Origin of the sequence: Vibrio sp. OPT20, from assembly GCF_963889365.1 — a bacterium.
Taxonomy (GTDB): domain Bacteria; phylum Pseudomonadota; class Gammaproteobacteria; order Enterobacterales; family Vibrionaceae; genus Vibrio; species Vibrio splendidus.
This window is the reverse complement of sequence record NZ_CAWPOA010000106.1, coordinates 84,919-200,261: the sequence shown is the minus strand read 5'-3', so window position 1 is coordinate 200,261 and position 115,343 is coordinate 84,919. Positions and strand designations below refer to the sequence as shown.

The 115,343-nt window shown below is 44.9% G+C and carries 91 protein-coding genes, 1 tRNA gene and 1 other RNA gene (1 of these 93 running past the window's edge); 55 read left to right on the top strand and 38 right to left on the bottom strand.

All coding sequences use genetic code 11. From position 1 onward, the window contains the following. Nucleotides 1-329 carry the end of a sensor domain-containing diguanylate cyclase gene (locus AACR09_RS22705; protein ID WP_193835740.1) on the top strand. It extends 1,555 nt beyond the left edge of the window, so 329 of the gene's 1,884 nt are visible here — the last part of the coding sequence; its start codon lies beyond the left edge, outside the window; the stop codon is at nt 327-329. A 724-nt stretch (nt 330-1,053) separates the two neighbouring features. Here AACR09_RS22705 and AACR09_RS22700 read toward each other — a convergent pair. Further along, nucleotides 1,054-1,725, bottom strand: coding sequence for a GntR family transcriptional regulator (locus AACR09_RS22700; protein WP_017080206.1), 672 nt, complete (start codon nt 1,723-1,725; stop codon nt 1,054-1,056). A gap of 173 nt (nt 1,726-1,898) precedes the next feature. Then, nucleotides 1,899-3,311: a pyruvate kinase PykF gene (pykF, locus tag AACR09_RS22695; RefSeq protein ID WP_017077653.1), complete on the bottom strand. Its 1,413-nt coding sequence runs from the start codon at nt 3,309-3,311 to the stop codon at nt 1,899-1,901. A gap of 429 nt (nt 3,312-3,740) precedes the next feature. Here pykF and AACR09_RS22690 point away from each other — a divergent pair, with 429 nt between their 5' ends. Further along, on the top strand, nt 3,741-4,511 hold the full coding sequence (locus AACR09_RS22690; protein WP_004736011.1) for a DeoR/GlpR family DNA-binding transcription regulator: 771 nt from the start codon (nt 3,741-3,743) through the stop codon (nt 4,509-4,511). Nucleotides 4,512-4,618: 107 nt separating this feature from the next. Then, a complete protein-coding gene (glmS, locus tag AACR09_RS22685; RefSeq protein WP_004736010.1) occupies nt 4,619-6,451 on the top strand; it encodes a glutamine--fructose-6-phosphate transaminase (isomerizing) in 1,833 nt (610 codons plus the stop codon). A 246-nt stretch (nt 6,452-6,697) separates the two neighbouring features. On the opposite strand, the gene AACR09_RS22680 is transcribed toward glmS, so the two are convergent. Further along, a complete protein-coding gene (locus AACR09_RS22680) occupies nt 6,698-7,720 on the bottom strand; it encodes a Mal regulon transcriptional regulator MalI (protein WP_065105567.1) in 1,023 nt (340 codons plus the stop codon). Between the two features lie 247 nt (nt 7,721-7,967). Between AACR09_RS22680 and malX the strand changes: the two genes are divergently transcribed. From malX to manA, 3 genes are all read left to right on the top strand, one after another. After that, nucleotides 7,968-9,545 carry a maltose/glucose-specific PTS transporter subunit IIBC gene (gene malX / locus AACR09_RS22675; RefSeq protein WP_193835739.1) on the top strand — a complete coding sequence of 526 codons (1,578 nt, stop codon included), beginning with the start codon at nt 7,968-7,970 and terminating at the stop codon, nt 9,543-9,545. Between the two features lie 83 nt (nt 9,546-9,628). After that, nucleotides 9,629-10,801, top strand: a complete 1,173-nt coding sequence (locus tag AACR09_RS22670) for a MalY/PatB family protein (protein ID WP_135384553.1) — start codon at nt 9,629-9,631, stop codon at nt 10,799-10,801. After that, nucleotides 10,798-11,901: a mannose-6-phosphate isomerase, class I gene (manA, locus tag AACR09_RS22665; RefSeq protein ID WP_135384552.1), complete on the top strand. Its 1,104-nt coding sequence runs from the start codon at nt 10,798-10,800 to the stop codon at nt 11,899-11,901. Before AACR09_RS22670 ends, manA begins: the two co-directional genes overlap by 4 nt. 117 nt (nt 11,902-12,018) lie before the next feature. Here the strand turns inward: manA and AACR09_RS22660 are convergent, their stop codons facing one another. Continuing rightward, the gene (locus AACR09_RS22660; RefSeq protein ID WP_193835738.1) at nt 12,019-12,912 is read right to left on the bottom strand and encodes a DMT family transporter; all 894 of its coding nucleotides are present in this window, start codon (nt 12,910-12,912) and stop codon (nt 12,019-12,021) included. A gap of 74 nt (nt 12,913-12,986) precedes the next feature. Here AACR09_RS22660 and AACR09_RS22655 point away from each other — a divergent pair, with 74 nt between their 5' ends. Then, nucleotides 12,987-13,802, top strand: coding sequence for an AraC family transcriptional regulator (locus AACR09_RS22655; RefSeq protein ID WP_193835737.1), 816 nt, complete (start codon nt 12,987-12,989; stop codon nt 13,800-13,802). 353 nt (nt 13,803-14,155) lie between these two features. Here the strand turns inward: AACR09_RS22655 and AACR09_RS22650 are convergent, their stop codons facing one another. The 9 genes from AACR09_RS22650 to rpsU all read right to left on the bottom strand — a co-directional run bounded on the left by AACR09_RS22650 (nt 14,156) and on the right by rpsU (nt 24,198). Next, complete coding sequence (locus tag AACR09_RS22650) at nt 14,156-15,424, bottom strand: O-acetylhomoserine aminocarboxypropyltransferase/cysteine synthase family protein (protein ID WP_017080208.1); 1,269 nt, start codon at nt 15,422-15,424, stop codon at nt 14,156-14,158. 513 nt (nt 15,425-15,937) lie between these two features. Further along, nucleotides 15,938-16,156: a hypothetical protein gene (locus AACR09_RS22645; RefSeq protein ID WP_193835736.1), complete on the bottom strand. Its 219-nt coding sequence runs from the start codon at nt 16,154-16,156 to the stop codon at nt 15,938-15,940. Between the two features lie 380 nt (nt 16,157-16,536). Beyond that, nucleotides 16,537-17,940 carry a leukocidin family pore-forming toxin gene (locus AACR09_RS22640; RefSeq protein ID WP_193835735.1) on the bottom strand — a complete coding sequence of 468 codons (1,404 nt, stop codon included), beginning with the start codon at nt 17,938-17,940 and terminating at the stop codon, nt 16,537-16,539. A gap of 2 nt (nt 17,941-17,942) precedes the next feature. Next, the gene (locus AACR09_RS22635; RefSeq protein ID WP_193835734.1) at nt 17,943-18,407 is read right to left on the bottom strand and encodes a hypothetical protein; all 465 of its coding nucleotides are present in this window, start codon (nt 18,405-18,407) and stop codon (nt 17,943-17,945) included. A gap of 1,052 nt (nt 18,408-19,459) precedes the next feature. Beyond that, nucleotides 19,460-19,535: transfer RNA gene (locus tag AACR09_RS22630), tRNA-Ile, on the bottom strand. Between the two features lie 163 nt (nt 19,536-19,698). Further along, on the bottom strand, nt 19,699-21,543 hold the full coding sequence (rpoD, locus tag AACR09_RS22625) for an RNA polymerase sigma factor RpoD (protein ID WP_009847799.1): 1,845 nt from the start codon (nt 21,541-21,543) through the stop codon (nt 19,699-19,701). Nucleotides 21,544-21,642: 99 nt separating this feature from the next. Next, complete coding sequence (gene dnaG, locus AACR09_RS22620) at nt 21,643-23,394, bottom strand: DNA primase (RefSeq protein WP_193835733.1); 1,752 nt, start codon at nt 23,392-23,394, stop codon at nt 21,643-21,645. Between the two features lie 119 nt (nt 23,395-23,513). Further along, complete coding sequence (locus AACR09_RS22615) at nt 23,514-23,957, bottom strand: GatB/YqeY domain-containing protein (protein ID WP_009847797.1); 444 nt, start codon at nt 23,955-23,957, stop codon at nt 23,514-23,516. Nucleotides 23,958-23,982: 25 nt separating this feature from the next. Continuing rightward, on the bottom strand, nt 23,983-24,198 hold the full coding sequence (gene rpsU / locus AACR09_RS22610) for a 30S ribosomal protein S21 (protein ID WP_004396009.1): 216 nt from the start codon (nt 24,196-24,198) through the stop codon (nt 23,983-23,985). A 258-nt stretch (nt 24,199-24,456) separates the two neighbouring features. Between rpsU and tsaD the strand changes: the two genes are divergently transcribed. After that, nucleotides 24,457-25,473, top strand: coding sequence for a tRNA (adenosine(37)-N6)-threonylcarbamoyltransferase complex transferase subunit TsaD (tsaD, locus tag AACR09_RS22605; protein ID WP_004735972.1), 1,017 nt, complete (start codon nt 24,457-24,459; stop codon nt 25,471-25,473). A gap of 106 nt (nt 25,474-25,579) precedes the next feature. Next, nucleotides 25,580-26,395: an alpha/beta fold hydrolase gene (locus tag AACR09_RS22600; protein WP_017096014.1), complete on the top strand. Its 816-nt coding sequence runs from the start codon at nt 25,580-25,582 to the stop codon at nt 26,393-26,395. A gap of 92 nt (nt 26,396-26,487) precedes the next feature. Here AACR09_RS22600 and plsY read toward each other — a convergent pair whose 3' ends face one another. Next, complete coding sequence (gene plsY / locus AACR09_RS22595) at nt 26,488-27,084, bottom strand: glycerol-3-phosphate 1-O-acyltransferase PlsY (protein WP_193835732.1); 597 nt, start codon at nt 27,082-27,084, stop codon at nt 26,488-26,490. Between the two features lie 138 nt (nt 27,085-27,222). Here plsY and folB point away from each other — a divergent pair, with 138 nt between their 5' ends. From folB to AACR09_RS22580, 3 genes are read left to right on the top strand one after another with little or no spacing between them, the layout of a single operon-like run. Next, nucleotides 27,223-27,582, top strand: a complete 360-nt coding sequence (gene folB / locus AACR09_RS22590) for a dihydroneopterin aldolase (RefSeq protein WP_004735969.1) — start codon at nt 27,223-27,225, stop codon at nt 27,580-27,582. Then, on the top strand, nt 27,579-28,061 hold the full coding sequence (gene folK, locus AACR09_RS22585) for a 2-amino-4-hydroxy-6-hydroxymethyldihydropteridine diphosphokinase (protein ID WP_102495657.1): 483 nt from the start codon (nt 27,579-27,581) through the stop codon (nt 28,059-28,061). The genes folB and folK overlap by 4 nt, the downstream gene beginning before the upstream one ends. A gap of 15 nt (nt 28,062-28,076) precedes the next feature. After that, nucleotides 28,077-28,880, top strand: a complete 804-nt coding sequence (locus AACR09_RS22580; RefSeq protein ID WP_004735967.1) for an undecaprenyl-diphosphate phosphatase — start codon at nt 28,077-28,079, stop codon at nt 28,878-28,880. 99 nt (nt 28,881-28,979) lie between these two features. Here AACR09_RS22580 and AACR09_RS22575 read toward each other — a convergent pair whose 3' ends face one another. Then, the gene (locus AACR09_RS22575; RefSeq protein WP_193835731.1) at nt 28,980-30,296 is read right to left on the bottom strand and encodes a multifunctional CCA addition/repair protein; all 1,317 of its coding nucleotides are present in this window, start codon (nt 30,294-30,296) and stop codon (nt 28,980-28,982) included. Between the two features lie 36 nt (nt 30,297-30,332). Between AACR09_RS22575 and AACR09_RS22570 the strand changes: the two genes are divergently transcribed. Both AACR09_RS22570 and AACR09_RS22565 read left to right on the top strand, forming a co-directional pair. Beyond that, nucleotides 30,333-32,003 (top strand): ExeA family protein, encoded by a 1,671-nt coding sequence (locus tag AACR09_RS22570; protein WP_193835730.1) that lies wholly within the window; start codon nt 30,333-30,335, stop codon nt 32,001-32,003. Then, nucleotides 32,003-32,986, top strand: a complete 984-nt coding sequence (locus AACR09_RS22565; protein WP_193835729.1) for a general secretion pathway protein GspB — start codon at nt 32,003-32,005, stop codon at nt 32,984-32,986. Before AACR09_RS22570 ends, AACR09_RS22565 begins: the two co-directional genes overlap by 1 nt. A 129-nt stretch (nt 32,987-33,115) precedes the next feature. On the opposite strand, the gene AACR09_RS22560 is transcribed toward AACR09_RS22565, so the two are convergent. The 3 genes from AACR09_RS22560 to AACR09_RS22550 all read right to left on the bottom strand — a co-directional run bounded on the left by AACR09_RS22560 (nt 33,116) and on the right by AACR09_RS22550 (nt 36,004). Continuing rightward, on the bottom strand, nt 33,116-33,727 hold the full coding sequence (locus tag AACR09_RS22560; RefSeq protein WP_102462715.1) for a TIGR04211 family SH3 domain-containing protein: 612 nt from the start codon (nt 33,725-33,727) through the stop codon (nt 33,116-33,118). Between the two features lie 205 nt (nt 33,728-33,932). Then, nucleotides 33,933-35,195, bottom strand: coding sequence for an inorganic phosphate transporter (locus AACR09_RS22555; protein ID WP_017084749.1), 1,263 nt, complete (start codon nt 35,193-35,195; stop codon nt 33,933-33,935). 128 nt (nt 35,196-35,323) lie between these two features. Further along, the gene (locus AACR09_RS22550) at nt 35,324-36,004 is read right to left on the bottom strand and encodes a TIGR00153 family protein (protein WP_029223333.1); all 681 of its coding nucleotides are present in this window, start codon (nt 36,002-36,004) and stop codon (nt 35,324-35,326) included. A 207-nt stretch (nt 36,005-36,211) separates the two neighbouring features. Between AACR09_RS22550 and AACR09_RS22545 the strand changes: the two genes are divergently transcribed. Next, nucleotides 36,212-37,729: a CYTH and CHAD domain-containing protein gene (locus tag AACR09_RS22545; protein ID WP_193835728.1), complete on the top strand. Its 1,518-nt coding sequence runs from the start codon at nt 36,212-36,214 to the stop codon at nt 37,727-37,729. A 51-nt stretch (nt 37,730-37,780) separates the two neighbouring features. On the opposite strand, the gene AACR09_RS22540 is transcribed toward AACR09_RS22545, so the two are convergent. Further along, complete coding sequence (locus AACR09_RS22540; protein ID WP_004735958.1) at nt 37,781-38,530, bottom strand: potassium channel family protein; 750 nt, start codon at nt 38,528-38,530, stop codon at nt 37,781-37,783. A 97-nt stretch (nt 38,531-38,627) separates the two neighbouring features. Here AACR09_RS22540 and AACR09_RS22535 point away from each other — a divergent pair, with 97 nt between their 5' ends. The 3 genes from AACR09_RS22535 (at nt 38,628) to hldE (ending at nt 44,540) form a co-directional block, all read left to right on the top strand. Continuing rightward, on the top strand, nt 38,628-39,884 hold the full coding sequence (locus tag AACR09_RS22535) for a methyl-accepting chemotaxis protein (protein ID WP_017084751.1): 1,257 nt from the start codon (nt 38,628-38,630) through the stop codon (nt 39,882-39,884). A gap of 253 nt (nt 39,885-40,137) precedes the next feature. Then, entirely contained in the window at nt 40,138-42,987 is a 2,850-nt protein-coding gene (gene glnE, locus AACR09_RS22530) for a bifunctional [glutamate--ammonia ligase]-adenylyl-L-tyrosine phosphorylase/[glutamate--ammonia-ligase] adenylyltransferase (RefSeq protein WP_193835727.1), read from the top strand. 122 nt (nt 42,988-43,109) lie between these two features. Further along, on the top strand, nt 43,110-44,540 hold the full coding sequence (gene hldE / locus AACR09_RS22525) for a bifunctional D-glycero-beta-D-manno-heptose-7-phosphate kinase/D-glycero-beta-D-manno-heptose 1-phosphate adenylyltransferase HldE (protein ID WP_017077666.1): 1,431 nt from the start codon (nt 43,110-43,112) through the stop codon (nt 44,538-44,540). A 129-nt stretch (nt 44,541-44,669) separates the two neighbouring features. On the opposite strand, the gene tolC is transcribed toward hldE, so the two are convergent. Further along, nucleotides 44,670-45,980 (bottom strand): outer membrane channel protein TolC, encoded by a 1,311-nt coding sequence (gene tolC, locus AACR09_RS22520; RefSeq protein ID WP_017067235.1) that lies wholly within the window; start codon nt 45,978-45,980, stop codon nt 44,670-44,672. A 227-nt stretch (nt 45,981-46,207) separates the two neighbouring features. Between tolC and nudF the strand changes: the two genes are divergently transcribed. The 6 genes from nudF (at nt 46,208) to parC (ending at nt 53,155) form a co-directional block, all read left to right on the top strand. Continuing rightward, nucleotides 46,208-46,837 carry an ADP-ribose diphosphatase gene (gene nudF / locus AACR09_RS22515; RefSeq protein ID WP_193835726.1) on the top strand — a complete coding sequence of 210 codons (630 nt, stop codon included), beginning with the start codon at nt 46,208-46,210 and terminating at the stop codon, nt 46,835-46,837. Nucleotides 46,838-46,841: 4 nt separating this feature from the next. Then, nucleotides 46,842-47,282 carry a DUF1249 family protein gene (locus AACR09_RS22510; RefSeq protein WP_004736016.1) on the top strand — a complete coding sequence of 147 codons (441 nt, stop codon included), beginning with the start codon at nt 46,842-46,844 and terminating at the stop codon, nt 47,280-47,282. Between the two features lie 59 nt (nt 47,283-47,341). Further along, a complete protein-coding gene (cpdA, locus tag AACR09_RS22505) occupies nt 47,342-48,166 on the top strand; it encodes a 3',5'-cyclic-AMP phosphodiesterase (RefSeq protein WP_102535495.1) in 825 nt (274 codons plus the stop codon). 1 nt (nt 48,167) lies between these two features. After that, a complete protein-coding gene (gene yqiA, locus AACR09_RS22500) occupies nt 48,168-48,773 on the top strand; it encodes an esterase YqiA (RefSeq protein WP_193835725.1) in 606 nt (201 codons plus the stop codon). A 239-nt stretch (nt 48,774-49,012) separates the two neighbouring features. After that, nucleotides 49,013-50,893, top strand: a complete 1,881-nt coding sequence (gene parE / locus AACR09_RS22495) for a DNA topoisomerase IV subunit B (RefSeq protein ID WP_017077669.1) — start codon at nt 49,013-49,015, stop codon at nt 50,891-50,893. A gap of 3 nt (nt 50,894-50,896) precedes the next feature. After that, nucleotides 50,897-53,155, top strand: a complete 2,259-nt coding sequence (gene parC / locus AACR09_RS22490) for a DNA topoisomerase IV subunit A (protein WP_004736005.1) — start codon at nt 50,897-50,899, stop codon at nt 53,153-53,155. Between the two features lie 181 nt (nt 53,156-53,336). Here parC and degS read toward each other — a convergent pair whose 3' ends face one another. From degS to zapG, 3 genes are all read right to left on the bottom strand, one after another. Beyond that, entirely contained in the window at nt 53,337-54,401 is a 1,065-nt protein-coding gene (gene degS / locus AACR09_RS22485) for an outer membrane-stress sensor serine endopeptidase DegS (RefSeq protein WP_004736004.1), read from the bottom strand. Nucleotides 54,402-54,559: 158 nt separating this feature from the next. Further along, nucleotides 54,560-55,915 carry a Do family serine endopeptidase gene (locus AACR09_RS22480; protein WP_004736003.1) on the bottom strand — a complete coding sequence of 452 codons (1,356 nt, stop codon included), beginning with the start codon at nt 55,913-55,915 and terminating at the stop codon, nt 54,560-54,562. Nucleotides 55,916-56,041: 126 nt separating this feature from the next. Continuing rightward, a complete protein-coding gene (gene zapG, locus AACR09_RS22475) occupies nt 56,042-56,497 on the bottom strand; it encodes a Z-ring associated protein ZapG (protein ID WP_004736002.1) in 456 nt (151 codons plus the stop codon). 219 nt (nt 56,498-56,716) lie between these two features. On the opposite strand from zapG, the gene zapE reads away from it, so the two are divergent. The 8 genes from zapE (at nt 56,717) to sspB (ending at nt 63,058) form a co-directional block, all read left to right on the top strand. Next, complete coding sequence (gene zapE / locus AACR09_RS22470) at nt 56,717-57,820, top strand: cell division protein ZapE (protein ID WP_108101340.1); 1,104 nt, start codon at nt 56,717-56,719, stop codon at nt 57,818-57,820. 246 nt (nt 57,821-58,066) lie between these two features. After that, entirely contained in the window at nt 58,067-58,495 is a 429-nt protein-coding gene (gene rplM, locus AACR09_RS22465) for a 50S ribosomal protein L13 (protein ID WP_010434689.1), read from the top strand. Between the two features lie 15 nt (nt 58,496-58,510). Further along, nucleotides 58,511-58,903: a 30S ribosomal protein S9 gene (rpsI, locus tag AACR09_RS22460; protein ID WP_004740758.1), complete on the top strand. Its 393-nt coding sequence runs from the start codon at nt 58,511-58,513 to the stop codon at nt 58,901-58,903. A 331-nt stretch (nt 58,904-59,234) separates the two neighbouring features. Beyond that, a complete protein-coding gene (gene petA, locus AACR09_RS22455) occupies nt 59,235-59,825 on the top strand; it encodes a ubiquinol-cytochrome c reductase iron-sulfur subunit (RefSeq protein ID WP_017072804.1) in 591 nt (196 codons plus the stop codon). Beyond that, on the top strand, nt 59,825-61,090 hold the full coding sequence (locus AACR09_RS22450; RefSeq protein WP_004729830.1) for a cytochrome b: 1,266 nt from the start codon (nt 59,825-59,827) through the stop codon (nt 61,088-61,090). The genes petA and AACR09_RS22450 overlap by 1 nt, the downstream gene beginning before the upstream one ends. After that, complete coding sequence (locus AACR09_RS22445; RefSeq protein ID WP_004729828.1) at nt 61,087-61,824, top strand: cytochrome c1; 738 nt, start codon at nt 61,087-61,089, stop codon at nt 61,822-61,824. Before AACR09_RS22450 ends, AACR09_RS22445 begins: the two co-directional genes overlap by 4 nt. Before the next feature lie 97 nt (nt 61,825-61,921). Then, the gene (sspA, locus tag AACR09_RS22440) at nt 61,922-62,557 is read left to right on the top strand and encodes a stringent starvation protein SspA (protein ID WP_010434700.1); all 636 of its coding nucleotides are present in this window, start codon (nt 61,922-61,924) and stop codon (nt 62,555-62,557) included. A gap of 6 nt (nt 62,558-62,563) precedes the next feature. Beyond that, a complete protein-coding gene (gene sspB, locus AACR09_RS22435; RefSeq protein WP_017087501.1) occupies nt 62,564-63,058 on the top strand; it encodes a ClpXP protease specificity-enhancing factor in 495 nt (164 codons plus the stop codon). Between the two features lie 91 nt (nt 63,059-63,149). Here sspB and AACR09_RS22430 read toward each other — a convergent pair whose 3' ends face one another. From AACR09_RS22430 to AACR09_RS22415, 4 genes are read right to left on the bottom strand one after another with little or no spacing between them, the layout of a single operon-like run. Further along, nucleotides 63,150-63,755: a BON domain-containing protein gene (locus AACR09_RS22430; protein ID WP_004729818.1), complete on the bottom strand. Its 606-nt coding sequence runs from the start codon at nt 63,753-63,755 to the stop codon at nt 63,150-63,152. 16 nt (nt 63,756-63,771) lie between these two features. Further along, on the bottom strand, nt 63,772-64,362 hold the full coding sequence (locus tag AACR09_RS22425; RefSeq protein ID WP_004729817.1) for a phosphoheptose isomerase: 591 nt from the start codon (nt 64,360-64,362) through the stop codon (nt 63,772-63,774). 2 nt (nt 64,363-64,364) lie between these two features. Beyond that, entirely contained in the window at nt 64,365-64,763 is a 399-nt protein-coding gene (locus AACR09_RS22420) for a YraN family protein (protein ID WP_017077677.1), read from the bottom strand. Then, nucleotides 64,750-66,567, bottom strand: a complete 1,818-nt coding sequence (locus AACR09_RS22415) for a penicillin-binding protein activator (RefSeq protein ID WP_193835724.1) — start codon at nt 66,565-66,567, stop codon at nt 64,750-64,752. The genes AACR09_RS22420 and AACR09_RS22415 overlap by 14 nt, the downstream gene beginning before the upstream one ends. A 61-nt stretch (nt 66,568-66,628) precedes the next feature. Between AACR09_RS22415 and rsmI the strand changes: the two genes are divergently transcribed. The 22 genes from rsmI (at nt 66,629) to AACR09_RS22305 (ending at nt 95,680) form a co-directional block, all read left to right on the top strand. Further along, nucleotides 66,629-67,495 (top strand): 16S rRNA (cytidine(1402)-2'-O)-methyltransferase, encoded by an 867-nt coding sequence (gene rsmI / locus AACR09_RS22410; RefSeq protein WP_139683826.1) that lies wholly within the window; start codon nt 66,629-66,631, stop codon nt 67,493-67,495. A gap of 176 nt (nt 67,496-67,671) precedes the next feature. Next, nucleotides 67,672-68,111, top strand: an RNA gene (gene rnpB / locus AACR09_RS22405) — RNase P RNA component class A. 228 nt (nt 68,112-68,339) lie between these two features. Beyond that, nucleotides 68,340-69,290, top strand: coding sequence for a 16S rRNA (cytosine(1402)-N(4))-methyltransferase RsmH (gene rsmH / locus AACR09_RS22400; protein ID WP_193835723.1), 951 nt, complete (start codon nt 68,340-68,342; stop codon nt 69,288-69,290). 3 nt (nt 69,291-69,293) lie between these two features. Then, nucleotides 69,294-69,611 (top strand): cell division protein FtsL, encoded by a 318-nt coding sequence (gene ftsL, locus AACR09_RS22395; RefSeq protein ID WP_004735995.1) that lies wholly within the window; start codon nt 69,294-69,296, stop codon nt 69,609-69,611. Further along, complete coding sequence (locus AACR09_RS22390; RefSeq protein WP_017077679.1) at nt 69,608-71,365, top strand: peptidoglycan glycosyltransferase FtsI; 1,758 nt, start codon at nt 69,608-69,610, stop codon at nt 71,363-71,365. The genes ftsL and AACR09_RS22390 overlap by 4 nt, the downstream gene beginning before the upstream one ends. Nucleotides 71,366-71,383: 18 nt before the next feature. Beyond that, the gene (gene murE / locus AACR09_RS22385; protein ID WP_108155626.1) at nt 71,384-72,868 is read left to right on the top strand and encodes a UDP-N-acetylmuramoyl-L-alanyl-D-glutamate--2,6-diaminopimelate ligase; all 1,485 of its coding nucleotides are present in this window, start codon (nt 71,384-71,386) and stop codon (nt 72,866-72,868) included. After that, on the top strand, nt 72,868-74,241 hold the full coding sequence (locus AACR09_RS22380; RefSeq protein WP_193835722.1) for a UDP-N-acetylmuramoyl-tripeptide--D-alanyl-D-alanine ligase: 1,374 nt from the start codon (nt 72,868-72,870) through the stop codon (nt 74,239-74,241). Before murE ends, AACR09_RS22380 begins: the two co-directional genes overlap by 1 nt. Beyond that, nucleotides 74,238-75,320 (top strand): phospho-N-acetylmuramoyl-pentapeptide-transferase, encoded by a 1,083-nt coding sequence (mraY, locus tag AACR09_RS22375; protein WP_004735991.1) that lies wholly within the window; start codon nt 74,238-74,240, stop codon nt 75,318-75,320. The genes AACR09_RS22380 and mraY overlap by 4 nt, the downstream gene beginning before the upstream one ends. 57 nt (nt 75,321-75,377) lie before the next feature. Next, nucleotides 75,378-76,694 (top strand): UDP-N-acetylmuramoyl-L-alanine--D-glutamate ligase, encoded by a 1,317-nt coding sequence (gene murD, locus AACR09_RS22370; protein WP_017084767.1) that lies wholly within the window; start codon nt 75,378-75,380, stop codon nt 76,692-76,694. A 22-nt stretch (nt 76,695-76,716) separates the two neighbouring features. Continuing rightward, nucleotides 76,717-77,913, top strand: coding sequence for a cell division protein FtsW (gene ftsW, locus AACR09_RS22365; protein ID WP_017091317.1), 1,197 nt, complete (start codon nt 76,717-76,719; stop codon nt 77,911-77,913). A 12-nt stretch (nt 77,914-77,925) separates the two neighbouring features. Beyond that, complete coding sequence (murG, locus tag AACR09_RS22360; RefSeq protein WP_193835721.1) at nt 77,926-78,987, top strand: undecaprenyldiphospho-muramoylpentapeptide beta-N-acetylglucosaminyltransferase; 1,062 nt, start codon at nt 77,926-77,928, stop codon at nt 78,985-78,987. A gap of 13 nt (nt 78,988-79,000) precedes the next feature. Continuing rightward, the gene (gene murC, locus AACR09_RS22355; RefSeq protein ID WP_017084769.1) at nt 79,001-80,461 is read left to right on the top strand and encodes a UDP-N-acetylmuramate--L-alanine ligase; all 1,461 of its coding nucleotides are present in this window, start codon (nt 79,001-79,003) and stop codon (nt 80,459-80,461) included. Nucleotides 80,462-80,739: 278 nt separating this feature from the next. Continuing rightward, nucleotides 80,740-81,432 carry a cell division protein FtsQ/DivIB gene (locus AACR09_RS22350; RefSeq protein WP_004729846.1) on the top strand — a complete coding sequence of 231 codons (693 nt, stop codon included), beginning with the start codon at nt 80,740-80,742 and terminating at the stop codon, nt 81,430-81,432. Further along, nucleotides 81,425-82,693: a cell division protein FtsA gene (ftsA, locus tag AACR09_RS22345; protein WP_004729844.1), complete on the top strand. Its 1,269-nt coding sequence runs from the start codon at nt 81,425-81,427 to the stop codon at nt 82,691-82,693. The genes AACR09_RS22350 and ftsA overlap by 8 nt, the downstream gene beginning before the upstream one ends. A gap of 31 nt (nt 82,694-82,724) precedes the next feature. Beyond that, nucleotides 82,725-83,954 carry a cell division protein FtsZ gene (gene ftsZ, locus AACR09_RS22340; RefSeq protein ID WP_017084771.1) on the top strand — a complete coding sequence of 410 codons (1,230 nt, stop codon included), beginning with the start codon at nt 82,725-82,727 and terminating at the stop codon, nt 83,952-83,954. Between the two features lie 96 nt (nt 83,955-84,050). Then, nucleotides 84,051-84,968, top strand: a complete 918-nt coding sequence (gene lpxC / locus AACR09_RS22335) for a UDP-3-O-acyl-N-acetylglucosamine deacetylase (protein WP_017080243.1) — start codon at nt 84,051-84,053, stop codon at nt 84,966-84,968. Nucleotides 84,969-85,356: 388 nt separating this feature from the next. Then, nucleotides 85,357-88,083, top strand: coding sequence for a preprotein translocase subunit SecA (gene secA / locus AACR09_RS22330; RefSeq protein ID WP_017077687.1), 2,727 nt, complete (start codon nt 85,357-85,359; stop codon nt 88,081-88,083). Between the two features lie 358 nt (nt 88,084-88,441). After that, the gene (mutT, locus tag AACR09_RS22325; RefSeq protein ID WP_017084773.1) at nt 88,442-88,840 is read left to right on the top strand and encodes an 8-oxo-dGTP diphosphatase MutT; all 399 of its coding nucleotides are present in this window, start codon (nt 88,442-88,444) and stop codon (nt 88,838-88,840) included. A gap of 92 nt (nt 88,841-88,932) precedes the next feature. Beyond that, nucleotides 88,933-89,757 (top strand): 4-hydroxy-tetrahydrodipicolinate reductase, encoded by an 825-nt coding sequence (dapB, locus tag AACR09_RS22320; RefSeq protein ID WP_017084774.1) that lies wholly within the window; start codon nt 88,933-88,935, stop codon nt 89,755-89,757. A 503-nt stretch (nt 89,758-90,260) separates the two neighbouring features. Continuing rightward, nucleotides 90,261-91,433, top strand: a complete 1,173-nt coding sequence (gene carA, locus AACR09_RS22315; protein WP_102568792.1) for a glutamine-hydrolyzing carbamoyl-phosphate synthase small subunit — start codon at nt 90,261-90,263, stop codon at nt 91,431-91,433. Between the two features lie 16 nt (nt 91,434-91,449). Next, a complete protein-coding gene (gene carB, locus AACR09_RS22310; protein ID WP_004734974.1) occupies nt 91,450-94,680 on the top strand; it encodes a carbamoyl-phosphate synthase large subunit in 3,231 nt (1,076 codons plus the stop codon). Nucleotides 94,681-94,900: 220 nt separating this feature from the next. Further along, entirely contained in the window at nt 94,901-95,680 is a 780-nt protein-coding gene (locus AACR09_RS22305) for a TSUP family transporter (RefSeq protein WP_009848394.1), read from the top strand. Here AACR09_RS22305 and AACR09_RS22300 read toward each other — a convergent pair. The 11 genes from AACR09_RS22300 to gltB (AACR09_RS22250) form a co-directional block, all read right to left on the bottom strand. After that, entirely contained in the window at nt 95,631-96,476 is an 846-nt protein-coding gene (locus AACR09_RS22300; RefSeq protein ID WP_193835720.1) for a LysR family transcriptional regulator, read from the bottom strand. The two genes, AACR09_RS22305 and AACR09_RS22300, sit on opposite strands and share 50 nt — an antisense overlap. A gap of 91 nt (nt 96,477-96,567) precedes the next feature. Further along, nucleotides 96,568-97,149 carry a flavodoxin family protein gene (locus AACR09_RS22295; protein WP_193835719.1) on the bottom strand — a complete coding sequence of 194 codons (582 nt, stop codon included), beginning with the start codon at nt 97,147-97,149 and terminating at the stop codon, nt 96,568-96,570. Nucleotides 97,150-97,394: 245 nt separating this feature from the next. Beyond that, a complete protein-coding gene (locus tag AACR09_RS22290) occupies nt 97,395-98,012 on the bottom strand; it encodes a TRIC cation channel family protein (protein WP_004734978.1) in 618 nt (205 codons plus the stop codon). A 74-nt stretch (nt 98,013-98,086) separates the two neighbouring features. Then, nucleotides 98,087-98,956 (bottom strand): vitamin B12 ABC transporter substrate-binding protein BtuF, encoded by an 870-nt coding sequence (btuF, locus tag AACR09_RS22285; RefSeq protein WP_193835718.1) that lies wholly within the window; start codon nt 98,954-98,956, stop codon nt 98,087-98,089. 1 nt (nt 98,957) lies between these two features. Beyond that, nucleotides 98,958-99,911 carry a cobalamin biosynthesis family protein gene (locus tag AACR09_RS22280; RefSeq protein WP_193835717.1) on the bottom strand — a complete coding sequence of 318 codons (954 nt, stop codon included), beginning with the start codon at nt 99,909-99,911 and terminating at the stop codon, nt 98,958-98,960. Between the two features lie 10 nt (nt 99,912-99,921). Then, nucleotides 99,922-100,617, bottom strand: a complete 696-nt coding sequence (mtnN, locus tag AACR09_RS22275) for a 5'-methylthioadenosine/S-adenosylhomocysteine nucleosidase (protein WP_193835716.1) — start codon at nt 100,615-100,617, stop codon at nt 99,922-99,924. A 127-nt stretch (nt 100,618-100,744) separates the two neighbouring features. Further along, nucleotides 100,745-101,173 carry a DUF1499 domain-containing protein gene (locus AACR09_RS22270; protein ID WP_065207238.1) on the bottom strand — a complete coding sequence of 143 codons (429 nt, stop codon included), beginning with the start codon at nt 101,171-101,173 and terminating at the stop codon, nt 100,745-100,747. Between the two features lie 172 nt (nt 101,174-101,345). Then, the gene (locus AACR09_RS22265) at nt 101,346-102,758 is read right to left on the bottom strand and encodes an FAD-dependent oxidoreductase (RefSeq protein WP_102542282.1); all 1,413 of its coding nucleotides are present in this window, start codon (nt 102,756-102,758) and stop codon (nt 101,346-101,348) included. A gap of 16 nt (nt 102,759-102,774) precedes the next feature. Next, on the bottom strand, nt 102,775-107,238 hold the full coding sequence (gene gltB, locus AACR09_RS22260) for a glutamate synthase large subunit (protein ID WP_029406054.1): 4,464 nt from the start codon (nt 107,236-107,238) through the stop codon (nt 102,775-102,777). Between the two features lie 430 nt (nt 107,239-107,668). Then, nucleotides 107,669-109,138 (bottom strand): glutamate synthase subunit beta, encoded by a 1,470-nt coding sequence (locus tag AACR09_RS22255; protein WP_004734985.1) that lies wholly within the window; start codon nt 109,136-109,138, stop codon nt 107,669-107,671. Then, complete coding sequence (gene gltB / locus AACR09_RS22250) at nt 109,138-113,685, bottom strand: glutamate synthase large subunit (protein WP_004734986.1); 4,548 nt, start codon at nt 113,683-113,685, stop codon at nt 109,138-109,140. Before gltB (AACR09_RS22250) ends, AACR09_RS22255 begins: the two co-directional genes overlap by 1 nt. 530 nt (nt 113,686-114,215) lie before the next feature. Between gltB (AACR09_RS22250) and AACR09_RS22245 the strand changes: the two genes are divergently transcribed. Continuing rightward, the gene (locus tag AACR09_RS22245) at nt 114,216-115,169 is read left to right on the top strand and encodes a TIGR01212 family radical SAM protein (protein WP_193835715.1); all 954 of its coding nucleotides are present in this window, start codon (nt 114,216-114,218) and stop codon (nt 115,167-115,169) included. Nucleotides 115,170-115,343: the final 174 nt, after the last annotated feature.

Here is a 115,343-nt window from a genome sequence, read left to right as displayed (position 1 = left end):
ACGATGAAGGCGACCGAGTGATTGCAAGCGTTGCAAGGCTTCTACAAGACAGCCTACGCAATACTGATTTTGTTGCTCGCGTTGGGGGGGAGGAGTTTGCATTACTGATGCCACACACCTCACTGCCGGAAGCGAAACGTGTGTTGGATCGATTACGAATAGAAATAGAGCTATCCTCAGGGACTAAAGTGACGGTGAGTGTCGGTTTCACTGATTTGACAAGCAACAGCACTCGCTCATACAAATGTGCCGATGTTGGGCTCTACGAATCTAAATCGTCTGGGCGCAATACCGTCTCTATGTGCCCTAGTCATGCTGATGTCGCTTAATCTTTTATACTCGATTCGTCTTTAATATTTCACTGGCTTTCACGGTTTACTTAGCTTTCACTGTTTCACTGTTTCACTGTTTCACTGCTTCACTTGGCTTTCAATAGACTTAGCCCTTAAAAAGATTTACGTTTTAAGTGACTAACCATTTTCCTATCAAGCCATCTTTCTCGCTTCGTATCTTTTAAAGCTAGCCTTCAGCAGTGCCTTTCAACATCTATACTAGGAATCTCACTTTTGAGGCGACCTATGTCACAAGTCTTATGTAGTTAGACTAAAGTCTAATGCTGATGAAAATTTGAGCTAGAATAAACAATAAGTAAACTATCTTGCTTCAGGTTGCGTCGTGTTAAGCGAACCAATAAACAGAGTGTTTACCCGATATAAAATGGATGACACCGTTAACTTAATTCAGCTGGTTAGCTCGCCATTATCAATGGCTTGAGAGATAACAGTAGAATTAGGTTAGCTGTAGCAAGAGTTTGGGGATCATACTGTCTGGTTAAAAGAGGCCTGGTATGTTTGTCGATTTTTTAGTGAGGTTAACCATAGGCACATTAGTCATTCTTGGCTTTCAACTGAGTGCACTGTATTTTTTACCTATGGTTGTACTGCTCAATACTCATCACAAAGAGTTTTTTGGGTGGTAGTTCAGTCGTGATACTGGAAACAAAAAACGGAGCCGTTGGGCTCCGTTTTTATTTGGTTAGAATCTATCTTGGCGTTATGCCGCTTCGATAACTTCTTCAATTCGTTTCATTGAACCTAGTAAATGTTGATCAAGTAACTCTGTTGCTTGTTCTGCATTTTTAGAGAGTACTAGCTTCATGATCATTTCGTGCTCATCAATATTGAACAGATCATCAGATGCTGTTTCAGCTGACATTGCTAAGAAGCGGTAACGTTTAACTTGGTTAATAAGTTCATCAAAGAACTTAAACATGTTCTCTGAATCAGCACCTTCAAGCAACGCGACATGGAACTGTTGGTGGCGTTCTTCCCATTCAACAGAATCAAATTCTTCTTCTACGTTCTGAAGGCGTGATAGCTTGTGGTAAGAGGTCAACACTTCTAATTCCCAGCTTTCATCGCCAGCTGAGATCGCTTTTTTAAGCAGAACGGAAGAGACCAGTCGAAGACTTTCGTATAGGTCATTGAGTTCTTTCTTTGATACCGGAGATACCCAGCAGCCTTTCTGTGGCTCTAGCTTTACGTATTTACTCCAAGATAACTGCACTAAGGCTTCACGAATTGGAGATGCGCCTACGTTGTATCGTGCTTTTAGATCAGCAACAACGAGTTTTTGGCCAGGGGTTAACTCACCATTAAGAATATCTTGGCGAATCATCTTTGATACTTTGTCTGTGAGCGTAGGACTAGACATTACAAACCTCATGCATATTTGATTCTAGTCTGCTAATCCGTCTCTTAGAAAGAGCCCATGGAAGTTAACAGTACGTGATTCTACTGTGATTGATAATACAGCGTACTGAAAAGTTAGGCAAGATTTGTTTCATAAAAAAAGAGGGCCGAAGCCCTCTTTTATATTTTATGCGTATCGGTTCATTCTTATAGAACGTGAACAGATGCCGTGTTTGTAGTACCAGAAGCTACTAGAGCACCAGAAACCATAACTACGATGTCGCCTTTGTTACCTAGGCCAGATTGTAGAGCGATTTCTTTACCGTTGATGTAAAACGCGTCTGTGTTCTCGATAGAGTCAACAAGAACTGGCTTAACACCTTTAGTTAGAACTAGCTGTGCAGCTGTCTTTTCGTTAGTTGTTAGAGCAAGGATGTTTGCAGTTGGGAAGTACTTACGTACTGAACGTGCAGACTTACCGCCTTCAGTTGCAACAACGATTAGAGGAGCAGCTAGCTTCTCTGCTGTGTCTACAGCGCCTTTACATACTGCTTCAGTGATGCGTAGACGTGGGCTGTCTAGACGAGAACCTAGCTCAGCTTTAAGAGCTGAATCAGTACGGTTCGCGATTTGAGCCATGATAGTTACAGCTTCAACTGGGTACTTACCTTTAGCAGTTTCACCAGAAAGCATTACTGCATCAGTACCATCCATGATTGCGTTCGCAACGTCACCCGCTTCAGCACGAGTTGGACGTGGGTTGCTGATCATAGAGTCAAGCATTTGAGTTGCAGTGATAACCATCTTACGTGCGCGGTTACACTTCTCGATCATCATCTTCTGAGCGAAGATTACTTCTTCAGCTGGGATTTCAACACCTAGGTCACCACGAGCAACCATGATGCCGTCAGAAGCTTCAAGGATTGAATCGAAGTTATCTACACCTTCTTGGTTTTCAATCTTAGAAATGATGTGGATGTTCTCGCCGCCGTTAGCGTTTAGAAGCTCACGGATTTCTTTAACGTCGTCTTCTTTACGGATGAAAGAAGCAGCTACGAAATCAACGCCTTGCTCACAACCAAACTTAAGGTCAGCTTTGTCTTTCTCAGAAAGAGCTGGAAGTTGAACAGAAACGCCAGGAAGGTTAACACCTTTGTTTTCGCCTAGAGCACCGTTGTTAAGAACTTTACACTTAACTTCAGTTTCTGTTGTTGCGATAACTTCCATTTCGATTAGGCCGTCATCAACAAGGATAGTGTTACCAGCTGTTAGGTCTTTAGCGAAACCTAGGTAAGTTACTGCTACTACGTCTTTGTTACCAACAACTGTTGCGTCAGTTGTGAAAGTGAACTCTTGACCAGCTACTAGATCTACGTCGTTACCATCTTCAAGTTTGATAGTACGGATTTCTGGACCTTTAGTATCTAGAAGGATAGCAAGTTGCTCACCTTTGTTTTCCATTACTGTACGGAAGTTCGCGATACGAGTGCCGTGTTCTGCGAAGTCACCGTGAGAGAAGTTAAGACGCATAACGTTCATGCCAGCATCTACTAGTTCAGTTAGCTTCTCTACAGATTCAGTTTTAGGGCCAATCGTACATACGATTTTGGTCTTTTTCATGGAAGGTACTCTCCGGTAAGTATTGTTACAATTTGAAATTTATTTAAGGTCTGAAGATTGGTCCGCTACATCAACATTTTGTGCCTGTTGTGTAAAAGCGCGGGACTTCCAATATGTCCTTCAGAGTTGTAAGTCTTTCATCAATTTTAGTCATTTTATGACCAAAAGATTTTGATTCAATATCGGTTTTATGTGACTTACCCCACTATATAAGAGGTAAGTTGCAAAAAAATAACAGTCAGTTTTGTAATTTTTTTTCTTTTCGGGTGCGGATTCTACCACCTAATCAGTTCAATATCACTGCTTAACAATTGTCTTAGGACAAGGTTTTATCGCTATTTATTAATTTTTTGGATCAAAATAAATGGACTAAATAGTTTCGTTGTAACTATAATATGTTTCAAATCGAAACTTACTGGCCTTTTTTAAATGTCGAAACGAAACACCCAGCTCAGAAGACATGCTATTTCTAACCTCGTTAATGAAAAGGGGGAGGTTAGTGTTGATGAACTATCCGCTAAATTCGAAACCTCAGAGGTCACGATTAGAAAGGACTTAGCGTCTTTAGAGAAAAACGGTCAGCTTTTGCGCCGTTATGGTGGTGCGATTTCATTACCGAAAGAGGTTGTGAACGAAGAACTGGGTCCACAAGTTTCGACTCGAAAGATTTCATTAGCGAAAGCCGCTGCAGATTTAATTCGCGACCATAATCGCATTGTGATCGATAGCGGTAGCACGACAGGGGCGCTAATTCAGCAGCTCAATAGCAAGCGTGGTTTGGTTGTGATGACCAACTCGTTGCATGTCGCTAATGCACTTAATGAGTTGGAAAGCGAACCAACACTGCTAATGACCGGCGGCACTTGGGATACCCATTCGGATTCTTTTCAAGGCAAAGTCGCAGAATCAGTACTTCGAGCTTACGATTTTGATCAACTATTTATCGGGGCTGATGGTATCGACCTTGATAGAGGCACAACCACGTTCAATGAATTGGTTGGCCTAAGTAAAGTAATGGCTGAAGTGTCACGAGAAGTGATCGTGATGGTTGAGTCGGAAAAGGTGGGACGAAAGATCCCGAACTTAGAGCTGGCATGGGAGCACATTGACATCTTAATTACCGATACAGACTTAGGCGAAGAATCCAAAGCAAGTATCGAATCACATGATGTTCGAGTGATCCTGACCGATCCAGCGTAAAAACAAATTTAAGTATTATGCATTTACATTCCTATAATTGATCTTAATAAAGATCTGGCCTTTGCTTGCTGCCAATAGGAATAAAACGAAATTGATGGAGTGAAACTATGTGTGGAATTGTTGGTGCAGTAGCACAGCGTGATGTAGCTGAAATTTTAGTAGAAGGCCTTCGCCGCCTAGAATACCGAGGCTACGATTCAGCGGGTGTCGCTGTAGTTGATAGCGAATCTAACCTAACTCGTGTACGCCGCCTTGGTAAAGTACAAGAGCTAGCAGACGCAGTCGATCAACAACATGTCATTGGCGGTACTGGTATTGCTCATACACGTTGGGCAACACACGGTGAGCCTTCAGAAGCAAACGCACATCCACACATGTCTGGCGATATTGCTGTTGTACACAATGGCATTATCGAAAACCACGAAACACTGCGCGCTCTGCTGCAAGAGCGTGGCTACGTGTTTACTTCACAAACAGATACAGAAGTTATCGCTCATCTTGTTGAGTGGGAACTTCGCACGTCAGCTTCTTTGGTTGAAGCTCTGCAAAAGACAGCGAAACAATTAGACGGTGCATACGGCACTGTGGCGGTTGATCGTAAAGATCCTAGTCGTATCGTTGTTGCTCGTTCTGGTAGCCCAATCGTTATCGGTTTTGGTGTGGGCGAGAACTTCCTTGCTTCTGACCAACTAGCGCTATTAAGCGTAACTCGTCGCTTCATGTACTTAGAAGAAGGTGATGTTGCTGAGGTGACTCGTCGTGATGTTACGGTATTTGATGTAGCGGGCGAGCGTGTAGAGCGTGAAATCGTTGAATCAAACGCAGAACACGATGCAGGTGACAAAGGTCAATACCGTCACTTCATGCAGAAAGAGATCTTTGAGCAGCCAACAGCGCTGATCAACACAATGGAAGGCCGTATCTCTGACACTTCGGTTATCACTAACGCGATTGGTGTTAAAGCGGAAGAGATCCTAAGCAAGGTTGAACACGTGCAGATCATCGCATGTGGTACGTCTTACAATTCAGGTATGGCTGCGCGTTACTGGTTTGAATCTCTAGCAGGCGTAAGCTGTGACGTAGAGATTGCTTCTGAATTCCGTTACCGTGATTTCGTTGTTCGTCCGAATAGCCTATTGGTGACTTTGTCTCAGTCTGGTGAAACGGCGGATACGCTTGCTGCACTTCGTCTTGCAAAAGAAAAAGGTTACATGTCAGCAATGACTATCTGTAACGTTGCAGGTTCTTCGCTGGTTCGTGAATCTGATTTTGCCTTCATGACTCGTGCAGGAACTGAAATCGGTGTTGCTTCAACTAAAGCCTTCACAACACAGCTAGCGGCTATGCTGATGATGGTAACGTCAATTGGTCGTCTACAAGGTCGCATCAATGAAGAGAAAGAAGCAGAGATCGTTCAAGCACTGCATCAACTGCCTGCTGATATCGAGAAAGCATTAGCGTTTGATAAAGAGATTGAAGCGCTAGCACCTGATTTTGCAGATAAGCACCACACACTGTTCTTGGGTCGTGGTGAGTTCTACCCAATCGCGATGGAAGCGTCTCTTAAACTGAAAGAGATCTCTTACATCCACGCAGAAGCATACGCGGCTGGTGAGCTTAAGCACGGTCCTTTGGCTCTTATCGATGCAGATATGCCAGTCGTCGTTATTGCACCAAGCAACGACTTGCTAGAGAAGCTGAAATCAAACGTTGAAGAAGTACGTGCTCGTGGCGGTCTACTTTACGTATTCGCAGATGAAGATGCAGGCTTTGAAAGCGATGAGAACATGAAGATCATCAAGATGCCTCATGTAAGTGAAGTAACAGCACCTATCTACTACACAGTACCAATGCAGCTGCTGTCTTACCACGTAGCGCTAATCAAAGGTACCGATGTTGACCAACCTCGTAACCTAGCGAAAGCGGTAACGGTTGAATAAAGCAAAAGATCGGCTTTAATCGGGTTGTCGGTAGACAAGAAAGTTTGAACTATAAATTAATCGTTAACCTCCAACTTACTTAGTTGGAGGTTTTTTGTATCACGTATGGGGAAGCTACGAGTTACGATACTGCTGAAAGATAGCTGAGGAAGCAATTCCAATAGTTAGCTGTAAATACTTAACCAACGAGATGCGTTAACGGACTTCGTGGTTTATTTCACTGTAGCGGTACTTATTGCTGTCATATTATGCTGAGTCGCGCGCTATTAACTCTGGCGTTAAAATAACACTTTGCGGAATGCTATCTTTATTTTCAAGTTGACTGATTAATCGATGTCCTGCTTCACGTCCAATATCACGAACTGGCGTAGAAACAAAAGTTAGAGAAGGTTGGATCAGTTCAGCTTCCGGCACATCATCAAAGCCAATGATTGCAACTTGTTGGCCAATATAGTTATCTTTACCAACACTACGATTGGAACGATTAACACCGTACACTGCCCCAAATGCTGTTGAAGAATAATGGCAAAGTAAAGCGGTAATCTTTGGGTTTTTATTAATCAACTGATTGACCGCTTCTGCTGAAGCTGTTTGGCTTTTATCACACTCAATTACCCATTCAGGTTTAAATGGCAAGCCAAATTGCATTAATGTGCTGCAATAACCACCTAAACGTTCTGCTCGGCTTAACGAGTCAGATTGCCCTCCGACATAAGCAATTTGGCGGTGTCCCTGTTTGATAAGGTATTCGGTGGCAATTTTTGCCGCTTGCATATTATCTGGCCCAACAAAATCTATTTGTTGTCCTACCTTTGCTCGTGCCACACAAACAATGGGTACATTTAGCTCTTTTACTTTATCGATGTTAGGAACCCCGATATCACGGATTGGGCAGAACACAATTCCCCCAACGCCCTGCGCCACCATAGTTGCTATACATTGATCAAATTTATCTTGGTTCGTTCCCGATTGGGCAAGAAAAAGCATGTAGCCTTTATCTTCCAATACTTCACTTAAACCTGCGGTGACCTCTGCATAATATGGATCGCTAATATCTCTTAGAATTAATCCAATCAGTGCCGACTTCTGTGAGCGTAAATTAGATGCACTGCGATTTTTTATATAGCCGAGATCATGTACTGCTTGATTAACCTTGTCGATCGTATCTGTAGATATACGTCCTTTAGCACTGAGTACCATCGAAACGGTTGTCACTGAGACTCCAGCTCGTTCTGCGACGTCCTTAATATTTGCTTTTTTATTTGTCATAGCTCTTCTTTATCAAAAATTGATAAAACGTTACACCTAATAAAACCACCTTTACCTCGCCTATTCTATCGCATTTATATACAGATTGAAAAATTATCTCGATCACGATCACAATAAATGTGGTAAAACGTTTTACCACATTTTTATCATGTGTATTCTGCATTCAAATACAGAGTACATTCGCCCCTTATCCTACGTTTTGAATGATCTCTGACTTTATTCTTAAGTATTTAACTGGAGACAAGCTATGCAACAAAAAGCTAATAAAACAACGTTGTGGGAATTTCTACAAAGCCTAGGGAAAACCTTCATGGTTCCCGTCGCTTTGCTCGCATTTTCGGGCATTCTTCTTGGGGTTGGCAGTTCATTTTCCAGCTCGGCACTAAAAGAAGCGATGCCATTTTTTGATAATATTGTTTTGCAATATATCTTTATTTGGATGACTAAAATTGGCCTAGTAGCGTTTATCTACTTACCTGTTATGTTTGCTATTGCGATTCCAATGGGGCTCGCTCGTGAAGAAAAAGGGGTAGCAGCTTTTTCGGGTTTAGTTGGCTATGCAGCGCTAAACCTAGCGATTAATTTCTACCTAACGGTCACTGGCGTACTTGATAGTGATATTGAACGTCAAGCTTACGGTGTGAAATCGATCTTAGGTACTGACTCTATCGATACTGGTATTCTTGGTGCCGTTATTGTCGGTATTATCGTGGCAAAATTGCATGTTCGTTTTTACACATTCAAAATGCCTGATGCTTTAGCTTTCTTTGGCGGTGCACGGTTTGTCCCTATTATTTCAACCATTACTTTAGGTCTAGTTGGTCTATTGGTTCCTTTTGTATGGCCATATTTTGCTGCTGGTATTAACGGCATTGGTTACGCTATTGCAGGCGCTGGTGACTTTGGTCCTTTCCTTTTTGGTGCTGGTGAACGTTTACTTCTTCCTATTGGTCTTCATCACATCCTTGTAGCGCTTATTCGCTTCACTGAAGCCGGTGGCACGATGGAAGTGTGTGGTGAAAGTGTGTCTGGCGCGCTTAATATCTTCTATTCCGAGCTTGCATGTTCTGAAACTCAAGGCTTCACTCCATCAGTAACCGCGTTCCTATCGCAAGGTAAAATGCCGGCATTCTTAGGTGGTCTTCCTGGTGCTGCTCTAGCTATGTACCACTGTGCAAAAGTTGAAAACCGCAGCAAAATTAAAGCTCTATTACTCTCTGGTGTCGTTGCTTGTGTAGTCGGTGGTATTACTGAGCCACTTGAATTCCTATTCCTATTCGTTGCACCAGCCTTGTATTTCATCCACGCAATGCTTACTGGTTTCGGCTTCATGATTATGGGCATGCTTGATGTGACTATTGGTAACACAGATGGCAACATTATTGACTTCTTAGTGTTCGGTATTCTTCAAGGCACTGCTACGAAATGGTACTTGGTTCCTGTTGTTGCGAGCGTCTGGTTCACGGTTTACTACTTTGTATTCAAATTCGCAATCCTTAAGTTCAACCTTAAAACTCCAGGTCGTGAAGCTGAAGAAGCGGTTGTGTCTGAAGAAGCTGAAACTATTCTTGCAACTGAAGGTGGTAAAGGTGGACTAATCCTTGCGGCTCTTGGCGGCGCACAAAATATTACATCACTTGATAACTGTATCACTCGTTTACGCTTGACTGTGGCTGACATGAGCTTAGTTGATGATGCAAAACTTAAGTCTTACGGTGCTCTTGGGGTAGTGAAGCTTGATGAGCATAGCTTACAAGTAGTTATTGGTACTCAAGTTCACTTAGTGAAAAATGAGATGCAATCTTTAATGGTAACAACAGCTTAGTCTTTTTACTTAAGGCGGGAGTCTCTTCCGCCTCTTCTCCACTTCAAATTTTGGGCTCATGATGAGTTTTGGGAGTCTCTACTATGTTCAATTTTTCTGAGCAGATCGATCGTAAAGGCAGTTATTGTACTCAATGGGATTATGTCGAAGATCGATTCGGTGAAGCCGATCTCCTTCCATTTACTATCTCTGATATGGATTTCGCCGCTGCTCCAGAGGTAATTGAGTCGCTACACTCGCGTTTAAAACACCCCGTATTGGGTTACAGTCGCTGGAATCACAGTGATTTCAAAAATGCGGTGACTCAGTGGTTCAAAAATCGTTTTGATGCTGAATTCAACGATGAATATTTAGTCTACGGTCCTTCTGTTATTTACATCGTATCCCAGCTTATCAGGCAATGGAGTCGTCTTGGTGAAGGAGTTCTTATTCATACTCCGGCCTATGATGCGTTCGATAAAATGATTTTAGGTTTAGACCGCAATATTGTCGCGAGTCCATTACAAGCCTCACCCTCAGGCTACCAGGTTAACTGGGTGCAATTTGAAACCCAATTAGCTGACCCTAACAACACTATTTTATTGCTATGTAGCCCGCACAATCCGACGGGAAAAGTGTGGAGTAAAGAAGAACTAATAAAAATGGCAAAGTTATGTATTAAGCATAATGTTGCGGTGATTAGTGATGAAATTCATATGGATGTGAGCTTTAAGCCTCACACTCCTTGGCAAGGATTTGATGCTGGTAGTCGTTGGGCTTTGGTTAGTTCCGCATCCAAATCATTCAATATCCCGGCTTTAAATGGCTCTTATGCTTTTATTGCAGAAGACTCCGCACGCGAAAATTATCTATTTAACCTTAAACAGATAGATGGGCTTTCTTCACCATCTATTTTAGGTGTGATTGGCTTAATGGCGGCATATCAACACGGCGCGCCATGGCTTGATGAATTAAAAACCTACTTATACGCAAATCATCAATATGTACAAGATACTTTGGCAGTTCAACTTCCAATGATTGGATATCAGATCCCAGATGCGACTTATCTTGCTTGGATTGATCTTTCTTCGCTCTCTATTGATATGGATGCGCTAAATCAGTGCCTAATCAAAAAGCATAAAGTAGCAATTATGCAAGGCAGCACCTATGGAGATGTAGGTAAGAATTTTGTGCGCTTAAATTTAGGCTGTCCACGTAGCAAAGTAGAACAAGGCTTATCCGCCCTCATTTTAGCGATAAAAGAGTTAACTCAATGAATACATACCGCTTAGAAGCTGGACAACAACATTACCAATGGGGTTCTCACTTACTTTACGGGCTGTTTGGCCTCGAAAAAAAAGAGAATAATCCACTTGCTGAGCTGTGGCTTGGTGGACATTCTTCTTTGCCATCACAAATACAGGTCAATGATCAATTGTGGCAAGGCTTAGACCTGTTCCTAGAGCAGAAACCGCTGAATTTTTTATTTAAGGTACTCAGTGCATCTCAACCTTTATCGCTGCAAGTTCACCCAAACGAGCAACAAGCAGAAGAGGGTTTTGCGCGTGAGAGTGCTCTTAATATCCCCCTAAATGCACCGCATCGGAATTACAAAGATGCTTATGCTAAGCCTGAAATGGTCATGGCATTATCCCCGTTTAAAATTATGGTCGGGTTTCGAGAGTTAGAAGAGATTACGGATAATTTGAACTTAGTTGAGTCAGAGGCATTGAAAGCGATTGTTCAAAAGGGTGGGTTCAATCATCAGGATTTAGTGATCTCTTTGCTCCAGCTTTCATTCTCTGAAAAGCAGGATGTTATCTCTAAAGTACTGTCGATTGCGATTACTAGAAATGTTCCAATGTGGCAGCAGGTTATTGAACTTGCTCATTACTATCCAAATGATATAGGCATACTCGCACCACTCTACATGAACTGTTTAACTCTAGAGCCTGGCGAGGCAATGTACCTTCCAGCGGGTACTATTCACGCCTATACCAAAGGTACATGCGTTGAATTAATGGGTTGTTCAGACAACGTATTAAGAGCCGGACTAACACCTAAACATATCGATACAGCGGAATTGATCACTTGTACGCAATTTGCTCCTTTTACCCCCGAAAAGCTTGTGGCGAGTGTCATCAATCACGACCGAGTATTACAACCTACAGAGACCAAATTCGGTTTAGCATTACGCCAAACCACTGAAGATAAGCAACCGCTTAATGTGCCGACTCGCTCCATTTTATTAGTTGTGAAAGGTACAGCCCAACTTAATGATATCACTTTGTCTACTGGGCAATCTCTGTTTATTGAACCGGGTACTTACCAAGTATCTGGCGATGGTTTACTAGTTCGGGCTTTTGAGTCTGAATAGAAAAGAGCCCAAATGGTGTTAGGTTCTTTTCTTCCCAATCCATCTCTAATTCATATTAGAGATGGATTTTAACCACTAACTAAACGTTTAAGTCACCCTAAATTAAACTAACTTCCATTAGGCTGCTTCAGGGTTCAAGGTTACTCGTAATGATAGAGTTTTCATTTGAGCAATCAACAGTCCAACTAGAACACAACCGCCGCCAATCAAATGGTACATAGTTGGTTGTTGACCAAGGAAGATAAGGCTAATTAGGACCGTAAACACAGGAACTAGATTCATGAATAATGTGGCTTGTGAAGCGCCAATACGCTGTACACCTTGAAGCCAAAACCAAGGGGCAAGAACTGAAGCAAAAGCCGCAGCAAAGATCACCATAGGAAAAGCATCAACTGCGATTAGGTAGGAGTCACTACTCAATAATAAAGGTAATTGAAGCAGGGCACCAAAAACGACTTGGCAAAAAACAGACGTCCAAGGTTTTAATGGCAGCTTCCATTTATTGAGCAAAACTGAGTAAAGAGCATAGGCCAAGCTAGAGATAAGCATTAAGCCATCACCTTGCTTTATACCATCAGACAACAAACTCACCGGATTACCTTCACTCAACATATACGTTAACCCTGAGAGGGAGATTACGGCGCCAAATAGTGCCTGTTTTTTCAATTTGCCACCCAAGAGTGGAACCGCAAGAAACAATCCAAACAATGGCATTAATGATAGGAACACCGCTATATTTGTCGCACTAGTAGTATGTGCTGCGTAATACGCGAGACATTGATTAAGGACCATGCCGAGTGAAGCTAAGATCGTTAATTTTAATATAAGTGGCTTTATCTGCTCTCGTTGTTGCCATACTGGCTTAATGCAAAATGGCAATAGGATTAAGAGTGCAAAAAACCAACGATAGAAAGCTATAGCACCAGGCTCTATCACACTGGTTGCTAATTTACTGATTACAGCATTTGCTGCCCATATAAATACGGCGGTAATAGGAAATATAATATTCATAATAATCTCTGTTATGGGGACTTGTTCGAAAGAACAACTAACAGAATTGTCACATCAATGAAGGGGAAAGCTGTATGCCGTTCACGACAGAGAACATAGCTAACACGACAGGCAACACATTTATGCCACGACTCGATGAAACGCTCCCTACTGATGTATTTTTTCATTATTTTTTTCTTGAGGCGCAAACCGAAACTTTGCCTCATTCACATGCTTGGGGGCAGTTGCACCTAATCAAACAAGGTGTACTTGAGATAGAGGTAGATAAGCAAAAAATGGTTTGCCCCGCTAACTATGCAATTTGGACACCTGCACAGCAGCAGCACCGTGCTTTTAATCGAAGTGATGTCGAATACTGCGCTATTAATATCGCTTTAAGTATTAGCCCAAGCCTACCTAAGCAGGCTTGTATGATCCCCCTAACACCATTATTAAGAGCAATAATAGATGATTTGGTAGAACGAAAAACAACGGCGGTGTTGACCGAGGAAGATAGGTGTTTAAGCCATGTATTAATGGAAAGGCTCGCGAAAACTGAGCCCATAGAAAATTACCTCCCTTCGAGTGATGACAAATTGCTTGCCCCTATTTTGGCTCATCTCCAGGAAAATCCTTCCGATAACTCCAGTTTAGCGATGTGGGCAACACGTGTATTTAGTACCGAACGAACGATTGCTCGACGTTTTCAGAAAGAGCTAAGAATGAGTTTTAATGATTGGCGCCAACGGGCAAAGTTAGTTAAAGCTATGGCATTATTAAAGGAGTCTATATCAATCAACGAAGTTGCTTTTCAACTGGGTTATAGTCAAGGGTCATCTTTTATTAAAATGTTTCGCAAGCTTACCGGAGTAACGCCAGAGCAATTTAGGAAACAAAACCAACAGTATTGATTTTAGACAGAATTCGAACTTTGGATGCTATACATGGTCCATGTGAGAATTACTTTTAAATCGCCTGATGGTAAATACCCAAACTTCAAATGAAAGTTAATACGAAAAAATGACCTAGAAAAAGGCTTCATCATTTTATGCATGATTTTCTCGTTTATGGACTTCTAGTGAGTTTAAATCTTTATCGTTCGGCAACTTTCTTACATAGCTGAGTAATGAACAATTGACTGAGAAAAGTTCTAACGCTTTCCGGAATATAGATAATAAGAAGCCCATCCTGTGATGGGCTTTTTTGTGTCTGCTAGTTAACGATCAGCGTTAGATCTAGCTTTAACGGCGTTAAGCGTTAAGCGTTAAGCATTAAGTGCTTGCTCTAGGTCAGCCAAGATATCGTCAATGTGTTCAATACCTACTGAGAGGCGAATCATCTCTGGTGACACACCTGCTTGCTTTTGTTCAGCTTCGCTTAATTGACGGTGTGTTGTAGAAGCAGGGTGACAAGCGAGAGATTTTGCATCACCAATGTTCACCAAGCGCTTGAAGATTTGCAGCGCATCATAGAAACGAACACCGGCTTCATAACCATCTTTCAAGCCAAAAGATAAAATGGCAGACGGCTTACCTTGCATGTATTTCTCAGCCAATGGGTAGAACTCAGAGGTTGGTAACCCCGCGTAGCTTACCCAACTCACATTCTCATGTTGCTTAAGGTATTCTGCTACTTTCAATGCATTCTCGGTGTGTCGCTCCATGCGTAGCGACAACGTTTCTAGACCCTGCATCAACATGAAGGCATTCATGGGGGACAGTGCTGCGCCTGTATTACGCAATGGAACGGTTCGAGCGCGGCCAATAAATGCGGCTTCACCAAAGGCTTCGGTATACACCACACCGTGGTAAGAAGGTTCTGGTTGATTAAAGACCGGGAAGCGATCTTTGTGCTCTGCCCATGGGAATTTGCCTGAATCGACAATAACACCACCTAATGTTGTTCCGTGACCGCCAACGTATTTGGTTAGCGAGTGCACCACAATATCGGCACCAAAATCGATAGGTTTACACAACACAGGTGTCGCCACCGTGTTATCGACAATCACAGGTACACCTTGTGCGTGAGCAAGCTCAGCAACACGTTCTAAGTCGATAATATTGCCTGCTGGGTTACCGATACTTTCACAATAAACCGCCTTGGTTTTTTCATCGATCAGTGCCGCTAAGCTTTCTGGTTTATCGTCTTTAGCAAAGCGAACTTCGATCCCTTGGTTTGGTAGCATATGAGCAAATAGGGTGTAAGTACCACCGTAAAGCTGAGGTGTTGAAACGATGTTGTCACCGATTTGTGCCAACGTTTGAATCGCGTAGTTGATCGCCGCGCTGCCTGCACTCACCACTAAGCCTGCAATACCACCTTCTAAGGCTGCCATGCGCTTTTCCAACACATCATTGGTTGGGTTCATTATACGAGTGTAGATATTACCTGGCACCGCAAGGTTAAACAGGTCGGCGCCGTGTTGTGCGTCATCGAATTCGTAAGCAACGGTTTGGTAAATAGGTGTCGCAACCGATTTGGTTGTTGGATCAGTGTCGTAGCCGAAGTGAATCGAGAGCGTTTCGTCTTTCATGAGTCTTCCCTGAACTATTGAATGATTTGTGTACTATCATATTGCCGATTTTTTTATAAAAGAAAAGTATGTTTAGTCACATAGAAGAAACTGGACGAATGGGGCTGAGCGTTAAGCTAGAAGATAAAGGGCTAGAAAAGCAAAAAGCCAGAGCAGCGTGAACTGTTCTGGCTTTTCTAATTTGGTGGCCCCTCCCAGATTTGAACTGGGGACCGAACGATTATGAGCCAAGCTTCAGCACTGTAATCAACATAGTGACCCTGCCCCGAATCTCACCCCAATCCACTAGTAAAATAACATAACCTGATTACCCGCAAGATTTCTCTGATGTCGACGACGGGATGATGAAGGTGATGGGAGTAATTAGTACGACGAGGGGGATCTGGGGTGGAAGGCAGGAACAGTACCGGACTAAATCAGTCCAATTTATTGCCAGCAACCTAGAGGGATATCTAGAAGTTTTGGACTGTAATTCCAGAGGCTTAAAGGCTGTTGAGTGCCGCGTGAGTAGCACTAGTGCAGTGTACCGTTACGCATTAAAGCCATGGCTGTATAATAAACAGCTTTAGCCCTACTATAGCGAAAATATTTTTCAAAAAAGTAACTCTCTAAATGCATTTCTCGCATAACTATTTCTGCAAGTTCTTCGGAAGATATCCAAACGGGATAAGTTAGAACAATATTCTTAATTGCTTGTTCTAACTGCTGGTGAGGGTTATTGGGGAGAGACATAAAAACGCCTACAAAAAGTGTACGAGTCAGACCAAAAAATAGACACATTGCAGGTTTCGACCTGATTCTTGGTTCAGGAATCTGTAATGTGATTTCGATATGCTGGAGGTATCAGCGCTTTTGTATGGGGGATAAGAGGTAATCTGTCTGTAGTAATAAACCCGAAGTCAAAATTATATTATTAACCGAGTATAAGCCTTTATGTACCAGCACCCATGACTGACCTCCTCAACCTAGAACTAGCCAAATGTGCATATTTAATGGAAGTTTGTAGGCTTTGGTGTCCTAAAGACCCACTGGCGCCTAACAATAACCAATGGATCTTATAAGAGAAGAAAATTAACTTATCAACCTAATCTTTGATCGGAATAATTACGTTGTTATAAGCTCAAATTGGTCTGTTTTTCCAACCACCCTTTGTTAGAATCAGGCTTAAGTATAAGTTGACCGATTTGTTGAGGGTCGAGACTCCAAGTCTTTTTTCCATCAGGTAGGTAGCTGATTAACTGGCCATCTTGCCAAAACCACTTCTGGGTTAAACTGGAGCCACACTGCTCAGTTATAACACGTTTATCTTTGTCAATTGATAAACAAACATTTGGGCTTTGTCTATTTACATATCTGCTTTCTTTATCGTAGCCCCAAACTTGGGCTAACTCGCCGCTACACGCACTTCCAAAAACATGATTATCATCTTCGCTGGCAGTAAGGCATTGGTTAACATGAGATAGAGATTGAAGCGTTACATGCTTTTCTGGTAAAAATATCGGGTGATTCCAGTCAACAGTAAAAGCAGTGTTGATCTTATGTGAACCTTGCAATTCATCATGTGTAAGATGAATTGCCGCGAGAACAGTATATTGAACAAAACCGGTATAAACCGAGTAGTCGACCCCAACGCCTACCTCAAAACGTGTCTTTCCTTGCTCAGTAACCGGAGCCTCGTAAATAACGTCATAATTAGGTTTAAAATTAGCGTAAGCGATTGGGTTAACTTTATCTCTATCGTAAACCCAAGCACCTGACCAGATAGGACCGCTAAAATAACAACCCGTAGAGGCTTCATTTCTCGTTAATGTATCGCAGACCCCGAAGGTGCGTTTGAAAGATAGTGCAAAATCATGCAACGAAGAATGGTTGACGATTTCATACTCCTGAGTATCAAACACTAAAGTTTTGGATTGTTGATAACCAAACGAAGCGCCTAAATCAACACTACCCTTGGGACCATCTTTACCAATCTCTACGCTTTTCTTAGTATCAACGCCAATGGTAAAGCCGCTGGTTTCTCTGTGTTGGAAGTTTTTGTTTTTATTTCCAGGGTAGTTTTTTACAATTTTAGGTAGGTAACCGTCCGTTGGCTTTACCCAAACATCATAACTAGTCGCAATTGGACCAAAGACTTCACTTCTGTCTGTCCATGTTCGAAAATTAACGTACTCTTGTGTGATGTCGTCGGCTAGATGAATACCAGCCCCATGGCCTTTATCATCAATAGTAAAGCGTGCTATTTTTGAATCGGGTGTAAACCCTCCCATTTTTGTGGACGAGCGAATGGATCGCATTAATGACATATTGACTCGAACGTCAATTGAAGCACTTGCATTACACCAATCGCGCGTTTTATTTGACTCTCGGTCATAATCATCCCCAGTAAATAAGTCACACGTGATATTTTGGCTGGTAATATATAAAGGGACTTCGACAATCGGAAGAAAATCATCTGATAAAACAGAAGTAGAGATGAGGCTTAGAATTGAAAGGGAGTATTTGAACAGTCTCATTATTACATCTCCCCACTAAAGCGCTGTAAAACATGAACCAAGGATGAAGAAAGGCTTTCTAAAGCTTCGCTTTCATTTTTTATGTTGTTACCGTTGATATCAGTTATATTGACGTTAACAATATTGATAACTCTTTCTCCGCCGAGATTTCCAACCACAATTACAGGCGCATCAATACCTAAGCCAGTGATTGTAGAGCTATAACTGATACGCTCCTCTTCAGTGTACACTTCAGTCATATCAATGATTAAAGTACGGCTTTCATTTATGAGAGCTTCGGATTGTTTGATTTCTGCTATAGACAAACTTGCTAGATTAATATAATTAATCTTTTCATTATTGATATAATTACTTTTTGCATTTTGTTGAAGTAACGTTTCATGTAATTGTGTAGGTAGACCAAGCAATTGAATGTCAGATCTAGATGAAAAACTAACAAATAGAAGTAATAAAATTAATTTTTTCATAGTGGTTTCTTAGGTCGTTGTATACCAAGGGTTATTCAGAAAATATATATATCAGGAACTCTGAACTATAGCTCAGGTTATCGTTATTATTTTTGTAGTTCGTTCCAATTTAAATGCCAATAAATATATTGTGTACAACTCAATGATGCATTCAATAACACCCGAAAATGATGGCAATTTCTCAGAACAACTAAATTACCAGAGAGATAATGTCTTGAAGTGAAATCCAATACTTAAAACTCTAGCTCGCGAGGGCGGTCACTCTAGATTGGCCCTGTAATCTCTTTCTAGCCCTTGTTCTGCCTGACTTCTTCCGTAATTACTTTCCCTAGATTTCGTTGACGACGTCGTTGGTCCGGTCCTAGTCCGGTTTTTCACCCTGATTTAGGTCTATTGCTGTCGACGACGACGGTATTCTCACTCTAGATTTCTATCTGATTCCAGCAGTCCATTCGCTAACCCAACTTCTCACCCTAACTCATAGCAGATTCGCCCTAGAACCACTCCTAGCGTTGAGATTACCGATTTCAGTATGAATACCAGTCCAGTGATTAGCATTCGTTTCTAGCTCTGAGGTTCACTGCTGCTGCCGACTAACCTAAATCACTTAAGAGATATCAGACCAATTACCACGGAGGGTAATTGGTCATCATTGTTCAACAGTCATCTGGTTCTAATCTTCGGTGCTGAGTCTCCTGACTGATATCAGCTAGAACTCCATTTAGGTATCTCATTTATATCTATATAAATTACTGAACCTAATGGAACTGAATGTTGGTTATATTTTTGTTGGCTTAGTCGGGAAGTTTTTCTGGGGCTCTACTTTTGTGTTGAATGGTATGTATCTAGCGCAGAATCGTGTTGTACAGATGAGAGAGCCTACTGATGGTTGATATTAGCCTGAGATATATTTACGGGTTCTGTGGTGATTAGGTGGAGTGTTTCACTGGCGCTAATGGAATCGTGCTTACAGGAAGTAATCGAAGACCGGATATGGAAAGGACTAGAAAAGATAAAGGCCCATGAATTTCTTCATGAGCCTTATCGGAATTTGGTGGCCCCTCCCAGATTTGAACTGGGGACCGAACGATTATGAGTCGTGCGCTCTAACCACTGAGCTAAGGGGCCGTAGGGCATAGATTATAGGGGAACCAATCAATGGTGTCTAGACACTATGAGGGGCAATTCCGCTTACATCTTAGCCACTTAAATCACGTAGGCACAAAAAAGGTGAGCCAACGCTCACCTTTTTTATTTTATGCTTAAAAGCTAACCACACTAAAGCGTGTAATTACTCGTCTAGGAAGCTACGCAGAGTTTCTGAGCGGCTTGGGTGACGAAGTTTACGCAGTGCTTTTGCTTCGATCTGACGGATACGTTCACGAGTTACGTCGAACTGCTTACCAACCTCTTCAAGAGTATGGTCAGTGTTCATGTCGATACCGAAACGCATACGCAGTACTTTCGCTTCACGAGGCGTTAGGCCGGCAAGAACGTCTTTAGTTGCGCCGCGTAGGCTTGTTGCCGTTGCAGAGTCTAAAGGCAGTTCTAGCGTTGTATCCTCGATGAAATCACCCAGATGCGAATCTTCGTCGTCACCGATTGGTGTCTCCATTGAGATAGGCTCTTTAGCGATTTTCAGTACTTTACGGATCTTGTCTTCAGGCATTTGCATGCGCTCAGCCAACTCTTCCGGAAGCGGTTCACGACCCATCTCTTGTAGCATTTGACGAGAGATACGGTTTAGTTTGTTGATCGTTTCGATCATGTGAACCGGAATACGGATAGTACGAGCTTGGTCGGCAATCGAACGAGTGATTGCTTGACGGATCCACCACGTAGCATAAGTAGAGAACTTGTAACCACGACGGTATTCAAACTTATCTACCGCTTTCATCAGACCGATGTTACCTTCTTGGATTAGATCCAGGAATTGTAGACCACGGTTTGTGTACTTCTTAGCAATCGAGATTACTAGACGTAAGTTCGCTTCAACCATCTCTTTCTTCGCACGACGAGCTTTCGCTTCACCGATAGACATACGACGGCTGATATCTTTGATGCTTTGAACAGTAAGAGACGTTTCACGTTCGATGATATCCAGCTTTTGGATAGAGCGACGGATGTCGTGTTCGTTACGTTTGATCTTTTCTGCGTATGGCTTGTCTGAAGCAAGAACTTCGTCCAACCATGCTTCGCTAGATTCATTGCCAGTAAATAGAGCAATGAAAGATTTCTTCGGCATTTTGCCGTACTCAACCGTTTGACGCATGATTAGGCGTTCTTGAGTACGTACGCGATCCATCGAAGTACGCAGTTCGTTTACTAGGTAATCAAACTGTTTTGGCGTCAGACGGAATTCTTTGAATACGTCTTGCATCATTGTTGTTGCAAGCGTTGCTTTCGGGCTTTCGTGGCCGTATTCATTGATTGCTAGTTGACGGTTTTGGTAGCTAGTGCGAAGCGCTGTGAATTTCTCAAGAGCAAGCTCAGGATCAATACCTGTATCTTCCTCTTCTTCTTCCTCGTCGTCTTCTGCTTCTTCTTTGTCTTCGTCTTCTAGATCAGTTTTAGCGAGCTCTGAACCGATGTGAGTCGCCGTTGGCGCAGCTGTACCATCGTCGTCTGGGTCAACAAAGCCATTGATTAGATCTGTTAAGCGAATCTCTTCAGCGAGTACGCGGTCAAATTGTTCCAAGATGTATGGAATCGTGCCTGGGTACTCAGCAACAGATAATTGAACGGTATTGATACCATCTTCAATACGCTTCGCAATGTCGATTTCGCCTTCACGAGTCAGTAGTTCAACTGTACCCATTTCACGCATGTACATACGAACTGGGTCAGTTGTACGGCCAATCTCGCTTTCTACGCTTGAAAGCGCAGCAGCAGCAGCTTCAGCTGCATCTTCATCTATATTGGCATCGTCATCATTAAGAGCTAGATCATCAGCGTCAGGTGCAGTTTCTACTACCTTGATACCCATGTCATTGATCATTTGAATGATGTCTTCTACCTGTTCAGAATCCACGATTTCTGCAGGTAGGTGGTCGTTTACTTCGGCGTAGGTCAGATAGCCTTGTTCCTTGCCTTTAATAACAAGTAATTTTAGCTGTGACTGCGGATTTTGATCCATAGATGATATCCAACTTCAGGTCTGGTGAAGGACGTTGCATTCTCAAATGCAAACCAATTATGTTAACAAATTTATTAAATGCTGACTAATCAAACAGGGTTACGCTTTTAGATCTAGCATTAAAGCTAGTAGCTCCCTTTTTTCTTCGGCTGATAAACCGACACTTCTTGCTTTGGCCTGCAGGTTTTCAATTTGTTTTTCAACGCACTGGGCAAGGATATTGTCCAATGAGTCTAAAAATATGTCTTCTTGATTGTCTTCGTCGAGGGGGATTTCCCAGCTCGCGAGACGAGACAGAAGTGCCTCATGTTTGTTGTCTCGCCAATGTTCTAATAATTGGCCTGTGCTGATATGGGGGTTCACTCGGCAGATATCAAGTACTTCGACGAATAAACTTAGTCCAGGCAGCTGTAAGCCTTTGACACTTGATAAATCCGGTACCATATCAGCATAGCTCGGATTTTGGATAAGCAAAGCGATAACTTCACGCATTGGAGTGCGCTTGAGCTCTTTATGCGGTTGAGGTGTCGGGTTCTTTGTGTGAACGCGAGCACGCCTCAATTGGTTATCAAATCCAGTTCGCTCATCGAGCAATTTTTCGAGCAGTTCTTGGAAGTAACTGTCAGGAATTTTACTAATCAAGGCGCTCGCGTGTGCACGCAGTGCCGATTTTCCTTCTGTTGTTCCTAAATTCAGCTTGTGTATTTCTATCAGGTTATCGAACAAATAGGTCGAAAGCGGCGTCGCATTGTGGACGAGCTGTTCGAAAGCAGCCTGACCGTGTTCTCTAATATAGCTGTCTGGGTCTTCACCGTCTGGCAAGAACAGAAACTTGAGTGTGTTACCTGTTTTTAGGTATTCAAGCGCATTTTCTAGTGCGCGCCACGCGGCCTCTTTACCTGCTCTATCACCATCGTAACAACAAACCACAGTATTGGTCTGGCGGAACAACATTTGAACGTGATCACCGGTTGTTGAGGTGCCCAGTGATGCCACTGAGTAATCGACACCGTATTGCGCTAGTGCGACAACATCCATATAACCTTCAACCACAAGTACTTGAGGCGGTTCACGGTATGCTTGCAACACTTCATAAAGGCCGTAAAGCTCTTTACCTTTATGGAAGATCGGCGTTTCTGGCGAGTTTAGATACTTTGGTGTGCCGTCTTCTAAAACACGACCACCAAACCCGATCACTCGTCCTCGACGGTCACGAATCGGGAACATCACGCGTCCACGGAATCGATCGTATCGGTTGCCTTTATCGTTTTCTATCAACATGCCGCCAGTAACGAGCATGTCTTGGGCTTCTTTTTGTTGGCCAAAGTTCTTACGAACCAAGTCCCATTCATCAGCGACGTAGCCAATGCCAAACTTCTGTACGATTTCACCAGAAAGACCGCGATTTTTTAGGTAATCAATCGCAGGTTTGTTCGCTGAGATTTTCAGCTGAGAGCGGTAAAAATTACTGATGCCGCCCATCAAATCGTAGAGGTTACGTTTTTGTTCGCTGTTGGCTCTTGGCGCCGTGGATATTTCACCGCTGCGCTGTTCTCTAGGAACATCAAGTCCTAAAAATGAGGCCAGCTCTTCAATCGCTTCAACAAAATCGAGACGTTCGAACTCCATAATGAAGTCGATAGCATTGCCGTGTACGCCACAACCAAAGCAGTGATAAAACTGTTTTTCTTGGCTTACGCTGAAAGAAGGGGTCTTTTCGTTGTGAAATGGGCAACAAGCACCATAGTTTTTGCCTTTTTTCTTAAGTTTCACGCGTGCGTCCACAATATCGACAATGTCGAGACGCGCTAGGAGATCATCGATGAAACTACGCGGGATGTGTCCTGCCATAAAACCTTAGAAAAATGCACTAACTGAGAGTGTGGATAATAATAGTTTGAATAGGTTACAGATACAAACAAGCCGTGCGTTCCGAAGGATTGCACGGCTTGTTGCAATTTGATTTGGGATTAAGCGAGTTTAGAACGAACTAAACCACTAACTTTACCCATATCTGCACGCCCTTGAATTTGTGGTTTCAAGATAGCCATTACTTTACCCATGTCTTGCATGCCCGCAGGTTGAGCTTCTGCAATTGCGCTATCAAGTAGTGCAATAACTTCTTCTTCAGTTAGCGGTTGAGGCATAAAGCCTTCAAGTACCGTAATTTCTGCTTTTTCCACGTCAGCAAGATCTTGACGATTTGCCGATTCATATTGAGCAACAGAATCGCGACGTTGCTTAACCATTTTAACTAATATAGCAATAATGTCGTCGTCGTTCAGAGTGATCCGTTCGTCAACTTCACGTTGCTTAATTGCTGAAAGAGCTAAGCGGATAGTGCCAAGGCGCGGTTTGTCCTTGGCTTTCATCGCTAATTTTTGCTCTTCTTTGAGTTGTTCAATAAGAGCCATAACTCAGTCCTTATGGATTAAGTTATTAGTACAGACGAACGCGACGTGCGTTTTCGCGAGCTAGCTTTTTAGCGTGACGCTTTTGAGCTGCTGCTTTAGCGCGTTTGCGAACTGTAGTTGGCTTTTCGTAATGCTCACGACGACGCACTTCAGAAAGGATACCTGCTTTTTCACAAGAGCGCTTGAAACGACGTAGTGCAACGTCGAACGGTTCGTTTTCACGTACTTTAACTATTGGCATATGCCTTTCACCTCAGGGGTTATTCATTATCGCTGGTTACTCAGTACCAAATCAGAGAAGTTACCCATCGAGCTAACTCTCTATTCGCGTTTGGCCATTAACCAGCTTGATCAAAAATGGTGCGGAATTTTAATCCGATCACAGTGGCTTTGTAAAGCACTTTGTCGATTATAGTCTGTACAATATTTGTTTGAAGAGCTTAGGCAGGGTAATATTGCGCTAATTTCCCATTTTAGACGAAAGCGTGCCGAGAAAATTATGCGCATTATTGGTATTGAAACCTCTTGTGATGAAACAGGAATCGCAATTTATGATGATGAGCAAGGGCTGCTTTCTCATCAGTTATACAGCCAAGTAAAACTGCACGCCGATTACGGTGGTGTGGTACCTGAGCTAGCGTCGCGTGACCACGTAAAAAAAACTATTCCACTGATTAAAGCGGCATTGGCAGAAGCGAACCTAACGTCGAAAGACATTGATGGCGTGGCTTACACGGCTGGCCCTGGTTTAGTTGGTGCATTGCTTGTGGGTGCAACGATTGGTCGCAGTATTGCTTATGCGTGGGGCGTGCCTGCTGTGCCAGTGCACCATATGGAAGGTCACCTTCTTGCGCCAATGCTAGAAGACAATCCTCCACCATTCCCATTTGTTGCTCTGCTGGTTTCTGGCGGTCATACCATGATGGTCGAAGTAAAAGGCATTGGTGAATATCGAATCCTTGGTGAATCGATTGATGATGCGGCGGGTGAAGCATTTGATAAAACCGCGAAGCTGATGGGCTTAGATTACCCGGGTGGCCCGCTGTTATCTCGACTCGCAGAAAAAGGGACTCCGGGGCGTTTTAAGTTCCCACGTCCAATGACCGATCGCCCAGGGCTAGATATGAGCTTTTCTGGTTTGAAAACGTTCGCGGCAAATACCATTCGCGCTAATGACAATGATGACCAAACTCGTGCTGATATTGCTTACGCGTTCCAAGAAGCTGTTTGTGCGACTTTGGTAATCAAGTGTAAGCGTGCCTTGGTGGAGACGGGCATGAAACGTATCGTGATTGCTGGCGGTGTTAGTGCCAACAAACAGCTACGTATTGAGCTTGAAGCGCTGGCGAAGAAAATCGGTGGTGAGGTTTACTACCCACGAACTGAATTCTGTACTGATAACGGTGCGATGATTGCTTACGCGGGTATGCAACGCCTTAAAAATGGTGAAACGGCTGATTTGTCTGTTCATGCCACACCGCGTTGGCCTATTGACCAGCTAGAGCCCATTGCGTAATTGACTGTAGTGTTTCGATAAACGGTCGCCTTGTGCGGCCGTTTTTATATCCTAGCTTACCGACTATGTGTCGATAAATAATTGCTAATAGAGATTAGGGAAGAAAATGAACAAGTTTACAGTAGACAACCAGTCGATGGCGTACCTAGATGAAGGTCAAGGCCCTGTTGTTGTGTTAGGTCACAGCTACCTTTGGGATAGTGCAATGTGGAAACCGCAGATCGATGCATTAAAAACTCAGTATCGCTGTATTGTTCCAGAGCTTTGGTCTCATGGTGAATCACAAGCCGCGCCGAGCTCGATGCGTAACTTAAAAGATTACGCTCAGCACGTTTTGGCTTTGCTTGATCATTTAGATATCGAAGAATTCTCCGTAGTAGGTTTATCGGTTGGCGGCATGTGGGGAACAGAGTTGGCGGAGTTAGCTCCTGCACGAATCAAGTCTCTGGTACTTATGGATACCTTTGTTGGTTTAGAGCCAGAAGTTGCTCATGCTAAATACTTCAGCATGTTAGACACCATTACTCAAACCAAAATGGTACCTCAGCCGATTGTAGAAGCGGTTGTTCCACTGTTCTTCGCTAATGACGCTCAAACTAACTCACCAGCTTTAGTGGAAGGTTTTACTCAGCAGCTATCATCACTTGAGGGTGAGAAAGCAGAAGAAGTCGCACGAATTGGTCGAATGGTGTTTGGGCGTCGCGATATGATTGAAGCGGTAGAGAACTTTGCACTGCCTGTTTTGATTGCCGTTGGACAAGAAGATAAGCCACGTCCGGCACTAGAGTCATACCTAATGCACGATTGCATTACGGGCAGTGAGTTAGTGGTGATTCCTGGTGCTGGTCATATTAGCTCGCTAGAGCAGCCAGAGTTTGTGAACACAATGCTGAAGACATTTTTAGATAAACATCTGCTGTAAGCTCTTAAAGACTGAATAGTATTGATCGACTGAGACTTGTGTCGGTTTAAATTTATCCCAGTTTAAAAATGGTTCGGCTTAGACACGACAGTTTAAGCCGATTTTTTTTGTCCGAGTTTTGGTTCGCTGCCATCGAGTAGGCGGCGAATATTCTGGTGGTGACGTAGCACAATCAAACAACACAGCATGGCTACTGGCAATGTGTATTGAGGTTTGACTAACCAAGCGTAGAAAGGTGCGAGCAACACAGTAACCAGTGCCGCTAGAGAAGAATAACGAAACAAAAATGCCACAACCAACCAAGTCGCCATGATCATGCCCGTTAGATCGAATCCAATTGGGGCGATGGCTCCGAGTGCCGTTGCGACGCCTTTACCACCTTTAAAGTGGAAGAATATTGGGTACATATGACCAAGGCATGCAGCAATCGCCACGACGCCTAAAATGATCGAGTCGATGTTGAGGTAGTAGCCAAGCCAGACTGGAATGGTGCCTTTAAGCATGTCACAAAGTAGCACGGCTGCAGCGGCGCCTTTGCCGCCCATACGCAGTACATTGGTGGCCCCTGGATTGTTGGAGCCTACCGTTCTTGGATCAGGAAGTCTTAAGACTCGGCATATCAAGACCGCACTCGAAATTGAACCTAGCAAATAGGCTGCAATGATCATGATAAGTGCCAAAGGGGTCATGTTTTTCCTTAAACGGTTATAAGTCTAACGATGGGAAAATAATGCTCAATCCAAGAGTAATTGATATCATATCTGGAATTACACGAATAATACGTTTTTTTCCCCCATATGGGTATCCGACCTCTAAAAGGACAAGTCATGGCACTGGATAAAGTTTTCATTGAACAGCTAGAAGTAATTACAACGATCGGTGTTTACGATTGGGAACAAGAGATTAAACAAAAACTTGTGCTTGATATTGAAATGGCTCATGACAACCGCCCTGCAGGTAAGAGTGATGATGTTGTCGATGCTTTGGATTACTCGACAGTCAGCACTGCCGTACTTGACCACATTGCGAATGGCCGATTCCTATTGGTTGAGCGTGTGGCAGAAGAAGTCGCTGAACTAATCATGACTCAGTTCTCAGTGCCTTGGATTAAAATCCGTTTAGCGAAGCCTGGCGCAGTGCCACAAGCAAAAGCCGTCGGTGTGATCATCGAACGAGGTCAAGCATGACAATAGCCTATGTTGGTGTTGGCACGAACATAGACCGCGACAAGCATGCAAGGGTGGCATGGACAGAGCTTCAATCGTTAGGGACTAACCTTAAATGCTCTAAGATCTATCATTGTGAGCCTGTAGGGTTTGAAAGCCATTCGTTTTATAACTTTGTGATAGAGCTCGACACATCACTCTCATTGACTGAATTTTCACAGCAACTTCGTAAAATTGAGTTTAAATGGGGTCGCTCTCAAGATGCTCATAAACTTCAAGATCGAAAGCTCGATCTTGATATTGTGCTGTTTGGAGACGTGGTTTCTGAAAGCGAACCAGAATTACCACGCAGTGATATCTATAAATATCCTTTTGTCACACAACCACTTTATGATCTCTGTCCTACGAGAGTAATCCCGCAAGATGGAAGAACCGTCAGTGAAATATGGCAGAAGATGCAGCAATTAGATTCGCTCTCTGTCGTAGATATAACACTATAATTTTTAAGGTAAGTAATGAGTTATTTTGAAGCGTTTATGTTGGCGTTGGTGCAAGGCTTTACTGAGTTTTTACCTATTTCCAGTTCTGCACACTTAATCCTTCCTTCGGCTGTTTTAGGTTGGGAAGATCAAGGCTTGGCTTTTGATGTTGCGGTCCACGTTGGTACTTTGGCCGCAGTAGTTATCTATTTCCGCAAAGAAGTGGTCTCTCTGTTGAGCGCATTCTTTGGTTCCGTGTTTAAAGGCGATCGCAGTAAAGAAGCGAAGCTCGCGTGGATGATCATTCTCGCGACGATTCCCGCGTGTATCTTTGGTTTGTTGATGAAAGATATTGTTGAGCTTTATTTGCGCAGTGCGTGGGTGATTGCGACGACAACTATTATTTTTGGTTTATTGCTATGGTGGGTGGATAAGAACTCAAGCCTGCGTGATGACGAATACCAAGCGGGTTGGAAAAAGGCACTGTTTATTGGTCTTGCTCAAGCAATGGCGATTATTCCAGGTACGTCTCGTTCTGGCGCGACGATTACTGCAGCGCTTTACCTTGGTTTCACACGTGAAGCTGCGGCTCGATTCTCTTTCTTGATGTCTATCCCTATCATCACTCTGGCGGGTGGATATTTAGGCCTGAAGTTAGTGACCAGTGGTGACCCTATTCATGTTGGCACCTTACTAACGGGTATCGTGGTGTCTTTCATTAGTGCTTATATCTGTATTCACTTCTTCTTGAAGCTTATTTCACGTATGGGTATGACACCGTTCGTTATCTACCGCCTGATTCTAGGTTTTGGTCTATTTGCTTTCTTGATGATGCAGTAGCACTCGACTTACGTAGACAAATGTTTCGTCTTACAGGTTGAAACGAAACATTTGTCTAGTTGCGGGTTTTTTAATGCGTGGTAATCAGCATTGTGAAGATTAACTATTAGAGAGTTCTGATAACGCGCTCTCAATCGCGGCAGCTCTGCGCTTCTCTTGTTCTTCTCGAATATCTTTGCCTTGAAAACCATCGGCAATAATTGCTTTAACTTCGACTTGAAGCGCTGCTTGGTAAGCCACTTCAAAACGCGCTTTCTGAGGGTAAGGCTGATCTTCTAATCCTTTTCGGCCAGCGTGATCGGCTTGGCAGCAAAGCAGTATGTCGTTGAGCCTGTCTGGTTTACGCCAAACATCAAATTTGTTCAGAACCTTGAGAAAGGTGGTTGGCTTGAGCTCGCCTGCGCGGTGGATATTAGAATGTTGCTCGCAAACTAACAGTGCCAAGTCTCTAAACTCATTCGGTACTCGTACTCTTTCACAAAGCTTCTTAATGATCTTCAAGCCAGTATGACAATGCATTTTGTGGCTTGGCCACTCGCTTTCTGGTGTGACGCCTTTGCCTAAATCATGTACTTGAGCGGCAAAACGCACGGGTAACGATGAGCTTAATCGCGCAGCTTGCTGAGCAACCATCAGAGTGTGAATGCCCGTGTCGATTTCAGGGTGCCACTTTTCAGGTTGAGGCACACCAAACAGAGCGTCAATTTCAGGCAATACAACAGCCAATGCACCACACTCTTTCAGTATCGAAAGGAACACTTCAGGATGCGGAGTGCTAAGGGATTTATGCCACTCTTGCCAAACTCGTTCGGCAGTGAGATGTGCCAGTTCACCGGATTGAACTATCTCACTCATCATCACCATGGTTTCTGGTGCAACCTTGAAGTTAAGGTGGTGAAGCTTCGCAGCAAAGCGAGCCACACGCAGCACACGCAGAGGATCTTCAACAAAAGCATCCGAGACGTGTCTTAGAACACGATCAGAGAGATCTTTCCGGCCATGGTAAGGATCGTAAAGCTGGCCTTTATCGTCTTGAGCAATGGCGTTGATGGTCAAATCTCGACGCATGAGATCTTCTTCCAAACTCACATCTGGTGCAAAGTAACATTCGAAACCTGTGTAACCCGAACCGGACTTTCTTTCGGTGCGAGCCAGTGCGTGCTCTTCTTTCGTCTTTGGATGTAAGAATACGGGGAAGTCTTTGCCCACAGCAGTAAAGCCAAGGTTTTCCATCTCTTGAGGAGTACTCCCTACCACGACCCAATCTCTATCATAGCTATCAATGTTGAGCAGCTTATCGCGCACCGCTCCACCGACTAGGTAGCGTTGTAGCCCATTGTCTTTTGGTAGGCTATCGTATATTTGCAACTTATCACCTCGAAATGTTTTATCACTGCTGGACTTTACTGCAAGCAATGGTACTTTCCATTAATCGTAATTATAGGGCAGCACATGTATAAGGAATATTTTGGCTTCGTTGAGATGCCATTTTCGATTGTACCAAATTCTCGCTACTTGTTTTTAAGTCAGCGCCATCAAGAAGCGATGCAGAACCTACAAGCCGGTTTAGGCGAAGGTGGGGGCTTTGCGATGCTTACTGGTGAGGTCGGTACAGGAAAAACAACGGTCGCCAAAGCGATGTTGTCATCACTCGATAATCAGACTCAAGCTGGCCTTATACTTAACCCTACGTTTTCCAATACGGATTTACTGGAAGCTATCTGTGATGAGTTTGAGGTCGAGTACCCTGAACAAGCATCGTTGAAACAGCTGAGTCAGGCCATTCATTACTTCCTGCTCGATAGTCATGCTGAAGGCATTCAAACCTTATTGGTGATCGATGAAGCCCAACATCTTGCAGCTGATGTGCTGGAGCAGTTACGCCTTCTGACCAACTTAGAAACCGACAGTCGCAAGCTGTTAAAAGTACTGTTGGTCGGCCAACCGGAATTACAACAGCACTTACAAACCACTCAATTACGTCAACTAGCTCAGCGCATTACAGGTCGCTATCACTTACTGCCTCTTAATACTGAAGAAACTGGCAAGTACATCGCGTTTCGTTTGGAAACGGCGGGTGGCGAGCAGATGCTGTTTTCGAATCGTTCAATCAAGCTAATCGCCCAATATACTCATGGTATTCCAAGGCTCATTAACTTAGTGTGTGATAAAGCCCTGCAATTGGCTTTTCATGATGGTGAGCCATTACCGAACAATGAAACGGTTAACCGAGCGTGTCAGCAAGTTATGTCGTTTCAGGCCGATGTGTATCATGTCGAAAAGCCTCGATCTTCTCACGTAGTCCCCAAGTTATTCCAATACGCTGGGATTGCTACATTAAGTGTCGGCCTCGCAATGGCGACCTTTAATTTTGCTCCAAGCTATATCAATGCATGGCAGTCGGCTGAGACTTCAAGTGAAATGAAAACAGAAGTGTCTGCACAGACTCAGCGCTCTTTGGTGGCGAATGAACCTCAGTTGGTTGCTGAGCCAAAACCTTCCAAGTTTGCTTTGCCACAAGATATTCAACAACACTTGATGAAGGGAACCAATCGTTCTCTCGCTATCAAAGATTTGTATACGCTCTGGGGGTATCAGTCTTCACTGCGTGATGGCTTGTGCTTAAGTGAGCCGCAAAGTGTCTTTGTGTGCGAGCAACAACAGTCAAATTTGGATACATTGTTAGAGCTTGGCGTACCCGTGGTCCTTAATCTGGCTATCGATCAAGAGCCAGTGTTTGCTGTGCTTTATGGTGCGTCTGAGGAGTCTGTCGAGCTCCTCGTTAACGAAAAACTCTTGGTGATGCCTAAGCGTACCTTAAAGAAAATCTGGCAAGGTGATTATGTCGCGATTTGGAAACAGCCACTCAGAGAGACGCTCAAAGAGGGTTACCAAGGCGAGGCGATTGCACTACTTGATCTGCTATTGTCTGAAGTATTGGGTGAAGACGTATCGGGCAGTGATGTATTTGACTATGAGTTAAAAATGAAAATTGAAGCGTTTCAAATGTGGCAAGGGATGTCTGTCGATGGCATTGCAGGAAAACGCACGCTGGCAAGACTACAAAGATTGGCTCAACTCGACTCGCCTAAGTTGATGTCACTTGATGGAGGCGCAAGTTAATGTCACGCATTATGCATGAGCTTAATCAGTCGTCTGCTAAGCTGCCGCCTCTTAACCAAGCGTCTCTTAAACAATCATCTTTTAATAGCCCCAGCTTCAAAGGCTACCAAAACCATCATGTGCCAAGTTCTGTTAAAGGGATTAGCAATAAACGAGGCTCATCGTTAGCCATGGGGCTACTGCTTATCTTGGTGCCTTCTTTGTTGGTGGGTGGTGTTCTGGCTTATCAATCGTATAACCAACAACAAAACTCGGCTAGCCAAGCTGCCTATGTCGCTCTGCCTGAATCAAAACCTCAATCAGACCTTGAGCCTCAAATCGCTGATGCTGATATAGCCAATGTGGAGGCTGTGTCAATGGATGCAGAAGGTGAAGTATTATTTGCCGTTCGCCCAGCGCCGGCAAGCCAACCTTTGAAAGCACTGCCACGCCAAGAGGTGTATGCGCAGATTGGCTCTGAAAGTACGAATGTCGCTGGTGGAGCTATTGTGCCTGTGGCTAGTTCAGAGAGTAGTGTGCGAACATCAGAAGAGTCAGAGTTATCACTAGCTCAGCAAGAGGTTCAGCCAGGTGTAAGCAATGAGAATACGGCTCTGCAATCGGACAGTGATTTACTGCAAGGGCTAGACCTCAGTGAGTTACCCCCCGATTTGGCCTTAAAGCTTGAATCAATGATGGGTGAGCAACAAAGCGCACCTGAGCCAATGGACTCGCGTCCAGCAGGACAGGTAGGGTCTCAGGTCATAGAGTTAGAGTCTCACAGCAATAGTTTATCTGGGGTATTACCTAAGTTAGACCTGCAAACTCACATGTACTCGAGCAGCGAAACTAAGCGCTGGGTCAAAGTGAATGGTCAAGAAGTGGCGCAAGGGGATTGGATTGGAAGAGACATCCAGTTACTCGAAATTAAGCCGCAATCAGTGATTATCGAGTTCAATCAACAGAAAATAGAAATCCCCGCTCTGTACGAGTGGAAAGGCTAAAAGCTAGATAGTCCCAAAGACTTAGAGAACAGACAAATAAAAAGGAGCACCGAGGTGCTCCTTTTTGATATTCGATACTGAATTTACTCTGTTTAGCGCAAGATAAGCCAAACAGGTAAAGTGATCAGCTTACGACCAGCCGTTTGGTGACTTTCTGCGACGAGGTATAATGTGTGGCAGGACAAGGCCAAGAAGTAGACCAATACCAGCAACACCACCACCGTACATGAAGTACTTCAGTAGTAGATCATCTTTTTGTGTGTCTAGCTTAGCGCGTAGCTCACGGTTCTCTGTTTGAGAGCTCGTTAGCTGTTGGCTAATCTCGCTGTAGTTTTGCTCAAGTTCAGCAATTTGCTTGTTACGAGAGTCTAGAGAGCTCGCTAGGCCAGCTTTTTCGCTGTCAGCACTTTGACGAGCATTCGCTAGCTTGCCTTTAACTTCAGTTAGCTCTTTCTCTAGCTTAGGCATACGCAGAGCCATGCTTTCTTGAGTGCTTACAAACTTACTTTCAACCCAACCTTTACGGCCGCGGTTGTCTTGAACCTGGGTGTAACCCGTGCTCTTGTTAGTTTGCAGGTAAGTAATCTTTTCACCAGCATCAACACTACCGATGATACGGAATGTGTTGTTTGGGCCAGAATGCATATAAGTAAATAGTTTGTCAGCAATATAACGGTCTTGTGCAAAGGCAGCTGGAGCCGCAAGCATTGCGAGCAAAACTAAGCTAATCAGTTTTTTCACAGTAAATCCCTTAACGATTCAAATTGGGTAGGCGTATGAGTCAGCCTCAATGAGCAAATAATATTTAGTTTCTTTATGCGGTGCAACAAAGAAGGGAGGCAAAGCCTCCCTTTCTGTGCGTTTGAGTCAATAATGACATGGTATTTACATATCGTTACCGAAGCTCACCGTTTTCTGACGCTAATATTTACTAACGTCAAGGCTATTACATTGTAAACATAGCCTGAATTGCGTAGAAGAACACAACTGCAAGTAGTGCACCAGCAGGTAGCGTTACAATCCAAGAAGCAACGATGTTACGCACAACGCCTAGGTTCAGCGCTGCGATACCACGAGCAAAGCCTACACCCAATACCGCACCAACCAATGTTTGTGTGGTTGAGATTGGAAGACCAGTACCAGAAGCAAGAACAACAGTACACGCAGTTGCAAGCTGAGCTGCGAAACCACGGCTAGGTGTTAGTTCTGTAATACCAGTACCCACGGTTGCCATTACTTTATGACCCATGGTAGCAAGACCAACAACAATACCAATACCACCTAGTGGAAGAATCCACCATGCGATAGTGCTCTTACCTGAGATTTCACCCATGTGCTCAACCGTTGAAACAACAGCAGACAGTGGACCAATCGCGTTAGCTACGTCGTTTGAACCGTGTGCGAATGCCATTGCACAAGCTGTGATAACCATAAGTACGCTGAAGATACCTTCAACGCCAGCAAAGCCATGGTCTTCTTCACGGTTAGCAAATTTCTTTTGAATGTATAAGTAACCGCCAATCATGACTAGAGCAGAAACACCAGCTGCCCATAACCATGCTTCAGTGCCGCTTAGGTGAAGACCAACGTGCTTAAGACCTTTCTTGATCGTTACAAGTGCAATGACCATTGTCGTAATGAACATGTACACAGGCACAAAACGCTTAGCGTTAAACAGCGGATTTTCTGTATCGAATATCAGTCGTTGGGCACTTACAAAAATGAGATAGGCGAAGATGCCGGAAATCAACGGTGTGACAATCCAACTACCCACAATACCTTGAACGCTGTTCCAGTCTACGGCTTCTGTACCTACAGACACACAAGCAAAACCGATGATTGCACCGATGATTGAGTGAGTCGTTGATACTGGCCAGCCCATGTATGATGCTAGAAGCAACCATGTACCAGCAGCTAGTAGTGCAGACATCATGCCGTACACAAGTACGTCAGGTTGATGAGCGAATAGAGACGTTTCGATAACACCTTTACGGATCGTGTCTGTTACTTCGCCGCCCGCAAGATAAGCACCTGCGAATTCAAAGATCATTGCGATAATGATCGCTTGTTTAACGGTTAAAGCTTTAGAGCCTACTGAAGTGCCCATTGCATTCGCAACGTCATTTGCACCAATACCAATAGCCATCAAGAAACCGAAAGCTGCTGCAACAATAATCAGGACAGTGCCGTAGTTAGCAAGGATATCCATCGTAATACCTAGTTGTTTGATAACAAGCGGAACAAATTTAGACGCAAAAAACCGCTCAGCGAGAGAAATACTCAGCGCATAAGTGGTTTGGTTAAAAAGTGCTCTTCGTTATATGGTTAACGTATGATTTAAGATCGAGAAAGCATTACTTCAAGACGAGCGCCAACACGCTGTGCTTGATCTGCAATACCACCAACCCATTCAAGAATCTTGTACAAGAACATGATGTCAACTGGATTCAGATCTTTCTCTATCGCCATAAGTTGTTGGCGTAGTTCGATCTGCATCGCGTCCGTGTCATCTTCAATTACATCTAATTGATGAATCATTTCAGCAACGAGTGTTACTTCACGGCCTTTAAAGCCCGTTTCAAGCAATTCGTCTAATTCATTGATTACGTTTTGTGCTTGGTTCGCTGCATCTAGACAACGTTTAACGTAAGCGATGAAGTTCTGTTGCATTGGAGCTGGAATGACAAGTTGACGACCATATACACGGCCAGCAATGTCTTTCGCTAGGTTTGCTAGTTTGTCTTGTTGAGTTAAAAGCTCCAACATATCGGTGCGATCAACTGGCATAAACAAACCACGAGGAAGTTTAAGGCGAATTTCACGTTTTAGTACGTCAGCTTCTTTCTCAAGGTGAGAAATCTGAGCTCGAATTTCTGATGCTTTCTCCCAGTCACCTTTTGAAGAAACTTCAAAGAAATTAACTAGGTGAGAACAACATTCGTTCACGCATACTACGTGACGCTGCAAAGGTTTAATTGGGGACTTTGCAAATAACCCCATAATTGTATTTACTGGCATGGTCATCCAACCTAATAAATAATAACCTTAAAACAACATACACCATATTCATGGTGAAATGTTAAGCGATGGCTACAAAGTCGCGCATGTTAACCTAATCAATGTCTCATTAAAACTGTTTTAGATCATCATAAGGGCGATATTTCTGACTTGCTGAGTTTTCAAATTGGCAATATCCTGTCCCTATCTTCACAGAAAGGTATAACTATGGAAACCGAGATAGAACTGAAGTTTTTTGTTTCTCCTGATTTTTCAGAGACTTTACGCAATAAAATTGCTGAAACTAAAGTACTTCAGCACAGTTGTCGCGAGCTAGGTAACATCTACTTTGACACCCCTGACAACTGGCTACGTAAGCACGATATTGGCTTGCGTATTCGACGTTTTGATGACGTATTTGTACAAACAGTAAAGACCGCTGGTCGTGTGGTTGCTGGTCTGCATCAAAGGCCTGAATACAATGCAGAACACGACAGCAACGAACCTAAGCTAGCCCTGCATCCAGAGGATATCTGGCCAGCGGGGAAAGACATCGAAACGTTGCAAGCTGAGCTGACTCCTCTGTTCTCTACCAATTTCACTCGTGAGCAGTGGTTGATTGGTATGCCAGATGGCAGCCAGGTTGAGGTTGCGTTCGACCAAGGCTTTGTTGAGTCCGGCGATCTGCAAGAACCGATTTGCGAAGTCGAATTGGAACTTAAATCGGGTCAAACGGATGCTCTATTTACATTGTCTCGTCAATTCTGCGAACAAGGTGGCATGCGTTTAGGGAATCTCAGCAAAGCCGCTAAGGGTTACCGTCTTGCTCAAGGTTATCAAGGAGATGAAGTCACTCCTTTGACCTTAGTTGATACTGATAAAAGTGATACTGTTGAATCGTGTTTCATTCAATCTTTAGAGCATGCTCTCGCTCATTGGCACTCTCACGAGCAGATTTTTACTGAGCGTCAATCGATTGAAGCGTTACATGAGATAAGCCATTCGCTAAGTTTTATTCGTCAAACCTTCACTATCTATGGTGACATTGTTCCAAGACGCGCGAGTGCTATTTTACGCCAAGAACTTAAGTGGCTTGAGCAAGAACTTGATTGGCTAAAAAGTTATGACCACTTCGAAGATTTGCTCGAAGATAAAGGCCACGTGCTGCGTAAGCTAGATGCACGTAAGTTCTTGGTCGCTGAGCTTAAAGAGATGCAAGAGCAACTGCCAGATCGTGAAGAGCTGCTGACCTTATTGAGTTCTGCTCGATACACTGGGTTATTATTAGATCTTAGCCGTTGGATCTTGTCTCGTGGCTGGCAACCTTTCTTAGATGAAAAAGCACGTGAGCAAATGGCTCGTGGTATCGAATGGTTTTCCGTGCAGCAACTCGATCGCACATGGGCCGATTTGATGGAAGCTTTCCCGCCAGAGCGAGTGATGACCAGCCAAGCGTATATTGATCAGCAATACCGTTTGATGCGTAATCTGTATTCTGGCGTTGGTTTCGCGAGTTTGTATGATGACGATGAACGAAACAGCTTCCGCTTGCCATGGGCCGATATGGTGCAAGGTATTGATGACTTGCTGGCACTTAAAACGTTAGAGCCTTTGACTGAGAAGTTGGAAGGCGATGAGAAGGTTCAGCTAGAGCGTTGGTTGGCTCGTCAAGAAGTGTCTATTCTGCATGCGATGGAACAGACGCGCCAAATCAGTGTTGAGGTTGAGCCATACTGGCAAGACTAAACTCAATACCGGCATCAGTATAAGTATGAATTTGAAAATAGGGCTTCGGCCCTATTTTTTTGTTTGTTGCTCGAGCTTTTCTAGTCGCTCTAGTATTTTCTGTTGTTGCTCTATGATCTTTTCAAGATGCTTCTCTTTGTTTTCTGCTCGTTGATTCTCATGGTGAGTTGGGGAGGTGATCAGAGAAGTAATCAAGCCTGAAATCATACCGAAAACACCCACACCACAAATGATCACCAGAGAGGCGACTAATTTCCCTGAGTTCGTCACGGGGTAATGATCGCCGTACCCTACGGTACTGATGGTAACGAAAGCCCACCACAAAGCATCTTGGCCAGTGGTAATGTTGGCATTGGGATCTTTGTGTTCTAACAGAAGTATTGTTCCAGCTCCTATGGTTAGGAGAATAACCAACAGCAGAATAATCGAGGCGAGCGTGGTTTCTTTGCGATTACGAAACAGCTCTCTGAAAACACGTTTACCCGAGCGGAGCACAAGAATGACACGCAGGATCTGAAAAATACGAGCGAAACGAAGTGGTTCGATCATTGGGATGCTTGCTAAGAAATCGATCCAGTGTACTTTTAGATATTCTTTCTTATTTTGTGATCTCAATAGATCAATCGTGAGCTGAAAAAGAAAAACACTACAGATTATAAAATCGAGGCCGATAAGAACTTGTTTTGATTCTTTATCAATCGGAACGAACAATAAGCCTGAGATCACAAATAACGCTAAGAAAGAGAGAATCAGTGACAATAAGCTCATCGGCTTGGTGGCGTCTTTGGTATTATTCAACATTCATACGAGGCTCAAAATAAATCGCGAACTTTGACTGACATAGCCACCTCGCGGATATAGAAGCCATCAATATATAAGAATTAATGGAGAACTGACAATGACTAAACTGTCATTCAAGCCGTGGGAAAGGATAATCTCTGACGTTCGTCTCGTTCCAAAAATGGTCATGCTGATGATATTCAGCACTATCTTGATCATTTCGAAGCAGTTATGGGACGCAAGTACGTTTTACGATTCATTGCTTGCTGTAACCAATAATGCGCAAGTTGCGCAGCAGCATTATGAGACTTACCTAGTTCAAGTGGCTTGGCAAACAGCCTTGATGATCATTGTGTTTGTGGTTCTTCTATTAGCGGCGGCGCGCGTTATGCTTCGCCAAACTCAGTACCTTAATGACGCCATTAAAACCATGGCCGATAAGAATCTATCTGTGCCGATTGAAATGGACTGTAAAGATGAATACGGCGATGTGGCACGCGAACTTGAAAAAACTCGCGTCCAACTGAACGACATGATCAAAACTCAAGTGGCTTCTTCAGACGAGTTATTTGCTCTGACAGAAGTGATGACCATTAGCATGTCAGAGACCAAAGATTCTGCTCAAGAAGAGTTCAACGAGATCGATCAGCTAGCGACAGCTATGAGCGAAATGACTTCGACCGTACAAACTGTCGCTGAGCATGCACAAAGTGCGTCTTCATTGACTGAACAGGCATCAGGCCAAGCATTGACCGGTCAGAAGTTCGTTCAAGGCTCAGTTTCTAAGATGAGTGAGCTATCTTCAGATATCGCAGCATCTGCAGCAGCGGTAAACCAAGTAGAAGAACGCGTTGATTCGATTGGCAGCGTTGTGGGCACTATCCAAGGCATTTCAGAGCAAACTAACCTACTGGCACTGAACGCAGCGATTGAAGCCGCGCGTGCAGGTGAAGCGGGACGTGGTTTTGCGGTTGTTGCCGATGAGGTTCGTAACCTTGCGCAGCGCACTCAGCAAGCGACGGTAGAGATTCAAGACATGATCAGCCACCTACAAAGCAGCGCTAACTCTGCGGTAGAGCTGATGGAGAAAAGTGTTGTTGAAGCGGCAGAAGGTGTTGATCTGGTGACTAACGCGGGAAGTGAGCTTGATGGCATCGTAAGTCAAGTCAATCAAATCAATGATATGAACTTCCAAATCGCGACCGCAGCAGGTCAACAGAGCAGTGTTGCTGAAGAGATGAGTGTCAACCTAACGAATGTTCGTGAGCTTGTCGAAGCTTCTGTAGTGGTCGTTGGTGAACTGTTAGAGACTTCTCAGCTCATGGAAACCAACGCGCAAGAACTGGACGGTAAGATTAAACAATTTAAGGTTTAATCATGGGGTCTTGGTCTTTACTCTTCAGAAGTACTTCTAGTATTCGATAGCTAGGAAAGGCCCGATTCGATAAGTTAACCGATAAAACGCCCACATTGCTAATGTGGGCGTTTTTTATTGGTGTAACTTTGGTATAACTTATCCTTAGATATTAAAACGGGTTCTCAAAGCTCGTTGTTAAACTTGCCTGTTAAAACTATTTACTAAAGAACAGAACCAATTGTTCGGCGCGCAGCTTACACAAGGAAGAAACATGCCATTGCCTTCTCAACTCATCACTCACTCCCAGTCCGCTTTTGAGCAATTATTAGAGCATCAAAGTGAAGCCATCAATACTTGGTCTGAGCCGCTGACTGAAGATCTTAAACGTGTACTCGGTTTAAGCTGTTTTATTGGTGATTGCCTGCAGCGTGATACGGCTTTATGTGCTGACTTACCCGATATGTTGGCATGTGAGAAACGTGCTGAAGCATACCGAGAACGATTGGCTGAATTACTTTCTGGTTGCATTGATGAAATGAGCGGTCAGCGCGTACTGCGTCAATTCCGTAATCGAGAAATGACCTACATTGCTTGGCGTGATTTTATGGGTTCGTGGGAGCTAGAGCAGAGCCTAAATCATCTATCGATGTTGGCTGAGGCGATGATCTTCGAGACCTATCAATGGCAGTACGATATTTGTTGTAAAGAGTGGGGTACACCTTGTAATGAGCAAGGTGAAGCACAACCGATGCTCATCATTGGTATGGGTAAGCTAGGGGGCGGTGAGCTCAATTTCTCTTCTGATATCGATCTGATCTTTACCTACCCTGAAAATGGCGAAACCCAAGGCGCAAGACGCAGCATTGCCAATGCGCAGTTCTTTACCCGTCTAGGGCAACGTATTATCAAGGCGCTTGATCAGCAAACCTTCGATGGATTCTGTTATCGAGTCGACATGCGCCTACGCCCGTTTGGTGAGAGTGGTCCACTTGTGATGAGCTATGCTGCGCTAGAAGATTATTATCAAGAACAAGGCCGAGATTGGGAACGCTACGCGATGGTTAAGGCGCGAGTGATGGGTAGTGAAATGTACCCTGAATATCAAGAGCTTCGCCAGATGTTGCGCCCATTTGTGTTTCGTCGTTATATCGATTTCAGTGCGATCCAATCTCTACGTCGAATGAAGTCGATGATCAGCAGTGAAGTTCGCCGTCGTGGCCTCTCCAATAACATCAAGCTTGGTTCTGGTGGTATTCGTGAAGTTGAATTTATTGCGCAAGTTTTTCAATTGATTCGTGGCGGGCGCGAGCCTAGCCTGCGTGGTCGAGGGTTACTAGAAACGTTAAGTGCTATTGAGTCTCTCAATTTATTAGAGACCAAAGAAGTCGGTCATTTACGTGAGGCCTACCTGTTTTTACGTCGCCTTGAAAACCTATTGCAAGCGATGTCTGACAAGCAAACTCAAACCTTACCAGATGGTGAGTTCGAGCAACTGCAGCTCGCTGTCGCAATGCAATTTGCTGATTGGGATAGTTTGATTACGGCAACTCGTGTTCATATGGCGAATGTACATACTGTTTTCGAAGATCTGATTGGTGTCGATGAAGAGGACGCCAATCCAATCGCGAGTCACTTTAGTGAACTGTGGGATATGGCCCATAAACAAGACGTGATTGAGCAGGTTCTTGAGCATGACATCGCGATTGCTAACCCGCTGGAAGCGGCGAAAACCATTATCCAATTTAAAGCGGATTTAGCGAAGAAAACCCTTGGCCCGCGTGGACGGGAGGTTTTAAATCGCTTGATGCCTAAAGTGTTCCAAGCGTTGTACACCGCCAAGGATGCAGAGTTTGGTTTATCTCGAGTGTTGCACCTTCTCCATAAAATAGTCACGCGTACCACTTACCTTGAGCTATTGGATGAACACCCAGCCGCGTTAACTCAGTTAGTTCGTTTATGTACTGCGAGCCCGATGATTTCGGAGCAGCTTGGCCGTTACCCAATTCTATTAGATGAACTTATTGACCCTCAGCAACTTTATAATCCCGTACCTTTAGAGTCGTACAAAACAGAGTTGCGTGATTATCTTGCTCGTATTCCTGAAGATGATATGGAGCAACAAATGGAAGGTCTGCGTCAGTTTAAGCAGACTTGTATCTTGAGGATTGCAGCTGCGGATATTGCAGGAGCTCTACCAGTCATGAAGGTCAGTGATCACCTGACCTATTTAGCCGAAGCGATTGTTGAGGCGGGTATTAACCAAGCTTGGTTACAAGTATCGGCCAAGTTTGGTGAACCAACTCATGTAAAAGATCGTGAAGGTCGAGGCTTCGCGGTGGTTGGTTATGGCAAAGTAGGCGGGTGGGAGCTGGGGTATAACTCAGACCTTGATATTGTCTTCATGCACGACTGCCCGGTACACATCTATACTGATGGTAAGAAAGAGATTGATGGACGCCAATTCTATTTAAGGTTGGCACAGCGAATTATTCATATTTTCTCGACAAGAACCGCTTCTGGTATTTTGTATGAGGTCGATACTCGTCTGCGCCCTTCAGGTGCCTCTGGTCTGTTGGTTAGCCCTACAGATGCGTTTGACGAGTATCAGCACAATGACGCGTGGACTTGGGAGCACCAAGCTCTAACTCGCGCTCGCATGATTTACGGCGATGACTTATTAGCTTCGGCATTCAACAAAACTCGCCATGAGGTTCTGTGCTTGGCTCGTGATGAGGCAACACTTAAAAAGTCCGTTGTGGATATGCGTGAAAAAATGCGCGGTCATTTAGGTGGTAAAAAAGCCGATCGATTCATGCTGAAACAAGATGCGGGCGGTATTACTGATATTGAGTTCTTGGCGCAATACTTAGTGCTGAGATACAGCAACGAAAAACCTAAACTCACCCGTTGGTGTGACAATGTACGAATCTTTGAAAGCCTGTTGTCACAGGGGATTATGGACGAGCAGCAAGGCATGGCATTAACCAACGTCTATACGACGTTAAGAGATGAAATCCATCACCGTAATCTACTCAACCTTGATGCGGATGTGGCGATTGAGAAGTTTGAGATGGAAAGAGAACATGTTGTTCAAGCATGGAAGCAGTGGATGGAAGCTTAACCCTAGTTATGGCTTGTATGACACAGCCCTTATTTCGGTAAGCGTTTGCTAATTTTTCTATGGTTTAGCCTCTGTAATCAGTGTGCTAGACTCTAGCCAGATTTGATTTTTGGAGATCAATAATGAAACCAATTCTACCTGACTACAGCCAATCAGGTGTTCTTATTGTCGGTGATGTAATGCTTGATCGTTACTGGTATGGTCCAACTGGCCGTATTTCACCAGAAGCACCTGTACCCGTTGTGAAAGTAGAAAATAACGAGGAGCGCCCTGGTGGTGCTGCCAACGTAGCAATGAATATTGCTTCTCTTGGTGGTCATGCTCATGTCGTTGGTTTAACTGGTAAAGATGAACCCGCTGAGGTGTTAAAAAACACCTTAGGAGCGCTCAATGTTAAGTGCGACTTTGTTGAGTTGGACGATTACCCAACTATCACTAAACTGCGAGTAATGAGCCGAGGTCAACAGCTGATCCGTCTTGATTTTGAAGACAAATTCGAGAACACGGATCCTGAGTTAGTTCTGTCTCGCATGGAACAAGCGCTTCCTAATGTACGTTCGGTGATTCTATCTGATTACGCAAAAGGTGCCTTGGAGCATGTGCAAAGTTTTATTCAAAAAGCACGCGCAGCAAAGGTTCCGGTATTTATCGATCCGAAAGGTGCTGATTTAGAGCGATACCGTGGTGCAACTTTGCTTACGCCAAATATGGCTGAGTTCGAGCTGGTTGCAGGTAAGGTCAAATCAGAAGAAGATCTTATCGAGAAAGGCATCGCCTTGATCGAAAAATACGACTTTGAAGCTTTGTTAGTGACTCGGAGTGAACATGGTATGACGCTACTTCGTAAAGATCAGGCACCATTCCACTTGCCGACTCAAGCGAAAGAAGTATATGACGTGACAGGTGCGGGTGATACGGTTATCTCGGTACTCGCGGCTTCTGTTGCTGCTGGTAAGCCACTGGATGAAGCGTGTGCATTAGCGAACGCTGCTGCTGGTGTAGTAGTTGGCAAACTTGGTACATCAACGCTGTCTACGATTGAGTTAGCGGAAGCGATTCATGGTAGCCAAGACACTGACTACGGCGTGATCTCTGAAGCCGCACTGGTTGAAGCGGTGAAACGTGCTCGTGCGAAAGGCGAGAAAGTAGTCATGACCAATGGTTGCTTTGATATTCTGCATGCCGGCCATGTTTCTTACATGAACCACGCGGCTGAGCTGGGTGATCGTTTGATCGTTGCAGTGAATACTGATGAATCAGTCAAACGTTTGAAAGGTCCAGGTCGCCCTGTGAACCCAACTGATCGTCGTATGGCGGTATTGGCTGGCTTAGGCGCGGTTGATTGGGTGGTTCCGTTTTCTGAAGATACACCTCAACGTTTGATCTCTGAGGTTCTACCAAGCATTCTAGTGAAAGGTGGTGATTACAAACCTGAAGAGATTGCTGGTGGTGAAGAAGTGATTGCGGCTGGTGGTGAAGTGAAAGTACTTAACTTTGAAGATGGTTGCTCTACGACTGAAATCATTAAAGCGATTAAAGGTGGTCGAGGCTAACTCTTAGCCTTCTCGTTTTCTAGTCTCAAGGCTTAACCTTTGAGTTAGGTTGAGAATTAGCTTTCCATAGATAATAAAAATGCCGCTCAATGAGCGGCATTTTTGTCACGGTAACTGAGTAATTAAGAATTACTTACTTGCTACTTTTAGACCTGCGTTTACATCAACAATGTCCTGTTCGCTTAGTGTACCAACCGCTTGACGAAGCTGAAGAACACTTAGGATGTAGTTGTAACGAGCATCTGAAAGGTTTTTGTTCGCATCGTATAGACGACGAGTTGAGTCTAGTACGTCAACGATAGTACGAGTACCTACATCAAAACCTGCTTCTGTTGCTTCTAGAGCTGACTGGGCAGAAACAACAGACTGTTCGTAAGCACGTAGAGCGCCAATCGAAGCTGTGATGTTGTTGTTGAATGCACGTACGTCTTTTACAACGCTACGGTAAGTTGCTTCTAGATCTTCACTTGCAGCAACGTAGTTGTATTCTGCCTGTTTAGTCAAAGAAGTCGTGTTACCACCTGTATATAGAGGCACAACTAAGTTCAAACCTAGGTTTAGGTTGTCTTGGTCGTAATCATTTGAGCTGTTTGATTGATCTGCAAGAGAGTAGCTACCATCTAACGTTAAGCTTGGTAGGTGACCAGAACTTGCTAGTGTGATGTTGTCTTTTGCTACATCTTGAGAAATACGAGAGGCTAAAAGGCTCAGGTTCTTTTGCTCTGCTTGCTCAACCAGTGCAGCAGCAGATTCAGAAGATTTGCTTGCTGAGAAACGATCAGTGTCTAGGATGCTTAGGTTAGAGTGTTCCTGACCTGTAATCTCACGTAGACCTTCGTAGTTATTAATCAGAGTGTTCTCTGCTAAAACTTCATCAGCTAAAACGCCATCGTACTGAGCTTGTGCATCATGTACATCGGTGATTGCTGAAAGACCGACTTCAAAACGTTGCTTTGTTTGTTCTAGTTGACGAGCAACTGCGGCTTTCTCTGCACGAACAAATTCTAGGTTATCTTGAGCTCGAAGTACTTCAAAGTATGCCGTTGCTACACGTAGGATCAAAGCTTGTTGCTCTGCCGCGTACGCTGAATCAGATTGACGAGCAGTTTTCTCTGCCGTGTCTAGCGTGATCCATGAAGAGCGTTGGTAGAGCTCTTGAGAAAAGTAAATCCCAGCTCCCCATTGGTTATTGTCATTGTTTTTATCGCTTAAATCACCACGGTTGATATCGTAGTTAGCTCTTAAATCAATTTGTGGTAGCAAATCACTACGGCTTGACGTTACTGCTTCAAAAGCGGCATCGCGCTGCGCTGCGGAACGAAGAAGTTGTGGATCGTTCTGTTTTGCTTGGTCGTAAACTTCAGCTAGCGTATCAGCAAAAGCTGACGAACTCAGGCTGCCGATTGCTGCACTGATAAATAGTGGAAGCAGTTTTTTCATTTTCCTATTCCTGCCTTTAATGGAATTTTCTTCAAAAGAGTTTAACCCAGTTTGGTGGTAATTTACTCGAAACTTTGCACTTTTTTACAGTTAACTGTCCACTTGTGCAATATTTATTTTTTAAAACTTAACTTTAATTATAAATTTTATATAAAAAGTTGAACCTTATCCTTGGTAGTTAACTCGGACAATGAGTAAACTATAAAGATCACTTAGTGAGGTACCAAATGCAACAGTATGACAATCAACGACATGAGTTTACTCCGCAAGATGTGGAAATAGTCTCAAAAGAGACGCTGTTTCGTGGTTTTTTCAAAATGGTTAAGTACACATTTAAACATAGACTGTTTGAGGGCGGCTGGAGCCAACCAATAGAACGAGAGATGTTTGAGCGTGGACATGCTGCCGCTTTGTTACCTTATGATCCTGTGCGTGACGAAGTAGTGATCGTCGAGCAGATTCGTGTCGGTGCTCTAGAGCATGAGAACCCATGGCAATACGAAATTGTTGCTGGGATCATTGATACCGATGAATCACCGCAAGATGTCGCTCGTCGTGAAGCAATGGAAGAAGCTGGAGTCGAAGTCGGATCTGTATTGCCGATTACTTCGTATTACCCTTCATCTGGCGGTTGCTCAGAAAAGCTCGATGTCTTTGTTGGCTGTGTTGATGCAACGACAGCTAAAGGGGTACACGGATTGGACTACGAAGGTGAAGACATTCGTGTGCAAGTGATGAGTCGTGAAGCGGCTTATCAGTTGATAAAAGACGGTGTGTTTGAAAATGGCGCCACGATCATTGCGCTACAGTGGCTACAATTGAACTACCAAGAATTACAGTCAGAGTGGATAGATTAACGTCATGCCAAATATAGCAGTCAAAAAACCGTATCATGTTGATCTTGCTGAATTGATGCGAGTTTACGAGACTAACTATGCCAAACTTAACGCTCTGTTACCGGTTGGGCATGAGGTTGGTGACGTTCGCTGTTACCAAGCCGTTAATATGGTGTATCAATTGACAGTGAATGAGGTCACAAAATACACCACTTTAATAGATATATGTCAGAGTGACGCGATGCCAGTGTTTCCTTTGCCAAAAATGTCTGTCAGGCTATATCACGACGCTCGAGTTGCAGAAGTGTGCGCTAGCGGGGATTTTTCGCGAGTTAAAGCGAAATATGACTACCCCAACACTAAGCTTTTGCAAAAGGACGAGAAATTTCAATTGAATAAATTTCTTGGGGAATGGTTAACGTTTTGTTTAAAAACGGGTATCAGCCGAACCCCAATTACCTTTTAATTGAACCTATTTAACAACACTTTTAAAGTCTAAACAGTAACGTATCTGGATTTGTTATTTTGGAATTATCACACACTTCAAAATTTGATGAGAGCACTATTAAGCTTGTGCAGCTAACGGACACGCATTTATTTGCGCCGAGCAATGGCAGCTTATTAAGCATCAACACTCAAGATAGCTTTCGTGCTGTAGTCGATGGCATTGTTAGTCAGGGCTTTGACTATCAAGCGATTCTAGCTACCGGTGATATCTCTCAAGATCACAGTGCTGAGTCGTACCAGAAATTTGAGTCAGGGATAGAGCCTTTGGAAAAGCCATGTTACTGGCTACCCGGGAATCATGACTTCAAGCCTAATATGGGCAGTGTTTTACCATCACCACAAATACAGTGTGTTGAGCATGTCTTGCTAGGCGATAACTGGCAGATGGTTATGCTGGACTCGCAAGTGGTGGGTGTGCCTCACGGGCGCCTTAGTGATCAACAGCTTGATCTACTAGAACAAAAGCTGACTGAATTCCCTGAGCGTAACACCTTGGTTTTGCTGCACCACCACCCTTTACTGGTCGGTAGTGCGTGGCTTGATCAACATAACCTGAAAGATGCTGAGCAGTTTTGGGATGTGGTTCAACAGCACTCCAATGTGAAAGCGGTACTTTGTGGTCACGTTCATCAAGACATGAATCGCAATCATCATGGTGTACAAGTCATGGCAACCCCATCGACTTGTGTTCAATTCAAACCAAACTCGAACGACTTTGCGGTTGATACTTTATCTCCAGGCTGGCGAGAGATTGAATTACACCAAGATGGAACGGTAACTACGCAGGTTCGCCGCTTGCCTAATGGGCAGTTCTCGCCAGACTTTGATGCAGGTGGTTACTAATATGCCGAACCTTAATCAGCAAACCGCTAAGCCATCGCTGCTTCTCTATATTCACGGTTTTAACAGTTCGTCACGTTCTCACAAAGCGAACGTGATGGCAGATTACTGTGCGAAGCATCGCGCTGATATTAAAGTTGTGACGCCTCAACTACCGAGCTTCCCTCAGCAAGCAGCTCTGCATCTACAGCAGCTGGTGGAGCAATATAAAGATCAATATCAGATCGCGTTAGTCGGTAGCTCGTTGGGTGGCTATCTTTCAACATGGCTAAATAGTCATTATGGTTTCAAGGCGGTGGTTGTAAATCCAGCCGTGAAGCCGTATGAGCTTCTTGCTGATTATTTAGGTGAGCAAGTAAACCCATACACAGATGAACGATATGTGCTGGAAACAAAGCATATCGATGAACTGAAGGCGTTAGAGGTTCCGGCTATCGCTAAGCCGAGTGACTTCTGGTTACTTCAGCAAACGGAAGACGAAGTTCTGGATTACCGACAAGCGGTAGAGAAGTACCAAGGTGCGACACAGACAGTAGAAGAGGGCGGGGATCATAGCTTTGTTGATTTTGAACGTTACCCACAACAAATCGTCACTTTTCTAAACCTCTAATCTGTTTCATCAACAGAGTGATTTTCTCTTGTTTGCCTGTTATTTCATCTATCAATGGTGAAATATCATAGTTTGATGTCTTAGTTTTTGAACTAGCTTGACATCATTACTCAGCTTCCAGACTATATTCCCCAATACTTCGCTCGTTCGCTCTACTATGAAGGTTCATAGTAATGATTCTGCTTTAGTGAAACTAGAGCCAGCGAACAGACGCAAACTTTTTGAGTAAACTCCGTATTATGACTGAACAATATAATGCAAAAGACCTCGAGGTACTTGAAGGTCTCGATCCCGTGCGACACCGCCCGGGAATGTATACAGAGACAGAAAGACCAAACCACCTTGCCCAAGAAGTCATTGATAACTCGGTCGATGAAGCACTAGCGGGACACGCTAAGAAAATTAAAGTTGTGCTTCATGCTGACCAATCGTTAGAAGTTACCGATGACGGCCGTGGTATGCCGGTTGATATCCACCCTGAAAAAGGCATCTCGGGTGTTGAGCTGATTTTAACTAAGCTCCACTCAGGCGGTAAATTCTCAAACAACAACTATAAGTTTTCAGGTGGTTTGCACGGGGTAGGTATCTCGGTGGTAAACGCGCTGTCAAAACGTGTTGAAGTAACGGTTCGTCGTGACGGTCAGGTACATGAAATCGCCCTTGAGGGTGGTCATGCCGTAACCGACCTTACTGTTACGGGCACTTGTGGTCACCGTAATACCGGTACTACCGTGCATTTCTGGCCAGATCCAAAATACTTCGATAGCTCTAAGTTCTCTGTTTTACGCCTTATTAATAACCTGCGAGCTAAAGCCGTACTTTGCCCAGGTTTAGAAATCACCTTTATCGACAAGGTTGGCGGTGAAGAACATAAATGGTTCTATGAAGATGGTCTAAAAGACTACCTTGCCGAAGGTGTGAAAGGTTACACCTTACTGCCTGAAGAACCTTATGTTGGCGAATTCGTTGCTGAAACGGAAATGGCGAACTGGGCGATCATTTGGCAGCCAGAAGGCGGTGATATGATCACCGAAAGTTACGTGAACTTAGTACCAACTAAGCAAGGTGGTACACACGTAAACGGTCTTCGACAAGGTCTGCTTGATGCAATGCGTGAGTTCTGTGAATTCCGTAATCTTCTCCCTCGTGGCGTTAAGTTGACGGGTGATGACATCTTTGACCGTTGTTCTTACGTTCTATCGGTGAAGATGCAAGATCCACAATTTGCGGGTCAAACAAAAGAGCGCTTATCTTCTCGTCAAACTGCTGCGTTTGTTTCTGGTGTAGTAAAGGATGCTTTCAGCTTGTGGCTGAATGAAAAGCCTCAACTAGCAGAATTACTTGCAGAAGCTTGTATTGCTAACGCACATCGTCGTATGCGCGCAAGCAAAAAGGTTGTACGTAAAAAGATTGCTTCTGGTCCAGCACTGCCGGGTAAGCTAACCGACTGTTCGGTTCAAGATTTAAGCCGTACCGAAATCTTCTTCGTGGAAGGGGACTCGGCGGGTGGTTCTGCCAAACAAGCACGTGATCGTGAGTTCCAAGCAGTTATGCCACTTCGCGGTAAGATCCTAAATACGTGGGAAGTGTCAGCAGACCAAGTATTGGCTTCACAAGAAGTACATGATATTTCAGTTGCTCTGGGTATCGACCCAGATAACGATGATTTGTCAGGCCTGCGTTACGGTAAGATCTGTATCCTTGCCGATGCGGACTCGGATGGTCTTCATATCGCGACACTGCTATGTGCACTATTTACTCGCCATTTCCATGCTTTGGTTGAAGCGGGTCATATCTATGTGGCAATGCCTCCTCTGTATCGTATCGATTGCGGTAAAGAAGTGTTCTATGCACTCGATGACTCAGAGAAAGATGGTGTGCTTGAGCGACTATCGCAGAAGAAAGCCAAAATCAACGTGCAACGATTTAAAGGTCTGGGTGAAATGAACCCACTTCAGTTACGCGAAACCACTATGGATCCAAATACTCGTCGTCTTGTCCAATTAACGATTGATGACAACGACGCGACCAACGAGATGATGGACATGCTGCTTGGTAAGAAACGTGCAGATGATCGCCGTACATGGCTACAGACTAACGGTGATATGGCCGAGGTATAATGGATGTCTAACGAAATTACATATGATGGCGTTGAACAGTTGCCAATGCGCAAGTTCACCGAAGATGCCTACTTAAATTACTCAATGTACGTGATCATGGATCGTGCATTGCCGTATATCGGTGATGGCTTGAAGCCAGTACAGCGTCGTATTATCTATGCGATGTCTGAGCTAGGCCTATCCGCTGCATCGAAATATAAAAAATCAGCACGTACCGTTGGTGACGTATTAGGTAAGTATCACCCACACGGTGATTCTGCTTGTTACGAAGCGATGGTACTGATGGCGCAACCCTTCTCTTACCGCTACCCATTGGTGGATGGTCAAGGTAACTGGGGTGCACCGGATGACCCGAAATCGTTCGCTGCGATGCGTTATACCGAAGCAAAACTGTCGAAGTTTGCGGAAGTTCTGCTTGGTGAATTAGGTCAGGGAACCGTTGATTGGCAACCCAACTTTGATGGCACGATGAAAGAGCCTCAGATGTTGCCAGCACGCCTTCCTCATATCTTGCTTAACGGCATCACAGGTATTGCCGTTGGTATGGCGACCGACATCCCACCTCACAATGTACGTGAAGTGGCGAACGCGGCGATTCATTTGATTGATACGCCGAAAGCTGAACTTCCAGATGTGATGGGTTTCATTCAAGGCCCAGATTACCCGACAGAAGCTGAAATTATTTCGCCGAAGTCGGACATCGAAAAGATCTACCGTACAGGCCGTGGCAGCATCAAGATGCGCGCGGTATGGCACAAGGAAGGCTCTGATATCGTTATCACGTCTTTACCTCATCAAGTGTCAGGTGCGAAGTTACTTGAGCAAATCGCTAACCAGATGCGAGCTAAGAAGCTCCCTATGGTTGACGATCTGCGTGATGAATCAGATCACGAGAATCCAACGCGTATCGTCGTGGTTCCTCGTTCAAACCGTATCGACTGTGACCAACTGATGAGTCACTTATTCGCGTCGACGGATTTAGAGAAAAACTTCCGCGTTAACTTGAACATGATTGGTTTAGATAACCGTCCTCAAGTTAAAGGCTTAGTTCAAATCCTGAAAGAGTGGATTGAGTTCCGTCGCACGACCGTTCGCCGTCGTTTGCAGTACCGTTTAGATAAAGTACTGGCACGTTTGCACATCCTAGAAGGCTTACTTGCCGCTTATCTAAATATTGATGAAGTGATTGAAATCATTCGTACAGAAGACGAACCATGTCCTGTTTTGATGAACCGTTTCAACATCTCTGAAATTCAAGCCAATGCGATACTCGATATTAAACTTCGTAACTTAGCTAAGTTAGAAGAATTTAAAATTCGAGCTGAGCAAGAAGAGCTTGAAGCTGAACGTGAAAAGCTTGAAAAGCTATTAGGTTCAGAGCGTCGCTTGAATACGCTGATCAAAAAAGAAATCCAAGCAGATGCAGATAAATACGGCGATGATCGTCGCTCACCGTTGATTGAACGTGCTGAAGCAAAAGCTTTGACTGAGCGTGATTTAGTTCCAAGTGAGCCAATTACTGTCGTGCTTTCTGAAAAAGGTTGGATTCGTCATGCTAAAGGGCATGAAGTTGACGCTGAAGGCTTGAACTACAAATCAGGTGATAAATTCTTAGCAAGCACTAAGGGTAAGAGTAACCAACAAGCGGTGTTCCTCGGCAGTGATGGCCGAAGCTATTCCCTTGAATCTCACTCACTGCCATCGGCACGAAGCCAAGGTGAGCCAATTACAGGCCGCTTGAATGTCAGCCCTGGTACTTCTATTCGCCAAGTGGTGATGGGAGAGAATGAACAGCTATGGTTAGTCGGTTCTGATGCGGGTTATGGTTTTGTTTGTAAAGGTAGCGATCTGCTGTCTAAGAACAAGAGCGGTAAAGCGTTGGTTAACTTGCCACAAGCTTCTGAAGTGATGTTGCCAAGCCCGATTGCTGACTTGGACTCTAACCAGATTCTGGCGATTACTAACCAAGGTCGTATGTTGTTGTTCCCGATTAAAGACCTACCTCAGTTGAGCAAAGGTAAGGGTAACAAGATCATCAACATTCCTTCTGCGAAAGCAAAAGAGCGTGAAGAGTTTGTCTCGCATCTAATGGCTATCCCAGAGAATGCGACGCTGACAATCTATGCGGGTAAACGCAAACTTGGCTTGAAACCTGCGGATCTTGAAAATTTCCGTGGTGAACGTGGTCGTCGTGGTGGTTTACTACCTAGAGGACTACAACGAGTGACGCGCATTGATATCGATGAACCTAGCGACGCTTAGCTATGACGCTTAGTTATGAGACTTAGCAATGACGCTTAGTTATATAACTAGTTTTCATTGAGTTTGTAATTCGCTTGATTGATAAAAGAAAACCCAGCTTAAGAGCTGGGTTTTTTTTGTCTGGAAGTTTAACAGTGTAGGGTCGCTAACTTCATGTTAGCAATCAACATACGTATATAGGCTACAGGCGTGTATCTTCAGCGATAGTCACCTTGAGGGTCTTGTTTTCACCTTTGCGTAATACACCAACATCAATGACAGTACCTGGGCGCAGGTCAGTAACAATGTCCATTACGCTCTGTCGTCCGCTAATCTGGGTATTATTGATGCTGACAATAATATCTTGTGCTTCAAAGCCTGCATCAGCCGCAGGACCGTTCGGGTCTATCCCTAGTACCACAATACCGCCGATATTCTTATTGCCGAGTAGGCGTGACGTCACCGAGTTGATGTCTTGTCCGTCTATGCCAATATAACCACGAATCACACGACCATCAGCGATGATTTTTTGCATGATTTTATTCGCTAGTGGGTAGGGGATAGCAAATGAAATCCCGTAGGTTTCCATGTCGGTAGCTTGTTGGAAAGACGCGGTATTGATACCTACTAACTCACCTTGTGAATTGACAAGTGCACCACCGGAGTTACCTTCATTGATTGCCGCATCGGTCTGGATAAAGGCTTGATGACCATCTGCACTGATTGAAGAGCGACCGGTTGCCGAGATAATACCAAAGGTTGTGGTTTGACCTAGGTTATACGGGTTACCGATAGCGAGAACCACATCTCCGACATTTGCAGTGTAATCTTGGTTCAGTGGAATCACTGGTAAGTTGTCACCGCTGACTCTGAGTATCGCGATATCGGTGCGCTTGTCTGAACCGACAAGCTGTGCGGCGGCTACTCGTCCGTCTTGAAGTGCCACAACTATTTGGTCGGCTTGAGCAACAACGTGAAAGTTGGTAATGATGTAGCCTTTTTCACTAACAATGACCCCTGAACCCAAACCTTGAGTCAGTAGCTTATTGCGATCGCTTTCTGCGTATTTACGACTATAAATATTGACCACAGCGGGTGCAGCACGTCGCACCGCTTGGTTAAATGAGATCTGAAGAGAGCCAATATTATCGACTTGAGGACTAGTGACATCTGAAACTATAGCTGGCCTTAAGCTCGGAAATGCGAGAAGAATAAGTGCCGCTGAAACGAGTCCAAGGGAAATAGAACGAAATAGAAAGGACAGCATGTTTCCCTCTTCAACAAGTAAGGTATGGAGCATCCGTCAATGGATGACTGACTTGATTACGAGTGAAGCATAGCATTTTGATTGATCTAAAGAAAAGGGAGACTGAGTAAGTTTAAAGCAAACTTACTTAGCCTCCCTATAATTGCGCTGACGTATGACTATCGAATAACTAGATAGATAGTCCTGTCGCCTCTTTGGATATTAAGCGCCAACACGCCAGGTTGTTTTTCAAGAATCTTTCTAAATTCAGCAAGGTTCTTAACGGGTTGGCGGTTTACCCCGATGATGATGTCATCTTTAAGAAGTTGATAGGCTTCTGCTGGCGAACCTTGAGCGACACTTGATACCTTGACGCCTGTCGTTGAGTCGCTGTCGGTTGTGTTGGTGAGCTCTGCACCGGCAAGTCCTTCATGGAGCTTTTCAGCTTGTGTCTTACTATTGGTGGATTCACCCAGAGTCACATCAAAGGTCATATTCTTTCCGTCACGAACTACACCAAGTTCGATCTGTTTACCTGCGCCGAGGGTTGCGACTTTGGCTCTTAACTCGCTAAAAGTATCAATACGCTTACCATTAATAGAGACAATGACATCGCCCGCTTTCAGTCCGGCTTTGTCCGCAGCACTGTCGGGTACAATTTGGCTGACAAAGGCACCTTTGCTGGACTCATAACCAAGCGCTTCCGCCAATTCAGAGGTGACCTCTCCGCCTTGAACACCCAGCATACCGCGTTTTACTTCACCGAAATCGAGAATTTGTTCTGTCAGGTTTTTCATCATATTGGATGGGATTGCAAAGCCGATACCGACATTGCCTCCGTTAGGGCCAAGGATAGCCGTGTTGATACCAATCAGCTCACCGTTGAGATTCACTAACGCACCACCAGAGTTACCACTGTTGATAGCGGCATCGGTTTGAATGAAGTTTTCAAAGTTCTCTAGATTTAGGCCGCTACGACCGAGTGCAGACACGATCCCGGATGTCACGGTTTGACCGAGTCCAAATGGGTTGCCGATAGCGACACTGAAATCACCGACTCTTAACTTGTCGGAGTCTGCAACTTTTATCTGGGTAAGGTTCTTGGCTGTTTCGAGTTTTAATAGCGCGATATCCGACATCTGGTCGCCGCCGATGAGCTCGGCATCGTACTCTCGACCATCATGAAGTTTTACTTTGATATCGTCGGCACCATTGATGACATGGTAATTGGTGACAATATGGCCTTTCTTGGCATCAATGATCACACCAGAACCTAGCCCGCGGAATGGGCGTTCTCGTGTTTGTTCTGGACCAAAAAAGAATTGAAATTGTTCAGGGATTTGCTGACGTTGTACCTGTTTGCCTTCTACGGCAATACTAACCACAGCGGGGGTCACTTGTTCAAGCATAGGTGCAAGGCTTGGTAATTGTTCATTACCCACACTTAATGGCAGTGCGGCCGTTGCTTGAATGGGGGTGATGATTGAACTTAAGCTTAAAGTCAGTACCGATAAAGCAAGCAAAGGTTTTTTCATCATAAACTCCTCTCTAGTTAAGGTCTTGCCTCTCTCATATTTATGAAAAATATGAGAGGTTTCAAATGACCTGAGTGAAAGTTATGACTCAAAAACCTTTGTAAAGTTCACAGAAGTGTTAAATGTTTACGATGCTTTTGCTGTTACAACATCGGGAGCATCCATGATTTCTTTCTTCTGCTCTGTAAATAAACCGGTTGCGCCATTAGCGTAATCTTTCGGTTGTTCTTCAAGTGTCGCCTCTTTAACTGAAGGCTTGTCTTGTGGTTTATCCGAATGGGCTGCGGCTGTTTTCACAAATGGATTATCTTGCTCTGGCAGATTAGGGATCAGCTCTGAGCTTGTTTTTTCCATGTGTTGGTACAGTTTTGTGTAGTCCTTACCTAAGGTGTCCAACATTTCTGCTGATTTCGCAAAGTGGTCAGCTAGCTCTTGTCGCTGCTGTTCAAGGGCAAACTTTGCGCTATCTAATTCTTTCTGTACGTTCTTTTGTTTTTTGTATTCAGGTGTCATGAGACGAGAAATAGCGACCCCTAAAATAACTCCGACTAGTAAACCGGCAACGGCATACATCCAAGGCATAACAGCTCCTTATTATTGTTTTTTAACATGTTTGTTACTGCTTAGTTACACGTGATACGGCTCCATGTTACTATGAGAAAGCCGCAGTATAAAGAGAAATGCGTGTGCGCTAGTTAGCAGTTTGATGCTGCATTATTCACCGCATAGCGACATATCTCATACTGTTTGGGCTCATTTTTATTTGCTGTCTGATATTGCTTTCATTGTGGAAATGTCGTCATGAATCCCATTAAAAAATACGAACAAGATATAAAAGAACATGGATTTCAAAGAGATCCAGCGCAAGAGCAAGCCGTTAAATCTTTAGATGAACTCTTTCATCAATTCCAAGATTACATGAATACGCCTATTCCTCAACTGACTCGATTCCAGAAATTAATGGGCAAAAAGCCAGAACTGCCAGAGCCACCAAAAGGCCTCTATTTTTGGGGTGGCGTCGGGCGCGGTAAAACGTACTTAATGGATACGTTCTACGATGCCTTACCGACCACAAAAAAAATGCGTGTTCACTTTCACCGCTTTATGTATCGAGTCCATGATGAGCTAAGGGCGCTAGGTAATGTTAGCGACCCGTTGCCTTTAGTCGCAGATAAGTTGAAAGAAGAAGCGGATATTATCTGTTTTGATGAATTCTTTGTTTCAGACATCACGGATGCCATGATCTTAGGCACTTTGTTCCAAGAGTTATTCGCTCGCAACGTTATCTTAGTCGCGACCTCTAATATTCCACCTGCGGATTTGTATCGTAACGGGTTGCAGCGAGCTCGCTTCTTACCCGCTATTAAGCTTATTCAAGGCAATTGCCATATTCTTAATGTCGATAGCGGAATCGATTATCGTCTTCGTACTTTAGAGCAGGCTGAGATCTATCATTACCCGCTGGATAGCCAAGCGAGCATCAACCTCGAAACATATTACGCGCAGCTCGTTGGTGAAGATAAAGAGAAACTCAAACAGATTGAGGTCAATCACCGTCAGCTGGATGTAGTCGAAGCAAGCGATGGTGTGCTACATGGTACGTTTGCTCAGCTTTGTCAGTCGGCTCGCAGCCAGAATGACTATATTGAGCTGTCTAGGGTTTATCACACGGTTCTGCTGGCTGATGTGTTGCAAATGGGTGCGACTTCAGATGACGCAGCAAGACGCTTCATTGCGTTAGTTGATGAGTTCTATGAGCGTAACGTGAAATTGATTATTTCAGCGGAAGTGGAGCTAGAAAAGCTATATACCCATGGTCAGTTAGAATTTGAGTTTAAACGTTGTCAGTCGCGTTTAATCGAAATGCAGAGCCATGAATATTTGGCAAAAGAACACTTAAGTTAGCTTTGATTATCTCGAATAAGAAAGAGAATTAAAAAAATCGTGATTTTGTTCAAAAAGAGGTGATTTTTTCTTCGCTCTTCTCTATAATCCTGCGACCTACCGTTACTGCGGGCCTCTAGCGATGAGTAAAATCACGTTATGCCAAGAGTTTTCCAACACTCGAAGGGGTGATGATGGTAACTCTTAGACAGTGGGAATACGCGAGTATTCCTTAAGTGTAAATTTTTTAAATAGGTAATTATTAGCATGAAAACTTTCGTTGCTAAACCAGAAACTGTAAAACGCGACTGGTATGTTGTAGACGCTGAAGGCAAAACTCTTGGCCGTCTAGCAAGTGAAATCGCTTCTCGCCTACGCGGCAAGCACAAAGCAGAATACACTCCTCACGTAGACACTGGTGATTACATCATCGTTGTTAACGCTGAGAAAGTAGCTGTGACTGGTAACAAAGCTAAGGGTAAGGTTTACTACCGTCACTCTGAGTTCCCAGGTGGTCTTAAGACTATCACTTTTGAAAAGCTAATTGCTAAGAAACCAGAAATGGTTCTTGAACTAGCAGTTAAAGGTATGCTTCCACGTGGTCCTCTAGGCCGCGCGATGTACCGTAAGCTTAAAGTATACGCTGGTACTGAGCACAACCATGTTGCTCAACAACCACAAGTACTAGACATCTAATTGGGGATTAAGACAATGGCAGAGAATCAATACTACGGCACTGGTCGTCGCAAAAGCTCAGCAGCTCGTGTTTTCATCAAACCAGGCTCTGGTGAGATCGTAATCAACAAGCGTAGCCTTGATGTTTACTTCGGTCGTCCAACTTCTCGTATGGTTGTTAAGCAACCTCTTGAGCTAGTTGAACTAACTGAGAAACTTGACCTTTACATCACTGTTTCTGGTGGTGGTATTTCAGGTCAAGCTGGCGCAATCCGCCACGGTATCACTCGTGCTCTTATGGAATACGATGAAACTCTACGTCCTGCTCTACGTGCAGCTGGCTATGTTACGCGTGACGCTCGTTGCGTTGAACGTAAGAAAGTTGGTCTACGTAAAGCACGTCGTAAACCTCAATTCTCTAAGCGTTAATTTTTCCTCACCGAAAAATACACGCGACCAGTTTTATTACTGGAATTGTGGTTCAAAGCTCGGCTATATGCCGGGCTTTTTGTCTTTCTGGCCCCCGCTAAACGCTTCCCCCTCCTCGTTTTATTCCTAAATTCTTATATTTTGAAAGCTTTTGTAACCCAATGTGCGCTTTGCCTCATGATTGTTACAAAAAGGTAGCTTTATCTTGTCAAAAAGTAGGGTTTTATTTATCATTTGCCGTCAATAAATAGAACTAAATACATATTTTGTTAGCCATGCTCTTTAATCGGAATTATTTCAATCCATAAGGAGCAAATGGGAGAATGTTTGGATGAGCAACGCGCCTTTAAATAACGGTCGCAGGCGTTTCTTAACCGCAACAACAGCCGTTGTTGGTGGTTTGGGAGCAGCTGCTGTAGCCGTGCCTTTTATTAAATCATGGAACCCGAGTGCCAAAGCGAAAGCTGCGGGCGCGCCGGTGGAAGTGGAAGTCAGTAAGTTAGAACCGGGACAAATGGTTCGTGTCGAGTGGCAAGGTAAACCTGTATGGGTTGTACGCCGTGCTGAGTCGGTACTAGAGAACCTAAAAGCGATCGGTGGTCAACTTCGTGACCCTCAATCTGAAACTGAACAACAACCAGACTACGCACAGAACGAGTTTCGTTCTATTAAGCCGGAGTTCTTCATTGCTGTTGGTTTCTGTACGCACTTAGGTTGTTCTCCAACTTACCTGCCAGATTCTTTTGCAGAACAAGTTCAGGGCGTTAAGTCTGGTTTCTTCTGTCCTTGTCATGGTTCAAAGTTTGATATGGCAGGTCGAGTATTCCAAGGCGTACCAGCCCCATTGAACCTTGTAGTGCCAAAGCATATGTATTTGAGTGACACTAAGATCATGATCGGTGTGGACGAGGGAGACGCATAATGCAAGGATTGCTTGATTGGGTAGAAAAACGTCTACCCGCAATGAATGCTTATAAAAAGCATTTATCTGAATACCCAATGCCTAAGAACTTTAACTTTTGGTACCTTTTCGGTTCTTTGGCAATGTTGGTACTGGTTAACCAAATCCTTACAGGTATTTGGCTAACAATGAACTACGTTCCGTCTGGTGATGGCGCGTTTGCATCTGTTGAATACATCATGCGTGATGTGGAATACGGCTGGTTACTGCGTTACATGCACTCGACAGGTGCTTCGGCATTCTTCGTGGTTATCTACCTGCATATGTTCCGTGGTCTTATCTACGGTTCTTACCAAAAGCCTCGTGAGCTACTTTGGCTCTTCGGTATGCTGATCTTCTTAGTGCTTATGGCTGAGGCTTTCATGGGTTACTTACTACCATGGGGGCAAATGTCTTACTGGGGTGCTCAGGTAATCATTTCTCTGTTTGGTGCGATTCCTGTTATTGGTGATGACCTAACGCTTTGGATCCGTGGTGATTACATCATCTCTGGTGCAACGCTGAACCGTTTCTTCGCACTGCACGTTATCGCTCTACCAATCGTACTTCTGCTGCTTATCGTACTTCACGTACTAGCACTGCACGAAGTGGGTTCGAACAACCCAGACGGGATCGAGACTAAGCTTCCTAAAGGCACAATGGGCGACGACTACAAAACTCAGTTCCCATTCCATAAGGATTACACTAAGAAATACGACATCATTGACTCTGTTCCTTTCCACCCATACGGGACGGTGAAAGATATGGTCGGTGTTGCTGGTTTCCTATTCTTGTTCTGTTACGTGCTGTTCTTTAACCCAGAGATGGGTGGATACTTCCTTGAGCCGCCTAACTTCGAAGCTGCTAACCCACTGAAAACACCTGAGCATATTGCTCCAGTTTGGTACTTCACGCCGTTCTACGCTGTACTTCGTGCTGTTCCTGATAAGCTGATCGGTGTAGTTGCAATGGGTGCATCTATTGTTGTGCTATTCCTACTGCCATGGTTCGACCGTTGTAAAGTGCGCTCTTACCGTTACCGTAGCAAACTGCATTTGATTAACATCATCCAATTCACAATAAGCTTTATTGCGCTTGGTGTACTTGGTGCGCTTCCAGCAACGCCAACGTATACGCTACTGGCTCAGATCTTTAGCTTAGGTTATTTCATGTTCTTCGTTCTACTGTGGTTCTACAGTAAAAATGAAGCGACGAAACCATTACCAGAAAGGGTGACATTCAAATGAAAAAGTGGATTGTAATTTTATTTGCTATGTTGCCGTCACTGGCGATGGCAGCGGGTGCAGGCGTACCATTAGACAAAGCAAACAATGATTTAACAGATAAAGCCTCATTGCAAAATGGCGCTAAGATGTTCATGAACTACTGTTTTGCTTGTCACTCAACGCAGTACCAGCGTTATGAACGTGTTGCGAATGATTTAGAGATCCCTGTAGATCTAATGAAGGAAAACCTGATTTTCGACCCTGAAGCGAAAATCGGTAGCTTGATGGTTAATGCTATGCCCTCTGATCAAGCGGCAAGTTGGTTTGGTGCTCCGCCACCAGATCTAACTTTGGTTGCTCGTGTTCGTGGCGCAGATTGGCTATACACGTACCTTCGTACCTTCTATGAAGACCCATCTCGTCCGTTTGGCGTGAACAACATTGTTTTCCCAAGTGTTGGTATGCCGCACGTTCTTGAAGAGCTGCAAGGTATTCCAACACCAATCTACGATACTCATATGGTAGATGGCGAGGAAGTGACAACTGTTGTTGGCACTGAAACTGACGGTTCTGGCGAATTAAGTGCTGGTGAATACGACGAAGCAGTTCGTGACCTTGTTAACTTTTTGGTTTACTCGGGCGACCCAGTTCAACTTGAGCGTCATGCAATGGGTTGGTGGGTAATGGCCTTCTTAGTAATCTTCACTATCATCGTGATTTTGCTGAAGAAAGAGTATTGGCGTGATGTGCACTAATTGTGCTATAATACCGTGCTAATTCCCAAATTATGTTAATGTTCAATGGAGGCTTTAGGCCTCCATTGTTTTTATTTAAAGTGTACTGGAGGGCTCCATGGCTGTAGCTGCCAATAAACGTTCTGTAATGACTCTTTTCTCAAGTGCTTCTGATATGTATAGCCATCAGGTGCGCATTGTTCTTGCTGAAAAAGGCGTAAGTGTTGAAGTTGAGTTGGTTGATGAAAAAAATCTACCAGCAGAGCTTGTTGAACTGAACCCGTACAAATCAGTACCTACTCTTATTGATCGTGAGCTTGCTTTATATGACTCAAAGATCATTATGGAGTACTTAGATGAGCGTTTCCCTCATCCACCGTTGATGCCTGTATACCCGGTTGCTCGTGGTAATAGTCGTCTAATGATGTACCGCATTGAGCGTAACTGGTATTCAGTTGCAGAGAAGATCGTTAAAGGCAACGCTGAAGAATCTGAAGCAGCTCGCGTTAAACTGCGCAACGACCTACTGACTCTTGCTCCTATCTTCGCTGAGTATGAATACTTCATGAGCGAAGAATTTAGCCTAATTGATTGCTACCTAGCTCCGCTACTATGGCGTTTACCTGAGCTTGGTATCGAATTAATTGGCCCTGGTTCTAAAGAGCTTAAGATTTACATGAACCGCGTATTCGAACGTGATTCATTCCTAGCTTCTCTAACTGAAGCTGAGCGTGAGATGCGACTCGTTCGCTAAGCGTTTATGGATATTTCAAATATGACTCCACGCCGACCATATATGCTTCGTGCATTTTATGAATGGCTGGTTGATAACGAATTAACTCCACATCTTGTTGTTGAAGCAACATTACCGGGTGTAAGAGTTCCAGAAGAGTTTGTTCAAGATGGTCAGATCATTCTGAACATCGCGCCTCGTGCGGTTGGACAACTTGAACTGGGTAACGAAGCTGTGACGTTTAGTGCTCGCTTTAGTGGTCGCCCACACTCTGTGATCGTGCCGCTTTACGCAGTACAAGCGATTTATGCTCGTGAGAATGGTGCTGGTACCATGTTTGAACCTGAAGAGGCTTACATGGAATCTTTTGAAGAAGGGATTGAAGAAAGTCCTTTTGAAGAACAAGAGAAAGGCCCATCTTTGAGCGTAGCAACGGCAGACGTAGATGCTGAAGAGCCTGACTCAGATCCTGAGCCTCCTCGTCCAGCAAAAGGTCGCCCAAGCCTTCGTGTTATCAAATAGCGTTAGCTAAATAACGACTCAAATAAAAAAGCAGCGACTCGTCGCTGCTTTTTCTTTTCTGCTAAATAGCATTTAATTGGATTGCTTAAGGCTAGTTAACAGCCGTCTCTTCTTCGCCATATTCAAACGCTCGAATCACCTGCTTTACGCCTGAAACATTACGCGCAACTTCTGTCGCGATATCAGCATGCTCTCGAGATACTAACCCAAGTAAAAACACCTCTGAATCTTCAGTGATGACTTTAACCTTGATGCCGTTGAGATCAGCGTTTGCTAGAAGGGCTGATTTCACCTTGGTAGTAATCCAGCTATCGTTACTAATAGCACTGATGGTCAATGGCTCTTTTACTCGCACCTGATTGTGGATGCTTTCTACGCCTGCCACTTCTTTGGCTTGGTTTTCAAACGCGCGACGCTCTGAGTCAGTGGTCGCTTGCCCCATCAATACAACCGAACCTCGGTAGGAGCTCGCTGTGATACGAACGTTGCCACGATATGGCTGCTTGTTGGTGATGGCTGCGACTTCAAATTCGATATTGTTATCGTTCCAGATTTGTTTGGTGGTTCGTGTGTCAGTGACTAAGTTCGCTGTGGTTGCAGCACCAGCAATGAAAATGCCAGCACAACCAGACAGGGACAGTGTAAGTAGCGAAACACTAATCAGCTTAAACAGCCTCATAGAGGTTAATGATTTCATTGTGATGCTCCGTATATCACTCTTCGTGAGCAGGGAAGAGTACTTGATCGATTAGGTCACATAGGCAATGCAGTGTCACCATGTGTACTTCATGAATGCGTGCTGTACGGTGTGAAGGGATACGAATTTCTACATCGTGTTCGCCAAGTAAGCCTGCCATTTCACCACCATCTTTACCCGTAAAGGCGATGATCGTCATGTCACGTGTTACCGCTGCTTCCATCGCTTTGATGATGTTTTTGCTGTTACCGCTAGTAGAGATAGCCAGCAAAATATCGCCAGTTTGACCAAACGCACGTACCTGCTTAGAGAAGATCTCTTCGTAGTGATAGTCGTTGGCTACTGCCGTTAGCGTGGTGTTGTCTGCTGTGAGAGCCATTGCTGGGAGGCTAGGGCGCTCTGTTTCAAAGCGATTAAGTAGGCACGATACAAATTGCTGAGCATTCGACGCCGAACCACCATTACCACAACAAAGAATTTTGTTTCCGTTAAGCAAGGTAGCAACCATTGCTTGAGCGGCATGCGTAATTGCGTCTGGCAGTGCTTCTGCAGCCGCAATTTGGATCTGAATACTTTCTGTAAAACTTTCTTTAATGCTGTCTAGCATGTTTATCCTTGGGTAATCGCGTTTTGAATCCAGTCGATATTGTCATTCGGCCCTTCTATGGCAACGATATCAAACCTGAAATCTGTAGAGTGCACCGACAAGCCTTGCTGCATAAGCCAAACATTGGCTGTTTTGAGCAGCTTCTGTGACTTCTTTGCTGTCACCATTTCGGCGGCATGTCCGTAGCGGGTTTGCTTGCGGTATTTTACCTCAGCAAACACAATCGTATTGTTATGGCGCATTATAAGATCAATCTCGCCACATTTAGCTATGAAGTTTTCTTGAATTAACGATAATCCGTGGCCAACTAAATAATTTTTAGCCACGGTCTCGTATTTATCACCCACTTGTTTGTGGGTGATTGTTGGTTTGGACAGGAACTTTCGGCTAAAAAGCCCCATGCTCTGCCCAGCTGATTTCACGTTGAACAACACAGTTGTTGTCGATGGTTAACACGCCGGTTTCACCTGGAATACTGTAACCCTGTACGGCTTTCATCTGTGGCAATGCATCCATTAGGTAGTAGGCATCCATCCCTAGTGCTTGCAGACGTTTTTGGCCGTTTGAATGTGCAGGCCATAGGTCGTTTAGCTCTTTGTTAAGCTCGTTCTTGCTCTCAACCAATAGTGGGATGTCACTGTAGAACACACCCGTTAGATCTTCGTACTGCTTGTCACCGCTGTTGCTGCGTGAGTTTGAGAACAAGGCTGGTTGGTCAGCATCTGGGTTAATCGCGACTTCAATGAAAGGCTTAATCAACGTAAGCTCTGAGTTCTTCGCCACAATGTAAACAGAGTCGATATCACGACGGCTGCGCGGTTCAGTTTCTAGGTCTAGGTTAAGTAGCCCGTCCATTTGAGCAATACGTTGTTGGCTCTCTTGTAAGCCGAATACCTGATTCACATTGCGCTGAAGTTGGCGCTTGTCAGAGAATAAGGTAATCGCGACTTCGTTGTTGCTGTATTTTGTCCACTCTTTCTCAAACGCTTGCTTAACGCGGTCACCTAAACGCCCTTTTGGCGCAAGAATAAGCGGGTACTTGTAGCCTTGAGCAAAAAGGTGTTTCGCTGCCTGAGCGACTTCTTGCTCTGGCGATAGAGCGAGATAGCAAATGTTGGTATCAGGTTCTAGCTGCGTCGGAATATTTAGAGCTAAAGCTGGAATCGAATTTTCGTGGTTTTTCTGCGCTTGCTGAAGCTTGGTAATATTGCTCTTAATCAGCGGGCCAACTATGAAATCTACCTTGTTCTCTTCCAGTGTCGCTTTAATTTCAGCAGCACTTTGTACGTTGGTGTCCATAACCGTTAGCGTTGCGTTTTCTTCGCGCTCTTTGTCATTCATCATCGCAAAGATGAAACCATCACGCACAAGCTGTGCTTGCTTGCCGTACTTACCCGTGAGCGGCAGTAATAGCGCAGTGCTGGTTGGTTTGCTGATCTCTAGCGCCAATATGTCAGTGATCGCCTGAGGTGTGTAGGTTGCTGCAGGATGACGAGGATTCTCAGCCAGCCAATCAGACAGAGTTTTCTGTAGGTCTGGAAGGTTAGAGTTCAGCGTCTTCATATAAATAGCCAGCTGTAACCAACCTGCTAGAACGTCTTCTGTCGGAGAAGTCTTAAGTTCTAGAATCTCATATTGAGAGTAGCTATTCAGGTTCTGCCAAATACGGTCGGCAGTTATCTGTTGGCTTTCGTCATCAGCGTCTACGTATTCTGAATAAAGGACTAACTCACGGCTTGCTTCGAAATACTCGCTTTGCATTTCAGAAATGTTAGCGCGTAGCTCGTGATAATCTTTCCACTGCTCGTTCGGAAGCTTCCACCAAGGCTGAAAGTTCAGCTGGCTGTACGCTTGCTGTGGTTGCGAGTTATTCACCAGCAGTTGAGCGCGAGCTAATTGCCATTCTGCTTGTTGAACTTCACTCAGTTCTTGTTTGGCTAAGCGCTTGATAAGCAGAGTCGCTTGATCGGTTTTTCCAGCTTGCACAGAAGCCTTAAGTGCCATGATTAACCAGTCGTTTTGTAGACTTCCTTTGCTACTATCCGCCTGCATCATGTAACTTTCAGTTGATTGCGCTGGATCTAGTGTAATATCAACACGCGTTGGTGCTTGAGGACCTGAAGAACAAGCCGCCAATGTAATTGCTAATGCAATTGGAGTTAGTAAGCGTGGTACACTGAGTCTCTTATGGTTCATCGTTGCCATGAGTTCTTTAAATTCCGTATAAATTTGTATCTATATTAATCGTTGAAGTGATGGTAAACAAATGACAGATAACAAAACCTTGCTCACAGAGAGCCCAACTCTCTACATTGTGCCAACCCCAATCGGAAATTTGGGAGATATCACTCAAAGAGCAATTGAAATTTTATCAAGTGTCGATGTTATTGCAGCCGAAGACACACGCCACACGGGTAAGCTGCTTGCTCACTTCAATATATCAACCAGAACGTTCGCTTTACATGATCATAATGAACAAACTAAAGCACAAGTTCTAGTCGAAAGGTTATTAGAAGGTCAGTCTATCGCATTAGTCTCTGATGCGGGTACTCCTTTAATCAGTGATCCAGGTTACCATCTTGTCTCACAATGTCGTCAAGCGGGTGTGAGAGTTGTGCCACTTCCTGGTGCTTGTGCTGTGATTACCGCACTCAGTGCGTCAGGTTTACCGTCAGATCGTTTCAGCTTTGAAGGCTTCTTACCGCCAAAGAGCAAGGGTCGTAAAGACAAGTTCTTAGAGATTGCAAAAGCAGAGCGCACATGTATTTTCTACGAATCACCGCACCGTATTACGGATTCTCTGCAGGACATGTTAGAGATCTTAGGACCAGACCGTGAGGTCGTGTTGGCTCGTGAGCTAACCAAGACATTCGAAACCATTCAAGGATTACCATTAGGTGAGTTGATTGAGTGGATTGAAGAAGACGCGAACCGCAAACGTGGTGAGATGGTGTTGCTGATCCATGGTCACCGTGAAGAAGCGAGCACCGATCTGCCAGACGAAGCAACTCGCACACTCGGCATTCTAACCAAAGAGCTCCCCCTTAAAAAAGCGGCTGCGATGACAGCAGAAATCTACAATCTGAAAAAGAACGCTTTATACAAATGGGGCTTAGAGCATCTAGACAACTAGAGACCTCTTTATAGAGTAGCTAACCTGTATTGAAAAGCTTGTGAGGAATGATGGTATTGCCGTCATTCCTCTTTTTTTGTCTGAATTGTGTAAAATTCACGCAGTTGCTTAGAGGTTTGCACCATATTTGTGATCTCGCTAGACACTGCCCCCTAATCTCTATACAATCCGCCCTCGGAGTTGAACGGGTAATCGCTGCTTTGCTGATGTCCTTCGGGAGACTGACGTTGAGGTCCTTCGGGAAACTGACGTTGAAGTCCTTCGGGAGACTGGTAGAGGGGAGGAACGTCCGGGCTCCATAGAGCAGGGTGCCAGATAACATCTGGGGGGCGCGAGCCCACGACAAGTGCAGCAGAGAGAAGACCGCCGATGGCCTCATTTCTTCGGAAGGGGTACAGGTAAGGCTGAAAGGGTGCGGTAAGAGCGCACCGTGCGACTGGCAACAGTTCGTAGCAAGGTAAACTCCACCCGGAGCAAGATCAAATAGGCCCTCGCATTGCGCTGCTCGCGTATGGGGGCGGGTAGATTGCTTGAGCCTGTGAGCGATTGCAGGCCTAGACGAATGGTTACCGCCGCGCAAGCGGAACAGAACCCGGCGTATGTGTCAACTCCACCTATATAAAGAACCCATCATTACTTAACGGTAGTGATGGGTTTTTTGCTTTATATTGACGTAAATGATTTAGATTTCCTTAGAATCCTTCACCCTGATATGAGCTTGGGTCAAAAATTCCCAAAGCCTATACACAATATGGTGGAGATACGGCGTGAAATCAGTACACTAAAACGTTAATAGAACAAATTATTGCCGAACTAATGGCTCAATCCACTCACTGAGAAGACTATGACAGAAGCATTCAAACATATTTCAGTATTGCTTAACGAATCTATTGACGGACTTGCGATCAAACCTGACGGTACCTACATTGATGGTACTTTTGGCCGTGGTGGTCACAGCCGTACAATCCTGTCTAAACTGGGCGAGAATGGACGACTCTTTAGTATCGACCGCGATCCACAAGCGATTGCTGAAGCTCAGAAGATTGATGATCCTCGTTTTACGATTATCCATGGTCCATTTTCGGGTATGGCTGAATATGCAGAGCGTTATGACTTAGTCGGTCAAGTGGATGGCGTATTGCTGGATTTAGGTGTTTCTTCACCACAGTTGGATGATGCTGAACGTGGCTTTAGCTTTATGAAAGATGGTCCGCTGGATATGCGCATGGACCCAACAACAGGTGTTCCTGTCTCTCAGTGGTTAGTTGAAGCGGATCTTGATGACATTACATGGGTTATTCGTGAGTTCGGTGAAGACAAACACGCTCGTCGTATCGCGAAAGGCATCATCGCTTATCAAGAGAATGAAGAGAACGAACCGCTAACGCGTACTGGTCAATTGGCTAAGCTTATCTCTGATGTCGCTCCAAAGAGCTTCAAAGAGAAAAAGCACCCAGCGACACGTGCTTTCCAAGCATTCCGTATTTACATCAACAGCGAACTTGAAGAGATTGATACCGCACTGAAAGGCGCAGCAAGCATTCTTGCTCCTGAAGGTCGTATTTCTGTTATCAGCTTCCACTCGCTTGAAGACCGCATGGTGAAGCGCTTTATCCGTAAAGAGAGCCAAGGGCCACAGGTTCCTCACGGTTTACCGCTAACAGAAGATCAAATTAAAGCTTTAGGCAGTGCCGATCTAAAACCAATTGGTAAAGCGATCAAGCCTTCTAAAGATGAAGTGGATGAGAATACTCGTTCGCGTAGCTCAGTACTACGAATCGCAGAAAAGCTATAGTCAATGAAGACCTCCAAGCCTAACTTAGCCAAGATAATATTTTTTGATTTGATCTCCGTGGGCAAGGTTCCATTGGTACTTCTTATCTGTATCTTTGCGAGTGCGATGGGGGTCGTTCTTACGACACATAATTCACGTCAGGCGATCACGAAAAAAGACATGGCATTAGTGGAACGAGAACAGCTTGATGATGAGTGGCGAAATTTAATGCTTGAAGAGACGGCTTTGGCTGAACATAGCCGCGTTCAAGCATCGGCAAAACGAGAGCTCGACATGAAACGTCCAGACTCTGACAAAGAAGTTGTGATCACACTGAAATGACCGGTAAAAAGGAAAAAGCACCCGCTAAACCCGTTAAGAAATCAACGAAAGAGCGAGTGAAGAGCGAAAAGGATTCGGATCCAATTCTTATTAAATGGCGTTTCAACGTCGTTATTGCTTTCGTGTTTCTTGCCTTTGCTGCACTCGTTGGTCGTGTGGCTTACATCCAAATTATTGAACCAGATAACTTAATCCGTCAGGGCGATCTTCGCTCGGTACGTGTTAAGGCTATTCCTTCCGCCCGCGGCATTATCTCAGACCGCAATGGCGAACCGCTTGCTGTGAGTGTTCCAGTTGAGGCGGTATGGGCCGACCCGAAAACGATTTTCGATAAAAATGGCATGGCCCAGATTGATCGTTGGTATGCGTTAGCTGATGTACTTGGCTTAGAACGACAATCGATGATCGACAAGATCTCTAGCAACAAATCCCGCCGATTTGTTTACCTACAAAGACAAGTTAGCCCAGCGATGGCTAAGTATATTCGTGAACTAAAGCTGGTGGGTGTTGGCCTGAAAGCGGAATCTCGACGTTACTACCCCGCAGGCGAAGTCAGTGCACACCTTATCGGTGTTACCGGAATTGATGGGCACGGTTTGGAAGGCGTTGAACGCAGCTATGACAAATGGCTCACGGGCGAAGCGGGTAAGCGGACGATTCGTAAAGATCGCTATGGACGCGTTGTTGAAAACATTGCTTTAGAAGAGCGTGAAGAAGGCAAACCACTCGAATTAACGATCGATCAACGATTACAAGCCATTGCTTATCGAGCGATTAAGCAGGCCGTGGCCGATCACAAGGCGACTTCAGGCTCTGCGGTATTACTCGATGTGAAAACGGGTGCCGTGTTAGCCATGGTTAATGCCCCTTCTTATAATCCGAATAACCGCGCTGACTTACAAAGCTTCAAAATGCGTAACCGCGTGCTCACCGATGCAATGGAACCTGGCTCGACCGTGAAACCTTTTGTGGTTTTGGCGGCGCTAGAGAACGGCACTGCAGACCCAGATATCGTGATTGATACTGGCAATGGCATTATGCAGATCGGTGGTAGTCGTGTACGAGATTCTTCTAAAGTCGGTAAGGCTGACTTAGCGCTGATCCTCAAGAAGTCGAGTAACATCGGTGTTGCTAAATTGGCGCTTAACATGCCACTTGAAGCCTTGCTTGGGATGTACAGTTCGGTTGGTCTAGGCGAGATGTCTGGGCTGAATTTGGTTGGTGAAACGAGCGGTATTTTCCCGAATCGCCGTCGTTGGTCAAAGTTTGAAATTGCCACCTTAGCGTTCGGTTATGGCTTGTCTGTTACGCCGATGCAGTTGGCACATGCCTATGCGACGTTAGCTAATAAAGGTTTGTATGAGCCGATTCATATTATTAAGAGTAACGACCAAGATTTTTCTAAGCAAATCATCAAGCGCGAGAACGCTGAACTGGTTTTGAATATGCTAGAAGGGGTGACTCAAAAAGGTGGTACGGCGACAAGAGCTGCCGTTCCGGGTTACCGCGTTGCAGCCAAAACGGGTACCTCTCGTAAGGCTGAAGCTGGCGGCTACAGTGATGAATACATCGCGGTTACCGCAGGTTTTGCTCCAGTTAGTGATCCAAGAGTGGCATTGGTTGTTGTGGTCAATGAGCCTCAAGGCGACCTTTACTATGGTGGTTCAGTCGCAGCCCCCGTCTTTTCTGAAATCATGAAGGGCGCACTGCAAATAATGAACGTCCCTGCTGATGAAAATAAGTTTCAAGAATAGAGTTAATCAGGATTCAATATGAGTAATAGCCTCACGCTGTCATCTTTACTTTCTCCTTGGGGAGACTTTAGTTCACCTGAACTGGAGTCGATTGCTGTTGAGCAATTGGAGCTAGATAGCCGAGCCATCAAGGAAGGTGATATTTTTGTTGCCGTAGTCGGACATGCTGTTGATGGCCGTCGTTTTATCGACAAAGCGGTCGCACTGGGAGCTCATGCTGTTATTGCACAGGCCGATGCTGAAAAGCCTCATGGTCTGATTGAATGGTTGGATACTGTCCCTGTTATTTACATTAACAACCTTAACTTGGTGCTATCTGAGTTAGCGGGTCGTGTTTACTCGTCTCAAGCCACTAAGTTGATTGGTGTTACCGGCACCAATGGCAAAACCACCATCACCCAATTGATTGCTCAATGGCTTGATCTCGTCGGCCAACGCTCAGCGGTTATGGGCACGACAGGTAATGGTTTCTTAGACAATCTAAAAACCGCAGCGAACACCACAGGCAGTGCTATCGAAATACAGCGCACGCTGAGTGAGTTAGCTGCAGAAAAAGCGGTTTATACCGCAATGGAAATATCTTCTCATGGTTTGGTGCAAGGTCGAGTAAAGGCTTTGGACTTTGAGGTTGGTGTATTTACTAACTTAAGTCGTGATCATCTTGATTACCATGGCACGATGGAAGAGTACGCTCTGGCTAAGAAGAGCCTGTTTACTCAACACAAATGCAAGCACGCAGTGATCAATGTGGATGACGAAGTGGGTAAAGCTTGGATGCCGGACTTATCCAATGCCATTGCAGTCTCACTGTTACCGCTAACGGGCTATCAACAGTCGGTGTGGGCATCTGATGTCGCTTATGCAGAAACCGGTATCAAGCTCTCTTTTGATGGTAGTTGGGGACAAGGGAAGCTTTCTGTTCCACTGATTGGTCAGTTCAACGCATCAAACGTACTGGTTGCTTTTGCTACTTTGCTTTCTTTGGGTATCGAAAAGCAAATCTTGGTCGACACTGCGCCTCAGCTTCAACCTGTGATTGGCCGAATGGAGCTTTTCCAAGTTCCGAGCAAAGCCAAGGTGGTTGTCGATTACGCTCATACACCCGATGCGCTAGAGAAAGCACTGGCAGCACTGCGCGTGCATTGCTCCGGTAAAATGTGGGCAATCTTTGGTTGTGGTGGAGATCGCGACACTGGTAAGCGCCCTATGATGGCAGCGACCGCAGAGCAGTTCGCCGATAAAATCATTATTTCAGATGATAACCCTCGCAGCGAAGAACCGGCACTGATTGTCAAAGACATGTTGGCTGGCTTAAGTAAACCTGAAGCTGCGTTTGTCGAACACGATCGCTATCAAGCCGTTAAGTTTGCGCTTGAGCAGGCAGGCAGCGATGACATTATTCTTCTGGCTGGTAAAGGCCATGAGGATTACCAAGTATTGAAAGACAAAACGGTACATTACTCAGACCGAGAGTCTGCGCTTCAACTTTTAGGTATTTCATAATGATTGATGTATCACTTGAGCAAATCTGCTCCGTGGTCAGTGGTGAGCTGATTAAAGCGGACAACTCGAACAATAACGTAATCAATGCAGTTTCAACGGATACTCGTACCGTTGAAGAAGGCGCCTTGTTTGTCGCTATTGTTGGAGAGCGTTTCGACGCGCATGACTTTTGCCATCAAGCCGTTGAAGCAAACGCGAGCGCGTTGTTAGTCGAACGAAAACTTGACCTAAATATTACTCAAGTTGTTGTCGAAGACACTAAACTTGCTTTAGGTGAACTAAGTGCTTGGATTCACAAACAATGTGATGTGCCAACGATGGCGATTACAGGCAGCTGTGGCAAAACGACCGTTAAAGAGATGGTGGCGAGCATTTTACAGCAACGTGGCAAGGTGCTGTTTACGGCGGGTAACTTCAATAATGATATTGGTGTGCCTTTGACCTTGTTACGCAGTGAACCCAATGATGACTATGCTGTGATCGAATTAGGCGCTAACCATATTGGTGAAATTGCCTATACCACTCAGCTAGTGAAGCCACAAGTTGCCTTAGTTAATAATGTAGCCGCGGCTCATTTAGAAGGCTTTGGTTCTATTGATGGTGTGAAACAAGCGAAAGGTGAAATTTTTCAGGGGCTTGCTGCTGGTGATACTGCTATTGTTAATTTAGAGAGCAACGGTGGTGATTTTTGGAATGAAGTACTTGCGGATAAAGCGGTGCTGACATTTTCTGAAGGTAGTCGTGAAGCCGATTATTTTGCTGAAAATATCGAAATCAACGACCAAGGCGAAGCTTGCTTTGATATGCAAACACCACAAGGTGCTACGGCTGTTGAACTTGGTATTATTGGTCAGCATAACGTGGCGAACGCGTTGGCGGCTGCAGCGTTGAGCATTCAATTTGGCGCAACGCTTGATGAAATAAAAAGTGGTTTAGTGAATCTTATCTCGGTTAAAGGACGAGTTGAGGTTCAACAATTAAGTCAGAATATCAAGCTGATAGATGACAGTTATAACGCCAGTGTACCCGCGATGAAGGCGGCAGCCAAACTGCTGTCGAGCTTCAAAGGTCAACGTTGGTTGATTTTAGGCAATATGGCTGAATTAGGCGACGAAAGTCTTGCACTTCACCGTCAAGTCGGTGAATATGCTGCCCCATTCGCTTTTGAGCATGTACTCACTTACGGTGATGATACCAAGGTGATTAGTGAGGTCTGTAACGGTACCCACTTTGCAACGCATCAAGCGATGATCGCGCACATAGAGCAGCACTTACGCTTGCCAGAAAACGCGTCACATACCTTGTTGGTAAAAGGCGCGAATAGTGCAGGAATGAGTAAAATAGCCGCTGCTTTAAAGGAGAACTTTTCATGATAATTTGGCTTGCAGAGCTACTACAGCCACACCTTTCTTTTTTCCGTTTGTTCGAATACCTATCGTTTCGTGCAATCGCGAGTATTTTGACGGCTTTATGTCTGTCGCTGTGGATGGGACCTCGTTTAATTGAGCGTCTGCAAATGCTACAAATTGGCCAAGTTGTTCGTAATGACGGCCCTGAATCTCACTTTAGCAAACGTGGTACACCAACCATGGGCGGCGTGATGATCTTAGCTGCGATCATTATTACGGTATTGATGTGGGCTGATCTTTCCAATCCTTATGTTTGGGCTGTATTAGTTGTACTTGCTGGTTATGGCGCGGTCGGTTTTGTTGATGACTACCGTAAAGTGGTTCGTAAGAACACCGATGGCTTGATTGCTCGCTGGAAGTACTTCTGGCAATCGGCTATTGCATTGGTTGTGGCATTTGCTCTGTATGCTCACGGGCACGATACTGCAGCAACTCAATTGGTGGTTCCTTTCTTTAAAGATGTGATGCCACAATTAGGTTTATTGTACATCGTACTGACTTATTTTGTTATTGTGGGTACCAGTAACGCGGTGAACCTAACAGACGGCCTAGACGGCTTGGCCATTATGCCAACGGTTATGGTTGCTGCTGGTTTTGCTGTGATTGCTTGGGCAACAGGTAACGTTAACTTTGCAGCATATCTACACATTCCATACATCCCATACACTTCTGAGCTTGTGGTTGTATGTACTGCTATCGTCGGTGCTGGACTTGGCTTCCTATGGTTCAACACTTACCCAGCGCAAGTATTCATGGGCGATGTTGGCTCACTAGCGCTTGGTGGTGCACTGGGTGTGATCGCGGTGTTAGTTCGCCAAGAGTTGGTACTGGTTATCATGGGCGGTGTGTTTGTAATGGAGACCTTGTCAGTTATTCTGCAGGTGGGCTCTTACAAATTGCGTGGTCAGCGTATTTTCCGCATGGCTCCGATTCACCACCACTATGAACTGAAAGGTTGGCCAGAGCCGCGTGTAATCGTGCGCTTTTGGATCATCTCTATGGTATTAGTACTGGTTGGTCTAGCGACACTGAAAGTTCGTTAATCCTATGTGAGCCTCTGAGTAGGGGCTCTTTAAAACTATTAAGAGCATCTTGTTTAAATGGAACGTTGGCAAAATATTCAAAATGTAGTGGTTGTGGGGCTCGGTATTACCGGGCTCTCTGTCGTTAAACATCTCGTAAAATATCAGCCTCATACTCATGTGAAGGTGATTGATACTCGAGAGCTACCACCAGGAAAGGAATCTTTACCTGAATCGGTAGAACTGCATTCTGGAAGTTGGAATAGCCAATGGTTAGCGGAAGCTGATTTGGTGATTGCTAACCCAGGTATCGCCTTAGCGACGCCTGAAATACAAGATGTTATTCAAGCGGGAACTCCGGTTGTTGGCGATATTGAACTGTTTGGCTGGGCGGTAGACAAACCTGTTGTGGCTATTACAGGTTCCAATGGCAAGAGCACAGTGACCGATCTAACGGGTGTACTTGCAAAGGCTGCTGGTCTTAACGTTGGTGTTGGTGGCAACATCGGTATTCCTGCCTTAGACCTTCTTGAGCTTGATGCTGATTTATATGTCCTTGAGCTTTCAAGCTTTCAGCTAGAGACAACATCCAGTCTAAACCTTGCAGCGGCGGCCTTTTTGAACTTGTCAGAAGATCATATGGATCGCTATCAAGGCATGGCCGATTACCGTGACGCCAAATTAAGAATTTTTAACAACGCTCAGTACGCGATTGTAAACCGCGAAGACAAAGAGACTTATCCTGACCACAGTATGCCATTAGTGACATTCGGACTCGACGACCAAGAGTTTGGTGTGGCGACGATTGATGGTACTGAATGGCTGGTGGATAACAGCAAGCCAGTACTTCCTACTCAAGATTTAACATTGGTTGGACGTCACAATGTGGCAAATGCGCTAGTCTCGCTAGCACTGCTTAAACAAGTCGGTATTGATTACAGCAAAAGCCTTGAAGCTCTGAAGGCCTACAATGGTTTAACGCATCGTTGCCAAGTGGTGGCTGATAAGCGTTCTATTAAGTGGGTTAACGACTCGAAAGCAACCAACGTAGCCAGTACATTAGCGGCTCTGTCGGGCTTAGAATATCAAGGCACCTTGTATCTTCTGGTTGGTGGTGTAGGTAAGGGCGCTGATTTTAGTGAGCTTGAACCTGTGTTGTCACAGCTAGAGCGTGTTCAACTGTGTTGCTTCGGTGAAGATGCCGCGCAATTTATGCCATTGCATCCATCGGCTAAGACGTTTGATACCATGCGTGACATTATCGAGAGTGTCTCGAAGCAGTTAGTTGCCGGTGATATGGTGATGTTGTCTCCAGCGTGTGCGAGCTTCGATCAATTTAATAACTTCATGGCGAGAGGTGATGCGTTCACTGACCTTGCCCATGAGTATGCCTAACGTGTTGAAGGACTAACATTCAGTGCAAAGAGTGAAAGAGATTAATCAATCCATTTGGCAATGGCTAAACCGTGCCACACCAGAGGCGCTCTACGATCGTCAGTTGGTATGGATTGCTCTTGGACTGATGCTGACCGGATTGGTGATGGTAACGTCTGCTTCGTTCCCAATCAGTGCACGTTTAACTGATCAGCCGTTTCACTTTATGTTCCGCCATGCCATTTTCCTTGTGTTGGCGTTAATCGTATCCAGCGTCATATTGCAAATTCCAATGAAACGTTGGTTTCAATACAGTATGTACTTATTGGGTTTATCCTTCTTTTTGCTGGTCGTGGTATTGGCTGTCGGTAAGTCGGTTAACGGTGCATCGCGCTGGATCCCTCTTGGATTATTTAACTTACAACCCGCTGAAGTCGCTAAGTTGTCGCTGTTTATCTTTATGGCGGGTTATTTAGTTCGTAAACAAGACGAAGTGAGAAAAACCTTCTTCGGTGGCTTTGGTAAACCGATCATGGTATTCGGTGCTTTTGCTGTGTTACTACTTGGCCAGCCCGATTTAGGTACAGTAGTTGTAATGCTGGTGACCTTGTTCGGAATGTTATTTATCGCAGGAGCCAAGCTTTCACAGTTTATTGCCTTGATGGTGGCGGGTATTGCCGCAGTCGTCGGCTTGATTGTTATTGAGCCCTATCGTGTTCGACGTGTTACCTCATTTTGGGAACCGTGGAATGACCCGTTTGGCAGTGGCTACCAGTTAACTCAATCGCTAATGGCATTTGGTCGTGGTGATTGGATGGGGCAAGGCCTTGGAAACTCGGTTCAGAAGTTAGAATATTTACCAGAAGCACATACCGATTTTGTGTTTGCGGTATTGGCTGAAGAGTTGGGTTTTGTTGGCGTGACCTTAGTGCTGGTCCTTATTTTTAGTTTGGTGCTTAAAGCCATTTTAATTGGTAAAAAAGCCTTCGAGAACGACCAGTTATTCAGTGGTTATCTTGCCTTTGGTATTGGTATTTGGTTTGCTTTTCAGACGCTTGTTAACGTAGGTGCTGCATCGGGTATTGTTCCGACCAAAGGTCTAACCCTGCCGCTTATCAGTTACGGTGGTTCAAGCCTTATCGTGATGTCAGTAGCGGTTTCTATGCTGCTGCGTATCGATCACGAATGCCGAATGCAACAAAAAGAACAAGCCGACAATCAAAACGAATTAGTAGAATAAGAATCTAACGTGATGAAACAAAACAAAAAACTTTTAGTGATGGCTGGTGGAACTGGTGGTCACGTTTTCCCAGGGTTAGCGGTGGCGAAAAAGCTTCAGCAACAAGGTTGGGAAATTCGCTGGTTAGGAACTGCGGACCGAATGGAAGCGGATCTGGTGCCAAAGCATGGTATTGAGATCGACTTCATCAAGGTGAAAGGCCTGCGTGGTCAAGGCATTAGCAAGCTAATTAAAGCGCCATTCCAGATTATTAATGCCATACTTCAAGCAAGACAGCACATCAAAGCATGGCAACCAGATGTGGTGCTTGGAATGGGTGGTTACGTGAGTGGCCCCGGTGGCATCGCGGCATGGTTATCCGGTATTCCTGTAGTTTTGCATGAACAAAATGCAGTGGCAGGTTTAACCAACCAATGGCTATCTAAAATTGCTAAAAAAGTATTCCAAGCTTTCCCTGGTGCTTTTCCAACGGCTGACGTTGTTGGTAACCCTGTGCGTGAAGATGTTGTTGGCTTAGCAGAACCCGAGCAACGCATGGCAGAGCGTGACGGCGATATTCGTATCCTAGTTATGGGTGGCAGCCAAGGTGCTAAAATTCTTAACGATACTCTGCCTGTAACATTGGCTCAGTTAGGCGTTGGTTTTACTGTGATGCACCAAGCCGGTAAAAACAATCAACAGCAAGTGATTGAACAATACAAATCACATTCTGTTGATAATGTTCAAGTGACTGAATTTATTGATGATGTGGCGCAAGCTTATGAGTGGGCAGATCTATTAGTGTGTCGCTCAGGTGCATTAACCGTATCAGAAGTGTCTGCAGCCGGTGTGGGTTCTATCTTCGTTCCGTTTATGCATAAAGACAGACAGCAAGCGTTGAATGCCGATCACCTAGTTGAATGTGGCGCAGCGTTAATGATTGAACAGCCTCAATTGACGGCTGATAAGCTAGCGAACACGATTGCTCAGCTTGATAGAAATGAATTAAAAATGATGGCAACAAAAGCTCGTCAAGCAGCCAAGCTTGATGCTGATGTGACCGTCGCTGAAGCGATTAAAGCTTTAGCAAAATAATGAGATTGAATTGATGACGATTGAACATACCCAAGACTTAGCGCAAATCCGTGCAATGGTGCCAGAGATGCGCCGTGTTAAATCTATCCACTTCATCGGTATTGGTGGCGCAGGAATGAGCGGGATTGCTGAAGTCTTGCTTAATGAAGGCTACCAGATCACGGGTTCTGATATTGCTCAAAACCCAGTGACCGATCGTTTAGTTAGCAAGGGTGCTACCGTTTACATCGGCCACCAAGCAAGTAACGTTGCTGATGCAAGTGTGGTGGTGGTTTCAACCGCTATCAACGAAGAAAACCCAGAGATTATTGCTGCTCGTGAAGCGCGTACACCTATCGTTCGTCGTGCAGAAATGCTGGCTGAGCTGATGCGTTTTCGTCATGGCATTGCTGTGGCAGGTACGCACGGTAAAACCACTACGACCGCGCTAGTGACACAAATATATTCGGAAGCGGGTTTAGATCCAACTTTCGTAAACGGTGGTTTGGTAAAAAGTGTTGGTACCAATGCTCGCCTAGGTTCGAGTCGTATTCTTATCGCTGAAGCCGATGAAAGTGACGCGTCATTCTTACACCTGCAACCAATGGTTAGTATTGTGACTAACATTGAAGCGGATCATATGGATACCTACGGCGGCGATTTTGAAACGCTAAAGCAGACGTTTATTGATTTCTTACACAATCTGCCATTCTACGGTCAGGCTGTGATGTGTGTGGATGATCCGGTAGTACGTGAGCTTATTCCTCAGGTTAGCCGTCAAGTGATTACCTACGGCTTCTCAGAAGACGCTGATATCCGCATTGAAAACTATGTACAACAAGGTCAGCAAGGCAAGTTTACGGTTGTTCGCAAAGGTAAAGCCAATCTAGATATTACGTTGAACATTCCCGGTCGCCATAACGCACTGAACGCATCAGCGGCGATTGCGGTTGCGACGGAAGATGACATCAGCGATGAAGCGATTCTAAAAGCGATGGCTGGAACGGAAGGCACTGGTCGTCGTTTCGATCACCTTGGTGAATATGAAACGGGTAAGGGTGTTGCAATGCTGGTCGATGATTACGGCCATCACCCAACCGAAGTTGATGTCACCATTCAAGCTGCGCGAAGTGGTTGGACTGATAAACGTCTTGTGATGATCTTCCAACCGCACCGTTATAGCCGCACTCGCGATCTGTATGATGACTTCGCGAACGTTCTTGAGCAGGTTGATGTGCTTATTCTGTTAGATGTTTATTCTGCAGGTGAGAAACCTATTGCAGGGGCTGACGGACGCTCGTTAAGTCGAACTATTCGTGGGCGTGGTAAGATTGATCCCATCTTTGTTGCTGATATCAACACGCTGCCGTCGGTTTTAGCCAACGTTATTCAAGGCGGAGACCTTGTTTTAACACAGGGTGCTGGTGATGTTGGTCGTGTAGCGAAGCAACTTGAATCGCTACAATTAGACATTAATAAGATGCAAAACGCGTAACAGAATACTGTATACAGACTGTGGTTGATCGCTCACTTCTTGCGATTGACCTAAAATTGACCAAAAATCTTATTATCAACGTTTGATAGTTTGATTTTGCTCAGTATAATTCATAGGTTAAAGTAAGTGCTTTTACCTCTATTACGAAGATAGGGAATAGAATTGCGAACCAACGACAGGGAATGCGGGCTTTGGTAGAAAGTACTTTTAGCGAAAACCGCCACCTATTCAGTTTACCATCGCTAAAGAAACACGCTGTAGGCGGGTCTTTTTTTGTCATGGTACTGCTATTCATTGGATTTCTTTTCTATACCACACTGACTTGGATGTGGGACGATCAGCGATTGCCTCTCTCCAAAATAGTACTTCAAGGCGACTTAACTTACGTAACTGCTGGTGATGTTCAACATGCCTTTGGCGAGCTAGAGCATATTGGAACGTTCATGTCGCAAGACATCGGTGTGTTGCAAGACAGTTTAGAAGCGTTACCTTGGGTTTCAGTGGTGTCCATTCGTAAGCAGTGGCCAGACACAATAAAAGTATTTTTGACTGAGTATCATGCAGCAGCAATCTGGAACGGTAACATGCTGTTGAATGATAATGGTCAGGTGTTTAATGGTGATATCGGTCTTTTGAAGGGCGATAGAGTCAAGCTTTACGGCCCAGACGGCACCAGCCAAAAAGTGATAGAAAAGTGGCGACAAATAACCCCTTTGATTAACAATCTAGGGTTAACCGTTACCTCGCTCGTTCTCAATGAGCGTCGCGCTTGGCAAATAATCCTAGATAACGGTATCCGTTTAGAACTAGGTAAAGATTCTTTAGATGAGCGTGTTGAACGCTTCATTTCGCTTTACAACGAACTTGGTAGTAAAGCGAATCAAGTGAGCTACATCGACCTCAGGTATGATACGGGAGCCGCTGTAGGCTGGTTTCCAGAGCAAGAGTTAGAAGAGAGCACAGATGACTAAGACCGCAGATGACAACATAATCGTTGGTCTTGATATAGGCACTGCGACCATATCAGCTCTAGTTGGTGAAATATTGCCTGATGGTCAAATCAATATCATTGGTTCAGGGCAAAGCCCATCTAGAGGTATGGATAAAGGTGGTGTAAACGACCTAGAATCGGTAGTGAAGTCAGTTCAGCGAGCCATTGATCAAGCAGAGTTGATGGCGGAATGCCAAATCAGCAATGTGTTTATCTCGCTATCGGGCAAACATATCGCAAGCCGAATTGAAAAAGGCATGGGCACTATTTCTGATGAAGAGGTGTCTCAAGACGATATGGATCGAGCGATCCATACCGCGAAATCAATTAAAATAGGTGATGAGCAGAGAATTCTGCACGTGATTCCACAAGAATTTACCATCGATTATCAAGAGGGGATCAAGAATCCACTTGGTTTATCTGGTGTTCGAATGGAAGTCAGTGTTCATCTAATTTCTTGCCACAGCGACATGGCGAGAAACATTATTAAAGCTGTTGAACGATGTGGTCTCACTGTAGAACAAATCGTGTTTTCAGGACTTGCCTCAAGCAATGCGGTAATTACTGACGACGAGAGAGAGCTTGGAGTATGTGTTGTTGATATTGGTGCTGGTACGATGGATATTTCCATTTGGACTGGCGGCGCATTGCGACACACAGAAGTCTTTTCCTACGCAGGAAATGCAGTAACCAGTGATATTGCCTTCGCTTTCGGCACGCCAGTGAGCGATGCTGAAGAGATAAAAGTAAACCACGGTTGCGCTCTGAGTGAACTCGTAAGCAAGGATGATTCTGTTAACGTCCCTAGTGTAGGTGGCCGTCCATCGAGAAGTTTGCAAAGACAAACTTTGTCGGAAGTGATTGAACCACGTTACACTGAACTTATGGGTCTCGTTAACCAAACTATTGATACGGTTCAATTACAGCTACGAGATGAAGGTATTAAACACCACCTTGCAGCTGGCGTCGTTCTCACTGGTGGAGCGGCACAAATTGACGGATTGGTAGAGTGTGCGGAACGTGTTTTCCGCAATCAAGTTCGAGTTGGTAAGCCGTTAGAAGTTAGTGGCTTAACTGACTATGTTAAAGAGCCGTATCATTCTACGGCGGTTGGTTTACTTCATTACGCAAGAGATTGTCAGATAAGTGATGAGGGTGATTACAGCGAACCTAAGCGTTCAGCACCTTCTATGTCAGGCTTGTTTGGTAAATTGCGTAATTGGATACAAAAAGAGTTTTAACCTGAGTTGCAGGAAAAAACGGAGATAACACATGTTTGAACCGATGATGGAAATGTCTGACGATGCAGTAATTAAAGTCGTTGGAGTTGGTGGCGGTGGCGGTAATGCTGTTGAGCACATGGTACGTGAATCGATCGAAGGCGTAGAGTTCATCAGTGTTAATACTGATGCACAAGCCCTTCGTAAAACGAGCGTGAGCAGCGTGATCCAAATTGGTGGTGATATCACTAAAGGTTTGGGCGCTGGTGCAAATCCACAAGTAGGCCGTGATGCAGCTCTCGAAGATCGAGAAAGAATTAAAGAAGTTCTAACTGGCGCCGATATGGTATTTATCGCAGCTGGTATGGGCGGTGGTACAGGTACAGGTGCTGCTCCAGTTATTGCTGAAGTTGCGAAAGAGCTGGGTGTGCTAACGGTTGCTGTTGTAACTAAGCCATTTAGCTTTGAAGGCAAAAAGCGTTTAGCGTTTGCTGAGCAAGGTATCGAAGAGCTTTCTAAACATGTGGATTCTTTAATTACGATTCCAAATGAAAAGCTACTTAAAGTACTTGGCCGTGGCGTAACACTGCTAGAAGCTTTCGCAAGTGCAAATGATGTACTTAAAAACGCTGTACAAGGTATCGCTGAGCTAATTACTCGCCCTGGTATGATTAACGTCGATTTCGCGGATGTTCGCACTGTGATGTCGGAAATGGGTCATGCAATGATGGGTAGTGGTATCGCAAAAGGTGAAGACCGTGCTGAAGAAGCTGCTGAAACGGCAATTTCTAGCCCATTACTAGAAGACATCGACCTAGCTGGCGCGCGTGGCGTTCTTGTGAACATCACTGCAGGCCTAGATATGCGTTTAGATGAATTCGAAACTGTGGGTAATACAGTTAAGGCATTTGCTTCTGATAACGCAACGGTTGTTATTGGTACCTCTCTAGACCCTGATATGACGGATGAAATCCGTGTAACTGTTGTTGCAACAGGTATCGGCACAGAGAAAAAACCAGACATTACTCTAGTTGCTGGTGGTAAAGCAAAAGTAGCGCCAACGCCTCAACCTCAAGTTGCTGTTCAAACAGCAGCAAAAGTGGAAGAGAAAGTGGCACAACCATTGCAGGAAAAAACTGAGGTAAAACCTCAAGTTAAACCACAGCCAACAACGTCACCTGTTTCTTCGGGTACAGGCGCTAGCCAGAGTGCAGCACCTAAAGCTGAGAAAGAGAGCGGATATTTAGATATTCCAGCATTTTTACGACGTCAGGCTGATTAACAAATACCCAAAATTTGACTATCGTCGAATTAATGGTAAAATTCGCGGTTGGTAAATACTGACCGTGATTTGTAGCACTGATAACGAGGCAAGCAGATGATCAGACAACGTACTCTGAAAGAAATTGTGAAAACAACTGGTGTGGGTCTCCACTCTGGTCGTAAAGTCACACTTACTCTTCGCCCGGCAGCTGCAAATACAGGTATTGTTTATCGTCGTACAGATGTCAATCCACCTGTAGATTTCCCAGCTGATCCAGCATCAGTTCGTGACACTATGTTATGTACTGCTCTTGTTAATGACGAAGGCATACGTATCTCTACAGTGGAACACCTTAACGCAGCTCTAGCTGGAATGGGTATCGACAACATTATTGTTGAAGTCGATGCTCCAGAAATTCCAATTATGGATGGTAGCGCAAGCCCATTCGTATACTTGCTACAGCAAGCGGGTGTAGAAACACTGAATGCAGCGAAACGTTTTATTCGAATCAAAAAGCCTATCCGTTTTGAAGATGGCGATAAGTGGGCAGAGTTTGTTCCATTTAACGGCTTCCGTATGGACTTTGAGATCGACTTTAACCACCCTGCAATTGAATCCGATGAGCAACGTTTGTTGTTTGATTTCTCATCACAAGGTTTTGTGAAGCAGATTTCTCGCGCTCGTACTTTCGGTTTCATGCGCGATATTGAGTACCTTCAGTCTCAAAACCTAGTACTTGGCGGTAGCTTTGATAATGCTATCGTACTGGACGAATACCGAATTCTTAATGAAGAAGGCCTTCGTTTCGATAATGAGTTTGTAACTCATAAAGTATTGGATGCGATTGGTGACCTTTACATGTGTGGACACGCTATTATTGGTGAGTTCCGTGCATACAAATCAGGTCACGGCCTAAATAACCAACTTTTACGTGCAGTTCTTGCTGACGCAGAAGCTTGGGAGTGGGCAACATTCGAAGAAGAAGCTGGCTCTCCAGTTGCTTTCGCAGAACCGGGTATGGTTCTAGCGTAATTGTTGTTTACAACAATATAAGATTTCAAAAACCAGGCCATTGGCCTGGTTTTTTTGTATCTATTTTCCAGATACAGTGTCGTTAACCTCCGGAAATTGCTGGCTAATGGGCTGCTGTCTGCTTAATCCATCAGCAATTAGAAAGAAAAGTTCCAAGCACATCAAACAAATGGTGTTCTAAATGGTCGTTAGTGTGAAAATTACTTACACTAAAGGGCATTAATTTTAACTCAAGCCTTGAAAACTCTACTCTCAAGTACAATATCAAAGATACTAGATTTATCTCAGTATCCTTGGTTAGTAACTGAAGACTAGTTCATAGCTAGTAGAGACTGACGGCATTTAAAATAGATCGCGGACGATCTGAGAACGAAGAGATTCCAAGCACATGATTACTAAGCTGCTGACAAAGGTAATTGGCAGTCGCAATGACAGAACACTGCGCCGCCTTAGAAAAATTGTAAAAGAAATTAATAACTACGAACCAACGTTTGAAGCACTTTCTGATGAAGAGCTAAAAGCAAAAACGGTTGAGTTTCGTGAGCGCTTAGATAAAGGTGAATCGTTAGATCAACTTCTACCTGAAGCTTTCGCTACGGTACGTGAAGCGTCTAAGCGTGTTTACGGCATGCGTCACTTTGACGTGCAAATGATTGGTGGCATGGTTCTAAATGCTGGCCAAATTGCAGAGATGCGTACTGGTGAAGGTAAGACACTTACCGCAACCCTACCAGCTTATCTAAACGCGCTACCAAGCAAAGGTGTTCACGTAATAACGGTGAACGATTACCTAGCGAAGCGTGATGCGGAAACAAACCGTCCATTATTTGAATTCCTTGGCATGACTGTTGGCGTGAATGTGGCAAACATGGCTCCGCCAGAGAAAAAAGAAGCGTACCAAGCTGACATCCTATACGGAACAAACAACGAGTTTGGTTTTGATTACCTTCGTGACAACATGGCTTTCCGTGCTGAAGACCGAGTTCAACGTGAGCGCTTCTTCGCTGTAGTCGATGAGGTTGACTCAATCTTAATTGATGAAGCTCGTACTCCGTTAATTATCTCTGGCCCAGCTGAAGATAGTTCTGACCTTTATACGCGCATTAACACTCTAATTCCTTCTCTAGAGCGTCAAGATAAAGAAGATTCAGAAGAGTACCGTGGTGAAGGTCACTACACCATGGACGAAAAATCAAAACAGGTTCACCTGACTGAAAACGGTCAAGAATTTGTAGAAGAACTAATGGTCAAAAACGGCTTGATGGAAGAGGGTGACACACTTTACTCTCCAACCAATATCAGCCTATTGCACCATGTGAATGCTGCGCTTCGTGCACACGTATTGTTTGAGAAAAACGTCGACTACATCGTTACTGAAGAAGGCGAAGTGGTTATCGTTGATGAACATACTGGTCGTACTATGCCAGGTCGTCGTTGGTCTGAAGGTTTACACCAAGCTGTTGAAGCTAAAGAAGGTGTGAAGATTCAAAATGAAAACCAAACGCTAGCATCGATTACATTCCAGAACTTCTTCCGACTGTACGAAAAACTGTCAGGCATGACAGGTACTGCTGATACTGAAGCTTTCGAGTTCCAGTCTATCTACGGCCTAGAAACGGTGGTTATCCCAACCAACAAGCCTATGGTTCGTAACGATATGCCAGATGTGGTTTATCGTACTGAAGAAGACAAGTTCAATGCGATCATTGAAGACATCAAAGACCGTGTTGCGGCTGGTCAGCCATCACTGGTTGGTACGGTTTCTATCGAGAAATCTGAACTGCTGTCTAACGCACTGAAAAAAGCAAAAATTAAGCACAACGTACTAAATGCTAAGTTCCACGAGATGGAAGCTGAGATCGTTGCGCAAGCCGGTATGCCGAGTGCGGTAACTATCGCAACTAACATGGCAGGTCGTGGTACCGATATCGTGTTAGGTGGTAGCTGGCAGGCACAAATTGAGAAGCTAGATAATCCAACGAAAGAGCAGATCGACAAGATCAAAGCTGACTGGAGAGTTGTCCACGATACAGTTCTTGAGTCAGGTGGTCTGCACATCATTGGTACTGAGCGTCATGAATCTCGCCGTATCGATAACCAGCTACGTGGTCGTTCTGGTCGTCAAGGTGATGCAGGTTCTTCTCGTTTCTACCTATCAATGGAAGATTCTCTGCTACGTATCTTTACGTCTGATCGTATGGCTGGTCTTATCCAAAGTGGTATGGACGAAGGCGAAGCGATTGAATCTAAGATGTTATCTCGCTCAATTGAAAAAGCTCAACGTAAAGTGGAAGGTCGTAACTTCGACATCCGTAAGCAGCTTCTTGAGTACGATGATGTAGCCAATGACCAACGTAAGGTTGTTTATGAGCTACGTGATGAACTGATGAGTTCTGATGACATCAGCGAGATGATCGAACACAACCGTGAAGATGTACTGGCGTCAGTCATTGATGAATACATCGCTCCTCAATCTCTTGAAGACATGTGGGATATCGCGGGTCTGCAAGATCGTCTGAAGAATGACTTCGACCTAGACTTTGATATTCAAGGTTGGTTAGACGAAGACGACAAGCTTTATGAAGAAGCATTGCGTGAGCGTATTCTTGGTATGGCGGTAGATTCGTACAAACAGAAAGAAGAAGTGGTTGGTGCTCAAGTACTGCGTAACTTCGAGAAGTCTGTGATGCTACAAACGCTAGACGGTCTTTGGAAAGAGCACTTGGCTGCGATGGATCACCTTCGTCAAGGTATCCACTTACGTGGTTATGCTCAGAAGAACCCGAAACAAGAGTACAAGCGTGAGTCGTTTGAACTGTTTGAAGGCCTACTCGATGTGCTGAAAACAGATGTTGTTACCATCCTTTCTAAAGTTCGCGTTCAGCAACAAGAAGAAGTTGAAAAGATGGAAGCTCAACGTCAAGCTCAAGCTGAACAAGCGGCGCGTCGTGCACAAGCACAACACGCAACGGCTGAAAACCAGCTAGCTGACGATGAAGCGGATGCAGCATCTCCACAAACGGTAGTACGTGATGAGCGTAAAGTGGGTCGTAATGAACCATGTCCATGTGGAAGTGGTAAGAAGTACAAACAGTGTCACGGTAAAATTGACTAAGTTTGGTGAATCTTCGCTGTAACGGATAATTGCAGTGTCGGAGGTACTCACTTACTAACGTAAGCTCCGTGCCTCCTCCTTGCACTTAACGCGTTACAACTTAGCTTCATAAAAACTTACTGCTATTAAAAAGAGTCGCTTAGGCGGCTTTTTTTGTATGTAAATTTCATGGCTTATCTTTTTGTCGAAAGGTAAGTCGTCAATCCCTATAGCGAGGAACGAGCGCAGTAGGGAATCTTGTTTGATAGTTTGGCTTAAGGTTGTTGTATTAGCTTCCCACCTCAGTCGTTACTCCTTCTTGAGGATGACGTATTCAGGGGCTGCTTGAGCGAAGCGTTTTATTAAGGAACATCATCATATGAAAAGAATCCATATTGTCGCAGGTATTATCTTCAACCAAGATAAGTCACAGGTCTTTATCACTAAACGCCCAGACGACAAGCACAAAGGCGGTTTCTGGGAATTCCCTGGTGGTAAAGTAGAAGCGGGCGAAACCATTGAGCAGGCGATGGCTCGTGAACTTGATGAAGAAATTGGCATTAAGGTGACAGATCAGTCTCTGTTTGAGCACCTTGAATTTGATTACAGTGACAAGTCGCTTAAGTTTGATTTCATTCTTGTGACTGATTTCGAGCAACAGCCTTATGGTAAAGAAGGGCAACAAGGTGAATGGGTCGATCTTGAATCATTGAGTCAATACGCATTCCCTGAAGCGAATGTGCCCATTTTAGAGCGAGTAATAAAAGAGTTTTCGTAATTGCTAGCCTGAGTTTGAGATTGTTGTTAGTTTAAAGAGATTAATCGAATGAACGTTGCTGCGACAGATGAGCAGTGACGGTAACCAAAACAATGGAGATATTCGCAGTGGTAAGAATTGCAATTGCAGGAGCAGCTGGCCGTATGGGTCGTAACTTGGTGAAAGCCGCTCACCAAAATTCAGAAGCAAGCGTTGGCGCTGGTTCAGAGCGCCCAGAGTCATCTTTGGTCGGTGTTGATGTTGGCGAGTTATGCGGTGAAGGCCGTTTTGATGTAGCTCTAGTCGATGACCTTTCGAAAGCGATTGAAGAGTTTGACGTGATCGTCGACTTTACCGCACCTGTGAGCACATTAGCGAATATTGAACTTTGTAAACGTCACGGAAAGAAGCTAATTATCGGTACGACAGGTTTCTCTGAAGAAGAGAAACAGGTGATTGATGCGGCGTCAAAAGAGATGCCTATCGTAATGGCTCCTAACTACAGCGTTGGTGTAAACCTAGTATTCAAGCTGCTAGAAAAGGCCGCTAAAGTGATGGGCGATTATTGTGATGTTGAGATCGTTGAGGCTCACCATCGCCATAAAGTCGATGCGCCGTCAGGCACTGCGATTGGTATGGGCGAAGCGATTGCTGGTGCGATGGGCAATGATCTAAACGATGTCGCTGTATGGTCACGTGAAGGTATTACTGGCGAGCGTACCAAAGATGAGATCGGCTTTGCGACGATTCGTGCCGGTGACATCATTGGCGAGCATACCGCAATGTTTGCTGATATTGGTGAGCGCGTTGAAATTACCCATAAAGCAACGGATAGAATGACCTTTGCTAATGGTGCGATAAAGGCAGCTGTTTGGCTAAATGATAAGCCAGCAGGCTTTTATACCATGACGGATGTGCTTGGTTTGAATGAGCTGTAAATAGATATTTATGCGCTGGCAATTGCCAGCGCTTTCTTTATTTGGTGGCTTTTCCTTAATAATCTCTCTTCTACGATCTTCCTTCTACTTTCTTCTTATCGCCATTTCCCCTCTATTTTTATGCTATTTATGCAGGCTTTAGTGTGTTTTTTGTTTTAGATCTTTAAATTATCATGTTTTCTCTTAGTATTTATCGATTGCGTTTTATCGCTGATATTTTTGGCACTCTATGGTTAGCTAAAATGACGGGTGAAAATTAGAAAATCGTAATATTCCTATTAATTGAGTATGAAAGTTGAACTTTTGAAGCTTTGGTAAAGGAAATTGAATTAGTTCTTACAAATGTTTAATTTCTTTTGCGTTAAATGTTGACACGTATCACGCAGATCACTAAAATACCGCCAATTTGTCTAATTTCCATAAACACGCAGTTTTTGGTGTTGCAGGAAGGTAGATTTGCAAATTAAATCAATTTTAATGCATTTTTATTTCTGGAGGTTGTCTTGAAGAAGTCAGCACTACTCGTCCTAGAAGATGGGACAGTATTTCACGGTGAAGCCATTGGCGCTGTAGGTTCTGCAGTTGGTGAAGTCGTTTTTAATACCTCGATGACGGGGTACCAAGAAATCCTCACTGATCCTTCCTATTCTCAGCAAATCGTTACCCTTACTTACCCTCACATTGGCAATACCGGAACCAATTCCGAAGATGAAGAATCTTCTTCAATCCATGCTCAAGGCCTTGTGATTCGCGATCTCCCTCTAATCGCTTCTAATTTCCGTAATGAACAATCCCTTTCTGATTACCTTAAGTCGCAAAACGTTGTTGGTATCGCTGATATCGATACTCGTAAGCTGACGCGTATTCTTCGTGAAAAAGGTGCTCAAAACGGTTGTATCGTAGCGGGCTCTTCAGTAAACGATGGAAATTTAGACGAAGCTTTGGCTCTAGCTAAAGCAAAAGAATTCCCTGGCCTGAAAGGTATGGACCTTGCGAAAGAAGTTACAACAAAAGAAGCGTATCAATGGAAACAAGGTTCGTGGACGCTTACGGGTGGACTTCCTGAAGCGAAAGCAGACTCTGAATTGCCATACCACGTTGTTGCTTATGACTTCGGTGCAAAACGAAACATCTTACGAATGCTTGTTGACCGCGGCTGCCGCCTAACGGTTGTTCCTGCTGAAACTTCAGCCGAAGAAGTACTCGCATTGAACCCAGACGGTGTTTTCCTTTCAAATGGCCCTGGTGACCCAGAACCATGTACTTACGCAATTGAAGCAACAAAAGTGTTCCTAGAAAAAAGTTTACCAATCTTTGGTATCTGTCTAGGTCACCAGATTCTTGCTCTTGCGTCAGGCGCTAAGACAGTGAAAATGAAGTTTGGTCACCACGGTGCAAACCACCCGGTTAAAGATTTAGATCGTGATGTTGTGATGATTACTTCACAAAACCACGGCTTTGCTGCTGACGAAGATACGCTTCCAGAGACATTACGAGCGACTCATAAGTCTCTATTTGATGGTTCTCTACAAGGTATCCATCGTACAGATAAGCCAGCATTTAGCTTCCAAGGTCACCCAGAAGCAAGCCCAGGTCCAGAAGATGCGGCACCGCTATTCGACCACTTCATTGAATTAATTAACCAGTCTGTTGCAAACAAACAAGACAAAGCGTAATCCGGAGTAGTAGATAATGCCAAAACGTACTGACATTAAAAGTGTTCTAATTCTAGGTGCTGGTCCGATTGTTATCGGTCAAGCATGTGAGTTTGATTACTCTGGTGCTCAAGCTTGTAAAGCACTTCGCGAAGAAGGTTACCGAGTTATTCTTGTAAACTCGAACCCAGCGACAATCATGACTGACCCAGACATGGCTGATGCGACTTACATCGAACCTATCCAATGGGAAGTGGTTCGTAACATCATCGCTAAAGAGAAGCCAGATGCAGTTCTACCGACAATGGGCGGCCAAACTGCACTTAACTGTGCGTTAGATTTAGAAAAATACGGCGTACTTGAAGAGTTCGGCGTAGAGATGATTGGCGCAACGGCTGACGCTATCGATAAAGCTGAAGACCGCTCTCGTTTTGATAAAGCAATGAAATCGATTGGTCTTGAGTGTCCAACGGCTGATACAGCGAAAACGATGGAAGAAGCTTACAAAGTTCAAGAAATGGTTGGTTTCCCTTGTATCATTCGTCCATCGTTTACGATGGGTGGTACAGGCGGTGGTATCGCTTATAACAAAGAAGAATTTGAAGAAATCTGTCGTCGTGGTTTGGACCTATCTCCAACCAACGAACTTCTTATCGATGAATCACTTATCGGTTGGAAAGAGTACGAGATGGAAGTGGTTCGCGACAAGAACGACAACTGCATCATCGTATGTGCGATTGAAAACTTTGACCCAATGGGTATTCACACTGGTGACTCGATCACAGTGGCTCCGGCTCAAACGCTGACAGACAAAGAATACCAACTAATGCGTAACGCTTCTCTAGCGGTACTGCGTGAGATTGGTGTTGAAACAGGTGGTTCAAACGTACAGTTTGGTATCAACCCGAAAGATGGCCGTATGGTTATTATCGAGATGAACCCACGTGTATCTCGTTCTTCTGCACTTGCTTCTAAAGCAACAGGTTTCCCAATCGCTAAGATTGCAGCGAAACTGGCTGTTGGCTTTACGCTAGATGAGCTAATGAATGACATCACTGGCGGCGCAACGCCAGCATCATTCGAACCAACAATCGACTACGTAGTAACTAAGATTCCTCGTTTTAACTTCGAGAAATTTGCAGGTGCTAACGACCGTCTAACGACGCAAATGAAGTCGGTTGGTGAAGTTATGGCTATCGGCCGTAACCAACAAGAATCTCTACAGAAAGCACTTCGCGGTCTAGAAGTTGGCGCAACTGGTTTTGACGAAATGGTCGACCTAGATGCACCTGACGCTCTAACGACGATTCGCCATGAGCTTAAAGAAGCTGGTTCTGACCGTATTTGGTACATCGCAGACGCTTTCCGTGCTGGTATGTCAGTTGATGGTGTATTCAACCTAACGCAAATTGACCGCTGGTTCCTAGTTCAAATCGAAGACATCGTAAAACTAGAGCAAGAACTTAAAGCGAAAGGCTTTGCTGGTCTGAATAAAGACGAGCTAATGAAGCTTAAGCGTAAAGGTTTTGCTGATGCTCGCCTGTCTAAGATTCTAGGTGTAGCAGAAAGTGAAATTCGTCGTCTACGTGACCAATACGATATTCACCCAGTATATAAGCGCGTAGATACGTGTGCGGCTGAGTTCTCTTCTGATACGGCTTACATGTACTCATCTTACGATGACGAATGTGAATCGAACCCAACAGACAAAGAGAAAATCATGATCTTAGGCGGCGGTCCAAACCGTATCGGCCAAGGTATTGAATTTGACTACTGTTGTGTACACGCATCTCTAGCACTACGTGAAGATGGCTACGAAACAATCATGGTTAACTGTAACCCTGAGACAGTTTCGACAGACTACGATACGTCTGACCGTCTGTACTTTGAACCAGTAACACTGGAAGACGTACTAGCAATCGTTCGTGTTGAGAAGCCAAAAGGCGTTATCGTTCAGTACGGTGGTCAAACACCACTGAAACTGGCTCGTGAGCTTGAAGCTGCTGGCGTACCAATCATTGGTACTAGCCCAGACGCAATCGACCGTGCAGAAGACCGTGAGCGTTTCCAAGTTGCTGTTGACCGTCTTGGTCTTCTACAACCAGAAAACGCGACAGTAACAACAATGGAGCAAGCGGTAGAGAAATCTCGCGAAATCGGCTTCCCATTAGTTGTTCGTCCTTCTTATGTTCTTGGTGGTCGTGCGATGGAAATCGTATACGACGAGCAAGACTTACGTCGCTACTTCAACGAAGCAGTCAGTGTTTCAAACGAATCTCCAGTACTACTTGATAGCTTCCTAGATGATGCAATTGAAGTCGACGTTGATGCGATTTGTGACGGTGAGCGCGTTGTTATTGCGGGTATCATGGAGCATATCGAACAAGCGGGTGTTCACTCAGGTGACTCAGCATGTTCTCTTCCTGCTTACACGCTAAGCCAAGAAATCCAAGACGTAATGCGTGAGCAAGTTGAAAAGCTAGCGTTCGAGTTGGGTGTTCGTGGTCTAATGAATACGCAGTTTGCTGTTAAGAACAACGAAGTGTACCTAATCGAGGTTAACCCTCGTGCAGCACGTACAGTACCGTTCGTATCGAAAGCAACAGGTGCAGCAGTCGCTAAGATTGCAGCTCGTGTTATGGCGGGTCAATCGCTAGAGTCTCAAGGCTTTACGAAAGAAATCATCCCACCATACTACTCAGTGAAAGAAGTTGTTCTTCCGTTCAACAAATTCCCTGGTGTTGACCCACTATTAGGCCCAGAAATGCGCTCTACTGGTGAAGTTATGGGTGTTGGTGCAACGTTTGCTGAAGCATACTCTAAAGCTGAATTGGGTTGTGGCAACATCTACCCAGAAGGTGGCCGTGCACTTCTTTCTGTTCGCGAAGGCGACAAAGAGCGCGTTGTTGACCTAGCATCTAAGCTATCTAAGCTTGGTTACCAGCTAGACGCAACACACGGTACTGCAGTTATCCTTGGCGAAGCGGGTATTAACCCACGTCTAGTAAACAAGGTACACGAAGGTCGTCCTCACATTCTTGACCGTATCAAGAACAATGAGTACACGTACATCGTGAACACTGCGGCTGGCCGTCAAGCGATTGAAGATTCTAAAGTTCTTCGTCGTGGCGCACTGGCTGAGAAAGTGAACTACACGACTACGCTAAACGCTGCATTCGCGACTTGTATGGCGCACACTGCAGACGCGAAAACGTCAGTAACTTCAGTTCAAGAGCTACACGCACAAGTTAAAGCTTCTCAAGCTTAATTGACTCACGTGTATCGCTGTTAAGCGGATATAAATGCTCAAAGCCCACTCTTCGGAGTGGGCTTTTTTATGTCTGTCATCTGGTGTCGGTTAAATAGTGAAAATTTGGTGATGGCTAAATGATGAAAAATTGGAATAGGTTACAATCTTGTGTTTCGTTGTTGATTGTTTGCTCACGGTGGTAAGTTGTCGCTACACGAGAATTTAAGGCGTTGGGTATATGGAAATCACTCTAGAAATATTGGCTATCTTGTTTGTTGTTGCAACGGCGGCAGGCTTTATTGATGCAATGGCTGGCGGCGGTGGATTGTTGACTCTACCTGCATTGCTAGCGGCAGGAGTACCACCAACGCAAGCACTGGCAACCAATAAACTTCAAAGCTCATTTGGTAGTTTTTCTGCCAGTTGGTATTTCGTGCGCAACGGCATCGTTAGTATTAAAGAGATGCGCCTCGCGATCTTTTGTACTTTTATTGGCTCTGCAATTGGCGCCGAGTTAGTCCAGCACATTGATGCGAGTTTACTGACTAGTGTGATACCGCTGCTGCTTATCGCTATCTCTCTCTATTTCCTGTTAGCACCCCAAACAAGAGCGTCTGAAGGAAAACAGAAGATCTCTGAGGCGATGTTTGCTTTGTGTATTGGTGGCGGTGTTGGCTTCTACGATGGCTTTTTTGGCCCAGGAACAGGTTCAATTTTCACGGTATGTTTTGTCGCTATCGGCCACTTCTCTTTAGTGGATGCAACGGCACGCACCAAGATACTTAACTTCACATCGAATATAGCCGCATTGATCTTCTTTATTTTGGCTGGCTTGCCAATTTGGGAATTAGGATTAGTGATGGCAGTTGGTGGTTTTATGGGCGCTCAACTTGGCGCTAAAGTAGTGGTGACAAAAGGGCAGAAATGGATTCGCCCTCTTGTGATCGTGATGTCGATGTTAATGGCGTCTAAACTGCTTTGGGAACAGCATCAACAATGGATTCTATCAGTATTTTAACTCGCGGAGATTGATAGCTGTTCGGCCTTACACAGATATGAATAGGTCGAATTAATCCCTCTAACTCTGGAAAGCTAAACAGGTATTGAGGCTCAATATTGAGTGTTTTTACGATAGAGAGCGGGATCAAAGCCGGCCCTGTCCCACCCAACGCTAGCTGAGCAGCTGCGGTGTAGGCATCCATCTCCATTAAGGGTTTGATGCCGAACTTTTCAAGCACAGATAACTGATACGAGTTTGCCGGATTGGTCATGTCGTTAGTGATGACCCTTGGAGGAAGCTCCGTTAACTGCGACTTACTTACTATGTAAAACGGCTCATCAAACAGGTGGAATGTCATCAATCCATGATGCGGCGGCAGTAAACCAGCACACAACCCCAAGGTCGCCTTACCAGACTGCACTCGCTCGATAATTCTTGGTGTATGGTTAGTGGTGATGGTGATGTATTTATCTTGCTGGATAAATTTCCCCATCATTTCACCTAGATAACCTGCGATCAAAGATTTAGAGCTATCTAAGGTAATGAGAGTGGTATCTTCCAACTCTTGCTGTTCATAAATAAGCCCTCTAAGTTCATTGAATGCTGGGCCAATATTTTCGATGAGCGCGATCGCATCCGGCGTCAGTTTTATCTGTCGGCCACTCGGTTCTATGAGTTTCTTACCTAACTTCTTTTCTAAATTCGCAATCCGTTTGCTGACCGCTGATTGGCTGATATAAAGCAAACTGCCGGTGCGGCTCATGGTCTTTGCTTTGCTCAACACCAATAGAGTTTCGATTCCTTCGAGTAACATTGAGTGATATTCATGAAAGTTGGGAATGATTGAACCAAGTTACCTTAAACGCCATTCATTCTCTAGTCTGAGCTCATAGATATTAAGTAAGCTAGGTTCTTTTAACTAGACTCGCGATGCGTTGGCCAAAATAGAAAGCGGTTTTAAGATCATTACTATTGATGTGATTATTGGTGATCTCAGCTGTCTGATCATCACTGGCGACCAAACCAATACTAGAACCGGTGCGATTCAAGCCTAAGTCATCGATATGCTTTGATATATCAAGCCCTGCCCAAACCATGCCATGCTGACAAGCCAGAGTGAAAAAGCTTAACAAGGTTTGTTGCTGCTCACCGTTTAGGCTACCACCAGTAGTGAAACCTGCAGCGAGCTTATTTCGCCATGCTTTCTTACAGTAGGTATCACTGCTCGCATCCATAAAGCTTTTAAACTGTGCGGCTGGTGAGCCCATGTATGTTGGCGCGCCAAAGATAATCGCATCACAATTGTTTAATGCGCTGAGCTTGTCGTCATTGTCATATCTTCCTTCGACTATTTCAGAAGAGAGCACCTCGATGAGCAGTGCTGAGTTAGATTGTTGAGTGTTAATGCCTTCAGCGATTGTCTCTGCGACTTGCTTAGTCGCTCCATTCTTAGAGAAGAAAACAATGCCTACTTTATTGATACTCATCTTGAACTCCCTTTTGCCAATGTTAGTAAATAAATAGATTTATAAAGTTATTTGTTTATTAATATAGCCTGTGAACTGGATAAGTAAACAAAAAACATTACTAACCTAGTGATGAATGAGTTAATGAGCTAACTAGAGTGTTAAGAAAGGAGGGGGACCTTTGAATAATGGAAATAGAGGAGATAAGTGATTTGAAAGCGAATTAAAAAAGGCTCCTTTGCGGAGCCTCTTAGTCATCGTTCTATCTATTTGATCGCGAAGGTTGGCAATGACAAGTGCCAGCGAATAGCGCCAAGCCTAATTAATAATGTTGTGAACACACCGGCTAAAAATGCGGTTTCTGAATCGTGCCCCATGAGAATCGCCATGGTATGGAAAGCACCACCAATGATACAAGCCGTGGCGTAGACTTCACTTCTTAAGATCATCGGCACTTCACGGGCAAGCACGTCACGGATAATACCGCCACCACAGCCTGTGATAACACCCATGATAATAGCCACTAATGCCGAGTCTTGATAATTCAGCGCTTTCTCAACACCAATGCCAACAAATACGGCTAAGCCTATCGCATCACATACCGGCAATATCCACCAAGCCAGACGTTTAGGACGTCTTACAATAATCATGGTCAGCAAACAGGTAGTGATAATGACCCAAAGGTAGGTGGTATCGGTGATCCAAAACACGGGAGTCGCACCCAATGCCATGTCACGGATAGTGCCGCCGCCAATCGCGGTCACGCTGCCTAGAACGGCTACGCCAAAGGGGTCCATCTTAAGACGGCCAGCGACAAATACGCCTGAGACAGCAAAAATGGCAGTGCCAAATAAATCGATAATATAAAGCAGCATGGAGTCCATGATACTGGTGCTCTTATAGTTAAAATTGTAGGGACAGGTCGGTGGCGAATTGTACGAAAAAACGCAGCAAATAGTTAGTGATTTTGCCTAGCTCTATCGAAGAAATCGCATACTTGTTGGATCGCTTTCAAAGTTCTCGTTGTCGGGCGATTAATCCAGTCAGAATTGAGTGACCAAATCTGATTTTGAGCGACTGCTGGGATCTCGTCCTCCCAAGTTTGCCACATGGTTCCATTCTCAATTGCGTGCTGAGAAGTGAAGATCACTTGCGGTTTCCTTAATACAACTTGTTCAATACCAACTTGTGGATAAGGGGAAGCATTGTCTTCGAAAATATTGTGGCCGCCACAAAATTCAAACACCTCACTTGGCCAGTGCCCTTGAGCGACGGTGATGATCGGCTTTTCACTTAGCTGATAAAAGTAGTTTACGGGCTCAGCATCTTTATATTTTAGTCTTAATGCGTTGAGTTGTTCTTTGTATTGCTTGGCATTGTTTTCCCCAATACTCGGATCACTGGAGTATTGGCTGAGTTGTTCAATATTGGTCGCAATGCTATCTAGGCTTTTGGTTTTCGAGTAGTAAATATTAAACCCAAATTGCTCTAGTTTCGCGAGTTCTCTGGGCGGGTTTCCCGCTGGCCACGCAAGAATTAAATCAGGTTGCAGTGCGATGATCTTCTCTACCTTGATGCCTTGATAGTTTGCCACTTTTTCAAGCTGGTCTGCTTGTGGTGGGTAATCACTCCGCTCACTTACTGCAACAAGGTTACCACCTAAGCCAGCACTGTACGCGAGTTCAGTGGCGTGAGGAGCAAGGCTTACTACGCGTTGAGCTGGCAGTACTTTTTCTGGAGTCAGCGATGTTTCTTCCGCAAATGATAAAGGCAGCCATAAGCTGGAAGACAAAAGAGTAAGGCTTGTAACAAGTGCTGAAGGTTTCACTCTAAATCCCTTGGTGAACAAATAGTAAGATTAGGCTTTGTAAAAATATCCAGATAGCAATACGACCAAACAGCAGCTTCTGAACCTGAGATAGATGCAGAGCTGATGGGACGATTCTTCCCCCCAATTTTGCGCGAATAGCTTTGGTGTTGTTGTAAATAGCAGGGCCACCCAATGATAATTCCAGCTTGTTGCCAACGGCCGTGATCAACCAAGCAGGCCCAGGCAGTGGCCAAGAACGGCTTTGGGCAAGCATCATCTTGAATGTGTGCATTGCTTTATCACCACATACGATCATCAAAGCAAACAAACGCATCGGTATGAATTCGAGGATCGCGACTATCTTGATAGCCGTTGAGCCGAACGGAGAAAATTGCTTGCGACTTGGCGACCAAGCTCGAGCTAACTCGACTACAAGGTGATACATTAAAGCCGCAATTCCACCACCAATGGCGTACCAGAATAAAACACATACCACATTGCGAGCGTAACCCATGATGATGGTTTCAGCAGCGGCTTTGCCAAGCCCAAGTGATGACAGTGATTCAGTTTGACGATTTACAACCGGAGCCAGTAACTGACGAGCGGCAGCTTTATCTTCTCGACCAAGCGCTTTGATCAGATGATTTGCTAGCTTTTCATTATTGCGCCAATCAATCGCCAGTAATAACAGCGCTAATTCAAACAGTTGAGATTGCCAAACCAATGGTTGCAGTGCCAATAGAATTACCAGAGTCGGCAGTACCATTACGCCCCAGGCTAATGTGCCCGAGATTAAGCTTTGGGAATAGTTTTGGTTGTTATTAACCTTGCTTGCTAAAAGCTCAGCAAACTTATGCCATAAGGTCGTGGGATGTGCGGCATGGGGGATAGGTAAAATCAAATGAAAAAGCAGTGCTCCCCACATTACAAGGAGCACGCCATTTGCAAATACCTGATCAAACAGTGTTTGCATGTCTAGTCGCTTACTTTAGTAGGGCAACCATCTTGATAACCATCTCAGAAGAGCTTTGTGCTGCTAGTGGCAGGAACTCTTCGAAGCTCATTGGTGATTCTTTGTCTGCAACGTCAGAGATTGCACGAACGACCACGAATGGTACTTGGAATTGGTGACAAGCTTGAGCGATAGCAGATGCTTCCATCTCTACAGCAACGACAGATGGGAAGTGCTTGCGGATGAACGCTTGGCGTTCTGCTGTGCAAACAAATGCGTCGCCAGTACAGATAAGACCGCGAACGGCGTGCTTATCTTCCATTTGTGCTAGTGCTTGTTCAGCAACAGCCATCAGTTTGTCGTCCGCTTTGAACGCTGCAGGTTGACCTGCCATTTGACCGATTTCGTAACCGAAAGCTGTAACATCTGCATCGTGGTGACGAACTTCAGTTGAGATAACCACATCGCCAAGGTTCAGTGTTGAATCAAAACCGCCAGCAGAGCCCGTGTTCAGTACTACGTCTGGTTGGTATTCGCTTAGTAGGATTGAAGTACCCACTGCAGCAGCTACTTTACCAATGCCTGATTGAAGCAAAACAACGTCAACACCATTTATCTGACCAGAGAAAAAGGTACAACCGCCTTTATTAACTTCAGTAATGTCTGAAATTGCTGCCTTTAGGATCACAACTTCTTGCTCCATTGCGCCAATGATGCCGATTTTCATGTGTAGTCTCTTAATAAATAATATTTAAACAGTAGAGCGAAATTGTAGCATGGATAAGAAGTGTCGAGCGACTGCCCAGAGGCACTTCTCATCCGAATAGCAGCGATTTATCTGCGTATTCTTTTATCTATTTGATCAGGCCTTCGCTTTTTAAGCTAGCGCGAAGTTGTTCAGCACGCTTTCGGTTTACGCCAAAATCAGAGTGACCAGTACGAGACTCTGAACGCACGATCAGTTTGCCATCAGTGATCTTAAGTTCTAAGTCATCGACAAAGCGCATGATGCGAGAAGTACATTCAACACGCAGGTAATCTTCTGTTTTACTCGCGGTTTTCGATCCCGGTAAGGTTAGCGCAACCTGCTCAATCGCATCTAAGTTTGCTGAATCTGATAACTCAAACGCGGCCAATGTATGCTGTTCACGGTCATCTTGAGTTGATACGCAGTTTGGTTTGTCTCCACAAGGTGATGAAGTTCTGTCTTTCATGTCCGTGATTCCTTGGCTGCAAGCGGTTAAAGTCAAAAGAGATAGAGAAAGGAGAGCGGCTTTTTTCATAGTGTTTCCTATGGCGTTGTTTTAGTTTTAATTCTAGTTATCGGTATTGGCTTATTTGCGATTGTTTTACGTATTTTCGTTATGCTTGTGATAAACGTATCTAATTCAAAAAAGGATCCATCATTGGATCCCTTTTTTTATAGTAACGAACTGAGTAATAAAGGAAACCCAATCACACTTCTAGGTAGTCCAAGATCCCTTCTGCGGCTTTACGGCCTTCATCGATAGCGGTCACCACTAAGTCAGAGCCTCGAACCGCATCACCACCGGCAAATATCTTGCTGTTGGTGGTTTGGTATTGAAACTCTTGTTTGCCGGGAGCCTTGATGCGACCCCATTGGTCGAGCTCTACACCGAATGGTTCTAGCCACTCCATTGCATGAGGTTGGAAACCAAATGCCATGATAACGGCGTCTGCTTCAAGAACATGCTCACTGCCTTCTACGGGTTCTGGGCGACGACGACCTGCGTCATCGGGTTCACCTAGCGCCGTTTTCACCACTTTGACGCCAGTAACATGACCAGATGAATCGGTTTCCAATGCTAATGGCTGAAGGTTGAACATGAACTTCACGCCTTCTTCTTTTGCATTCTTCACCTCACGGCGAGAGCCTGGCATGTTGGCCTCATCACGACGATAAGCACAGACGACGTTAGCAGCATGCTGGCGAATAGACGTTCGTACACAGTCCATCGCGGTATCACCACCACCAAGCACAACCACTTTTTTGCCCTTCATGTCGATGAATGGCGTTGGGTTATCCAGTTCCATGACCTTGTAAGTATTGGAAACAAGGAAGGGTAGGGCATCATAAACGCCCGGCGCTTCTTCGTTGTCTAACCCTGCTCGCATGTTTTTATAGGTACCGACCCCTAAGAAAACAGCATCATAGTCATCGACAAGTTGTTGTAGTTGAACGTCTTTACCGACTTCGGTATTCATCTTAAATTCAACGCCCATCCCACTAAAGATACGGCGACGATTTTCCATGATGCTTTTCTCGAGTTTGAACGATGGGATACCAAACGTTAGCAGGCCACCGATCTCCGGGTAGCGGTCAAACACCACGGCCTTCACACCGTTTCGAACTAAGATATCAGCTGCAGCAAGACCTGCGGGGCCAGCGCCAATGATCGCGACCTTTTTGTCAGTCCATTCAACGTGAGACATGTCTGGTTTCCAGCCCATCTCAAAGGCTTTGTCATTGATGTATTTTTCAATGTTGCCGATGGTTACTGCGCCGAAATCGTCGTTGAGGGTACAAGAGCCTTCACATAGACGATCTTGAGGACAAACTCGTCCGCAAACCTCAGGCAAGCTGTTGGTTTGATGGGACAGTTCAGCCGCTTCGATAATGCGCCCCTCATTGGCAAGTTTGAGCCATTGAGGGATGTAGTTATGGACTGGGCACTTCCATTCACAGTAGGGGTTACCACAGTCTAAACAGCGGTCGGCTTGTGCCTTAGCTTGTTGCTTCGTGAAAGGTTCGTAGATCTCTACAAACTCAATCTTACGTATCTTGATTGGTTTCTTCGCTGGGTCTACGCGATTCACATCAATAAATTGGTATACATTCTGGCTCATGATTGGCTCCTTCCAATTATTGCGCTTGAACACGAAGTTCAGCAGAGCTGCGGCTTTGGTGACCGAGCAAGGTGTTGAGATCCGCCGTCTTCGGCTTCACTAGGTAGAACTTTGGAATCCATTCATCAAAGTTCGCCAGAATAGCTTCAGCGTGTACTGAGCCAGTCTCTTCTAAGTGCTCCGCAATCAAGCCGCGCAGGTGTTCTTGGTGGATAAATAGGTCCGACAGAGAAAGTGCTTCGACCGATTCGTTGTTTACACGGCCTTGGAAGTCTTCATTCTTATCCATCACATAAGCAAACCCACCTGTCATACCGGCGCCGAAGTTCACTCCGGTTGCGCCAAGAATGGCAACAATACCACCGGTCATGTATTCACAGGCATTGTCACCTGCACCTTCAATCACGGCAACGGTGCCTGAGTTACGCACGCCAAATCGTTCGCCTGCAGTACCAGCTGCAAATAGCTTGCCTCCGGTCGCACCATACAAACAAGTGTTACCTATGATGGTCGCTTCGTTACAAACAAATGCAGTGCCTTGGTGAGGTTTGATAACCACCTTACCGCCTGCCATGCCTTTGCCGACATAGTCATTGGCATCGCCTGTCAGATATAGCTCAACGCCGCCAGCGTTCCAAACCGCAAAGGATTGGCCTGCTGTGCCATCGAGATACAACTTAATTGGTGACCCCGCCATACCTTGGTTCCCGTAACGTTTGGCAATTTCGCCAGAGATACGAGCGCCAATCGAGCGATCGGTGTTGATTACGTTGTAGTAAAGGCTGGTGGATTGACGTTTCTCAATCGCATCAATGGCATCATCAAGGATCTGTTGGTTGAGTTGCGCTTTATCAAATGGTGCGTTTGGCTCGGTCCAAAACAGTGGGTGACCTTCTGGAGATACCGGAGCTTCGAGTATTGAAGAGAGATCGAGTTTACTCTGTTTCGCAGTGAGGCCTTGAACGGCTTCAAGCAAGTCAGTACGACCAATCAGATCAGTAAGTTTTTCGACGCCAAGTTCTGCAAGGTACTGGCGAACTTCGTCGGCTAGGCCGGTAAAGTAGTTTACTACCATGTCTGGCAGGCCTTTGAAGTATTCACGGCGTAGTGTTTCATCTTGAGTCGCCACACCCGTTGCACAGTTGTTTAGGTGACAAATTCGTAAGAACTTACACCCCATTGCGACCATTGGCGCGGTACCGAAACCAAAGCTTTCAGCACCGAGAATCGCGCCCTTGATAACATCGAGTCCGGTTTTTAAACCACCATCGACTTGCAAGCGGATCTTATGGCGTAGGCCGTTGGCGACTAGTGCTTGTTGAGTCTCCGCTAAGCCAAGCTCCCAAGGGCAACCTGCGTATTTTACCGAGGTCAGCGGGCTTGCCGCGGTACCACCGTCGTAACCGGAGATCGTAATCAAGTCGGCATAGGCTTTCGCTACACCTGTGGCAATGGTGCCTACACCCGGTTCCGATACTAACTTCACTGAAACTAAGGCTTTAGGGTTCACTTGTTTAAGGTCGAAAATAAGCTGCGCCAGATCCTCGATAGAATAAATATCGTGGTGCGGAGGAGGGGAGATCAGTGTCACGCCTTGAACTGAGTATCTCAGTTTGGCGATTTCTGCGGTGACTTTATGCCCTGGTAGTTGGCCACCTTCGCCCGGCTTCGCACCTTGTGCGACTTTGATTTGCAGAACATCCGCATTGGTTAAGTAATGTGGCGTCACACCAAAACGGCCGGAAGCTATCTGCTTGATACGAGAATTACGATCAGTACCGAAGCGTCTTGGATCTTCACCACCTTCACCAGAGTTGGAGTAGCCTCCTAATCGGTTCATCGCCATGGCCAATGCTTCATGAGCTTCAGGGCTCAAGGCACCAATCGACATCGCTGCAGAGTCGAAGCGTTTAAAGAGATCACTGCTCGGTTCGACTTTTTCTAATGCTAGAGGTTGAGCTGCTTTTTTAAGGCTCATTAAGTCACGCAGCATGGCAGCAGGACGAGCATTAACTTGCTTCGCAAAAGATTGATAATCTGATGTTTCGCCTGTCTTTACGGCTGTTTGTAAGGTACTGACTACGTCTGGGTTGTAGGCGTGGTATTCACCGCCATGTACGTATTTGAGCAAGCCACCATGTTCCAGTGGTTTACGCTTAGTCCATGCTTTACGAGATAGGTTATAGATATCTTGTTGGAAGTCGCTAAAGCTAGCGCCTTGGATACGAGTCGTTACGCCTCGGAAACACAAGTCAACGACATCGGTATGCAAACCGACCGCCTCAAATAATTGCGAGCAGCGATAAGAAGCAATCGTCGAGATACCCATCTTCGACATGATCTTATACAGACCTTTGTTGATGCCGTTTTGGTAATTTTGCAATGCAGTGCGATAGTCTTTATTTAAAGAACCATCGTCCAACATTTTGCCCAATGCTTCATAAGCGAGATATGGATAAACTGCGGTTGCACCGAAGCCAAGCAGAACTGCAAATTGGTGCGGGTCACGTGCGGTTGCTGTCTCAACCACGATGTTGGCATCACAACGTAGGTTGTTGTCTGCGAGTCGAGTTTGCACGGCACCGACAGCCATCGCTGCTGGAACCGGGAGCTTGCCTTTCTCTAAGTGCTTGTCTGAAAGTACAATCAAAACAGCACCATCACGGACCTCTTGCACCGCACGATCACACAAGTCATTAATGGCTTGTTCGAGATCTTTATCAGCAGGATCATAGTGCATGCTAAGAATCGCATGGCCATAGTGTTTTTGGTTTAACTGCAGAAGTTGCTGCATGTCAGAGTAGACCAGAACTGGCGAATTAAATGTCACACGGTAGGCGTGACCGTCTGTTTCGCAGAACACGTTCATCTCTTGGCCGATACTGGTGGCTAAAGACATAACATGCTTTTCACGCAGTGGATCAATCGGTGGGTTGGTGACCTGTGCAAACATTTGACGGAAATAGTCAGTGACGAGACGTTCTTTCGAAGAGAGCACAGCCATCGGCGTATCATCGCCCATCGAGCCTACGGCCTCTTGTCCCATATCACCAAGCACACGCAGTACTTGGTCCGACTCTTCGTTGCTCATCGCAAACTGTTTTTGGTAGGTCTTGAGCGTGTCATCGTCAAAGCTGCGCTTACCGACTTGCTCATCGGGCAGATCGGAAAACGGTGTGAGTTTGTGAACGTTCTTTTCCATCCACTCTTTATAAGGGTGGCGACCTTTAAGGTCATTGTCGATCTCGTTAGATTGCCACAATTTACCGCGGCGCGTATCTATGACGAGTAGTTCTCCCGGGCCGACACGCCCTTTCTCTGCCACTTCATCTGGAGCGTAATTCCAGATGCCCACTTCAGAGGCCAGCGTGATCAGGTTGTCTTTGGTAATCACATAACGCGCAGGGCGTAAGCCGTTTCTATCTAGGTTACACGCAGCGTAACGACCGTCAGAAAGGACGATACCTGCAGGGCCATCCCACGGTTCCATGTGCTTAGAGTTGAAGTCGTAGAATGCACGCAGATCGGGATCCATGTCTGGGTGGTTTTGCCAAGCGGGCGGCACGAGCATACGCATCGCTCGGAATACATCCATACCACCGGCAAGGAACAGGTCGAGCATGTTATCTAGGCTTGATGAATCTGAGCCTGTCTCATTCACAAAGGGTGCGGCCGTTTGTAAATCGGGCAGCAGCGGTGAAGAGAATTTATAGGCACGAGCTTTAGCCCACTGACGGTTACCTTCGATGGTATTGATCTCACCATTGTGCGCCAAATAGCGGAATGGCTGAGCCAGTGGCCAACGCGGTTGAGTATTGGTTGAGAAGCGCTGGTGGAACAGGCATATCGCCGATTCCATACGTAAGTCAGCAAGATCGAGGTAAAATCGCGGAAGATCGGCCGGCATACACAAGCCTTTGTAAACCATGACTTGTGTCGAAAGGCTACAAATATAGAAATCTTTGTCTTCGGTGATCTGCTTTTCAATTCGACGACGAGCGATATAAAGGCGTCGTTCAATATCGCGTTCACGCCACCCCGCAGGTGCTGAGATAAACACTTGCTGAATATTAGGAACGGAATCTTTTGCGATTGGACCTAATACGTCGGTGTTGGTCGGCACGACACGCCAACCTGCAACGGTTAACGTTTCTTGAGCGAGTTCTTTATTGACGATGTCTTGCGCGGATTGCGCTTTGATTGGGTCTTGGCTGAAGAAAATCATGCCGACAGCGTATTGCTTGCCGAGCTTGAAGTTATTCTCTTCTGCAATAATTCTGAGATAAGAGTCTGGCTTCTGTAGCAATAAGCCACAGCCATCTCCTGTTTTACCATCCGCAGCAATACCACCACGGTGTGTCATGCGATCGAGGGCTGAAATAGCAGTTCGTACCAACTTATGACTCGGCTGGCCTTCCATTTGCGCTATTAAACCAAATCCACAGTTGTCTTTTTCAAGACTAGGATCATATAGAGCCATTGCAATTCTCCCTTTTGCTTCTCTGTCATCCAGACAGTAAATGACTAACTATTCATATACTTGTTATTTTTTATAAGCTTATAGTTTGTCTTTAGCTAGTTAAAACGTTATTGGTTGTGTTAACAAAACCGATTGGTTTTATTTTCACCAGCTTTACAACGTATAGCTAATTGTGTTTAAGGTCAAGTTCATGGTTAATTATCATGCGTAAACGCGATTAACCACGTAATAATCTAAAATAGTAGAATGATATCAAAGGGATATAAAAGGTAGATGTTAATGGGATTTAACATGTGCAACGAAGGGAATGTCCCAGGAGCCGTAAGGTAGATAGAAAAAAGGCTAGCATCGAGTGCTAGCCAAACATAAAAGTTAGGAAGGGTGTTGCTTTTCCTCTAGGCTAACGTCATCGACGTTAGCCCGAGAAATATTATGCGGAAAGCATGAGTGAATCAGCTTTCGCTTCTAAGTTTGAGTTACCCATTAAGAAGTCATCAATGGCAATTGCACATTCACGACCTTCATTAATACAACGTACAACCAGAGACTGACCAGTACGCATATCACCAGCAGCGAAAACGCCTTTCTGGTTCGTCGCAAAACCTTCAGAAGCGACGTTACCGCGCTCGTCCAGTTTAATGTCTAGTTGAGCAAGCACGCCTGTAGGCTCTGGGTGTAAGAAGCCCATTGCAAGGAATGCCATATCACATGGAATAACACGTTCAGAGTTCGCTACTTCATCAAAACCTGGACGTTCGCCTGGTTTTGCGTCTTGCCAAACGATGTCAGCGATACGTAGACCCGTTACTTGACCTTGATCGTCGCTAATGAACTCTTTGGTTAAGATGTTCCAATGACGTTCACAACCTTCTTCGTGAGAAGTGGTGGTTTTCATGATCATTGGGTATTGAGGCCAAGGCATATTTGCAGGGCGTTTCTCTGGTGGGATCGGCATGATCTCAACTTGAGTAATGCTTGCTGCTTTATGACGGTTTGATGTGCCTACACAGTCAGAGCCTGTATCACCACCACCGATAACCACAATGTGTTTATCTTTAGCGTGAAGCTCTTCTGTCTTAAGATCTAAGTCGTTGGCACGGCGGTTGTTTTGACCAAGGAATTCCATGGCAAAATGAACGCCTTTAAGCTCACGACCTGGGATTGGTAAGTCGCGTGGAACTGTAGAACCACCCGTTAGCAATACCACATCAAACTCTTGTCGTAACTGTTGAGCATTAACATCAACACCGATGTGTTGGTTAACTTTAAATTCAACGCCAGCTTCAGCCATTAGGTTGATCTTACGATCAATTACGTCCATACCCAGTTTGAAATCTGGGATACCGAAGCGAAGTAGACCACCCACTTTCTCGTCACGTTCAAATACCGTTACCGAGTGACCGGCACTGTTTAGCTGTTCAGCTGCGGCTAAGCCTGCTGGGCCTGAACCGATAACTGCGACAGTTTTACCTGTGCGAGAGCGTGGCGTTTTAGGCTTTGCGTACCCTTCACGGTACGCAGTTTCTACAATCGTTTTCTCGATATTACAGATAGTGATTGGGTCTTGGTTGATGCCAAGAACACAGGCACTTTCACAAGGAGCAGGACAAACACGACCTGTAAACTCAGGGAAGTTATTGGTAGAGCTAAGAATGTTCCAAGCCTCTTCCCAGCTGTCGCGATAAACAGCGTCATTGAATTCTGGGATGATGTTACCAATCGGACAGCCGTTGTGACAGAAAGGTACGCCACAGTCCATACAACGAGATGCTTGAGTATTGATCTTTTCACCAAACTCTTCGTTAAGTACGAACTCTTTGTTGTCTTCAATTCGAACTGACGGGTCGAGCTTCTTTGGAAGCTCACGACCGTGTTCTAAAAATCCAGTAGGCTTACCCATTATACTGCCTCCACTTCTTCCGTTTGTGCCTGTTGTGCTTCAGCTTTACGCTTTTGAAGAACCGCTTTGTAGTCGCGTGGCATTACTTTAACTAGCGATGCAACACTTGCTTCAAAGTTGTCTAGGAAAGACTGAGCAACTTCACTTCCTGTGAATTCAACATGCTTAGTTAGCATATCTAGTAGAAGATCTTTATCTTCTTGTTCAATTGGATCTAGGTCTACAAGTTCTGCGTTGAGCTTAGTCTCGAAGTCACCTGCTTTATCCCAAACATAAGCGACACCGCCACTCATACCTGCAGCAAAGTTACGACCCGTTGAACCAAGGATAATTGCCGCACCGCCAGTCATGTATTCACAACCGTGGTCACCAACACCCTCAACAACAACCTTCGCACCAGAGTTACGAACACAGAAACGTTCGCCGGCCATACCGCGAATGAAAGATTCACCAGAGGTTGCACCGTAGAAACATACGTTACCTACCACGATGTTATCTTCAGCAACGATAGTAGATCTTGCATCTGGGTACAGTACCAACGTACCGCCAGACAGACCTTTACCCCAGTAATCGTTCGCGTCGCCTTCTACTTCGAACTTAACGCCTTTCGCAAGGAACGCACCGAAAGATTGACCTGCACTACCGTGGAACTTAACGTTCATTGGCTGTGGTAAACCTTGGTCTTTGTAAACCTTCGAGATTTCGTTCGACAGCATCGTGCCTGCTGAACGGTCCGTGTTGATGATAGGGAACTGAGCGGTAACCGCTTCACCTTTCTCAAGCGCTGGGATTGCAGCCTGAATCAACTTACGGTCTAGAACGTCTTCAAGATTATGATTCTGTGTTGTCTGGTTGTAGATACCATCTTCTGCACGAGCCTGCTCAATGTGCAGTACCGGTGTTAGATCTAGGTTCTTGTACTTCCAGTGACCGATGTCATCACGAACTTTAAGTTTGTGTGATTGACCAACCATCTCATCGATAGAACGGAAGCCAAGTTCAGCCATTACTTCACGTAGACCTTCAGCCATGTATTGGAAGAAAGTGACTACGTCTTCTACGCGGCCGTCGAAACGCTCACGAAGAGTTTTGTTCTGTGTTGCGATACCAACAGGACATGTATTCTTGTGACACTTACGCATCATGATACAGCCTTCAACAACTAGAGCAGCTGTAGCTACGCCCCATTCTTCAGCGCCAAGTAAGGTTGCGACTGCAAGGTCACGTGGTGTTTTCATCTGACCATCAGACTGAACAACGATACGGTTACGTAGGCCGTTTTTCAGTAGTGTTTGGTGCGTTTCCGCTAGACCCAGCTCCCAAGGCAGACCGGTGTGACGGATAGAAGACATCGGAGATGCACCCGTACCACCATCAAAACCTGCGATAAGTACCACGTCAGCTTTCGCTTTCGCTACACCAGATGCAATCGTACCTACGCCTGCTTCTGATACTAGCTTCACGTTGACACGGCCATTACGGTTCGCGTTTTTCAGATCGTAGATCAGCTGAGCCAAATCTTCGATTGAGTAGATATCGTGGTGTGGCGGTGGAGAGATAAGACCTACGCCCGGAGTCGAGTGACGCGTTGCGCCGATCCAGTCATCAACCTTATCACCAGGTAGTTGACCACCTTCGCCAGGTTTCGCACCTTGAGCCATCTTGATTTGCAGCTCATCAGCGTTAGATAGGTAGTAAGACGTTACACCAAAGCGACCAGAAGCCACCTGTTTGATTGCTGAACGTTCCCAGTCGCCATTTTCTTTACGCTCGAAACGTGCTGGATCTTCACCACCTTCGCCTGAGTTTGATTTCGCGCCAATGCGGTTCATCGCGACAGCCAGTGTTGAGTGAGCCTCATGCGAGATTGAACCGAAGCTCATTGCGCCTGTTGCGAAACGCTTAAGGATTTTCTCAATAGGTTCTACTTCTGCTAGAGGAATAGAGCCTGCTGGGTTCTTGATGAAATCAAGTTGGCTACGTAGTGTTGCTGCGTTGTCGCCTTGAGCATCAACGGCGTTCGCGTACTTCTTGAATTGACCGTAATCTTTGTTACGCGTCGATTCTTGAAGTAGAGAAATGGTTTCAGGGTTGAATAAGTGCTTCTCACCACGTTGTTTCCACTGGTAAACACCGCCAACATCAAGAACTTGAGCTGGGATTTCACGAGCAGGGTAACCGACACGGTGACGAACTAATACTTCTCGTGCGATATCGTCGATCGTTAGACCTTGGATACGAGAAACAGTACCAGTGAAGTATTTTTCAACCACTGATTTGCTAACACCAAGTGCTTCAAAGATTTGAGCGCCGTGGTAAGACTGCAGCGTAGAGATACCCATCTTCGAGAAGATCTTCAATAGACCACCGTTAACACCTTTACGGTAGTTATCGAATAACTCACGTGGATGAACGTTTGGATCTAGCTTCTTAGTACGTTGCAGTTCAACAATCGTTTCGATAACTAGGTATGGGTTAACTGCGTTTGCACCGTAACCAATTAAGGTTGCAAAGTGGTGTGTCTCACGAGCATCGCCCGTTTCAACAACGATGTCACACTTAGCACGTAGCCCTTTACGGATTAGGTGGTGGTGAACTGCGCCAACCGCCAGCATTGCTGGAATCGCGGCATGGTTAGAGTTAACCGCACGGTCAGTTAGTAGGATGATAGAGTAGCCATCAATAACCGCATCTTCTGCATATTGGCAGATACGTTTAAGTGCGCGCTCTAACTTACCTTGGTCTCCGTTTGCTTGGAATACGATATCCAGCGTCTTCGATTGAAGGTGCTCATTATCGATTGCACGCAGTTTCTCTAACTCTGAGTTAGAAAGAACAGGAGACTCAAGTTCCACTTTTTGACAGTGTTCAGGCGTTTCAGCAAGTAGGTTCTGATCTTTACCTAGGTAAGTGTTCAGAGACATAACCATACGCTCACGAATCGGGTCGATTGGCGGGTTAGTTACTTGTGCAAACAACTGCTTAAAGTAGTTTGAAAGGTGCTGCGATTGATGAGAAAGAATCGCTAGCGGCCAGTCAGCACCCATTGCAGAAAGTGGCTCGTAGCCTGTTTTTGCAAGAGGGAGAATGATTTCGTTTACTTCTTCAGAGCTCACACCAAACGATTGTTGTTTGTGAAGCAGTTTCTCTGGAGAAGGTTGGTTAAATTCGTTGCTCGCATCGGGTAGCTTTTTCAAGCTCAGAAGGTTCTCTTCAACCCATTTTTCGTAGGGTTGCGACTTAGCGATACCGTCTTTCACTTCTTCATCAGAAATGATGCGGCCTTGCTCAAGGTCAGCAACGAAGATACGACCAGGCTGTAGACGACCACGATATTCAACGTTTTCAGGTGCGATCTCAACAACACCAGACTCAGAAGCCATCACTAGGAAGTCGTCTTTAGTTACTGTGTAGCGAGAAGGACGCAGACCGTTACGGTCAAGAGTTGCACCAACTTGAACACCATCGGTGAAACATACTGACGCTGGGCCATCCCATGGTTCCATTACGTTCGCGTGGTACTGGTAGAACGCACGACGAGTTGGATCCATGTTTTTGTTTTCTTGCCATGCTTCCGGGATCATCATCATCAACGCATGTGGCAGAGTACGACCTGAAAGAACAAGTAGCTCAAGCGCCATATCGAAGTTTGATGAGTCTGAGCTACCTTCTTGACAGATAGGAAGCAGCATGTCGATTTCAGCTTGTGTAAACAGATCCGATTCTAGGATTGCTTCACGTGCTTTCATCCAGTTCAGGTTGCCGCGAACCGTATTGATTTCGCCATTATGCGCGATGTAACGGAAAGGCTGAGCTAGACGCCAACGAGGGAATGTATTGGTAGAAAAGCGAGAGTGTACAAGTGCTAGAGCTGTCACCATGGTTGGGTTTTGCAGATCTAGGAAGTACTGAGGAACTTGTTCAGTTGTTAGCTGACCTTTGTACACCAATGTCTTGTAAGACATTGAGTTGATGTAGAAGTCATCACCGATATTTGAAACGCTTTCTAGGCATACACGAACCGTGTAGTTACGTAGAACATACAGTTTACGCTCAAGCTCTTCTGGTGTGATACCAGGGCCGCCAGAAATAAATACGTGTTCAAATTGAGGTTCAGTACTTAATGGGTCAGCACCAATCATTGAATTGTCAGTTGGAAGTTCACGGTAGCCGATAACTTCTAACTCAAGGCGTTGTGCATTGCGTTCTAGAATGTCACGACACTGTGCACGTTTGTATTCATCTTTAGGGAAAAGTACAACACCAACACCATATTTTTCAAAAGATGGCAGTTTAATTCCAAGCTTTACGGCTTCTTCTAGTAAGAATTCGTGCGGCTTCTGTAGCAGGATACCTGCACCATCACCAGAACACGGATCGCAGCCTTGGCCGCCACGGTGTTCCATACGTGCAAGCATATCGAGTGCTTGAGTTACTACATCATGAGATTTGCGATTCTTTAGATGCGCAACAAAACCGATACCACAAGCGTCATGCTCCAATTCAGGAGTATACAGACCCTGTGAGTTCTGCTCTTGATCTACCATAGATACATCCTTCCAGTTAAATCTAGGCGCAACTTATTTGTATTAAGTTAGCCTTGTCCTTTTATATTTATGGGTCTAAACCTGCCTATGCTGGCGGTTTGAATCCTTTCCGTATCTCGCAGGAAAAGTATTGCGAGAAAAACAATCCTTAGTGATATCCGTTTATTTTTAGCCACAAACTAGTGGTTTATATAGGTGGGATATGGGTATCACCGACTTATTGGCAAGTTTTAGATGTAAGTAAATACTCAAAAATAGCCAATATGTGTAAGTATCCTACAATTTTGTCTAGGCGAATTGCAATGAAAGTTGGTCCATGTAGACCATTTTTTTCGTTTTATTTTGAATTTAATGTCTAACAAATGTGCAACATTAGGCAAATAGAGCCGATTTTTTGCATGTTTATTGATATTTGATAGGTTGCTCGCAAAAAGCCTTGCGTAAACTAATTGGTCGAATTTTGCAGGGATGTAATTTTTTTTCAGAAAAAGACTGAGATTCATTTTTATTTACTTGAGCACTTTGAAAATATGCAATTACACGAGTTGGTTAATACTATCGGCCAAGACCTTCAACGTCGTTATGGCGAAAAGGTTCACAAGCTGACACTTCATGGTGGTTTTAGCTGCCCAAATCGAGACGGCACAATCGGTCGCGGTGGTTGCACTTTTTGCAATGTGGCGTCTTTTTCCGACGAACAAACTCAGATTCAAAGTATTGCCGATCAATTAAAAGACCGTGCGGGTGAGATTGCCCGTGCTAAGAAGTATCTTGCTTACTTTCAGGCATACACCAGCACTTATGCTGAAGTGCTGGTGCTCAAGAACATGTACGAAGAAGCCCTTAAAGCTACGGGTGCCAATATTGTTGGCCTTTGCGTTGGTACAAGACCCGATTGCGTGCCTGATTCTGTATTGGAACTGCTGTCGGGCTACGTGAAACAAGGCTATGAGATTTGGCTAGAGCTCGGGCTACAAACGGCCAATGATAAAACCCTCAAGCGAATTAACCGTGGCCACGATTTCGCGGTGTATGAAACGATCACTCGGCGTGCTCGTGCTTTGGGGATCAAGATATGTACTCACCTTATTGTTGGCCTGCCCAAAGAAACCAAAGCGGATAACCTTGAAACTTTAGATAAGGTATTAGCCGTTGGCACCGACGGTATTAAGCTGCACGGGCTCCATATAGTAGAGGGCAGTACCATGGCTAAGGCGTGGAAGGCCGGAAAGCTAGAAGCACCAAGCCTTGAGGAGTACATTGATATCGCGACTGAGGTGATTCAACGTACTCCAGCAAACGTGGTTTATCACCGAGTATCTTCTGCGGCGAGACGCCCAACGTTACTCTCTCCTTTGTGGTGTGAGAACCGTTGGTTGGCGATGACTGAGATTGGCCGTTCGCTTGATAGAACTGGCGCACAAGGCATCAAAACTGGCTCTGCATTCGAGTACACACTGCCCGTTTTAAACGCGGTCAATTGATAGAAAATGGTGACTGTCGGTAACAGCAGATAAAACCAACAAATAGTGGTAACATTTCCCTCACAGATTTTATGGTATAGATTGAGAGTAAATGGAACTGGTAATGACTTGGTTGTGGGACAGGGCGTATGGCTACGGTATTTATATCGTTGTTGTATTGCTGATTGCTCTCAT

What these genes read in the sequence shown, in the direction of transcription:
- AACR09_RS22700 (WP_017080206.1), bottom strand. Translation starts at nt 1,725, where the DNA reads ATGAGGTTTGTAATGTCTAGTCCTACGCTCACAGACAAAGTATCAAAG.
- pykF (WP_017077653.1), bottom strand. Translation starts at nt 3,311, where the DNA reads ATGAAAAAGACCAAAATCGTATGTACGATTGGCCCTAAAACTGAATCT.
- AACR09_RS22690 (WP_004736011.1), top strand. Translation starts at nt 3,741, where the DNA reads ATGTCGAAACGAAACACCCAGCTCAGAAGACATGCTATTTCTAACCTC.
- glmS (WP_004736010.1), top strand. Translation starts at nt 4,619, where the DNA reads ATGTGTGGAATTGTTGGTGCAGTAGCACAGCGTGATGTAGCTGAAATT.
- AACR09_RS22680 (WP_065105567.1), bottom strand. Translation starts at nt 7,720, where the DNA reads ATGACAAATAAAAAAGCAAATATTAAGGACGTCGCAGAACGAGCTGGA.
- malX (WP_193835739.1), top strand. Translation starts at nt 7,968, where the DNA reads ATGCAACAAAAAGCTAATAAAACAACGTTGTGGGAATTTCTACAAAGC.
- AACR09_RS22670 (WP_135384553.1), top strand. Translation starts at nt 9,629, where the DNA reads ATGTTCAATTTTTCTGAGCAGATCGATCGTAAAGGCAGTTATTGTACT.
- manA (WP_135384552.1), top strand. Translation starts at nt 10,798, where the DNA reads ATGAATACATACCGCTTAGAAGCTGGACAACAACATTACCAATGGGGT.
- AACR09_RS22660 (WP_193835738.1), bottom strand. Translation starts at nt 12,912, where the DNA reads ATGAATATTATATTTCCTATTACCGCCGTATTTATATGGGCAGCAAAT.
- AACR09_RS22655 (WP_193835737.1), top strand. Translation starts at nt 12,987, where the DNA reads ATGCCGTTCACGACAGAGAACATAGCTAACACGACAGGCAACACATTT.
- AACR09_RS22650 (WP_017080208.1), bottom strand. Translation starts at nt 15,424, where the DNA reads ATGAAAGACGAAACGCTCTCGATTCACTTCGGCTACGACACTGATCCA.
- AACR09_RS22645 (WP_193835736.1), bottom strand. Translation starts at nt 16,156, where the DNA reads ATGTCTCTCCCCAATAACCCTCACCAGCAGTTAGAACAAGCAATTAAG.
- AACR09_RS22640 (WP_193835735.1), bottom strand. Translation starts at nt 17,940, where the DNA reads ATGAGACTGTTCAAATACTCCCTTTCAATTCTAAGCCTCATCTCTACT.
- AACR09_RS22635 (WP_193835734.1), bottom strand. Translation starts at nt 18,407, where the DNA reads ATGAAAAAATTAATTTTATTACTTCTATTTGTTAGTTTTTCATCTAGA.
- rpoD (WP_009847799.1), bottom strand. Translation starts at nt 21,543, where the DNA reads ATGGATCAAAATCCGCAGTCACAGCTAAAATTACTTGTTATTAAAGGC.
- dnaG (WP_193835733.1), bottom strand. Translation starts at nt 23,394, where the DNA reads ATGGCAGGACACATCCCGCGTAGTTTCATCGATGATCTCCTAGCGCGT.
- AACR09_RS22615 (WP_009847797.1), bottom strand. Translation starts at nt 23,957, where the DNA reads ATGGCTCTTATTGAACAACTCAAAGAAGAGCAAAAATTAGCGATGAAA.
- rpsU (WP_004396009.1), bottom strand. Translation starts at nt 24,198, where the DNA reads ATGCCAATAGTTAAAGTACGTGAAAACGAACCGTTCGACGTTGCACTA.
- tsaD (WP_004735972.1), top strand. Translation starts at nt 24,457, where the DNA reads ATGCGCATTATTGGTATTGAAACCTCTTGTGATGAAACAGGAATCGCA.
- AACR09_RS22600 (WP_017096014.1), top strand. Translation starts at nt 25,580, where the DNA reads ATGAACAAGTTTACAGTAGACAACCAGTCGATGGCGTACCTAGATGAA.
- plsY (WP_193835732.1), bottom strand. Translation starts at nt 27,084, where the DNA reads ATGACCCCTTTGGCACTTATCATGATCATTGCAGCCTATTTGCTAGGT.
- folB (WP_004735969.1), top strand. Translation starts at nt 27,223, where the DNA reads ATGGCACTGGATAAAGTTTTCATTGAACAGCTAGAAGTAATTACAACG.
- folK (WP_102495657.1), top strand. Translation starts at nt 27,579, where the DNA reads ATGACAATAGCCTATGTTGGTGTTGGCACGAACATAGACCGCGACAAG.
- AACR09_RS22580 (WP_004735967.1), top strand. Translation starts at nt 28,077, where the DNA reads ATGAGTTATTTTGAAGCGTTTATGTTGGCGTTGGTGCAAGGCTTTACT.
- AACR09_RS22570 (WP_193835730.1), top strand. Translation starts at nt 30,333, where the DNA reads ATGTATAAGGAATATTTTGGCTTCGTTGAGATGCCATTTTCGATTGTA.
- AACR09_RS22565 (WP_193835729.1), top strand. Translation starts at nt 32,003, where the DNA reads ATGTCACGCATTATGCATGAGCTTAATCAGTCGTCTGCTAAGCTGCCG.
- AACR09_RS22555 (WP_017084749.1), bottom strand. Translation starts at nt 35,195, where the DNA reads ATGGATATCCTTGCTAACTACGGCACTGTCCTGATTATTGTTGCAGCA.
- AACR09_RS22550 (WP_029223333.1), bottom strand. Translation starts at nt 36,004, where the DNA reads ATGCCAGTAAATACAATTATGGGGTTATTTGCAAAGTCCCCAATTAAA.
- AACR09_RS22545 (WP_193835728.1), top strand. Translation starts at nt 36,212, where the DNA reads ATGGAAACCGAGATAGAACTGAAGTTTTTTGTTTCTCCTGATTTTTCA.
- AACR09_RS22540 (WP_004735958.1), bottom strand. Translation starts at nt 38,530, where the DNA reads ATGTTGAATAATACCAAAGACGCCACCAAGCCGATGAGCTTATTGTCA.
- AACR09_RS22535 (WP_017084751.1), top strand. Translation starts at nt 38,628, where the DNA reads ATGACTAAACTGTCATTCAAGCCGTGGGAAAGGATAATCTCTGACGTT.
- glnE (WP_193835727.1), top strand. Translation starts at nt 40,138, where the DNA reads ATGCCATTGCCTTCTCAACTCATCACTCACTCCCAGTCCGCTTTTGAG.
- hldE (WP_017077666.1), top strand. Translation starts at nt 43,110, where the DNA reads ATGAAACCAATTCTACCTGACTACAGCCAATCAGGTGTTCTTATTGTC.
- tolC (WP_017067235.1), bottom strand. Translation starts at nt 45,980, where the DNA reads ATGAAAAAACTGCTTCCACTATTTATCAGTGCAGCAATCGGCAGCCTG.
- nudF (WP_193835726.1), top strand. Translation starts at nt 46,208, where the DNA reads ATGCAACAGTATGACAATCAACGACATGAGTTTACTCCGCAAGATGTG.
- AACR09_RS22510 (WP_004736016.1), top strand. Translation starts at nt 46,842, where the DNA reads ATGCCAAATATAGCAGTCAAAAAACCGTATCATGTTGATCTTGCTGAA.
- yqiA (WP_193835725.1), top strand. Translation starts at nt 48,168, where the DNA reads ATGCCGAACCTTAATCAGCAAACCGCTAAGCCATCGCTGCTTCTCTAT.
- parE (WP_017077669.1), top strand. Translation starts at nt 49,013, where the DNA reads ATGACTGAACAATATAATGCAAAAGACCTCGAGGTACTTGAAGGTCTC.
- parC (WP_004736005.1), top strand. Translation starts at nt 50,897, where the DNA reads ATGTCTAACGAAATTACATATGATGGCGTTGAACAGTTGCCAATGCGC.
- degS (WP_004736004.1), bottom strand. Translation starts at nt 54,401, where the DNA reads ATGCTGTCCTTTCTATTTCGTTCTATTTCCCTTGGACTCGTTTCAGCG.
- AACR09_RS22480 (WP_004736003.1), bottom strand. Translation starts at nt 55,915, where the DNA reads ATGAAAAAACCTTTGCTTGCTTTATCGGTACTGACTTTAAGCTTAAGT.
- zapG (WP_004736002.1), bottom strand. Translation starts at nt 56,497, where the DNA reads ATGCCTTGGATGTATGCCGTTGCCGGTTTACTAGTCGGAGTTATTTTA.
- zapE (WP_108101340.1), top strand. Translation starts at nt 56,717, where the DNA reads ATGAATCCCATTAAAAAATACGAACAAGATATAAAAGAACATGGATTT.
- rplM (WP_010434689.1), top strand. Translation starts at nt 58,067, where the DNA reads ATGAAAACTTTCGTTGCTAAACCAGAAACTGTAAAACGCGACTGGTAT.
- rpsI (WP_004740758.1), top strand. Translation starts at nt 58,511, where the DNA reads ATGGCAGAGAATCAATACTACGGCACTGGTCGTCGCAAAAGCTCAGCA.
- petA (WP_017072804.1), top strand. Translation starts at nt 59,235, where the DNA reads ATGAGCAACGCGCCTTTAAATAACGGTCGCAGGCGTTTCTTAACCGCA.
- AACR09_RS22450 (WP_004729830.1), top strand. Translation starts at nt 59,825, where the DNA reads ATGCAAGGATTGCTTGATTGGGTAGAAAAACGTCTACCCGCAATGAAT.
- AACR09_RS22445 (WP_004729828.1), top strand. Translation starts at nt 61,087, where the DNA reads ATGAAAAAGTGGATTGTAATTTTATTTGCTATGTTGCCGTCACTGGCG.
- sspA (WP_010434700.1), top strand. Translation starts at nt 61,922, where the DNA reads ATGGCTGTAGCTGCCAATAAACGTTCTGTAATGACTCTTTTCTCAAGT.
- sspB (WP_017087501.1), top strand. Translation starts at nt 62,564, where the DNA reads ATGGATATTTCAAATATGACTCCACGCCGACCATATATGCTTCGTGCA.
- AACR09_RS22430 (WP_004729818.1), bottom strand. Translation starts at nt 63,755, where the DNA reads ATGAAATCATTAACCTCTATGAGGCTGTTTAAGCTGATTAGTGTTTCG.
- AACR09_RS22425 (WP_004729817.1), bottom strand. Translation starts at nt 64,362, where the DNA reads ATGCTAGACAGCATTAAAGAAAGTTTTACAGAAAGTATTCAGATCCAA.
- AACR09_RS22420 (WP_017077677.1), bottom strand. Translation starts at nt 64,763, where the DNA reads ATGGGGCTTTTTAGCCGAAAGTTCCTGTCCAAACCAACAATCACCCAC.
- AACR09_RS22415 (WP_193835724.1), bottom strand. Translation starts at nt 66,567, where the DNA reads ATGGCAACGATGAACCATAAGAGACTCAGTGTACCACGCTTACTAACT.
- rsmI (WP_139683826.1), top strand. Translation starts at nt 66,629, where the DNA reads ATGACAGATAACAAAACCTTGCTCACAGAGAGCCCAACTCTCTACATT.
- rsmH (WP_193835723.1), top strand. Translation starts at nt 68,340, where the DNA reads ATGACAGAAGCATTCAAACATATTTCAGTATTGCTTAACGAATCTATT.
- ftsL (WP_004735995.1), top strand. Translation starts at nt 69,294, where the DNA reads ATGAAGACCTCCAAGCCTAACTTAGCCAAGATAATATTTTTTGATTTG.
- AACR09_RS22390 (WP_017077679.1), top strand. Translation starts at nt 69,608, where the DNA reads ATGACCGGTAAAAAGGAAAAAGCACCCGCTAAACCCGTTAAGAAATCA.
- murE (WP_108155626.1), top strand. Translation starts at nt 71,384, where the DNA reads ATGAGTAATAGCCTCACGCTGTCATCTTTACTTTCTCCTTGGGGAGAC.
- AACR09_RS22380 (WP_193835722.1), top strand. Translation starts at nt 72,868, where the DNA reads ATGATTGATGTATCACTTGAGCAAATCTGCTCCGTGGTCAGTGGTGAG.
- mraY (WP_004735991.1), top strand. Translation starts at nt 74,238, where the DNA reads ATGATAATTTGGCTTGCAGAGCTACTACAGCCACACCTTTCTTTTTTC.
- murD (WP_017084767.1), top strand. Translation starts at nt 75,378, where the DNA reads ATGGAACGTTGGCAAAATATTCAAAATGTAGTGGTTGTGGGGCTCGGT.
- murG (WP_193835721.1), top strand. Translation starts at nt 77,926, where the DNA reads ATGAAACAAAACAAAAAACTTTTAGTGATGGCTGGTGGAACTGGTGGT.
- murC (WP_017084769.1), top strand. Translation starts at nt 79,001, where the DNA reads ATGACGATTGAACATACCCAAGACTTAGCGCAAATCCGTGCAATGGTG.
- AACR09_RS22350 (WP_004729846.1), top strand. Translation starts at nt 80,740, where the DNA reads ATGGTACTGCTATTCATTGGATTTCTTTTCTATACCACACTGACTTGG.
- ftsA (WP_004729844.1), top strand. Translation starts at nt 81,425, where the DNA reads ATGACTAAGACCGCAGATGACAACATAATCGTTGGTCTTGATATAGGC.
- ftsZ (WP_017084771.1), top strand. Translation starts at nt 82,725, where the DNA reads ATGTTTGAACCGATGATGGAAATGTCTGACGATGCAGTAATTAAAGTC.
- lpxC (WP_017080243.1), top strand. Translation starts at nt 84,051, where the DNA reads ATGATCAGACAACGTACTCTGAAAGAAATTGTGAAAACAACTGGTGTG.
- secA (WP_017077687.1), top strand. Translation starts at nt 85,357, where the DNA reads ATGATTACTAAGCTGCTGACAAAGGTAATTGGCAGTCGCAATGACAGA.
- mutT (WP_017084773.1), top strand. Translation starts at nt 88,442, where the DNA reads ATGAAAAGAATCCATATTGTCGCAGGTATTATCTTCAACCAAGATAAG.
- dapB (WP_017084774.1), top strand. Translation starts at nt 88,933, where the DNA reads ATGGAGATATTCGCAGTGGTAAGAATTGCAATTGCAGGAGCAGCTGGC.
- carB (WP_004734974.1), top strand. Translation starts at nt 91,450, where the DNA reads ATGCCAAAACGTACTGACATTAAAAGTGTTCTAATTCTAGGTGCTGGT.
- AACR09_RS22305 (WP_009848394.1), top strand. Translation starts at nt 94,901, where the DNA reads ATGGAAATCACTCTAGAAATATTGGCTATCTTGTTTGTTGTTGCAACG.
- AACR09_RS22300 (WP_193835720.1), bottom strand. Translation starts at nt 96,476, where the DNA reads ATGTTACTCGAAGGAATCGAAACTCTATTGGTGTTGAGCAAAGCAAAG.
- AACR09_RS22295 (WP_193835719.1), bottom strand. Translation starts at nt 97,149, where the DNA reads ATGAGTATCAATAAAGTAGGCATTGTTTTCTTCTCTAAGAATGGAGCG.
- AACR09_RS22290 (WP_004734978.1), bottom strand. Translation starts at nt 98,012, where the DNA reads ATGGACTCCATGCTGCTTTATATTATCGATTTATTTGGCACTGCCATT.
- AACR09_RS22280 (WP_193835717.1), bottom strand. Translation starts at nt 99,911, where the DNA reads ATGCAAACACTGTTTGATCAGGTATTTGCAAATGGCGTGCTCCTTGTA.
- mtnN (WP_193835716.1), bottom strand. Translation starts at nt 100,617, where the DNA reads ATGAAAATCGGCATCATTGGCGCAATGGAGCAAGAAGTTGTGATCCTA.
- AACR09_RS22270 (WP_065207238.1), bottom strand. Translation starts at nt 101,173, where the DNA reads ATGAAAAAAGCCGCTCTCCTTTCTCTATCTCTTTTGACTTTAACCGCT.
- AACR09_RS22265 (WP_102542282.1), bottom strand. Translation starts at nt 102,758, where the DNA reads ATGAGCCAGAATGTATACCAATTTATTGATGTGAATCGCGTAGACCCA.
- gltB (WP_029406054.1), bottom strand. Translation starts at nt 107,238, where the DNA reads ATGGCTCTATATGATCCTAGTCTTGAAAAAGACAACTGTGGATTTGGT.
- AACR09_RS22255 (WP_004734985.1), bottom strand. Translation starts at nt 109,138, where the DNA reads ATGGGTAAGCCTACTGGATTTTTAGAACACGGTCGTGAGCTTCCAAAG.
- gltB (WP_004734986.1), bottom strand. Translation starts at nt 113,685, where the DNA reads ATGGTAGATCAAGAGCAGAACTCACAGGGTCTGTATACTCCTGAATTG.
- AACR09_RS22245 (WP_193835715.1), top strand. Translation starts at nt 114,216, where the DNA reads ATGCAATTACACGAGTTGGTTAATACTATCGGCCAAGACCTTCAACGT.